Source organism: Christiangramia crocea (assembly GCF_022410465.1).
Lineage (GTDB): Bacteria > Bacteroidota > Bacteroidia > Flavobacteriales > Flavobacteriaceae > Christiangramia > Christiangramia crocea.
On sequence record NZ_JAJSON010000025.1, the window covers coordinates 230,687 to 346,029 of the forward strand.

The 115,343-nt window shown below is 37.6% G+C and carries 86 protein-coding genes, 1 tRNA gene and 2 pseudogenes (2 of these 89 running past the window's edge); 41 read left to right on the top strand and 48 right to left on the bottom strand.

Translation table 11 applies throughout. From position 1 onward, the window contains the following. Positions 1-1,276, top strand: the 3' portion of a protein-coding gene (locus LU635_RS12670) for a carboxypeptidase-like regulatory domain-containing protein (RefSeq protein WP_240099803.1). 5 nt of this gene lie to the left of the window's left edge; only the last 1,276 of its 1,281 coding nucleotides appear in the window; its start codon lies off the left edge, out of view; the stop codon is at positions 1,274-1,276. 57 nt (positions 1,277-1,333) lie between these two features. On the opposite strand, the gene LU635_RS12675 is transcribed toward LU635_RS12670, so the two are convergent. Further along, positions 1,334-1,918, bottom strand: coding sequence for a T9SS type A sorting domain-containing protein (locus LU635_RS12675; protein ID WP_240099805.1), 585 nt, complete (start codon positions 1,916-1,918; stop codon positions 1,334-1,336). Between the two features lie 219 nt (positions 1,919-2,137). Here LU635_RS12675 and LU635_RS12680 point away from each other — a divergent pair, with 219 nt between their 5' ends. Then, entirely contained in the window at positions 2,138-3,016 is an 879-nt protein-coding gene (locus LU635_RS12680; RefSeq protein ID WP_240099807.1) for an AraC family transcriptional regulator, read from the top strand. Between the two features lie 49 nt (positions 3,017-3,065). Here LU635_RS12680 and LU635_RS12685 read toward each other — a convergent pair whose 3' ends face one another. After that, positions 3,066-3,416 (bottom strand): 4Fe-4S dicluster domain-containing protein, encoded by a 351-nt coding sequence (locus LU635_RS12685; protein ID WP_240099809.1) that lies wholly within the window; start codon positions 3,414-3,416, stop codon positions 3,066-3,068. Positions 3,417-3,558: 142 nt separating this feature from the next. Here LU635_RS12685 and LU635_RS12690 point away from each other — a divergent pair, with 142 nt between their 5' ends. The 8 genes from LU635_RS12690 to LU635_RS12725 all read left to right on the top strand — a co-directional run bounded on the left by LU635_RS12690 (position 3,559) and on the right by LU635_RS12725 (position 10,861). After that, on the top strand, positions 3,559-4,617 hold the full coding sequence (locus tag LU635_RS12690; protein WP_240099811.1) for an acyl-CoA reductase: 1,059 nt from the start codon (positions 3,559-3,561) through the stop codon (positions 4,615-4,617). A 77-nt stretch (positions 4,618-4,694) separates the two neighbouring features. After that, the gene (gene serC / locus LU635_RS12695; protein ID WP_240099813.1) at positions 4,695-5,759 is read left to right on the top strand and encodes a 3-phosphoserine/phosphohydroxythreonine transaminase; all 1,065 of its coding nucleotides are present in this window, start codon (positions 4,695-4,697) and stop codon (positions 5,757-5,759) included. Positions 5,760-5,777: 18 nt separating this feature from the next. Then, a complete protein-coding gene (locus tag LU635_RS12700) occupies positions 5,778-6,740 on the top strand; it encodes a D-2-hydroxyacid dehydrogenase (RefSeq protein ID WP_240099815.1) in 963 nt (320 codons plus the stop codon). A 119-nt stretch (positions 6,741-6,859) separates the two neighbouring features. After that, positions 6,860-7,429: a hypothetical protein gene (locus LU635_RS12705; RefSeq protein ID WP_240099817.1), complete on the top strand. Its 570-nt coding sequence runs from the start codon at positions 6,860-6,862 to the stop codon at positions 7,427-7,429. Positions 7,430-7,474: 45 nt separating this feature from the next. Then, positions 7,475-7,903: a DUF6146 family protein gene (locus LU635_RS12710; RefSeq protein ID WP_240099819.1), complete on the top strand. Its 429-nt coding sequence runs from the start codon at positions 7,475-7,477 to the stop codon at positions 7,901-7,903. A gap of 29 nt (positions 7,904-7,932) precedes the next feature. Continuing rightward, positions 7,933-8,238, top strand: coding sequence for a DUF6787 family protein (locus tag LU635_RS12715; RefSeq protein ID WP_240099821.1), 306 nt, complete (start codon positions 7,933-7,935; stop codon positions 8,236-8,238). Between the two features lie 2 nt (positions 8,239-8,240). After that, a complete protein-coding gene (locus tag LU635_RS12720) occupies positions 8,241-8,558 on the top strand; it encodes a hypothetical protein (protein ID WP_240099823.1) in 318 nt (105 codons plus the stop codon). A gap of 44 nt (positions 8,559-8,602) precedes the next feature. After that, positions 8,603-10,861 (top strand): TonB-dependent receptor, encoded by a 2,259-nt coding sequence (locus tag LU635_RS12725; protein WP_240099825.1) that lies wholly within the window; start codon positions 8,603-8,605, stop codon positions 10,859-10,861. Positions 10,862-10,916: 55 nt separating this feature from the next. On the opposite strand, the gene LU635_RS12730 is transcribed toward LU635_RS12725, so the two are convergent. From LU635_RS12730 to msrA, 3 genes are read right to left on the bottom strand one after another with little or no spacing between them, the layout of a single operon-like run. Continuing rightward, the gene (locus LU635_RS12730; protein ID WP_240099826.1) at positions 10,917-11,219 is read right to left on the bottom strand and encodes a hypothetical protein; all 303 of its coding nucleotides are present in this window, start codon (positions 11,217-11,219) and stop codon (positions 10,917-10,919) included. Between the two features lie 44 nt (positions 11,220-11,263). Then, the gene (gene folE / locus LU635_RS12735) at positions 11,264-11,860 is read right to left on the bottom strand and encodes a GTP cyclohydrolase I FolE (RefSeq protein ID WP_240099828.1); all 597 of its coding nucleotides are present in this window, start codon (positions 11,858-11,860) and stop codon (positions 11,264-11,266) included. After that, the gene (gene msrA / locus LU635_RS12740) at positions 11,850-12,413 is read right to left on the bottom strand and encodes a peptide-methionine (S)-S-oxide reductase MsrA (RefSeq protein ID WP_240099830.1); all 564 of its coding nucleotides are present in this window, start codon (positions 12,411-12,413) and stop codon (positions 11,850-11,852) included. Before msrA ends, folE begins: the two co-directional genes overlap by 11 nt. A gap of 146 nt (positions 12,414-12,559) precedes the next feature. Here msrA and LU635_RS12745 point away from each other — a divergent pair, with 146 nt between their 5' ends. Both LU635_RS12745 and LU635_RS12750 read left to right on the top strand, forming a co-directional pair. Further along, entirely contained in the window at positions 12,560-14,995 is a 2,436-nt protein-coding gene (locus LU635_RS12745) for a DUF5916 domain-containing protein (protein ID WP_240099832.1), read from the top strand. 53 nt (positions 14,996-15,048) lie between these two features. After that, positions 15,049-15,714: an ABC transporter ATP-binding protein gene (locus tag LU635_RS12750; RefSeq protein WP_240099834.1), complete on the top strand. Its 666-nt coding sequence runs from the start codon at positions 15,049-15,051 to the stop codon at positions 15,712-15,714. 20 nt (positions 15,715-15,734) lie between these two features. Here LU635_RS12750 and LU635_RS12755 read toward each other — a convergent pair whose 3' ends face one another. Further along, entirely contained in the window at positions 15,735-18,107 is a 2,373-nt protein-coding gene (locus LU635_RS12755; RefSeq protein ID WP_240099836.1) for a spermidine synthase family protein, read from the bottom strand. After that, positions 18,107-18,802: a protein-L-isoaspartate(D-aspartate) O-methyltransferase gene (locus LU635_RS12760; RefSeq protein WP_240099838.1), complete on the bottom strand. Its 696-nt coding sequence runs from the start codon at positions 18,800-18,802 to the stop codon at positions 18,107-18,109. The genes LU635_RS12755 and LU635_RS12760 overlap by 1 nt, the downstream gene beginning before the upstream one ends. A 162-nt stretch (positions 18,803-18,964) precedes the next feature. Here LU635_RS12760 and LU635_RS12765 point away from each other — a divergent pair, with 162 nt between their 5' ends. The 7 genes from LU635_RS12765 (at position 18,965) to LU635_RS12795 (ending at position 26,486) form a co-directional block, all read left to right on the top strand. Next, positions 18,965-19,735, top strand: coding sequence for a TIGR02757 family protein (locus tag LU635_RS12765; protein ID WP_240100246.1), 771 nt, complete (start codon positions 18,965-18,967; stop codon positions 19,733-19,735). Positions 19,736-19,783: 48 nt separating this feature from the next. After that, positions 19,784-21,016 (top strand): sensor histidine kinase, encoded by a 1,233-nt coding sequence (locus LU635_RS12770; protein WP_240099840.1) that lies wholly within the window; start codon positions 19,784-19,786, stop codon positions 21,014-21,016. Between the two features lie 63 nt (positions 21,017-21,079). After that, positions 21,080-22,282 (top strand): sensor histidine kinase, encoded by a 1,203-nt coding sequence (locus LU635_RS12775; RefSeq protein WP_240099842.1) that lies wholly within the window; start codon positions 21,080-21,082, stop codon positions 22,280-22,282. 49 nt (positions 22,283-22,331) lie between these two features. Further along, positions 22,332-24,248, top strand: a complete 1,917-nt coding sequence (locus LU635_RS12780) for a vWA domain-containing protein (RefSeq protein ID WP_240099844.1) — start codon at positions 22,332-22,334, stop codon at positions 24,246-24,248. Then, complete coding sequence (locus LU635_RS12785) at positions 24,245-25,495, top strand: dihydroorotase (RefSeq protein ID WP_240099846.1); 1,251 nt, start codon at positions 24,245-24,247, stop codon at positions 25,493-25,495. Before LU635_RS12780 ends, LU635_RS12785 begins: the two co-directional genes overlap by 4 nt. 11 nt (positions 25,496-25,506) lie before the next feature. Continuing rightward, positions 25,507-25,830 (top strand): magnetosome magnetite crystal formation protein family, encoded by a 324-nt coding sequence (locus LU635_RS12790; RefSeq protein ID WP_240099848.1) that lies wholly within the window; start codon positions 25,507-25,509, stop codon positions 25,828-25,830. After that, positions 25,830-26,486, top strand: a complete 657-nt coding sequence (locus tag LU635_RS12795; protein WP_240099850.1) for an alpha/beta hydrolase — start codon at positions 25,830-25,832, stop codon at positions 26,484-26,486. Before LU635_RS12790 ends, LU635_RS12795 begins: the two co-directional genes overlap by 1 nt. Here the strand turns inward: LU635_RS12795 and LU635_RS12800 are convergent. Further along, a complete protein-coding gene (locus LU635_RS12800; protein WP_240099852.1) occupies positions 26,483-26,980 on the bottom strand; it encodes a hypothetical protein in 498 nt (165 codons plus the stop codon). The genes LU635_RS12795 and LU635_RS12800 overlap by 4 nt on opposite strands. Before the next feature lies 1 nt (position 26,981). After that, a complete protein-coding gene (locus LU635_RS12805) occupies positions 26,982-27,743 on the bottom strand; it encodes an MBL fold metallo-hydrolase (protein ID WP_240099854.1) in 762 nt (253 codons plus the stop codon). Between the two features lie 104 nt (positions 27,744-27,847). On the opposite strand from LU635_RS12805, the gene LU635_RS12810 reads away from it, so the two are divergent. Continuing rightward, positions 27,848-29,308: a TonB-dependent receptor gene (locus tag LU635_RS12810; RefSeq protein ID WP_240099856.1), complete on the top strand. Its 1,461-nt coding sequence runs from the start codon at positions 27,848-27,850 to the stop codon at positions 29,306-29,308. Between the two features lie 74 nt (positions 29,309-29,382). Here the strand turns inward: LU635_RS12810 and murA are convergent, their stop codons facing one another. The 3 genes from murA to LU635_RS12825 all read right to left on the bottom strand — a co-directional run bounded on the left by murA (position 29,383) and on the right by LU635_RS12825 (position 31,746). Further along, positions 29,383-30,699 carry a UDP-N-acetylglucosamine 1-carboxyvinyltransferase gene (gene murA, locus LU635_RS12815; protein WP_240099858.1) on the bottom strand — a complete coding sequence of 439 codons (1,317 nt, stop codon included), beginning with the start codon at positions 30,697-30,699 and terminating at the stop codon, positions 29,383-29,385. Between the two features lie 14 nt (positions 30,700-30,713). Next, a complete protein-coding gene (locus LU635_RS12820; protein WP_240099860.1) occupies positions 30,714-31,352 on the bottom strand; it encodes a DUF4290 domain-containing protein in 639 nt (212 codons plus the stop codon). A gap of 100 nt (positions 31,353-31,452) precedes the next feature. Further along, on the bottom strand, positions 31,453-31,746 hold the full coding sequence (locus LU635_RS12825) for a DUF493 family protein (RefSeq protein WP_240099862.1): 294 nt from the start codon (positions 31,744-31,746) through the stop codon (positions 31,453-31,455). Between the two features lie 84 nt (positions 31,747-31,830). Here LU635_RS12825 and LU635_RS12830 point away from each other — a divergent pair, with 84 nt between their 5' ends. The 5 genes from LU635_RS12830 (at position 31,831) to LU635_RS12850 (ending at position 36,355) form a co-directional block, all read left to right on the top strand. Continuing rightward, complete coding sequence (locus LU635_RS12830) at positions 31,831-32,364, top strand: AAA family ATPase (RefSeq protein ID WP_240099864.1); 534 nt, start codon at positions 31,831-31,833, stop codon at positions 32,362-32,364. A gap of 6 nt (positions 32,365-32,370) precedes the next feature. Continuing rightward, positions 32,371-34,269: a RecQ family ATP-dependent DNA helicase gene (locus LU635_RS12835; protein ID WP_240099866.1), complete on the top strand. Its 1,899-nt coding sequence runs from the start codon at positions 32,371-32,373 to the stop codon at positions 34,267-34,269. Further along, entirely contained in the window at positions 34,266-35,216 is a 951-nt protein-coding gene (gene fmt, locus LU635_RS12840; protein WP_240099869.1) for a methionyl-tRNA formyltransferase, read from the top strand. The genes LU635_RS12835 and fmt overlap by 4 nt, the downstream gene beginning before the upstream one ends. A 185-nt stretch (positions 35,217-35,401) precedes the next feature. Beyond that, positions 35,402-35,674, top strand: a complete 273-nt coding sequence (locus tag LU635_RS12845) for an HU family DNA-binding protein (RefSeq protein WP_006990442.1) — start codon at positions 35,402-35,404, stop codon at positions 35,672-35,674. A gap of 120 nt (positions 35,675-35,794) precedes the next feature. Next, on the top strand, positions 35,795-36,355 hold the full coding sequence (locus LU635_RS12850; protein WP_240099871.1) for a YqgE/AlgH family protein: 561 nt from the start codon (positions 35,795-35,797) through the stop codon (positions 36,353-36,355). On the opposite strand, the gene LU635_RS12855 is transcribed toward LU635_RS12850, so the two are convergent. Continuing rightward, the gene (locus LU635_RS12855) at positions 36,352-37,197 is read right to left on the bottom strand and encodes an aminotransferase class IV (RefSeq protein ID WP_240099873.1); all 846 of its coding nucleotides are present in this window, start codon (positions 37,195-37,197) and stop codon (positions 36,352-36,354) included. The genes LU635_RS12850 and LU635_RS12855 overlap by 4 nt on opposite strands. Positions 37,198-37,247: 50 nt before the next feature. Further along, positions 37,248-37,634, bottom strand: a complete 387-nt coding sequence (locus tag LU635_RS12860; protein ID WP_131395160.1) for an START-like domain-containing protein — start codon at positions 37,632-37,634, stop codon at positions 37,248-37,250. A gap of 191 nt (positions 37,635-37,825) precedes the next feature. On the opposite strand from LU635_RS12860, the gene LU635_RS12865 reads away from it, so the two are divergent. After that, positions 37,826-37,899, top strand: a tRNA-Met gene (locus LU635_RS12865). A 230-nt stretch (positions 37,900-38,129) separates the two neighbouring features. On the opposite strand, the gene LU635_RS12870 is transcribed toward LU635_RS12865, so the two are convergent. The 14 genes from LU635_RS12870 to LU635_RS12935 all read right to left on the bottom strand — a co-directional run bounded on the left by LU635_RS12870 (position 38,130) and on the right by LU635_RS12935 (position 67,026). Then, on the bottom strand, positions 38,130-39,050 hold the full coding sequence (locus LU635_RS12870; protein ID WP_240099875.1) for a hydroxypyruvate isomerase family protein: 921 nt from the start codon (positions 39,048-39,050) through the stop codon (positions 38,130-38,132). A gap of 343 nt (positions 39,051-39,393) precedes the next feature. Beyond that, entirely contained in the window at positions 39,394-39,777 is a 384-nt protein-coding gene (locus tag LU635_RS12875) for a hypothetical protein (protein WP_240099877.1), read from the bottom strand. 603 nt (positions 39,778-40,380) lie between these two features. After that, the gene (locus tag LU635_RS12880) at positions 40,381-44,385 is read right to left on the bottom strand and encodes a hybrid sensor histidine kinase/response regulator transcription factor (RefSeq protein ID WP_240099879.1); all 4,005 of its coding nucleotides are present in this window, start codon (positions 44,383-44,385) and stop codon (positions 40,381-40,383) included. Positions 44,386-44,539: 154 nt separating this feature from the next. Beyond that, on the bottom strand, positions 44,540-46,114 hold the full coding sequence (locus tag LU635_RS12885; protein ID WP_240099881.1) for a sulfatase: 1,575 nt from the start codon (positions 46,112-46,114) through the stop codon (positions 44,540-44,542). Between the two features lie 96 nt (positions 46,115-46,210). After that, positions 46,211-47,710, bottom strand: coding sequence for a sulfatase family protein (locus tag LU635_RS12890; RefSeq protein ID WP_240099883.1), 1,500 nt, complete (start codon positions 47,708-47,710; stop codon positions 46,211-46,213). Positions 47,711-47,743: 33 nt separating this feature from the next. After that, a complete protein-coding gene (locus LU635_RS12895) occupies positions 47,744-49,336 on the bottom strand; it encodes a sulfatase (protein ID WP_240099885.1) in 1,593 nt (530 codons plus the stop codon). Between the two features lie 105 nt (positions 49,337-49,441). Next, positions 49,442-51,109: a RagB/SusD family nutrient uptake outer membrane protein gene (locus tag LU635_RS12900; protein WP_240099887.1), complete on the bottom strand. Its 1,668-nt coding sequence runs from the start codon at positions 51,107-51,109 to the stop codon at positions 49,442-49,444. A 35-nt stretch (positions 51,110-51,144) separates the two neighbouring features. Further along, positions 51,145-54,294, bottom strand: a complete 3,150-nt coding sequence (locus LU635_RS12905) for a SusC/RagA family TonB-linked outer membrane protein (RefSeq protein ID WP_240099889.1) — start codon at positions 54,292-54,294, stop codon at positions 51,145-51,147. A gap of 31 nt (positions 54,295-54,325) precedes the next feature. Then, the gene (locus LU635_RS12910) at positions 54,326-55,831 is read right to left on the bottom strand and encodes a surface glycan-binding family protein (RefSeq protein WP_240099892.1); all 1,506 of its coding nucleotides are present in this window, start codon (positions 55,829-55,831) and stop codon (positions 54,326-54,328) included. A gap of 505 nt (positions 55,832-56,336) precedes the next feature. Beyond that, positions 56,337-58,808: a beta-galactosidase GalB gene (gene galB / locus LU635_RS12915; RefSeq protein ID WP_240099894.1), complete on the bottom strand. Its 2,472-nt coding sequence runs from the start codon at positions 58,806-58,808 to the stop codon at positions 56,337-56,339. Between the two features lie 6 nt (positions 58,809-58,814). Next, on the bottom strand, positions 58,815-60,407 hold the full coding sequence (locus LU635_RS12920) for a sulfatase family protein (RefSeq protein ID WP_240099896.1): 1,593 nt from the start codon (positions 60,405-60,407) through the stop codon (positions 58,815-58,817). Between the two features lie 209 nt (positions 60,408-60,616). Continuing rightward, positions 60,617-62,119 carry a right-handed parallel beta-helix repeat-containing protein gene (locus LU635_RS12925; RefSeq protein ID WP_240099898.1) on the bottom strand — a complete coding sequence of 501 codons (1,503 nt, stop codon included), beginning with the start codon at positions 62,117-62,119 and terminating at the stop codon, positions 60,617-60,619. Between the two features lie 14 nt (positions 62,120-62,133). Further along, positions 62,134-65,322: a glycoside hydrolase family 2 TIM barrel-domain containing protein gene (locus LU635_RS12930; protein WP_240099900.1), complete on the bottom strand. Its 3,189-nt coding sequence runs from the start codon at positions 65,320-65,322 to the stop codon at positions 62,134-62,136. Between the two features lie 66 nt (positions 65,323-65,388). Then, positions 65,389-67,026, bottom strand: a complete 1,638-nt coding sequence (locus tag LU635_RS12935) for a right-handed parallel beta-helix repeat-containing protein (protein WP_240099902.1) — start codon at positions 67,024-67,026, stop codon at positions 65,389-65,391. 261 nt (positions 67,027-67,287) lie between these two features. On the opposite strand from LU635_RS12935, the gene LU635_RS12940 reads away from it, so the two are divergent. From LU635_RS12940 to LU635_RS12970, 7 genes are all read left to right on the top strand, one after another. Further along, positions 67,288-68,400: a formylglycine-generating enzyme family protein gene (locus tag LU635_RS12940; protein ID WP_240099904.1), complete on the top strand. Its 1,113-nt coding sequence runs from the start codon at positions 67,288-67,290 to the stop codon at positions 68,398-68,400. Positions 68,401-68,739: 339 nt separating this feature from the next. Beyond that, positions 68,740-70,197, top strand: coding sequence for a sulfatase-like hydrolase/transferase (locus LU635_RS12945; RefSeq protein WP_240099906.1), 1,458 nt, complete (start codon positions 68,740-68,742; stop codon positions 70,195-70,197). Between the two features lie 32 nt (positions 70,198-70,229). After that, positions 70,230-71,654 carry a sulfatase-like hydrolase/transferase gene (locus tag LU635_RS12950; RefSeq protein ID WP_240099908.1) on the top strand — a complete coding sequence of 475 codons (1,425 nt, stop codon included), beginning with the start codon at positions 70,230-70,232 and terminating at the stop codon, positions 71,652-71,654. Between the two features lie 120 nt (positions 71,655-71,774). After that, positions 71,775-73,184, top strand: a complete 1,410-nt coding sequence (locus LU635_RS12955) for a sulfatase family protein (RefSeq protein ID WP_240099910.1) — start codon at positions 71,775-71,777, stop codon at positions 73,182-73,184. Positions 73,185-73,247: 63 nt separating this feature from the next. Beyond that, on the top strand, positions 73,248-76,430 hold the full coding sequence (lacZ, locus tag LU635_RS12960; RefSeq protein WP_240099912.1) for a beta-galactosidase, LacZ type: 3,183 nt from the start codon (positions 73,248-73,250) through the stop codon (positions 76,428-76,430). 78 nt (positions 76,431-76,508) lie between these two features. Then, a complete protein-coding gene (locus tag LU635_RS12965) occupies positions 76,509-77,906 on the top strand; it encodes a sulfatase-like hydrolase/transferase (RefSeq protein ID WP_240099914.1) in 1,398 nt (465 codons plus the stop codon). 52 nt (positions 77,907-77,958) lie between these two features. Beyond that, a complete protein-coding gene (locus LU635_RS12970) occupies positions 77,959-79,389 on the top strand; it encodes a sulfatase (protein WP_240099916.1) in 1,431 nt (476 codons plus the stop codon). Positions 79,390-79,569: 180 nt separating this feature from the next. On the opposite strand, the gene LU635_RS12975 is transcribed toward LU635_RS12970, so the two are convergent. From LU635_RS12975 to LU635_RS13025, 11 genes are all read right to left on the bottom strand, one after another. Further along, positions 79,570-79,737: a hypothetical protein gene (locus LU635_RS12975; RefSeq protein WP_240099918.1), complete on the bottom strand. Its 168-nt coding sequence runs from the start codon at positions 79,735-79,737 to the stop codon at positions 79,570-79,572. Positions 79,738-79,987: 250 nt separating this feature from the next. Beyond that, positions 79,988-80,686: an NUDIX hydrolase gene (locus tag LU635_RS12980; RefSeq protein WP_240099920.1), complete on the bottom strand. Its 699-nt coding sequence runs from the start codon at positions 80,684-80,686 to the stop codon at positions 79,988-79,990. Positions 80,687-80,771: 85 nt separating this feature from the next. Further along, a complete protein-coding gene (locus tag LU635_RS12985; protein ID WP_240099923.1) occupies positions 80,772-82,229 on the bottom strand; it encodes a sulfatase-like hydrolase/transferase in 1,458 nt (485 codons plus the stop codon). A 103-nt stretch (positions 82,230-82,332) separates the two neighbouring features. Continuing rightward, positions 82,333-83,868: a sulfatase gene (locus LU635_RS12990; protein ID WP_240099925.1), complete on the bottom strand. Its 1,536-nt coding sequence runs from the start codon at positions 83,866-83,868 to the stop codon at positions 82,333-82,335. Beyond that, positions 83,855-85,324 (bottom strand): sulfatase family protein, encoded by a 1,470-nt coding sequence (locus LU635_RS12995; RefSeq protein ID WP_240099927.1) that lies wholly within the window; start codon positions 85,322-85,324, stop codon positions 83,855-83,857. The genes LU635_RS12990 and LU635_RS12995 overlap by 14 nt, the downstream gene beginning before the upstream one ends. Before the next feature lie 2 nt (positions 85,325-85,326). After that, complete coding sequence (locus LU635_RS13000) at positions 85,327-86,772, bottom strand: arylsulfatase (protein WP_240099928.1); 1,446 nt, start codon at positions 86,770-86,772, stop codon at positions 85,327-85,329. 19 nt (positions 86,773-86,791) lie between these two features. After that, positions 86,792-87,958: a glycoside hydrolase family 43 protein gene (locus tag LU635_RS13005; RefSeq protein ID WP_240099929.1), complete on the bottom strand. Its 1,167-nt coding sequence runs from the start codon at positions 87,956-87,958 to the stop codon at positions 86,792-86,794. Between the two features lie 24 nt (positions 87,959-87,982). After that, positions 87,983-91,174, bottom strand: a complete 3,192-nt coding sequence (lacZ, locus tag LU635_RS13010) for a beta-galactosidase, LacZ type (RefSeq protein ID WP_240099930.1) — start codon at positions 91,172-91,174, stop codon at positions 87,983-87,985. Positions 91,175-91,441: 267 nt separating this feature from the next. Beyond that, complete coding sequence (locus LU635_RS13015) at positions 91,442-91,765, bottom strand: RagB/SusD family nutrient uptake outer membrane protein (protein ID WP_341482140.1); 324 nt, start codon at positions 91,763-91,765, stop codon at positions 91,442-91,444. A 27-nt stretch (positions 91,766-91,792) separates the two neighbouring features. After that, positions 91,793-93,358, bottom strand: a complete 1,566-nt coding sequence (locus LU635_RS13020; protein ID WP_423738494.1) for a sulfatase family protein — start codon at positions 93,356-93,358, stop codon at positions 91,793-91,795. A gap of 6 nt (positions 93,359-93,364) precedes the next feature. After that, entirely contained in the window at positions 93,365-94,774 is a 1,410-nt protein-coding gene (locus LU635_RS13025) for a sulfatase-like hydrolase/transferase (RefSeq protein ID WP_255749834.1), read from the bottom strand. A gap of 163 nt (positions 94,775-94,937) precedes the next feature. Here LU635_RS13025 and LU635_RS13030 point away from each other — a divergent pair, with 163 nt between their 5' ends. The 6 genes from LU635_RS13030 (at position 94,938) to LU635_RS17300 (ending at position 106,225) form a co-directional block, all read left to right on the top strand. Next, the gene (locus LU635_RS13030; protein WP_240099933.1) at positions 94,938-98,954 is read left to right on the top strand and encodes a hybrid sensor histidine kinase/response regulator transcription factor; all 4,017 of its coding nucleotides are present in this window, start codon (positions 94,938-94,940) and stop codon (positions 98,952-98,954) included. A gap of 139 nt (positions 98,955-99,093) precedes the next feature. Next, a complete protein-coding gene (locus LU635_RS13035) occupies positions 99,094-102,228 on the top strand; it encodes a SusC/RagA family TonB-linked outer membrane protein (protein ID WP_240099934.1) in 3,135 nt (1,044 codons plus the stop codon). Between the two features lie 5 nt (positions 102,229-102,233). Next, positions 102,234-103,775, top strand: coding sequence for a RagB/SusD family nutrient uptake outer membrane protein (locus LU635_RS13040; protein ID WP_240099935.1), 1,542 nt, complete (start codon positions 102,234-102,236; stop codon positions 103,773-103,775). A 73-nt stretch (positions 103,776-103,848) separates the two neighbouring features. After that, positions 103,849-105,474: a right-handed parallel beta-helix repeat-containing protein gene (locus tag LU635_RS13045; protein WP_240099936.1), complete on the top strand. Its 1,626-nt coding sequence runs from the start codon at positions 103,849-103,851 to the stop codon at positions 105,472-105,474. Positions 105,475-105,560: 86 nt separating this feature from the next. Next, positions 105,561-106,013 (top strand): transposase, encoded by a 453-nt coding sequence (locus LU635_RS13050; RefSeq protein ID WP_255749835.1) that lies wholly within the window; start codon positions 105,561-105,563, stop codon positions 106,011-106,013. Positions 106,014-106,123: 110 nt separating this feature from the next. After that, positions 106,124-106,225: a hypothetical protein gene (locus LU635_RS17300; protein WP_423738499.1), complete on the top strand. Its 102-nt coding sequence runs from the start codon at positions 106,124-106,126 to the stop codon at positions 106,223-106,225. Here the strand turns inward: LU635_RS17300 and LU635_RS13055 are convergent. The 3 genes and pseudogenes from LU635_RS13055 to LU635_RS13065 all read right to left on the bottom strand — a co-directional run. Beyond that, positions 106,221-106,343 (bottom strand): annotated as a pseudogene (locus tag LU635_RS13055) (class II fructose-bisphosphate aldolase); the annotation flags it as partial. The gene LU635_RS17300 and the pseudogene LU635_RS13055 sit on opposite strands and share 5 nt — an antisense overlap. A 180-nt stretch (positions 106,344-106,523) precedes the next feature. Further along, a pseudogene (locus tag LU635_RS13060) lies at positions 106,524-106,874 on the bottom strand (DUF488 domain-containing protein). 60 nt (positions 106,875-106,934) lie between these two features. Next, positions 106,935-108,266 (bottom strand): site-specific integrase, encoded by a 1,332-nt coding sequence (locus tag LU635_RS13065; RefSeq protein ID WP_240099937.1) that lies wholly within the window; start codon positions 108,264-108,266, stop codon positions 106,935-106,937. A gap of 377 nt (positions 108,267-108,643) precedes the next feature. Here LU635_RS13065 and LU635_RS13070 point away from each other — a divergent pair, with 377 nt between their 5' ends. Next, a complete protein-coding gene (locus LU635_RS13070) occupies positions 108,644-109,117 on the top strand; it encodes a hemerythrin domain-containing protein (RefSeq protein ID WP_240099938.1) in 474 nt (157 codons plus the stop codon). A 7-nt stretch (positions 109,118-109,124) separates the two neighbouring features. Here LU635_RS13070 and LU635_RS13075 read toward each other — a convergent pair whose 3' ends face one another. Further along, positions 109,125-109,604 (bottom strand): hypothetical protein, encoded by a 480-nt coding sequence (locus LU635_RS13075; RefSeq protein WP_240099939.1) that lies wholly within the window; start codon positions 109,602-109,604, stop codon positions 109,125-109,127. Positions 109,605-109,777: 173 nt separating this feature from the next. On the opposite strand from LU635_RS13075, the gene LU635_RS13080 reads away from it, so the two are divergent. Then, positions 109,778-110,134 (top strand): cupin domain-containing protein, encoded by a 357-nt coding sequence (locus tag LU635_RS13080; RefSeq protein WP_240099940.1) that lies wholly within the window; start codon positions 109,778-109,780, stop codon positions 110,132-110,134. A gap of 90 nt (positions 110,135-110,224) precedes the next feature. Here the strand turns inward: LU635_RS13080 and LU635_RS13085 are convergent, their stop codons facing one another. The 5 genes from LU635_RS13085 to LU635_RS13105 all read right to left on the bottom strand — a co-directional run. Continuing rightward, on the bottom strand, positions 110,225-111,049 hold the full coding sequence (locus tag LU635_RS13085; protein ID WP_240099941.1) for an N-acetylmuramidase domain-containing protein: 825 nt from the start codon (positions 111,047-111,049) through the stop codon (positions 110,225-110,227). A 212-nt stretch (positions 111,050-111,261) separates the two neighbouring features. Further along, entirely contained in the window at positions 111,262-112,818 is a 1,557-nt protein-coding gene (locus tag LU635_RS13090; RefSeq protein ID WP_240099942.1) for an FAD-binding protein, read from the bottom strand. 9 nt (positions 112,819-112,827) lie between these two features. Next, on the bottom strand, positions 112,828-113,187 hold the full coding sequence (locus tag LU635_RS13095; RefSeq protein WP_240099943.1) for a hypothetical protein: 360 nt from the start codon (positions 113,185-113,187) through the stop codon (positions 112,828-112,830). A 107-nt stretch (positions 113,188-113,294) separates the two neighbouring features. After that, complete coding sequence (locus LU635_RS13100; RefSeq protein ID WP_240099944.1) at positions 113,295-114,569, bottom strand: ATP-binding protein; 1,275 nt, start codon at positions 114,567-114,569, stop codon at positions 113,295-113,297. Beyond that, a protein-coding gene (locus LU635_RS13105; RefSeq protein ID WP_240099945.1) for an eCIS core domain-containing protein crosses the window boundary here: on the bottom strand, positions 114,551-115,343 show its 3' portion. It continues 3,152 nt past the right edge of the window; 793 of the gene's 3,945 nt are visible here — the last part of the coding sequence; its start codon lies off the right edge, out of view; it ends in the stop codon at positions 114,551-114,553. Before LU635_RS13105 ends, LU635_RS13100 begins: the two co-directional genes overlap by 19 nt.

Below are 115,343 nucleotides of genomic sequence, written 5' to 3' on the forward strand. Positions count from 1 at the left end.
AAATCCTAAAACATTTTTGAATGGCTATACTAGAACCCTTCTTCTGATATTCAGCATGCTTTTTATTGCTGCAGAGAGCTTTGCTTTTCAGCCTGCCGATATCAAATATGTAGAATATAAAGGAGAAGTAGTAAATGCCAGAAACGGAAGGCCAATTTCTTCCGCTTATTTAGCTTTGAACAATAGCAATATTTCCACAATTACTAATTCAGACGGTGAATTCTCCTTAAAAGTTCCGGAAGATCTTATAGAGGCGACCGTAACTATTTCTGTACTTGGTTTTCAAAGCAAGACATTGCCCCTTACCTATTTCAAGGGACAGGGAACCAGAATTGAACTGGAGGAAACCGTGGAAGAACTTACCGAGGTAAACCTTTATAAAGCTACAAATCCTAGGCTACTGGTAGAAGAAATGCTGGCAAAAAAAGACGAGAACTATCTTTCAGACCAAAGCCTTATGACCTCGTTCTACAGAGAAACCATCAAAAAAGGATGGAGCAATGTGAGCCTGTCTGAAGCTGTCGTAAAGATTTTCAAAAGCCCATATAATTCACCAAGAAAGGACCTTGTCTCCATATACAAGGCAAGGAAAAGTACAGATTATGATAAACTGGATACCGTAGCCGTTAAGCTTAAAGGAGGCCCTTTCAATACATTATATCTCGATATGATGAAATACACTGAATATGTGCTTAGACCGGAAATGGTGGATAGTTATGAATTCACCTTTGACGATCCTACCAAGATAAACGATCGTTTTACATATGTGGTGGATTTTAAAGAACTGGATGAATCAGATCCTTGGTATTACGGTAAGCTGTTTATCGATGCAGAGACTTCAACCCTGGTAAAAGCTGATTACAGTCTGAATGTTGACGACAGGAATGCTGCTGCCAAGATGTTTGTTAAGAAGAAACCGGGAGGCGCAAAGGTATATCCCGTAGAGCTCAATTATCAGGTAGATTATGCACAGGATGATGGAAAATGGCACTATGCCTATGGTAAAGCTCAGATGGATTATGTAGTGAACTGGAAAAGGAAGATCTTCAACTCCAGATATAAGATAAACAGCGAAATGGTAGTAACTGACTGGCAGGAGTATGTCAGCGAAGACTGGAAGAAATCGGTAGACCTTATAAATCCTAACATTGTGATGGTAGATGATGTATCAGGTTTTTATGATGCCGAGTTCTGGGGAAGTAATAATATAATTGAGCCAGAAAAATCAATTCAGAACGCTATAGATAAGATAAAACGGAAAATGAAAGACGAATAAAGGATAAAGTCCCGCTGATGAAGCGGGACTTTTGGTTTGAATTAGTCTGGATTCAGGTTACCCAACAGTAAAAGTCTTCGTGAAACTGTTCCTTTTAGTTTTAATAGTCACTTTATAGGTGCCAGCCGGCACGTTTGAGAAGTCCAGCGAACGTTTCAAAATAAGATCATTGCACTTAAAGAATCCTACCGGTTCCCCATATTTATCAAATATTTCTACCTGCATAGTAGTCTCCTCAGGATTTACCAGGTGAAGAGCTACTCTACTCCCAGATACCTTTATTATTGGTTTATACACAAAGGAATATCCTTTCTTAACGATACTTATATCTTTACCTTTCTTTTTAATTACTGAGGTTGAAATACTATATTCCTTATCCAGTTTAAGGGAATAGGTCCCGTCAGGCAAATTTTCAAAGTCAAGGATCTTTGAGTAAGGACTCTCGTTAAAGAACCGGTCTTTGAATAAGACTTCTCCGGTTTCATCCAGAAGGCTTAATACAGCTCCTTTTTCGATACTCTGCAGTTCAATAATCAGGTTTTGCTGATCATTGATTCTGATATCAAGCTCGTCGGCTGCTTTTACGTTAATAGACACCAGTAATAATAGTGCCATTCCAAGGGTTGTGATTGCTGTTTTCATAATCTTAAGTTTTAAAAGGTTAGAACTGCGATTAAAGATTAAACCAAACTTAGGCTATAAAAAGCTTTCAGAATAGAAGCCAATAAACCAATATATGTGATAAATTAACACCAAAATTGACTATGAAAACGTTTTCGCATAATTTTGAACATATTATTGGTAATTTAGTATAGTTTCGTAAAATTTGAGTAGGTTAACTTTAGGGGAAATATGACAAATATGGGAACCGGCCACAAACCTACTTTGGAAAAGATCGAACCAGGATTTGGAAGCTCTTTCTCCTACAGAACCTATTACCGAAACCTTAGAGATAAAAATCCCACCTTCTGGCATTATCATCCTGAGATAGAACTTGTATATGTAAATGGCGGTTGCGGAAAGCGGCAAATCGGCAGTCACATCTCCTACTATAGAAATGGTGATCTGATTTTAATAGGCTCACACCTTCCACATTGCTCTTTCACTGACAGCCTAACCGAACATGAATGCGAATCTGTTATTCAGTTCAAACCCGATTTTATTGGAACTGGATTCTTTGAGATTGTTGAAATGAAGGGTATAAAGAATCTACTGGAACGTGCCAAGAAAGGTATAGTATTTCACGGGGACACAAAACGACGGATTGGTGCTGAAGTTGAAAAGTTAAGGGATCTTGAACCTTTTGCCCGCTTGCTGGGATTAATGGAAGTTCTCAAACAACTTGAAAAAGCAAACAATTATACCCTACTAAATGCACACGGGTTTATTCTGGAGACGGCCATACAGGATAACGACAGGATTAATGTAATATTCAATTTTGTAAAGGAAGAATTTACCAGACCTATCAGCCTGGACGAAATAAGTGAAAAGGTAAGTATGACCAATCCTGCTTTTTGCAGATATTTTAAAAAGATTACCGGAAAGACATTCACGAGATTCGTGAATGAATACAGGCTGGCCCATGCAGCTAAACTACTGCACGAAAAGCAAATAAGCATTACTGAAGTTTGTTATGAAAGTGGTTTTAACAACTTCAGTCACTTCAATAAACTCTTTAAATCGTTCACAGGTAAATCGCCGTCTACATACAGGAACGAATTAAAGTTCAGTGTTTCATAAAAAAATCCCGTTCTCCAGAACGGGATTTATATCTGGGATCATATCCTTTTTATTCATGGTGCATGAAGCGCTGTTTTGCCAACAATTCTTCTTCGCTTTCAACATGATCTTCGTCTGGCACACAACAGTCAACAGGACATACTGCAGCACACTGAGGCTCTTCATGGAAGCCTTTGCATTCGGTACATTTATCCGGAACTATATAATAGATTTCGTCACTTATAGGTTCCTGGGCCTCACCGGCATCCGCTTCTTTCCCATTGGGGAGTACAACTTCTCCCTCAAGATCGGTACCATCTGAGTATCTCCAGTCATCCGCACCTTCATAAATTGCGGTATTCGGGCATTCCGGCTCACAGGCCCCGCAGTTTATGCATTCATCGGTTATTACAATTGCCATAGCTCTTCTTTTATTTGTAAATTTAAAAAACTGAACGAAAAAAGACCGGTAGCTTTTCATAAAATTTATGGTTTTAAGCTACGGAAACTTTAATTTCGCTGCACAAATTTAACATGCACACCACTCATAACCAAATAAGACAATGACAATCGACGACCATAAATCGCATCTGGTAAGCCTGGGGAAATTTCTGAATCAGTTTCAGGTTGTGGAATCTATTAAAGATGAATCTCTGCCTTCAAATGATTCATTCTTTAACCAGATGGAAGAGAAAATAGATAATGCGGTGCATTATAATGGCTGGTTTAACCGGGAAAATGTGATCTTCTCCCTACAGCAGTGGAGTAAGGCCCTCACAGAACAAAACCTGAAATTATGGCTGGCAGATTACGATCTGTCCAGAAGTGGTGGTAAAACTGTGGGGATCGTTATGGCAGGGAATATCCCTATGGTAGGTTTCCACGATTTTATTTCGGTTTTGGTTTCCGGACATAAAGTACTGGTTAAGCAATCCTCCAATGATCAGCAGTTATTACCTGTAATAGCCAGTTACCTTATGCAGCTTGACAGTCGTTATGAAGAACGGATAAAATTCACCAAAGAGAAACTTGAAGATTTTGATGCCATTATCGCCACAGGCAGTAATAACACTGCCCGGTATTTTGAATATTATTTCAAGGACAAGCCCAGTATTATAAGAAAGAACCGGAACTCGGTTGCCGTGCTAACCGGTAATGAAACTAAAGAAGAACTTTCAAAACTGGGAGAAGATATTTTTAGATACTACGGCCTCGGTTGCAGAAATGTTTCCAAGCTGTATGTTCCTGAAAATTATGATTTTGATATGTTTTTCAAGGCTATCTACGATTGGAATCCGATAATCCACAGAGACAAGTATGCCAATAATTATGATTATAACAAGGCGGTTTATCTAATGAGTGAATTCAAATTACTTGAAAATGGCTTTCTGATCTTAAAAGAAGATAAAAGTTTTGGCTCTCCCATTGCTACTTTATTTTATGAGACCTACAAGAATGAAGATCAGTTAAACAGGGCCCTTCAAAAGAATAAAGACAGGATACAGTGCATAGTAAAAAATGAGCCGGAAAATTCTGAAGTAAGATTCGGCCATACCCAAAAACCACAGTTATGGGATTACGCTGACAATATTGATACTATTGAGTTCCTTTTAAATTTATAGACCTACTATTATAATTTTAATAACAGCATTTACTCTCAATTTTAGCATCTTTGTTAACCATAAACAACTAAAATTTTATGAAAAAACATAATTTCAGTGCAGGCCCCTGTATTTTACCTCAAGAGGTATTTCAGGAAGCCTCTCAGGCTATATTAGATTTTAATGACTCAGGTTTATCAATCCTGGAAATATCACATCGTAGTCCGGCTTTTGTTTCAGTAATGGAAGAGGCCAGGTCTCTGGCACTGGAACTTCTTGGATTAAAAAATAAGGATTATAAGGCCTTATTCCTTCAGGGTGGTGCGAGCACACAGTTTTTAATGGCTGCATACAATCTACTGGAGAAAAAAGCAGCGTATCTAAACACCGGTACCTGGTCTACAAAAGCAATCAAGGAAGCGAAATTATTTGGTGAAGTTGTAGAAGTTGCTTCTTCAAAAGATAAAAATTTCAATTATATCCCAAAATTCTTCAGCGTTCCAGATGATGCTGATTACTTCCACTGCACCAGTAATAATACCATTTTTGGTACACAGATAAAGGAATTCCCTTCTACTTCCAAACCATTGGTTTGTGACATGAGCAGCGATATTTTCTCCAGAGAGCTGGACTTTTCTAAATTTGATCTTATCTATGCGGGTGCTCAAAAGAATATGGGCCCGGCAGGAACTACACTTGTTGTGGTAAAGGAAGATATCCTCGGAAAGGTTTCGAGAGAGATCCCATCTATGATGAACTATTCAACACATATTGGTAAAGACAGTATGTTCAATACACCGGCGGTTTATGCTGTGTATGTATCCATGCTAACTCTTCGCTGGATCAAGGCCAAAGGTGGGATAAAAGCCATGGAAGATCTTAATAATAAAAAAGCTGAACTGATATATGCCGAAATTGACAGGAATCCACTGTTCAGGGGATTTGCCGCTAAAGAAGACCGGTCTCCGATGAATGCGACTTTTAATCTTACAGACGAATCCCATAAAGAGACTTTCGATAAACTTTGGAAAGATGCCGGAGTTAATGGTCTTAATGGTCACCGTAGTGTTGGTGGATACAGGGCATCCATGTATAATGCGCTTTCTCTTGAAAGTGTACAGGTGGTGGTAGACTGCATGCAGGAACTGGAAAGAAAAATTTAAACCTAGATCATTTCAAGAATGAAAGTATTAGCAAATGATGGCATCTCAAATAGCGGAGTGAAAGCTCTGGAAAATGCTGGATTTGAGGTCATCATCAAAAAAGTTTCTCAGGAACAGCTTAAAGACTATATAAACGATAAAGGTATAAACGTACTTCTGGTTAGAAGTGCTACCAAGGTAAGAAAGGATATCATTGACAATTGTCCTGGACTCAAACTGATAGGACGTGGTGGGGTTGGTATGGATAATATCGATGTGGAATATGCCAGGCAAAAAGGAATCCATGTGATCAACACCCCTGCTGCATCGTCAAGTTCTGTAGCCGAGCTGGTTTTTGCACATCTTTTTGGCGGTGTACGCCAGCTATATCATTCCAACAGGAATATGCCTCTGGAAGGAGAGACAAAATTCAAAGATCTAAAGAAATTATATGCCGGTGGGGTTGAATTAAGAGGAAAAACCCTTGGAATTATTGGGTTCGGAAAGATTGGGCGCGAAGTGGCAAAGATCGCTCTGGGTGTTGGCATGAAGGTCATCGCCAGTGATCATGAAGTTGGTGAAGCTGAAATAGAACTCGAATTTTATAATCACCAGAGCATCAGGATTCCCATTAAGACGGAACCTGTAGACATGCTTATAAAGCATGCCGATTTTATCACAATCCATGTGCCCGCACAGAAAAAGCCCGTGATAGGAAGCAAAGAGATTAAGAAAATGAAAGATGGTGTGGGTATCATCAATGCCGCCCGTGGCGGTGTACTGGACGAAGAGGCCGTACTGGAAGCCATAGATACCGGAAAAGTATCATTTGCAGCCTTCGATACTTATGAGAATGAACCGAACCCCGCAATAAAACTTCTTATGAACGAAAGTGTTTCCTTAAGTCCTCATATTGGCGGTTCCACCCATGAGGCCCAGGAAAGGATTGGAGCTGAACTGGCCGAACAGGTAATTTCCCTTCTTAAAACCGAAAAAATATAAACAAAGATGTTTTGTGAAGAGGCTGTCTAAAAATAACAGACAGTCTCTTTTTTATTATTTCATTAGGAAACTTCCATGATAAACTTGCTAACTTGAACTTAGATTAATTCAAGGATAAAATGGCCAATCTATTAGATATTTTCAGGACACATAGCGGCGAAAGACTCATGGAGAAAACAGAGGAACTCACGTCACAGGACAGATCTAAAATCCAGAGAACCTTTACTTTCACACTTCCCGCATTACTTTCTGTTTTTCAAAAAAACGAGGCCCTTCTATTGAAAGACTTTCAAGATCTTATTTCTTTTATTGAGCAAGCCGACCTTATTTCAGAAGGAAATAATATTATAGTCCACCAGTTAGATCCGGATCAGATTGAGTTACTGGAAAATTGTAGTGACTTGCAGAAAATGGATAAAGAAAGCTTTCAGAAAATCTTAAAGATAAGTGCTGGTTTTATAGCTGCTATTATTACACAGATGAAGAAAAAGGAAGAAAATGCTCAAATTTCTGATCTCATTCAAAGCCTTAACGGACAAGGTGTGGAATACGATAAAGTTTTCATAAGGACACTGGTCAAAAATGAAGACAGCCCGGATCTTATAGACAGTAGTGAAGAAATCGCACTGGGTAAAAAAAATAATAATGATGACCAAAGTATTCTTGGTGGCTACTCAGGAGGGCGCTAATAGAGGAACAATATTTGTGAATTCTTATATTATAATTCCAATAAAATGAAAAACATATTATACATATTTCTACTAGCATTATTTGTTTATAGTTGTGGTTCCACAGGAGGAAAAAGATTCCCTTCAGACAGGATTGCGAATGCTGAAAATGATACGGTTCGTATCGCCAATGATAGTCTGGAGTATGAAATTATCATTATTGAACCGGGTTTTGACTTATTCATTAATACCTATGCCAAACCCAGGGGTTATTATTCCCAGAACTATTTAGAGAACAAGAACCAATTCCTGGTGACGGAATATAACCAGAGGGTTAGACAACCTATGGTTTATAACCCTAACCTGTACCTTAATGAGATAAATTATGATCCCAATATTGATTATGGATACGAGGTGAATTATCTCCTTTATAATTATTTTGTCTACTTCAGTCATCAGTACAATCAGCGATTTAGTGTTCCTACAAGGATTTGATTCTTTAATCAAATCCCTATATTTGCAACATGAAAAAGTTGAAAAATCGCTGGGGAATAGAGTCTAACTGGCAGCTATTTGTCATATTTCTGGTTTTTGCTATCACTGGTTCTTCCGCTGCGAAACTTGCCAGCCCTGTTTGCGAGGTTTTAGGCATTACCCAGGAAACAACCCACTGGAGCCTGTACTGGCTTGCAAGGATTTTTTTGATCTTCCCTATTTACCAGGTCCTGCTGGTCACTTTCGGCTGGGTATTCGGGCAATTCCAGTTTTTTTGGTCTTTTGAAAAACGAATGTTAACCAGAATTGGACTGGCTAAATTTTTCAGAACCTAAAATTGAAGGAATTAAAGGACATATTCTTCGTCTTTACGGCGATATTAATCCTACTGCCATCTGCGGTAAGTTTCTCCCATATTTTTCTCGACCATAGCCATAAGCTTTGTGAGAATTATTCTGAATACCATTATCACAAGAAATCTATAGATTGTGAGCTCCATACATTTCATAAGAATCCTGCTCTCCAAATAACTTTCCCTGAATATAACATTGTTTCGGAAGTTACTAAGGAAAGGGGTATTTTTGAATATTACCAGTTTTTGAATGATTTCGAACCTCTTGCCTTTGACCTAAGAGGACCACCCTCAATTGCCTGACATTCAATTTTATCAAGCGATTATAAATCATTTAAAGTACTTTAATGCGAAACATATTTTTAATTACACTGCTATTTGCGGTGAATACGGCTTTATTTAGCCAGAATAATATTTCCGGGATAATTAGGAACGCTGAAACCAGTGAACCAGTTTTCAGCGCCAATATCTACTTCCCTCAATTAGAAAAGGGAACGATGACCAATACCGAAGGAGAATTCAGTATTTCCAACCTGCCACAGGGAAATTATAAAATGGTGGTATCATCTATAGGTTTTGCCAGTTTTACACAAGAAATAAGCATTCCTTCCGGAGAGATCGAAATCAGTCTGAAACCATCGGCCATTGAAATGGAGGAAGTAATAGTTTCTACTCCTTTCCATCAGCTACAAAGCGAAAATGTAATGAAGGTTGAACGTGAAAGCGTTTCAGAACTTAACCGGAAAGGAGCAGTGACACTATCTGATGGGATCTCGCAAATCGCGGGAGTTGACAACCTTAGCACGGGTGCCGGCATCGGAAAACCTGTGATTAGAGGCTTAAGTTCAAACCGGGTACTTGTATATACGCAAGGTGTAAGACTTGAAAACCAGCAATATGGGGACGAACACGGCTTAGGTGTAAATTCAAAAGGAATTGGAAGTGTGGAGGTGATAAAAGGTCCGGCATCATTGCTTTATGGTAGCGATGCCATTGGGGGCGTTCTATATTTGAATCCCGAAAAATATGCCCCGGCAAATTCAACAGGTGCAGCAGTTGAATCAGATTATTTCAGTAACAGCCTTGGCTATCAGGCCAGTTTAATGGCAAAGACCTCAACTGAAAAATTAAAATTCCTGGTAAGGGGAAGCCAGGCATATCATAGCGACTATAAAAGTGGAGATGATGTCCGGATTACGAACACCCGGTTTAATGAAAGAGACCTGAAAGCCGGGATAGGATTCCAGCACAATAAATACAAGGGGGATCTTAGATACAACTTCAACCGAAGTGAAATTGGGATCCCTGAAGAGATCGGTATCCAGTCTACTGAAAAAGAACCACTTCTTCCCTATCAAAACATAGATAATCATGTTCTGAGCCTGGACAATAAACTCTATTTCGCTAAATCCAGTCTGGACCTGAAGGTCGGTTATCAATTCAATAACCGGAAAGAATTTGAGGAACATAATGAAGAAGGTCATGATGAAGGTCACGAAGAAGGTGAAGAAGTTTCAGGAGAAGAGCCTGAACCCGCTCTGGAGATGCATCTTGAAACCCTGAATTATAATTTCAAATATAATCTACCCAAAATAGGCAATTTCGAGACTATCGCGGGAGTACAGGGAATGTACCAGACCAATAAGAATTTTGGAGAAGAACTGCTTATCCCCGATGCCGAAACCGTCGATTTTGGTGTATTTGCCACTACCCATTACCATCTTGAAAACTGGGATTTCCAGGGAGGTTTAAGGTTCGATAATCGCTCTCTGAATTCTAATTCCTATCTAACCGAAGAGGGGTCTACCGTTGAGAGTATAGATCGCAATTTTAATAGTTTCAACGGAGCAATTGGTGCCAAATACCAGTATGATCAGAAGTTCATTGCAAGACTCAATCTTGCCAGTGGTTTCCGTGCTCCAAACCTTTCAGAGCTTACTTCAGACGGAGAACACCATGGAGCCAACAGATATGAAAAGGGCAATTCACAACTTAAGAATGAACAAAATTTTCAGGTTGATCTGGCTTTGGAATTGAGGACCCCCCATTTTGAAACATTTATAAATGCATTTAATAATTCCGTAAACGATTATATTTTTATCAGTCCTACGGGAGAAACTATAGATTCCAGCCCCGTTTTCCAGTATGTCCAGGAGAATGCTAATCTCTATGGGGGCGAAATTGGTATTCATATTCATCCCCATCCTCTTGACTGGTTACATCTGGAAAGTAGTTTTGAGACCGTTACGGGTAAGTTGACCAGTGGATCTTATCTTCCTCTAATCCCGGCAAATTCTCTCACCAACACATTCAGAGTAGAACTTGAAGAAGGAAAGACCTTTAGCGGGAAGTATGCTTTTATCAGGCTTAAGAATGTTTTTGACCAGAATAATCCCGGAATGTTTGAGACAAGAACTGGAGGTTATGGTTTACTGGGAGCCGGTTTTGGTACCAGTATCAATTTTGGAGACTCGGTACTAGAGTTGGGAATAAACGGAAATAACCTGCTTGATAAAGCATATATTTCTCATCTTTCCCGGCTAAAACCCGATAACATACATAATATTGGTAGAAATTTCATGATCTCAGCCTCATGGAAGATATAAATAATAAAGGCTGCCAGAATACCGGCAGCCTTTCCTTTAACTAATTAAGAAAACATCAATAACTCTTAACTTCAATAACCTGAGGCCTTAAAGGTTCTTTCTTCCAAACATATGTATACAGATACATTAATGTAAAGGTTGGTATGAAATCGGTTCCTGGAAGTATCTCTTCGATAAATACCAGCACCGAAGCCAGTTTTCCTTTTCTCCCCGGATACATTTCACTCATTTTCTTTGCAGCATAAGGTGCCCAGACAAGGTCCAGAAAAGGACCAATGACCGGAATCGCCATGGTGGCCATACCCGCAAGGTCAAAAGCCAGGCCTTTTATAAAAGTTTTATTTCTGAATAATTCCATCTTTTGATTTTTAGCTTTTTAAAATCAAATAAGATGCCAGAATTCTATCTCAGGTCTGAGCTTATAAGTTTCAGGAATTCTTCACGAGTCTCAATCTTCTTAAACTGACCTCTGAAACCTGAGGTAGTGGTTGCACTGTTCTGTTTCTGAACCCCTCGCATCATCATGCACATATGCACCGCTTCAATAACCACAGCTACTCCCTGTGGTTTAAGGGTTTTATTCAAACACTCAAGAATATCATGGGTGAGTCTCTCCTGGACCTGAAGTCGCCTTGCAAAAATATCCACCACCCGCGGCAGCTTGCTTAGGCCAATTATCTTACCATTTGGAATATACGCAATATGAGCTTTTCCGAAGAATGGCAACATATGATGTTCGCAAAGCGAATAAAGTTCAATATCCTTAACCACGACCATTTCATCATAGCTCTCTTCGAAAATTGCCTTTTTCAGGATCTTTTCGGCATCCATCGCATAACCCTGGGTTAGGAACTGCATCGCCTTGGCCGCCCTTTCAGGGGTCTTTACGACACCTTCCCGCTCCGGGTCCTCTCCCACTCCCTGAATAATCTCACGAAAATTATCCTTTAGCTTTTCTGTGGTTTTATGATTGTATTCTTCGAAATATTTATATGCCATTCTTGCCGGTTTGTTTTAATTTATCTGAAAATAATTTTTTCAACTTAGTGATCTTAGGATCTATGATATATTGACAATAGGGTTGCTCCCGGTGACGATTATAGAAATCCTGGTGCTCCTTTTCGGCCTCGTAGAAGCCAGAGGCTTCCGTCACTTCGGTCACAATTGGATCCTTAAATGCCTTCTGCTGCTCTAGTAACTTTATTACCTCTTCGGCTGTTTCCTTTTGCTGTTCATCATGGTAAAAGATCGCGCTTCGGTATTGGGTTCCAACATCGTTTTGCTGCCTGTTAAGCGTTGTAGGGTCATGAGTTGCAAAGAATACCAGCAGGATATCCTTAAAATTGATCCTTTCCGGATCAAAAAGTATTTCTATAGCTTCTGCATGCCCGGTTCTGCCACTAATAACCTCCCGGTATGGCGGATTTTTGATAACGCCACCGGTAAAACCGGACCTGACTTTTTCAACTCCTTCCAGTTTCTGAAAAACCGCTTCAGTACACCAAAAACATCCTCCAGCTAAAGTGGCTTTTTTCAAATTTTTATTTTCCATAGACTTCTTACAAACTTTTGTTTATCTAATTTAGGTTTTAAATAAACAAAATAAAGTCGGTTTAACGTGATTTTATAGAATTCTTTTGTCCATATTAATGAACAATAATACATTTGTGTGGTTTGCTAAGAGCAATTCATCAATCCATGCCTAAAAAATACTACCTTTTTTATATATTTTTTATTTTTAGCCTCTTTTCATTCTCTCAAAATCAACAAAAAAGAAAGGTTTATACTACTCAAAAAATTGAAAATCCACCAGAAATTGACGGAAATCTGAATGAGCCCATCTGGGGTAAAGCAAATATTGCTTCAGATTTTGTAATGGTGGAACCGGGCGACGGGGATCCCATCCCCGGCTCTCATGAGACCAGCGTAAAGCTAGTCTATGACAATGAAGCAATCTACATAGCTGCATACCTCATGGAGGATAATCCTGAGCAAATCATTAAGCAATTCACTCAGAGAGATAATTTGCAACAAACAGAATTCTTCCTTATAGATATCAACACCTATGATGACGGGGAGAACCAAACCCGATTTATAGTAACCGCAGCTGGCACTCAGGCTGACGCCAGGATGACAGGCGATAATGAGGACTACAGTTATAACGTGGTATGGGAATCGGCCGTATCTCAGGACGAAGAGGGCTGGTATGTAGAAATGAAAATCCCCTACTCTGCACTTAGGTTTCCGGATAAACCGGTCCAGCAATGGGGAATACAATTCTATCGTGAAATAAGCCATCTCAATGAAGGCTATGTATGGAATTACGTTGATAAGTCTCTTGGCCAGTTAAGTCAGTATACCGGCCTTTTAGAAGGAATCTCAAATATTGACCCACCTGGAAGACTTAGCCTGTATCCATATATCTCAACGGCAGCCGACCAGTATGACGGGAACGATGATTTTAATTTTAATGCGGGGATGGACCTGAAATATGGGATTAATGATTCATTTACCCTTGATATGACCCTGGTTCCCGATTTCGGGCAGACCGCTTATGATGAAGTGGAACTGAACCTCGGACCTTTTGAACAGGTTTTTGGAGAGAACCGTGCTTTCTTTACCGAAGGAACCGAACTCTTCAACAAGGGAGAGCTCTTCTATTCAAGACGTGTAGGGAGTACTCCTATTGGTTATAATGATGCACAAAAGGATTTACTGGAGAACGAGGAGATCATCGACAATCCCGAAAAAACAGATCTTATCAATGCCCTGAAGGTTTCTGGAAGAACAGATCGAGGCCTTGGGGTTGGGTTTTTTAACGCTATCACAAATAAGGAAGAAGCCGTATTCCGGGATACCATCACTGGCAACAGGCGCCGCTGGATTACGGAGCCAGTAGCGAATTATAATATTCTTGTGCTGGATCAGCGTTTTAATAAAAATTCTTCGATAACCCTCGTAAATACGAATGTTACAAGAAATGGTAATTTCAGGGATGGAAATGTTACCGCCTTCCTTTTTGATATCTTCAATAAAGAGAATTCATTCAATTTTGAAGGCCAGGCGAAAATGAGCAATGTGAATCTTCCCGGCCAGAATAAAACTGGTTTCGCCTCTCAGTTTTCAGTAGAAAGAACTAAAGGGAATTTTAGATATGAAATGGGGCATGAATTTGCCAATGAGACCTACGATATAAACGATCTGGGGATAAGTTTTATCAATAATTACAATAATTTTTCCTGGGGAGGTTCATACCAGATCTTTGAACCAAAAGGCATTTATAATAATTACCAGATCAAGATATATGGTCAGCATCTCAGGAGATACCGGCCAGACATTTCTGTGAACACGGGTATGGGAGGAAGTTTCTTCGCCATGACCCGAAAGAGATTTGCCTTCGGTGGTGCTCTGGAGATAAATTCAGAATTCAGAGATTTTTTCGAACCAAGGGCTGAAAACGCCTATGTGCTATATAAACCCTTCGGTGGAAGCAGGTTCTTTGTTTCTTCAGATTACCGGAAGAGATTCGCTTATGATGTAAGGATATATTATGAGGAGTATTATAAATCGACCCAAAACAGCTTTAGTCTGAATATCGAGCCGCGTTTCAGGTTTAATGACAAATTCAATATGATTTATGAATTTGAATATAAATATGAGAATGACCGGCCAAGTTATGTTGATCAAACTCAGGAGATGATCATTTTCGGGAACAGAGATCAAAAAAGCCTTGAGAATTCTATAAGCGCAAGTTATAATTTTAACACCAAACAGGGACTTAATTTGAGTTTCAGGCATTTCTGGTCTACAGCTAACTTTACTGAAGACCAATTCTCCCGGCTCATTGAAGATGGTGCATTGGAACCAATTATTTATAGGAAAGATCAGGACGGAAATCCCGATGCCAACTTTAATATCTGGAATCTGGATTTAAGCTACAGGTGGCAGTTCGCACCGGGAAGTGAGGCCGTATTACTCTATAGAAATGCTATTTTTAATCAGGATAAACTAAGCCACCTTGGATTTGACGAAAGTCTTGACAATTTATTCGCGCAGCCATCCAGACACAATTTAAGCCTCAGAGTGGTTTATTTTATAGATTACAACAGGGTTAAGAACTTATTCCGAAGTTAAGCTTGGGGAATCACCCTAATTTGGCTATTTTCGGAGCTCTTATTTTGCGATAAATGATCATTGCCCAGAATATTCATAAATACTACGGAGACCTACATGTTCTAAAGGCTGTGGATCTTCATATAAAAAAGAGTGAAATAGTTTCCATTGTTGGAGCTTCAGGTGCAGGAAAGACCACCTTGCTGCAAATCCTGGGAACTCTGGACCGCCCGTCAAAAGGAGAAGATTCAAAACTTGAAATAAACGGCACCGATATATATGGGCTTTCATCCCGTGAACTCTCACGTTTCAGGAATAAGCATATAGGTTTTATTTTTCAATTTCACCAGTTACTACCAGAGTTTACAGCCTTAGAGAACATTTGTATCCCGGCTTTTATTCAGAATATACCTAGGAAGGATGCTGAAAAGAGAGCTATGGAACTTCTAAGCTTTTTAGGACTTACAAACAGGGCGTCTCACAAGCCCGGGGAATTAAGTGGTGGTGAGCAGCAAAGGATCGCGGTTGCCAGAAGCCTTATTAATAATCCTGCCGTAGTATTTGCCGATGAACCTTCCGGAAATCTTGACAGCGAATCGGCTGAAAACTTACACCAATTGTTCTTCAGGCTGCGTGATGAATTTCAGCAGACTTTCGTTATAGTGACTCATAATGAAGAGCTGGCAGATATGGCCGACCGGAAACTTACAATGGTGGATGGTGAAATCATTCACGATTAAATGAACCTGTTTCAGGATTTTTAAACCCTTCTTTTTATAAAACAACTGGACATTGTAATCAAATAAGCTACTGCCCCCAGAAAGATCAATACTGAAAATCCAGCCTCAATAGCTAAAATAGTGGCCAGAGAAGTACTCAATACCGAAAAACAACCATTTATCCCCCATGCCCATGGCACTTCCTGTTCATTTTTTTCAGAAAGATAACGCAGTCCCAGTGGAAAAGGCATTCCCATAAAAAAAGCGGGCAGGCCGATGAACACCAGAGATAGAAATACTTTTACTCCGAATCCCTGCGCCATTCCCCTTTCCAGGACCCATGGAAGTCCAAAGGTGTAGAGCACTAAAATTCCCACAATAATCAGAAGTATCTTTTGTATTCCGCCAAGACCCATTTGTAAATTTGAAGACAGCCAACTCCCGAGTCCTGACAGTAATAGCATTGCACTGATCACGGCAGCTACCGAATAGACCGGATGTCCAAGAAAGAGAATAAACCTTTGTATGAGTACAATCTCCACGAACATGAATCCTATGCCGATTCCAGCAAAGTAAAGCAGGGTCCAGCTTTTATTTTTCATCCTCCTTTTTAGCAGGAATAAAGGCAGAATGATAAGGATTATAGCCAGCAAAAATGACTGAACAAAGGTCACCCCTACTATTAGGTATCCCAGTTCAAAAAAGGAAGCCGACTGATCTCCAAAAAGCTCCTGCAAACGCGAAAAATTCTTCCATTTCAGAAATTGTGAAAAATATGGCCGGTCATCGGTTGCCGGTCTCAGGTTGAAATCATAGGTTCTGTATAAGCTTTTCCTATCTCCTGACAATAGCTGATCTGTAAGTCTAAAAAGGCTTTCATCCTCCAGGCTGTTATATTTACTTCTTTCTGCTGAAGAAATTCCAGGAAGAATTAAAGGATCAAAGGAAAGTCGGTCACAAAAATCCCTCACAGCCTGAATCTCGGAATCTGAAAATGGATTTTTTTTCAATAAATAAGTTATAGTATTCCAGCTTCGCACCGCGACCAGATGTTCAGCCGGATCGTTAATTCCTTTTTTATCCAGAGTTTCTGCAAAGCTCGCAGTAATCTTCAGAGGATTTCTGTAAGGATAATCCATCCATACTTTGAGGATAAGCATTCCATCTTTTTCGAGCCGATCAAAGATCATTGAGAAGCTATCGGTTGTAAAGAGATATTCCTCCTGAATGGCCTGTAAACCTGCAGTACCGCCAAAGGTTCCTATATCGGGGAGACTTATAAGTTGATATTGCTGCCGGGATTCAGCAAGAAAGGAACGGGCGTCCTGCTGATATAGCTGAACGTTCTCTCCAAACCGGACTGTTTCCGTGGAAAAGTCTGAAATTAATGGATGAGGCTCCACGTTATCAATTTGTGAAACTCCATGCCGACTGTAATATTGAGTTCTTATTCCCGTCCCGGCATTCAGCACCAGGATATTCTGAGGTTGAAAAATTTCCAGGGCCAGTGCCGAAGTAGTATGGTCCAGGATCTCACTGTCTTCGGTTGAATTAAGAACTGCACCGGCCCATTCTCCGTTATTGAAAATGGCATCGGTCACAGGTATATCACCGGTATATGACAAACTAAGACCGGGAGCATAGCGAAGTACTGGTGAAGAAACATACTGTAACCATCCATAGGGACTATTTTCAGAGGTCTCTATTTTTGTATCAGGCAGATCCAGGGTCCGGCTAAGGCTTTTATATTGGGAGACCTCAAGCCTTAAAGGAGAATGCAGGACAAGAAACAACATGGTAATGACAGAAAGAGAAGTTGCTCCTATCCACCAATGTCTTTTTTTTGATGGAAGTATAAAACCCGAAGACAAGATTGCCAATACACCAGTAATAAAAGGTATCTGACCAGGCGAAGCCGTCCAGAAAAGAAATATTGCCACCAGACCTCCCAATCCTGATCCTGCCAGGTTACTAAAATATAATTGCCCTATCCTGCCAGTATATTTAATAAATATCATTCCTATGGCGAGGGCACAAAAAAAGAAAGGAACAAAAAAAAGCAATTCAAACAGCAATAATCGCCAAACCTCCTTTTGCTCAACGAACAGTAAATAGGTATCAAAACTTGCAAAAGGTTGTCCTGACATCCATATGCTTAAAGGCATAAAAATACCTGAAAGAGCCATAAATAAGGGAAGGAGAGTTTCTATTTTCCTGATAAGGGTTTTCCGGAATACCGCCAGAAAAGTGCCGGCTCCTCCAAATCCGAGTAAAGCGATAGCAATCACCATATAGGCAAAATGATACCATTGTACGATAGAAAGATATTGCATCAGGCTTAACTGATATGCAATCATGGAAACCGAAAGAAGCCCAATTGAAAAAAGCAGCCGGATAAAAAACGAAGATCCCATCAGTTACGTGTAAAGGGAACAAAACGCACTGGAAGGAGGTTTTTGGTCTTCCATTTCCCGTCCTTCTTTTTCTCCACAAGCATAAGATGCTGAGTAGTGAAAGGAGCACCTACGGGAATTACCATTTTACCGCCTTCTTTCAACTGTTCTATGAGAGGAGGCGGAATGAATTCGGAAGCTGCAGTAACTACAATGGCATCAAAGGGAGCATGCTCTTCCCAGCCATAAAAGCCATCGGCCACTTTTGTATATATGTTGTCATAACCAAGTTTATTAAGCTTCTCTTCAGCACTCTTACCCAAAGACTCAATGATTTCTATAGTATAGACCTCATCTACTGCCTCTGCAAGCACCGCAGCCTGGTATCCCGAACCGGTACCAATTTCCAGAACTTTCATCCCGGGACCCGGCCGGATAATTTCAGTCATATAAGCTACCATATATGGCTGGGAAATGGTTTGGCCGTGGCCAATGGGAAGTGGGCGGTCCTGATAAGCATTCTTCACCTGTTCTTTTGGAACCAGCCTGTGTCGTTCTACCTTTCGCATGGCACTGAGTGTTGCCTTATTGGTTATACCGCGAGCTTCGATCTGTCGATCTACCATTTGCTGGCGATCACGCTCATATTTATCCTGACCAGAAGCGAAAAAAAAGAAATACAGAAAAAACCAAAGTATGTAGAAACTGATTTTCATTTCACCTCACTTAACTCATTATCAATTAAATATACATAAAATGAGCATGATAAACAGGTTTCATACACTTCGAATTTCATTAGAGAAAGACCGGAAGTTAAAAAGCATCCTGTTTTGGAAATCATATATTTACAATCTCAAAAATTTAAGATATATATGACAATCTCGCAGGCAGAGCTAAAGGAATTCTTAGATGAGAAAGTTGCAGAATATAATACCCCACACTTCATCGAATCTGACCCTGTTCAGATCCCTCATTTATTTCAGAAAAAAGAAGATATAGAGATCTCCGGGTTTCTTACAGCCACCATCGCCTGGGGAAACAGGAAAAGTATCCTTAAAAATGCTGAAAAACTGGTGAAGATGATGGATATGAGTCCATATGATTTCGTTCTTCATCATGAACAGAGCGACCTTGAGGCCCTGAACGGATTTGTTCACAGGACCTTTAACTCGACAGACCTAAGGTTTTTTATCAAATCTTTGAGGAATATTTATACACAACATGCAGGCCTGGAGAGGATATTCGAAAAACACTCCGCACATGACACCTTACAGCCAGCCATTCATGAATTTAAATCTGTTTTCTTTGAACTCCCGCATGAGAAAAGAACTGAAAAGCATGTGAGCGATCCTTTAAAAAACTCGGCTGCCAAACGCATAAATATGTTCCTTAGATGGATGGTAAGAAGGGATCAAGCCGGAGTTGATTTTGGAATATGGGAAAGTCTTTCTCCTGCCCTTCTCTCCTGCCCCCTCGATGTACATTCAGGAAATGTGGCAAGAAAATTAGGATTACTAAAGCGTAAACAAAATGATGCCAAAGCCCTGGCTGAACTGGATGACAATCTTAGAGCTATGGACAGTGAAGACCCGGTGAAATATGACTATGCTCTTTTTGGACTTGGGGTCTTTGAAAAAGGCCTGTTCTAGTTTTGTTATTCTAGTTTATTTTAGTTTTCTTTAACAATTAATAAAATCATGTCTTTATCAATGATAAGTCCCACAATACCTGCTAACGAGGAAAAGAGACTCGAATCTATACGAAAACTTGATATCATTGATACTTTTGCAGAAGAATCTTATGACAGTATCACTAAACTTGCCAGTGAGATCTGCCAGACACCTATTGCGCTTATTACAATTCTAGGTTCAGAAAAGAACTGGTTCAAATCCAAACTTGGAACCAGCATCCCGGAATTAGAAAGAGAATTTTCTTTTTGCGGTCATGCCATCCTCAACCCAAACGAATTATTTGAAGTACCCAATACCCTGGAAGATGTGCGTTTTAAAGATAACCCCCTGGTATTGCCCCTGGAAAGCGGAGTTAGGTTTTATGCCGGAGTGCCGATTTTAGATGAAGAAGGCCTACCCCTGGGAACACTTTGTGTACTGGATTCTAAAGAACATCATTTAACGGAAAATCAGAAATCTTCGCTTAAAAGTCTGGCCAAGCAGGTTGAGCTTCTTTTTGAATACAGAAGAAAGAACCAGGCGCTGGAAAAAATGAAGAATGACCTGGATGAAAACAACCGTATCTTGCGGGAGTTTGCCAGTACGGTATCTCATGATCTCAAAATGCCACTCGCAAATATGATCATCACCGCTGATATTCTGAAGGCTAAATATTCTGATAAATTGGATGATGATGGGGTGAATTACCTGAATTATCTGAAACATTCCGGACTAACTTTAAGCGAATATATAAACGGGCTTTTAGACTATTATTCAAGCAGTAGCCTTCATGAAGACACTCACCAGGAATTCTTTCTGAATGACCTGCTGGAAGACATTATAGATTTACTTCAGATAGATCAGAACTGTGAGATCAACCTTCCGGACAATAACCTTAAAATATTTGGAAACAGTGCAGCATTAGGCCAGATTTTCATGAACCTAATCAGCAATAGTATCAAATATAACAATAGCGAAAAGATCATAATTGAATTGGACTGCACCGAAAACCGGGAATTTTACAATTTCAGTATTCGCGATAACGGAATAGGCATTCCTAAAGAAAAGCAAAACAATATATTTGAGCTTTTTACAACTGCAGCCGATAGAGACAGGCATGGTAAAAAAGGTCATGGGATAGGCCTTTCCACGGTAAAAAAGCTTATTGGAAGTCTTGGAGGAAATATTACCATAACCTCCGAAGAAGATAAAGGAACTCATTTTGAGTTCAATATAAAACGCTCGCGCAAGGTAGATTAGGATTTTTTTATTAGTTTTTTGTTGAATTTTAAATAACTTGTACTCAACATTCTATTTGGGGAGATGCCACATAAATTAGTTCCATTCAATGAAAAGCTAAGATTAGCTGCCTTGAAGGAGTATAATATCTTGAATTCCGGGCCGGATGAAGATTATGACAATCTCACATTCCTGGCAGCGGCCGTATGCGAAGTTCCTGTCGCACAGATAAGTATTATTGATAAAAATCGCATCTGGACCAAATCTATTTACGGGGCGAATGTTTCAGAGCTTGAACGGGTCAACTCCATTTGTGACCAGGTGATACATCAGGAAGAACCTTTCATTAGCCTCAATAAATCTGACAATCCAGAAATATTCTTAAAAACCAAGGAGAGCTACGGCCTCAACTTTGAATTCTATGCCGGGATACCACTGCACAATCCGCAGGGGCATGCGATCGCCACATTCTGCGTATTCGATACCAAGGAAAGACATCTTAATCCACAACAAATTAAGGCATTAAAAGCGCTCGCCAGGCAGACGATGAATCTGTTCGAGTTCAGGAAACAAAAGAATAAGCTTTACGAGGTTCAGAAACAGTTGAAACAAAAATATAAAGAACTGGAGCGCTTCGCAAGTCTGGTATCTCATGACCTAAAGTCCCCTCTCGCCAATATCATTTCATTAAGCGAGCTTTTAAAAGATGAAAATAAAGGAAAGTTTGACGAAGAAACAGAGCAATACCTTGAGTTCCTTGTAGAATCATCTTATTCTCTCAGGAATTATATTGATGGAATTCTAAGCTTCTATCGTAGCGATCATGTGCTGCAAAAAGATTATGTGAATGTAGACCTGCATAAGCTTTTAAAAGGAATTGTAGACCTTTATCAGGTTTCTGATGATGTCCAGGTGACCTACCCTGATGATGTGATGCTTCACAACGTAAATAAAGCGGCTCTCACACAAGTCTTTCTGAACCTGATAAGCAATGCCCTTAAATACAACAATAAAGAAGTAAGGAAGGTAGACATTAGATTTTCAAAGGATCAAGAGTACTATTTTTTTGAAGTAAAGGACAACGGTCGGGGAATCCCCAGGGAAAAATTCAGAGAGATCTTTGATCTTTTCACTACTCTCGATACTGCCGACAGAGAAGGAAACACAGGAAGCGGAATTGGTCTGGCAACCGTAAAAAAGTTAATTGAATCTATGGGGGGATCTATCTCCCTGGAATCAGAACCCGGCGAAGGCAGCAACTTTAAGTTCCGAATAAAAAGGATATAGCCGTCAATCGCATTTCATTTTCTATATTTGAGAAACCTTTTTCCCGAATATGCATTTTCAACATCCGGAATTACTCTATGCCCTGTTTCTGCTTATAATTCCGCTGATTGTTCATTTATTCAGGCTTAGAAGATTTCAGAAGGAGGATTTTACCAATGTAAAATTCCTGAAAAAGGTGATCCAGGAAACACGAAAAAGTTCGAGGTTAAAGAAATTCCTGATCCTTATTACAAGACTGCTACTGCTTGCCTGCCTCATCCTTGCTTTTGCCCAGCCATTCCTCCCTGCCAGTGATAAAGCTTTGAGCGATACCAAAACACTCATTTACCTGGACAATTCGTTCAGTATGCAGGCAAGCGACGGACAATCTACTATATTTCAGCGGGTAGTGAACCAACTTCTGGAAAATCTGGATGATGAGAATGATTATGCACTTCTTACCAATAACGGGGAATTTTACAAACGGTCTACACCTGAGTTAAAAGATGAATTACAGAATATTGAATTTACCGATGATAAGACAGATTTCAGGGAGATAAAATTAAAAGCGGAAAATTATTTTAAAGACCATCCTTTCGCAGAAAAGGAATTCATCCTGATCTCCGATTTTCCTCAAACACTGGATTTTCCGGTTGATCTGGAAGGTAAAAAGATCAATTATCACTTTGTGCAGAAAACTCCCGAAGATATTACCAATATCAGTCTGGATTCGGCATATGTAAGTGATACAAACCCGGAAAACCTGTCTTTAAACATCAGGTTAAGCACAAATAATCCTGAAGGCCAGCCAGTAGTTGTTTCAGTACTGGATGGTGAAAAACTCCTTGGCAGAAATAGCGTTCAGTTTGAAGAGGATAATAAGGCAGAAATAAGTTTCAGACTACAGAACCGGTCTATTCCGAATGGGAGAATAGAGATCGATGATTCCGGTCTCAGGTATGATAATAAGATCTTTTTCAACATCCCGGACAGACGGGCAGCGAAGGTGGTTATTATTTCAAATGGGGAAGATGAATTCCTTCAAAGGATCTATACAGAACCTGAATTTGAGATCTTCCTTTTTGGACCATCACAGATAGATTTTAACCAGCTTAATTCTGCAAATCTCATCGTGTTGAATGAAATTGACCAGTTGCCATCTTCACTGATCAATAATCTCGCAAATGCTCAATCCAACGGAGCATCACTTTTAATCATTCCTTCTGAACAGACTAGCTATGAGCAGCTACTTAACAGACTGGGATTTCCTGCGTTTTCTCAAAAGGTAGCTTCTGAACGCTTAATCACAAGTATAGAATATGACCATCCTCTCTTAGAAGGTGTATTTGAAGATCGTACGGAAAACTTTGAATATCCCAAGGTTCTCAATTCCTATAACCTGGCCGTTCCAGATGCAATTTTGAGATATGAAGATAATCAGCCCTTCCTTACCGAATCCAATTCTGCCTATCTCTTTACGGCCCCACTGAACATTGATAACTCCAATTTCAAGAATTCGCCGCTTATAGTGCCTGTTTTTTATCAGATAGGACTGCAAGCCTTAAAAAAGAATCAGCTCTATTATCAAACCGACAGGGAAAACAAAATAGATATTGCCGCAGAACTAGGAAAGGATCAGGTACTTCACTTAAAAAAGCCGGATACAGACCTGATCCCACAACAACAGAATTATAGTACCCGGGTAGAAATAAATACCGGAAATCTACCCCTGGAAGCCGGTAATTATGAGGTGTCTAATGGCAATTCAGGCCTTGGGAACCTAAGTTTCAATTATGATCGCAAAGAAAGCAATCTTAATTACCTGGATATTTCAGATAATAGGGATCTCCATACCTATAATTCGGTAGAAGAATATTTTTCTGAAGCAAATGCAGCATCACAAATCAATGCACTTTGGAAATGGTTTGTTATTTTTGCTTTGTTCTTTTTAGCTATAGAAATGCTACTCATAAAATTCCTCAAATGAAGCTACTTTTAAAATCAGTTACTATTCTGGATGAACAATCTGCTCATCATAATAAAAAACTAGATATTTTCATCGAGCAAGGCCTAATAAAGAAGATCGGGAAAAGTCTCAAGGAAAAGGCAAACAAGGAAATAAAAGTTAAAAACCTTCATGTATCCAGGGGATGGTTTGACAGTAGCGTAAGTTTTGGAGAACCGGGATATGAAGACCGGGAAACTATAGCTAATGGTCTGGATACCGCCGGGAAATCTGGTTTCTCATCAGTGGCTCTTAATCCGTATACCAATCCGGTCCTTGATCATAGTGCAAGTATAGCATCGGTAAAGGCAAAGGCGGCTACACATCCGGTAAGCATTTTTCCGATTGGTGCTCTCACTATAAAAAGTGAAGGTGTTGATCTGGCGGAATTACTCGATATGAAAATGGCAGGAGCAGTTAGTTTTGGTGATTACAAACTACCACAGCGCAATCCTAACCTTTTAAAGATCGCGCTGCAATATGCCCAGAATTTTGATGCTCTCATTCAAAGTTTTCCGCAGGAAAACAGGATATCCACTAACGGAATGGTGAATGAACATGTGAACAGTACCTATCTTGGACTGAAAGGAATCCCAAACCTGGCAGAAGAACTACAGGTAACCAGAGACCTTTACCTGCTGGAATATACCGGAGGGAAGCTTCATATCCCCACGATTTCCACAAAAAAATCTGTACAGCTTATAAAAGAGGCTAAGAAAAAAGGGCTGGATGTAAGCTGTAGTGTTGCTGTACACAACCTGTTGCTGAATGATGAAGAATTAAAGGAATTCGACACCAATTCGAAAGTCTTACCACCCCTGCGGACCAGCGAAGATTCCCGGACCCTTATCAAAGGACTGAAAGACGGAACCATAGATATGGTTACCAGTGATCATAATCCGATTGATGTGGAACACAAAAAAGTAGAGTTTGATAATGCCCTTTATGGAAGTATAGGATTAGAATCAGCTTTTGGAGCACTGTGTAGGATTTTTGAGACCAACGAAGCCGTTAAGTATCTCACTAAAGGAAAAGAACGTTTTGGAATAGACAGGTATGCTATAAGGGAAGGTGAGCCCACAGACCTGAGCTTATTCATTCCTGGCGATAATTTCACCTTTTCTGCCGAGGATATATTTTCCACTTCAAAGAACAGTATCTTTCTGAATAAGGAATTAAAAGGAAAAGCCTTCGGGGTGATCACCCAAAAAGGTTTTATTAGTAAATAATATATAAAATCATGAATCCTTCAGGTCAGGCAAAAACAACCGCAATAGTCTCCTATATTACGATTATAGGAACTATCATAGCTTATTTTATGAATCTGGATCCCAAAGATCCTTTTGCCAGCTTTCACATACGGCAGGCATTTGGAATTCATATTACTTTTTATTTGATTGGTGCATTAATGGGGCTTTTTGATGAAGGCTTTATCGTAGGTGCTTTCTATGTTTTTTTCATAGTTTTATGGGGCTACGGGCTGGTAATGGCAATCAAAGGAGAAATGAGAGAGGTTCCTATCATTGGGCCCCTTTTTCAAAAATGGTTTAGTACAATTTCATAATGAACAACAATTTTTCGCTTCAGCATTTAATAAGAAAACCAAAAAAAGAATCTGACAAAGCCCCGGTGTTAATTATGCTACACGGTTATGGAAGCGATGAGAACGATTTGTTCTCATTTGCTGAAGAACTTCCGGAGGAACTATTCATCATTTCGGCGAAAGCTCCTTATTCCATGCCACCTTACGGAAATGCATGGTATGCTATTCACTGGGATAACAATGACGGAAAGTTTAGTGATGATGCCCAGGCTATAACATCACGAGATACTATCAGGGATTTTATAGATGAGATCATTGAGAACTACCCGGTAGACGCAGATAATATTAACCTGCTTGGTTTTAGCCAGGGTAGCATATTGAGTTATGCAGTGGCACTCTCCTATCCTGAAAAAGTAAGAAATGTAGTCGCTTTAAGCGGTTATGTAAATGAGGGGATTCTTAAGAATGGATATGAATCTAATGATTTTTCCCAGCTTAAATTCTATTGTTCCCACGGTTCAGCAGATCAGGTGATCCCGGTAGAATGGGCCAGGAAAACCAAACCATTTTTGGATAATTTAGGAATCGAGAATTCATATTCTGAATTTCCGGTAGGTCACGGAGTTGCTCCCCAGAACTTTTTTGAATTCAAGGAGTGGTTACAGAAACGTATCTAGTATCTTGGATAAAGAAATGATTTTTCCGGAAAGAATTTTAACTCTCCATTTTCCCCGACCTCGTAGGTAAGAAAAACTTCTCCCCAATAGGTCCCATCGGTAAAATCGGCTATGATCCACTTGTGATTAAGAACTTTAATCCTATTGATGTTCATGTTTCCTTCCATCCCCGCATGTGGCACCAGCGGATTATCCTTTCCGGCCTGATTCTTACTAATAATGGCATCCTCTATTTTTAGAATAAGGTCTTTGGAATCAATTCCTTTGTTCTCGAAATAGGTAATAGCATCTTCATTATTCTCAAAACCGAAATAATCTTCATTTTCTGAAGTTTCTGAAAAATTTTCCAGCTCATTCCGGGTTTCGCTGAGCTCCTTTTGAAGCCGGTCTATATCTGCCTGTTTAGAATCTAGAATTCTCTTATCGTTAACATATATAAAAATTGTGAACAAAGCAGAGAATATAAACAGGTACATCAGGATCTTATTACGCATTCTAAACAGTAATTTTTAAATTATCGTAAGCAAGGTGGACATTTGGAGGTAGCTCCTTCTCCACTTCATTATGAAAACCCAGCATATGGCTAATATGAGTAAGGTAGGCTCTTTCCGGTTTTACCCTCTCAATGAATTCCAGGGCCTCTTCAAGATTGAAATGAGAATGATGAGGCTTTACGCGAAGGGCGCTCACAACAAGTACTTTAAGGTCGCTCAGCTTCTCCACCTCTTCATTTTCTATAGTTTTGAGATCGGTGAGATAGGCAAAATCTTCCACCTTGAAGCCAAAGACCTGCAGGCGGTTATGCATGAATTCAACCGGTGTCACGGTTAGGCCGTGAAAATTGAAAGGCTTATTCTCAATAATATTTTCCTTTACTCCTGGAGCGCCGGGATATTTATTCTCTGTAGTAAAAATATAATCGAATCTTTTTCGAAGAGCTTTTAAGACACGTTCATGTGCAAAGACGGGTATATCGCCCTGCCTGAAAAAGAAAGGCCTTATATCATCCAGTCCGGCGGTATGATCGTTATGCTCATGCGTATAAAAAATAGCGTCAAGGCGTTTCACATCATTAGCCAGCATTTGCTGCCTGAAATCGGGCCCGCAATCAATAAGTATATTATAATCGTTCCAGGTGATTAGCACAGAAACTCGGAGGCGTTTATCTTTTGGATTATCACTTAGACATACCGGATGGTCACTTCCGATAATCGGGATTCCCTGTGATGTTCCTGTTCCTAGAAATGTTACTTGCAAACGGTGTTATTTTTAACACAAAAGTAAATATATTTTTTTGTATGGCTAGTGCTTTTAGTACTTTTGAAGTACACAAAGAACATTGTTTATTTAAAAGAAAAAATATGCCAATTACTATAATGGGCGACAAGGAATTTGAAAATGTTCCTTCTATTAATAGCAAAGCCCTTCGCATCAATTTAAATGAAAATATCTACGGGACGTTTTCAGAAATTGGTGCAGGTCAGGAAACAGTAAGAAACTTTTTCCGGGCCGGCGGTGCTTCCGGAACTATTGCGAAAGCAATGAGCGCCTATGACAAGGATTTTAGTGATGCCATCTATGGAGTAGAAAACGATCGGCGCTATGTTACGGAAGCAAGATTGAAAAAGATGCTTGCTCACGAAACTAACCTTATTGAACAACGTATATCCAGGGAAAAACATCCAAATAAATTATTTTTCACCTATGCCAACACTGTGGCAACTATAGATTTCGCCAAGAAATACAAAGGTCATGGATGGGTAGGAATAAGATATCAGGTAGAACCGGGAGAAGATTATAATGAGATCTTACTTCACGTTCGTTTTCATGAGAATGATGCAAGACACCAGCAGAACACGCTGGGTATCCTTGGAGTTAACCTTATTTACGGTGCTTATTACAAGTATGATAATCCTAAGAAATTACTAAGATATCTTTACGATCATATCGATAAAGACCAGATAGAGATCGACACTATCAATTTTTCAGGACCAAGGTTTGAAAAAGTTGATAACCGATTAATGAGTCTGCAGCTTGTTAAAAATGGAATGACCGAGGCAGTGATGTTCGGCCCGGATGGCAATAATGTCCTGCCGGCAAAGATCCTTTATAAAAAGAATATTCTGGCCCTTCGTGGAAGCTTTAGACCGGTTACCAAGGTGAATATGGATATGTATGAGCGTTCTAAAGAGCTTTTCTTTAAAGAGAGTAAGGTTTCCAGGGAAAATACAGAGATCATATTTGAGATCACGCTGTCTAACCTAAGAGCTGAAGGTGAAATTGATGAAAGAGATTTTATGGACCGGGCAGAACTGCTTTGTTCCTTAGGCCAGACTGTAATGATCTCCAATTTCCAGGAGTATTACAGGGTGGTGGAATACTTCTCACGTTACTCAAAACAAAGAATGGGTCTTACCATGGGAGTTCAGAACCTGGTGGACGTATTTGATGAAAAATATTATCGCCATTTAAGTGGTGGAATTCTGGAGGCATTTGGTAAACTCTTCTTCAAAGACCTTAAAGTATATCTTTATCCGCTGAAAGATCCGGAGACCGGAGAGATCACTACCAGTGAAAACCTTAAGGTTCATCCACGAATGAAGGAATTGTATAAATTCTTTAAATACAATGGCCGTGTTGAAGATATCACCAATTACAATCCTGATATCATGGATATTTATTCACGAGAAGTCCTTACTATGATAAGTGAAGGTAAGGAAGGATGGGAAGAAATGCTTCCTGAAAAAACAACAAAAATGATCAAGGAACAAAACCTTTTCCATTATAAGGAGAATAAAAAAAAGGCAGAGACTGAAGTCTAGAAATTAGAAATAGAAGAATAAAAAAAGCTGTTCAAAATGAACAGCTTTTTTTATCCAATTATTTGTATGAAATATTACGAATCTAATCTCTCAATCTTTGCTCCGATAGATTTCAGTCTTTCTTCTATATTCTCATAACCCCTATCTATCTGTTCAATATTATGAATAGTGGATGTCCCCTTTGCAGAAAGTGCAGCAATAAGTAATGAAATTCCTGCCCTGATATCGGGAGAAGTCATGGTAGTGGCCTTTAGCTGAGATTTGAAATCATGACCGATAACCGTTGCACGATGCGGATCACAAAGAATGATCTTTGCTCCCATGTCGATAAGTTTATCTACGAAGAACAATCGGCTCTCGAACATCTTTTGGTGAATCAATACACTTCCTCTGGCCTGTGTGGCAATTACCAGGATAATACTCAAAAGATCGGGAGTAAACCCAGGCCATGGCGCATCACTAATATTCATAATAGAACCATCGATAAAACTCTGCACCTCATAACCTTGAGTATGTGCAGGAATATGAATATCATCACCCTTTTTTTCTACTGTGATACCCAGTTTTCTAAAAACTGTAGGTATTATTCCAAGCATATCCCAGTTTACGTCCTTGATGGTGATCTCACTCCGAGTCATCGCAGCAAGTCCTATCCAGGAACCTATTTCGACCATATCGGGAAGGATACGGTGTTCACATCCACCCAGCCTTTCCACGCCTTCTATGGTAAGAAGATTGGAGCCAACTCCGCTTATCTTAGCTCCCATAGAATTCAGCATCTTACATAATTGCTGAAGATAGGGCTCACAGGCAGCGTTGTAAATGGTTGTTGTACCTTTCGCCAGTACCGCTGCCATTACAATATTAGCGGTTCCCGTAACTGAAGCTTCTTCCAAAAGCATAAAACCACCGGAAAGTCCGTCAGGCGCTTCCACTCCGTAAAATCGGTCTTCTTTATTGTACCTGAACTGGGCCCCAAGTTTCATAAAACCTTCAAAATGGGTATCCAGTCTTCTCCTTCCTATCTTATCTCCTCCAGGCTTAGGAATAAATCCTTTACCAAAGCGACCAAGTAACGGCCCAACGATCATAATAGATCCTCGCAGACCTCCTCCATCAATTTTGAACTGCTCACTGCTCAGGTAATCCATATCAAGCTCATCGCTCTGGAAAGTATAAGTACCCTTACCTATCTTTTCGACCTTCACTCCAAGGTTTCGCAGTAAATTGATAAGCTTGTTTACGTCAAGAATATCAGGAATGTTATGTATGGTCACCTTTTCATCGGTTAACAATACGGCACATAATATCTGCAGTGCTTCGTTTTTTGCTCCCTGAGGATAGATCTCCCCGCTCAAACGATGCCCGCCTTCAATTCGAAATGTTCCCATTAAAAATGTTGAGTTTAGTGGCGTTTCCGGCCTCCTTTTCGGCCAGTTTTTTTTATGTTCTTGGAGTATTTCTTCTTACCTCCACCTCTTATTAACTCTGAAGCCTGACTAAGGTCTTCGTTAGTGTTTTTCAGGTTTATTTTACCCCCGCTCAATTCTCTAAGATGTTCGAAGATAACCTCGTCGTCCACCGAATCCCTGTTCCAGTTTAGATAAGACTTCTTCATATGATTAGCTATTGTAAGAACCAGAGCTTCTTTAAACTCTCCCTCTTCATAATCTTTGGCCTCATCTATCATCCTCTTGATATTGTTTCCATAGAAACGATATTTAGGATTGTTCTCAGGATATTTGAGCATATCCGGTCTTTCGGCCAGCATTTCCGGCGTAGGCTTAGGAAATGGCGATTCAACATCCAGTTTAAAATCACTGATGATGAATAGCTGATCCCAAAGTTTATGCTGAAAATCCGGAACATCCCTAAGGTGCGGATTCATATTCCCCATTACTGAAATAATGGATTTCGCGACCTTGTTTCTTTCCTTATCATCCTCTATACTTACGGCATGCTCTACCATTTTCTGAAGATGTCTTCCGTATTCGGGAATTATAAGTTTACTCCTTTCAGAGTTATATTCTAATGCGTTTGTCAAAATTGAAGTTTAATTAGGTAATTAATCTGAAGTTTACTCCTGCCTGCAAAATAATAAATATTCCGAAGCAAGCACAATAAAATCTTCCCTTATTCCAATCCTAAAGGGATATTACACCCTCCACGTTGGCAGCAACCTCCCTGTACTTTTCTATAACAGCATCGGGATTCTTCATCCTTACGTTTATGGACACACTGGTATAAGTGCCTTTTTTAGACTGCCTGGTTTCGATAACCGCACCCATATTATCAAATATATCTTCCACCTCTTCTACCTGGCTTCCCTTTGTAGGCACGATGAATTTATAAAGATATTCTGACGGCCACATGGCTGTGTCCTGTAATTGCTTCTTAAGTTTCGCGTAAAATTCTTCCGGGTTCTTCGATTCGCTCATAAAATTTCTCCTTCTATTAAAACTGCAAAGATACAAGGAATGATAGCATTTTTATAATCAATTTCAAATGTCGAAATTTGCCACGTGAAAACCAGGAGAATTGTTATAACCGGGGGGCCCGGTACGGGAAAATCCTCTATCATCCATAAACTGGAAGAAAAAGGAGAACTTTGCTTTCATGAAGTTTCCAGGGAAGTTATACTTGAAGCAAAAAAAGAGGGAATAGATCAATTATTTTTAGAGAAGCCCTTATTATTTAGTCAGAAATTACTGGAAGGCAGACTGGACCAGTTTCTGGAGGCCAAAAATATGAACTCTGCGCATGTTTTCCTGGACCGGGGACTGCCAGATGTACTGGCTTACATGGATTATTTCAATACAGATTATCCAGACTTATTCCACACTACATGCAAGAACTACCAATATGACAAGATCTTTATCCTCCCTCCCTGGCAGGAAATTTACACGAGTGATAATGAACGATATGAGAGTTTTGAAGAAGCCTTAAAAATTTCGTCTTATCTTTATTCAACCTATGAGAAGTATGGCTATGAGCCGATTGAAGTTCCAAAACTGGCCATTAATGAACGTACTGAATTCATTTTGAATAAGATCTAGACGTATTTGCAGAAAGCTTTAGAAATATTAGAAAAATACTGGGGATTCCTTGAGTTCAGGTCACAGCAGCTGGAAGTCATCGAATCAATCCTTGAAGAGAGGGACACGCTAACCCTTTTTCCAACAGGGGGCGGGAAATCTATTTGTTTCCAGGTTCCTGCTATGATGAGGGAAGGAATATGCATTGTGGTCTCTCCATTAATTTCTTTAATGGAAGACCAGGTGAACTCCCTTCAGCAAAAGAACATAAAGGCAATTGCTCTTACCGGGGGGATTTCTTATGAAGACCTGGACCGCAAGCTTGACAATTGTATTTTTGGAAATTATAAATTTCTGTACCTGTCCCCGGAAAGACTTCAGCAGGAGTTAGTTAGAGAGCGATTCAAGCAGATGAATATCAACCTTATTGCCATAGATGAGGCTCACTGTATCTCTCAATGGGGTCATGACTTCAGGCCGGCTTACCGGAATATTTCAGAATTAAGGGATTTATTACCTGATGTGAAAATGGCGGCTTTCACAGCCACCGCAACGAAAGAGGTGGTAAAGGATATTTGCGAACAGCTCAATCTTAAAGATCCCGTTATTCATAAGAAATCCTTTGAACGATCCAATCTTCAGTATGATGTGATCAAAACCGAGGATAAGTATTTCCGCCTTACTCAGATACTTAAAGGAGAATCGGCAATCATTTATGTGAGAAGCCGAAACGCAACCCAGGAAATAAGTGCATTCCTTAATAAGAATGGTATTACGGCCGCGGCCTATCATGGCGGACTGAAAAAAGAAGAAAAAACTGAGAAATTTCAGAATTGGCTTTCTAATAAAGTAAGCGTAATGGTTGCCACAACCGCCTTTGGAATGGGCATAGACAAACCCGATGTGAGAACGGTAATACATATTGACCTGCCGGAAAGTATGGAAAGCTATTTTCAGGAAGCTGGCCGGGCAGGCAGGGATGGCAAACCTGCGAAAGCTATTATTCTTACCAATGCCGGTGATGTTCCAGTACTAAAAAACCAGTTCCTTCACAACCTCGCTACTTTTGAAGACGTTAAGCTGGTTTATCAGAAACTGAATGCCTATTTCAGTATAGCTTATGGAGAGGGAGAGAATACACAGCATGATTTCAACTTTTCAGGCTTCTGCCATCATTATCATTTCAATTCAAATAAGGCCTATAATGCCCTCCAGCTACTGGATAGATGCAGTGTGCTTAGATTATCCCAGAATTATAAGAAGAAAACCGAGATTATGATCCTTCTGTCCGGGAATCACCTGGATAATTACTTGGATGAAAATCCAAGATATTCTAATATATTAAGGACCATACTGAGGAATTACGGTGGTGTCTTTGAAAACCTGATCCCTTTTAATGTTGCTTCGGTTTGTGAAAAATCGGGAGTTTCGGAAGAAGCGGCCATAAAGATCTTCGAAGAACTTGCAGAAAAGGAGATCATTGAGTTCAACATTTCCAGGCATGATGCCAGTATTACTTTTTTAGTACCCAGGGAGGACGAGTCTACATTGAATCCCCTGGCTGGTTTTATTAAGGAGTATAATAAGACCAAAAAAGAAAAAATTGAAGCCGTTCTCGAATTTGTTGAAAATGACAGAGTATGCAAACAGATTCAATTACTGGAATATTTTGGTGAACAGAATCCAGAGCCCTGCGGAAAATGTTCGGTGTGTTCACAGGATAATAAGGAATTATCCAGAGACGATATGAATGAGATCTACCTTGGGATACTGAAAATAGTAAAAAATGATCCTAAAAGCTCCAGAGAGATCACTTCCTCACTCCAGTATAAAGAGGATTCTGTCTTGAAAGTATTAGGTTTGCTGTGCGAAAAGGGAGTTCTGGGACGCACTCCAAACAACAAATATAAAATCATCAAAAAATGAAAGATTTAAGGATAGTATTCATGGGAACACCAGACTTTGCAGTAAAGAGTTTAGAAGCCATAATAGAAGCCGGATTCAATGTAGTTGGAGTGATCACTGCACCAGACAGACCTGCTGGAAGAGGAAGGAAATTGAAGGAAAGCGCCGTAAAAAGCTATGCTGTCTCCCATAATTTGAAGGTTTTACAGCCAACCAACCTCAAATCTGAAGCGTTTCAGAAGGAACTGAAGGAGCTGAACCCCAATGTACAGGTAGTGGTAGCTTTCAGGATGTTACCAGAATCGGTTTGGGCCTATCCTGAATATGGCACTTTTAATCTGCATGCATCCCTCCTGCCTCAATACCGGGGAGCAGCACCTATAAACTGGGCAATAATCAACGGAGAAGAAAAAACAGGTGTTTCCACTTTTTTTCTTGATGAAAAAATAGATACCGGAGCAATGATCTTCCAGGAAGAAGTTAAGATCAGTGAGACAGAAAATGTAGGTTCACTACACGACAGGTTAATGGAGACAGGCGCCAGGCTTGTAGTAAAAACCCTGAATGCAATTGCAAGTAATGAGAAAGTTAAAACTGAGCCCCAGCCAGAAATTAAGGGGTTAAAAGATGCGCCAAAATTGTCAAAAGAGAATACCAAAATAGACTGGAATGCACCGGTAGATGAAATATACAACCTTATAAGAGGTTTAAATCCCTATCCTGCTGCCTGGTGTTATCTTGAAGACTCTTCAGAAGAGATTCAGGTTAAGATATATGATATAGAGAAAATAAAACAGGAACACCACCTACCTAACGGTACTGTTACAGTAAATGACAGAACGATTAAAATAGCCGCCATAGACGGTTATATTATAATTAAGGAAATAAAGCTTCCGGGAAAAAGAAAAATGACCTCAAAAGAACTTCTCAATGGTTTTGATTTCGCCCCGGACGCAAAAATGCGCTAAAGCCTTATTAACACTGAATTTGTTGCATATTAGTAAAAAACAATTATCTTTATTAACAAAACAACCAAGTTATTAACAAATACGGGCTTTTCCCTTGTCATTACTTGCGTGGACAAGAAATCCGTATAAATTTGTATACCAGTTTAACAGAATGTTTAACCAACAATTAATTTAAAATTCAAATTATGAACAAAACAGATTTAATTGATGCAATGGCTGAAAACGCTGGAATTTCAAAAGCAGCAGCAAAAAAAGCATTAGAGTCTTTCCTTGAAAACGTAGAGAAATCTCTTAAAAAAGGAGACAGAGTATCACTAGTTGGATTTGGATCATGGTCTGTATCTAAAAGAGCGGCTCGTGAAGGAAGAAACCCACAAACCGGAAAAACCATCAAAATTGCTGCTAAAAATGTAGTGAAATTTAAAGCCGGAGCAGACTTACAAAAAGCTGTGAACTAATAATTTGCATTAGTAAATTCTTAAAGCCTTCTAAATAGAAGGCTTTTTTTATTTAAAAATTTGGGAATAGTATTGCTTTATATCTAATAAATAATTAGTTTAGATTAAAAGACTGCTATAATGATCTCGCTAAAACCAACCAAGGGTCATCTTCTTGTCGCGGAACCATCTATCATTGGAGATGTCTCTTTCAATCGTTCTGTGGTTCTTCTTGCTGACCATTCAGATAATGGATCGGTTGGATTTATCCTGAATAAAATCCTGGATTTTACACTAAAAGACCTTATTCCAGAAATAAAAGGAAATTTCAAGATCTATAATGGAGGGCCTGTAGAACAGGATAACCTTTATTTTATCCATAAGATCCCGGACCTTATCCCAGACAGTATAGAGATCGCTCATGGCATCTACTGGGGTGGAAATTTCGAGGTAGTGATGGAGCTTATTTCAAAAGATCTTATTAATGAAAAGCAGATCAAATTCTTCCTTGGTTATTCCGGTTGGGATGCCAATCAGTTAGATGAAGAACTGAACTCCCACTCCTGGGTGATTACTGTGAATGATGATGACACAGATTTACTGGAAAAACCATATAACTCTTTCTGGAAAGATAAAATGCTGGAGTTGGGTGGTGAGTATATGCTCTGGTCTAATTCTCCGGAAAACCCAACCTATAACTAGCCAAGCCTGGCCTTTACATTCAATTTGCCTAAAAGTTCTTTTGCGGTGGTATTTCCGTATTCCTTTTTACGGTACCTGCTTACGGGCTGGATTCCCAAGGCCACATTCGTGATAAAAAGTTCATCAGCCTTCTGAAGTTCAAAAGGGGATATTGAAGTCTCTTCCAGCTGATAATCCTCAGTTTTTTTCAGAATATTGATCAACTGCTTTCTGATTATTCCATTAAGGACGCCATCGCTCAAAGGCGGGGTTTTCACAGTATTGCCTTTCACCAGGAATAAATTACCATTCAGGGCCTCTACCACACTTTTCTTTTCATTCAGTAACAGGCAGTTATCATAAGAGTTCTCCCTGGCAAAAATACTTCCCAGTACATTCACAGCCCTGTTATTGGATTTTATGGTAGATAGCAAGCCGCTGGTCACAAAGTGATCTTTAAAAAGCTCGATCTCATATGGCTTCTCGTTCAGCAGATAAAAAGCATTCTCCATGGCCTCAGTGCTTATCACATACCCAATATCGCGGGTAGCCGGGGTATAATACCCACCTTGCAATCTATAGACAGCAAACCTTATACGGGCTGGAGAATTGGTTAGTTCATTCGCCTCAATGATATCGCTTATCTCCTTTTCCAGGAATTCAGGAGAAAAACTGGAAGGGATTTCCATTCTCATAATTCTCATCGAGGCCATAAGTCTGAAATAATGATCTTCCCAGAACATTATTTTACCGTTCACTACCCTTATGGTTTCGAAAACCGAATCCCCATAAGCAAAACCACGGTTAAGTACTGGAATGTTGGCCTCTTCCTCCTCTAGTATTTTTCCGTTATGATTGATCATAAAAAACCCCGTTTAAAAACGGGGCAAAGGTAATATTTATAATAAGATTTTTAAGCCGATCCGAGGATCTGTTTAAGATCACCAACCATATTTTCCCAAAGCATCTTTCCTTCATCGATCTCATCCTCCTCGGCAAAATCGGTAATCATAAGGGATACATCTTTGGTAATATCGTCTACCTGAATACGCAATTCAAAGAAATATGGAGTATCCTCATCATCTACCCATTTAAATTTTATACGCTCATCACTTTTTTTACTGACAAGCTTTGCCTTTTCTTCACTACCTTCCCATATAAAAGTAAAAAATTCCCCCCGGGAATTCACATTATCGGCATACCATTCACTTAAACCTGAGGGAGTTGATATATATTGGAACAATAATGAAGGAGAAGCTTGAATAGGAAACTCCATTTCGTATTTTATCTTTTCTTCCATTTTTGATTAATTAGTTTCGGGCAATATAGATATTAATTGGAAAGATAAAAAGAAATCAAAATAAATATTTTAGAAAATAAAGTTTGCGCCAAATTAAATTGTTTTTATATTTGCACCCGCATTAGCAAAATCCTGAAAAGCCTTTCATGATAAGGCCTCGAGCGAATTTCAAGTTGCGAAAATTATTATACGGCGAGGTAGCTCAGTTGGTTAGAGCGTCGGATTCATAACCCGGAGGTCCCGAGTTCAAATCTCGGTCTCGCTACAAGTAAAATCAAGGCTTTCGAGAAATCGAGAGCCTTTGTTTTTTTCACTTAGTACAGAATAAGTACAGAATGGTCATATTTTTTTGCATTAATTTAGTCTGACACCGTTTAATTTTATTTAAACGCAAATTTAATTCCAGCTAAAAATATTATGCTCATGTAGACTTTTTGTTGGTTGCAATTGAAAAACCGATTCCTCAACGATCTTTATTACTCGCCCTTCAGAATTTTAAAAATTATCGGCATCCTTGTAAGCATTAATAACTGCAAAGGCACCTTCTTCACCAATTATAGAGTTTCCATGTTCCATCCCGACAAGCCCATTGAAACCCTTACTGTAAATATGCTTGAAAATATTTCTATAGTTAATTTCTCCGGTTCCAGGTTCGTTCCTACCGGGATTGTCCCCTACCTGAAAATAAGCAATTTCATCCCAGCATTTATCAATATTCGGAATAAGGTTACCTTCCTGGATTTGTTGATGGTAAATATCAAATAATATTTTACAGGAGGGACTGTCGACTGCTTTGCAAATCTGGTATGCTTGCGGACTTTCATTTAAAAACATGCCTGGATGATCCCTGAAATTTAATGGCTCAAGTACCATAATCAGGTTATGCGGCTCTATAATTTCCGAAGCAGCTTTCAAAGATTCTACAACATTTGCCGTTTGGTATTCAAATGCTAGCTTAGGATCTATAGCGCCGGGAACGACTGTCATCCATTTGGCTCCAAGTCTTTTCGCTACTTGAATTGAAGATTTAATTTCATCCAGAAATTCTTCACGTTTTTCTTTATTACCACTAGCCAAGTTGGGCTCTTTCCAGCCAATAGTATGGGCCACAAAAACACCCATGATCATGTTATTTGTTTTTAGGGTTTCTGCTATTTCATTCTGAAGGTCGACATCACGATCTTTCATATTGTTATCCTCAAAAGCTGTAAATCCCTGAGACGCCATAAACTGAAGCTGGTCAATGGGATTATCACCGACAACACTTTTAAACATTTCCAAATGTGGAGCATAGTGAAGATTAAAAATCTGTTCTTTAATGTTTATTATCTCTTTAGCTTCACTATAAAAACCGCCTCCCAGTATGAGGCCGGAGCCGGCAGCGATAGTTTTTTTAAAAAAAGATCTTCTTTGCATAAGAAAAAATTAAGATTATAAGTGACTATTTGCTCAGGCTCAACCTCATTAAATTTTAATAAAAGAAGTTGAAGAGGTGAGAAAATATTAATTGAGACCATTCATTTACCAAGTTAAACTTTATCTATCCATACTTATTATAGAAAAGAATATAATGAATTACTGACTAAATCGTTAACCAAAAAGTCAAAACCGAACTACTAGCAATTCTTGGTTCTTTTATAAAGCATTAGATACATACCTTCGAAATTTCATCTTATTATAACTGTAAAAATTTGAATGATTAATTTCTAATTTAAAATTAGTTGGATCATTTAGTTCATGAGGGGATATATAATTCAATTTAAATGGCAGGTCCTGCAAAATCAAAACTGCCATCTTCAAAATTATCAACTCCATACTGAATAAAAGAACCAAGATATTGATCCCCGGCAATATGGAAGGCCATTGCTTTGCGTATTATTTCTACAGCCTTGTCCCTTTTTAGTTTTGGCCAACCATTAGAATCCATATCTACTGTTGGTCTGTCCCCCTTAATATATTCTCCCCTTGCAGGAATTTTTAGCCCAGGAATGACACTACCATCTTTAGATCCTTTAGGTAATGTCGCTACGGTAGCGAAATTGGTCTGTGATAATACAGCTTTCATTAGAGTTTCCTCCTCCCAGTCTTCAACCCAGTGTTCTAGAAACTCCTCCTGTCTTACACCCAGAAGATCAGCTTTCACGTGTTAATATTTCTTTATATCGAAATCTTCGTTATTGATCCATCCATTATGGACTTCAGCTTCTGCCGGCCGGACATGTTTAGGAGCGGATTTGAATTTTCGATTTTCTAGTATAGCAAAACTTATTACAGCATAATTCCATTTCGTATAATAAACGCCAATATTGTTTTTTCAGGCGTTGGATCATATGGATTTGGAAAATGGCTTGTCTGGGTAAATTGAACCATGTTCACCCATTCTGGATTCATTTTATACCCACCGCTATCCTGAGCGTAGGCTCCAAAACCTTTGGAAACATCTGCTTTTTTGCCCTTTTCTCCCCACGAATTTCCGTAATATACATCGTGATCATCGGGAATTATCGCACAGGGAATCTATCTCATAATCAGTGGTTCCTCCACCAGGAAGGTTTCATGCACTTTACGAATTTTGAACTCACTATTTACTTCTAAAATAAATGGAACGGTGCCCCCAGAAAACTGTAAAATTTATTGAAAAATATACTGGCAATGGAAAAGAAATTGTCATCGAAGGTAAACTTGTTTACTTTAAATATTTTAGAATTTTCACATAGAATTGAGTTATTAACGACTAATAAAATACTTATTTTTTTTGAATGGTTTTTTTATATTTCGAGGGTAGGCATCCGAATTGTTTTTTAAAAGATTCACGAAAATATTTATAATCATTAAAACCAACCTCTAAAGCAACTTGTGATAATTTAAGATTTTTACTTAATATTATTTCTGCTGCATTTTTCAAGCGAATAGATCGAATGAATCCAGTTAATGATAAACCTGTTAAGGATTTAATTTTTCGGTAAAGAGTAGATTGGCTCATACAAAGTTCATCCATAAGGGTTTCTATTAAATTATCATCTAAAAGATTTTCTTCTATAAGCTTTACCGCCTTAGCTATAAATATACTTTCTGCATCCTCGGAGTTAATTTCATTTTTTGATGGCTCAAAACGAACTTTATTCAAAAAATATTTTCGTAATTTTTGTCTATTGTGCAATACAGTTGCTATGCGAGCTTTGATAATCTTAGGTGCGAAAGGTTTAGTTATAAAGTCATCTGCCCCCGTATTAAGACCTTTGATCTCATAAATATTTGAACTTCGTGCAGTTAATAGTATTACTGGGATATGCGAAGTCCCGATCTGTTTTTTTAATTCCTTACATACAGTTAAACCATCTTTACCAGGCATCATGATATCACAGAGTATAAGATCTGGTACATGTTCGGAAGCTAATTCTATTCCCTTATCGCCATTTTCTGCTTCAATTAACTCATAATGGTTACCAAGCAAAGACCTTAAATATTTTCTGATATCGGCATTATCATCAATTATTAAAATAGTATTCTCATGAACCTTCTTGTCGGGATCTAATGAAATACTTCCTTTGGATAATTCTTTATAAGTATCAACACTTTTTGCATTTCCCGCTCGGTTGTTTTTTAAATAATTTTTAATTTCTTCTGCATAAGGAAGTTTGATATTAAAGTGAGAACCTTTATTAATTTTACTTTCAACTGTGATATGCCCCTTATGTAATTCAATAATTTTTTTAGAAAAGGTCAGCCCAATTCCACTTCCTATAACATGAGCAGTATTGGTATTTTTTATTTGGTAGAATCTATCAAAAATTTTTTGCTGATCTTCTGGTGCTATGCCAATTCCATTATCTTCAATGGACAATAAGCAATAATCTTTCTTCTCTATAATTTTAAAAATAATACGTCCACCAGGTTTAGTATATTTTAGGGCATTAGAAATCAAATTACAAATTACAATTTCCATTTTACTATGATCAAAAGATAAATTAATTAGGTCCCTATCACTTTCAAATCGATAATCTATATTCTTATTAAAAGCCTGCTCCTTGAAATACATAAAAACTTCCAATGAAAATTTGACAATATTTCCCTTTGAAGCATTCAATTTTAATATCCCATGCTGAGCTTTTCTAAAATCAATCAATTCATTTGTCAATTTCAGCATGCGATTAGCATTTTTTTCTACAGTTATTAATTTTTCTCTAATTTCTCCATTCAATTTTTCTGAACCTAAAATCTCTTTTAAAGGTCCTAAAACTAGTGTTAAAGGTGTTCGGAATTCATGAGAAATATTTGTAAAAAAAGTTAGTTTCGCTTCATTAAGATCATTTTCCTTTTCCTGAGTTATTTCTGATAATTCTAATTTATGGCGGAAATGTCTTTGTCTTAGATAAACCAAAATGAAACTAAGGAATATTAATATAAAAAGAATCACATATATTAGGTATGCCAAGGGGCTCAACCATGGTGCATGGAGTACGTTAATCTCAAGTGATTTTGGGTCTGACCACTGTTTATAATCCTTGGACGAACTTACCTGAAATTCATAATTTCCAGGAGCCAGCCCCACGAAGTTGACATTCTTCTGATTTTTAATATAATTCCAATCCTTTTGATATCCCAATAATCTGTACCGGTAACTTATAGTTTCCTGATCTGAAAAATTATTATTTATAAACCCAATACTGAAGGATTTCTCCCTGTGTGTTAACTCAATCTTATCTGCATAACCAATATTTTTATTCAGCAACACCCGTCCATTAATAGAATCATACGCATTTATCCTCCTATTATTCACCTTCAAAGCAGTAAAAATAAGTTCATGAGGATTTTGTTTATCCTCTATATCATCAGGATTAAAGTAAGTAAGATTATCAATCCCCCCAACATAAATCATGGATTTATTCTTTCCCTCATAGATACTTCTCAAATTAAATATAGAAGTCGCTATTCCATCTTCTTCTCCATAATTAATAAGGGATTCCTTTGTTGGATTTAAATTTACCAGATTCGTTGAAGTGCTTATCCATAAATTATTATTTCTATCTGAAGAGATTCCACAAATGAAATCGTTGATAAGCCCATTAACGACAGTATAGGTTTTTTCAACCTCCAGAATCTCGTTCTTGAATTTTAATTTATATAGACCATTAGGTGTTCCTAACCATATAAACCCTGAATTGGCATATATACAGTTTATGATTTGGGGAATTCTTGTATCCATAAATTTTGTATGATGAACAAAGTTTTTAGTATTCCTATCATACAAATGCAAGCCATTATAAGTCCCAACCCACAAATTGCCAACCGCATCATATGCCATAGAGGTTATACGATTGCTTTCAAGCTTTTGTTCTTCGCCACGAAGCCTATAGTGTTTAACGATCTTGGGAGCCTTAAAATTCGAAACATTAATTAAATACAGCCCATTATGCTGGGTCCCTATCCATAAGTATTCATCATTTTCCGAAAGAAAAAAAGTTGGTTTAGATATATCCAGCTTACTTATCTCATTCTGATTTTTATCCATAAATACAGTAGAAGCTGAAGTCCCGAATACTATTACGTCATTATGCTCATATATCCTAAAAACTTTTTGATCATTTTCAATATTTACTTGTTGCAGGGAGTTTAACTTCGCACCAAAAAATAAACCGCTTCTTAAAGTCCCGAGATAAATTCCATTCTCATTTTTATAAACGGAATTTACATTTAGCTCTTTAGTCAACACTGGATTATCAAGAGTACTTGTTATATTTTTAAAGCCCTGGTTTTGCATAAGTTTGACACCTCCATTACTGGAAGAAATCCAGAGTACATTATTTTTATCACTATGAATATCGAGGATAATATCATATTTGTACCCCTCTTTCTCTCTTTGGGGAAGAACCAGATCTTGTTTATAAAACTTTTTTAAATTCTTACTGCTGTAATAAAGGCCAGAACCCCATGTTCCTACCCAAAGCCTATCATCTTGGTCTAAATAAAGTGAAGTTGCATAATTTGACGAAATATTCGTGGTAACAGTGCTTAACTTTTCATTTTCTAAATCAAAACGACTTAAATTTAAGTTACCATTCTTTTCCTGATCAATAGTACTTATCCACAAGCAGTTACGGGAAATATCCTTTATTAATGTAGTAATATAATTATCTAAAGTATAGGTGAAAATTGAGTCTGAGGAGGTGTCAATTTTAATTAACTTATTTTGCGAACCAATCCATACTATATCTTTTTCATCTGCTATAATACTTTTCGCTCTGAGCGATTTAAACCGATTTACAACTTTTTTTTGAGAATCATTTAAAACGAAAACCCCATTGTCCTGACTTCCTATCCAAATATTTCCTTTCTTATCTTCAGTTATAACTCGAATTCTTAAGGCGCCCTGTATATCCTCATCAAGTATATAGTTATAATTAGTTAGTTTATTAGTTTCTATTTCAAGTTTGGAAAGTCCGCCACTTTTTGTCCCAATCCATAAATTATTTTTACTGTCAATATATAATGTTTCAATATTTTCGTTCCGTAGACCAGGATACTCTTCTCCCGGTTTTATTGCGGTGTAATTCAGGCCATCATACTTCGTGATACCATTTTCAGTAGCAATCCACTTAACATTTAACGAATCACTAACTATTTTAGTTACGTAGTTATGGGAAAGGCCTTCTTTTTGAGAAATATAATCGTATACAAATCCACCATTGGATTTTTGTGCGCTAACAGTTGAAAATATTATCAAAAGAATATTAAATAAATACTTTCTCATCCCCGAAATTTAATAAGAATATGTACCGTTTCCAGAAAAAATAGAACTTTAATGGATTAGTAGCTATACCAAATTACACTTATCACTCAAAGTAACTAGGTCTATTTCTGTAAACTACTTAACCAATTACTGTTTTTTATGAATAGATAAAATTTTATTCTAGTCTTATTCTTTGAATTTGCATTTTTAGTGCTTTTTTATGAGCCACTATTTTATCTTTATATTTAGGATTTTTTATCTGGTTATCCCATTCATAAGGATCATTCCTATGGTCATAGAATTCCTCCGATCCGTTGGAGTATCTTACATACCTATAATTTTTCGATCTAACAGAATAGTTTTGATCCTCACTATCTGAAGACTCGTTATTCTTTATAACCGTTAAGGCTATATCTGGGCCTTCCCAAATTGTATTATCAGGATCCTCTAAAAAAGTTTTCAAACTATAACCATCTATCTCTACTCCTTTGTCATTTTTCAAGGTACTACCCTTCATTTCACAAAGGTCTGCGATAGTGGGATAAAGATCTATCAAACTTACAGGATGATTAACCTTTTTTCCCGCATTGGCTTTATACTTTGGATGCTTTATAATGAAAGGTATCCTGGTACTTTCCTCCCAAGGAGAGTTCTTGAATAAATATTCTTTCTCTCCCATATTATAACCATGATCACTTACTAGAATTATGATAGTATTTTCACTGAACTTACTTTCTTCTATACTATTCAAAACTTCCCCAACAATATCATCTGTAAAAGTTACTTCAGCCAGATAGGCTTGTAAATAGGCTTTTAAACCATCCTCTATTTGAGGATACGAATCTTTCAAGGCTTCAAAATGAGATCTCCCTTTTCCAGAAAGAACCTCATCATAGCTACAATCTTCATTATCATTATCCTTAATAATTGGGATTTCAAGAGACTCCATTGGATACATATCGAAATATTTCTGAGGTGCAACATGAGGAGTATGAGGATTCATAATTCCAAAAGCTATAAAAAAAGGCTCCTTCGTTTTTGATTCTTCTAATTCCTCAAGTTTATTCTTTAACCAACGAACACTTTTTTCATCGGTCATTAGATCCCGATCTTGGTCGGTATTGTAATAAAAGGGGGTTTCTTTTTTATGGTTCCACCACCCGGTGTAACCGGGTGTTTCTCTACTTTCCGGCACTGAGGGAATATCTGCTAATGAGGCAAACGTTCCATCCAGCAGACCAATTGCTGCGAAGGCCTCTGGTACTGAAGGATGAATAACGGGTTTTATACCATTATATGCAACGGGGCCCTGATATTTGGGCACTCCCATTTCGGTCCAATCTGCTGCTCGACTGTGATGCTGAATTTTCCCTGTTTGAAAGGCTTTGTAACCATTTTCTATTGCGTATTCCGAAATGGTTTTGGAATTGGATAATATTGAATTTTTTTTTCGATTTTCAAAACCATAATTCCCTGAACTAGAAGGCAGTATCCCAGACATAAAACTGGATCGCGAAGGTGCACAAACAGGAGCATTGCTATGAGCATTGGTAAAAAGCACTCCTTCCTTTGCCATTTTATCTATATTCGGAGTTTTAGCCTGAGGGTGTCCACCCAGAACTCCTACATAATCGTTCAGATCATCTAATACTATAAGTACTACGTTAGGTTTTTCCTGTGTGAATGCATTTAAGCCAACCAACAGGATAAATAAATTGAAAATAATTTGTAATGTAACTCTAGATCTCAAAATGAATGTTGTTATATAGGGGCTAGAAGTCCCTTTGGGGGATGCCTCCTGTTTTTCTGTTATTTAATAGTATCTTCTTTTTGCAAGCCTATTTTATTAATAGATCAATTTTTCATCTATTAAAATAGGATCATTGAATTTTGTGACCATTTCTAATAATTCTTCCCTGTATTCTTCTGCAATATCCTGGTAGTCATTATGATTATAGTAGTTTATCTCTTCGTTAGGATCTTTTCTGAGGTCGAATAACCAGGGTTCATCATTTGGTGAAAGCACTAACTTATAGCGATCGCTTACTGCCGCCACCCATCTCGCTCCAGCATTGGTAATATAGGTGATCCTATCTTCATTAATCTCTTTTTCATCATTCAAAAATAATTCTGAAGCATCTATCCCGTGATATTCTGGTTGTTCTCCTTCCACTTCCATAATATTTAAAATTGTGGGAGCAAAATCAACATTAGTTAATGCTTTATGGATTTTTTTCCCGGCAAGGATTTTTTCGGGGTATTTAATTACGAAAGGAATACCAGCCGATGTTTCGTAAGGCAGTCCTTTGTTATGTTTTTTATGCTCTCCCATTAGATCACCATGATCGGACGTGAAGACCACAATAGTATTTTCTTCAAGTCCACTTTCTTCTAAATAATTTAAAATCTTTCCAATATTATCATCAATCAATTTTACCATTCCAAAATATTGAGCCATAGCATGCTGATTTAATTTTCTACCGGCCACGTTCTTCCTTCCATTAATATTATTCCACTTTGGGTTAGTCTCTGGATCCACATCCATACTAGCAGGATTTTCAAAATACATATCTTCATACATAGTGTCATAAGGAGGTCTTACTTTATTGCCCCCATGAGGATCGGGGATAGAAAGCATTAAACAGAAAGGCCCATTTTTATCTCTCTCTATAATCTCCAAAGCTTTCTCAAATAAGAAATCTGTAGCATAAGTTTCTTCAGTAGCATTTTTAGTATCATAGCTATAACTGTTTTTTTCAGGTTTGAACTCACCAAGAAACTTCATTCCTTTTGGGGTTTCCCGGAAAGCTTTCCAATGTCCCCGGTTAAACATATACCGGTTATCTTCGAATCCAAATTTTCTTTCAGGAGCAAAACCCGGTTTAGCATTCCCATCCAGGTGCCATTTTCCAACATAGGAAGTAGAATATCCGTTTCTTTGTAGAGTTTCTGCAAATGTCACTATTTCATCATTCATAGGTTTGTTATTTGACGGTGATCCGGTTGCTACTGGATAAAGACCGGAAACAAATGATGCCCGGGACGGTGTACACACTGGAGAAGATGCATAGAAACTGGTACACAAAGCTCCTTCATCAGCCATTTTATCGATATTAGGAGTGGTAACGTAAGATTCTTCCCCCCATATATAAGCCATCTCTTTAGACATGGTCTCCCTATAACATCCTAATGTTCTATAGTTATGTTCATCTGTTTGAATAATCAATAAATTAGGTTTAGTTTCCTGAGCCTGTAGAATGGTAGTCTTGAAAATAATCAAGAATATACCAAGAAAACTTATAAAAAATCCTTTTATAATATCTCTTTTGTTCACCATTAATTTCATTTCAATATTATTTTAAATGTGCTAAAAAATGATCTAATTATTTTCTTTATCTAATTTCTTTAGTTGCTCAACTTTTTTGCGAAGTCTTTGCTTTCTTAACTTTTTTTCTTCTATATTCTTTCTAATCATCTCTTCCTTTTCCTTTTGTGTCAATTTTTTTTCCATTAACTCTTTATCTGCACCATATACACTCCATAAGGCAACATGTTCTTTTACCATAGGAGCTTCTGATTTTGGAAGGTTTTTTTTCAATTCAGCTATTTTAGATTGAAACTTTGAAATCTCAGCAAGATTATTCCATTCATTAGCATCTGTCTTATGATTGTAGAGTTCCTCAGTACCATCAAAATATTTAATATATCTCCAATCTTTAGTTCTCACCGCATAGTTCCCACGTCCCCAGGATATAATTGCAGGATTTTTAATCTCTGCTTCAGCATCTTCCAATTGCGGAAGAAGGCTGATCCCATCAACATATTCAGGAGTTTCCAGGCCACTCATTTCTGCAAGCGTTTTGTATATATTAATCAAGGATACAGGCTGATCTATAGTAAGACCCTGCTGATCTCTTCCTTTCCTTAAGTCTTTAATAATAAATGGTACACGGGTAGCTTCCTCCCATAGAGTGAATTTTTTAAACGTCTTTTTCTCTCCTAAATGAAAGCCGTGATCGGACCACAAAACTACTACTGTGTTATCGGCGTACGGACTTGCCTCTAGGGCATCAATCACCCTTCCGACATTATAATCTGCCCAGGAGATACATGCTAAGTAGGCACGTCTTACCTCCTCCCATGCATCTGCTTTCGTTAACGTCTTATAATTACCCACCCTTCTAAAGTGGTTTCCTTCCTTAGGAATATCTTTTATATCACTATCCAGTATTTCAGGAGCTAGTATCTCTTTAGGTAGTGCATCAAAAAATTCTTTTGGACTATCAAAAGGCAAATGAGGTTTCACTATACCCACTGCTAAAAAGAAAGGTTTATTATGCTCATTTTTAATCACATCGAGTCCGTAAGATGCAACCTTATAATCTGTATGATCTTCATAAGCATTGATTGTAGGTCTAAAAGACATTTTATTATCATTACCTACTATGTAACCTTCATTTGGAGCAAATTCCTTATTTCCCTTTGTAGGCAATAAATAATCTGTCCATTCCTCCGGATCTGCTTTGGAACCATGGTGAATTTTACCTGCTCCATAGGTTTCATATCCATTCTCTTTTAGGAACCTTGGCAGGCTAACATATTTTTTGTTTAGATCTTCATGAATTTCAGTACTATAAAATGGATACAGACCCGAATTAAATGGTTCTACTCCAAACAAGATGGCGTTCCTACTTGGTGAGCATCCCGGAGCGGGACAATGAGCATTTGTAAAATTCACTCCCTCTTGGGCAAGCTTATCCATATTTGGGGTGATCGTCTGGGGGTGTCCCCCCAAAAAGCCAGTCCAGTCATTCATATCATCAATCGCGATAAAAACTATATTTGGCTGCTTTTTATCTATCTGAGCATGAAAGGTTTTTGGATATAAAAACAGTATTAAAATTAAACCTATCAGCAATCCTTTCCTATTTTGTCCAATTTTGAATTTTGATCCCTTCTTAAGATTATTCATTCTTTATAATTTATTTTTTTGCTAACAGCAGATAGAGCAAAAATTGGTCTCAGAATAATTTAAAAAAACCCCACGTTCACTTAGATAATGAACGAGAAGATAGTCTTACCACCCTGGTTTTTGATCTAACTTATTATTGATCTGGACTTCCTGCGCTGGATAGGGCAGTGATAAATGCTTCTCCGGAACAAAATTATCTACACATCTTAAGTAACCAATTATAGCATTTCGAGATGGATCATAATTAGGATGACCTTTAATCACCTCCTCCAAATACTCGAGACGATCACCTAGTAAACCCCACCTAATTAAATCTTGTTTTCTTAGCCCTTCAAAGCAAAGTTCCCGCATACGCTCATCCACCAGCTCATCAAAAAAGCTTTCTTTACTCGCGATTGCTTCAGGGTTTCCTTCTTCAGCATCTTCAATATTTGCAACGCCCGCTCTGTTTCTCACTTGGTTAAGTGCATCTATAGCTTCAGGGGTGGGACCTTCATTTACCTCATTAGAAGCCTCAGCATACATTAAAAGTACATCCGAATATCTTAGCACAGGAAAATTAATTCCTGTTGTACCTTTATTTGGAGAACTGGTATTTTCCAATAATACGAAGGAAGGAGAAACTGCATTACTGGCTTCCAGATCATCTCTGAATACCGGTTCCCACCTTCTAAATTTCCCTAAAGAATACGCAAAATCAAGAGGTCCTTGTTCTCTTATAGTTCCATTATTATGAAAAATCCCTGGTAGATTCCAGTCCAGTCTTTGATCCTCTTCCTCATACAACGATTCTACAACCGGAGAAGGTACAACTTTCACTTTGGCCACGGGATATCCCACATCCGGATTATTCTTAAAGTTCAAACCATTACTAGTGCCTATCTTGCCATGAATTCCGACGCCCAAATCAGAACCATCAGCAAAGGCAATTTCGAAAAGTGATTCCCTCGTATCATATTTATTCTCGATGTAATTAAGAAAAACCTCTCTATAGCCATTTTCTCCCATAACCAGGGTATGATAAGGATCATCTATTACTTTCTTTGCACTTTCCATTGCTTGTTGGTACTTGGAAGTATCCTGCAATGGATATCCCGCCATCTTTAAATAGGTCCTAGCCAACAATCCATGGGCTGCCATACTATTGGCATGACCCGGGATATAATCACTATCACTGGCATGGGGCAAATTTTCAGCTGCAAATTCAAGATCTGCAATAATCTGATTATATATTTCTTCTAAAGATGCAGGTGGTATATGGTTAGATTCTGGTCCCACTGTTGGTTCCAATCTTAAAGGCACTTCATTAAACCATGATACCAGTTGCAAATAGGCAAATCCTCTTAAGAATCTTGCTTCTGCAATGAATATATTGGCTTCATCTCCGTCAAATTTTGAGGGGTCCAAATTGGCAATCAAAGAATTAGAAAGATTGATTGCACTATAAAAATTTTCCCATACATCCTGAATCACATATGTACTTGGTGAATGATTATAGATATTAACCTGTGGTTCTGAGGCAAAGGCTCGACCATTATAACCTTCATCGGTTCCGTAATCCATCATCATGAATTCTTCTCCATATACTCTATTAGAGGAGAATTGAGAATAAATTCCGGCAAGTGCAATATTAACCTCTGATTCATTGGAATAAAAGTTCTTAACATCCCAGTCAGTTTCCGGCTCCAAATCCAGATATTCTGTACAGGAGCTGGTTAACCCGGCAATAAGAAGTAACCCGAATGCGAGACGTTTTATTAATAAAATTTTCATGTCTTATATATTTTATAATTTTTTATTTGAGTATTTTAGAATTTAGCTGATACTCCCAGAGTTATAGTGGTACTTTGGGGGTAAGCAGAGAAGTCTAAATTTTGGATTAATGGGTTTCCACTAATTGAAACATCTGGGTCAAAACCCGAGTATTCTGTCCACGTATAAAGGTTCTGTCCAGATAAAGAAAATCTCAGATCCTTTAATTCCATTCTTTTAAGAAAATCCTTAGGCAACGAATATCCGATTGAAACAGTCTTTAACTTTAAATAACTCCCATCTTCAATAAATCTATCATCTAATTTATTGCCACTTGGTGCTAATGCTGAATGCCCGTTGGAGTAGGTTGTGGCCACATTGGTATCTGTATTTGTTGGGGACCAAGCATCTGCAATATCCGCTAGTCCACTATAGCCCTTATCTACCCGCGGCATACCAAATGCAACTCGATTGGCATTAAAGACATCAAAATCGTATGACCATTGGAATAAAAACCTTACATCAAAGTTTTTTAACTTAAAATGATTTTCGAAACCTCCATAGTGTTTAGGGTGAGGATTACCAATAATTACCCTATCCTTTGCATCGATAGTTCCATCTCCATTTTGGTCTATGTATTTTGGATGTCCAGGGCCCACGCCAATTCTACCATTGTTTGGAATTCCCTCCTTAAGTTCATATTGAGACCCCTGAGGCTTTTCAGGATGGTAAATAAAGTCTTCCGCCTGATATAGTCTATCGAATTGCAGCCCGTACATCATACCAACCGGTTTACCTATTTTCGAGATATAATGATACTCGTCATTATAATCATAATTGGCATCTGTTTTAATATCTATTTGACCGTCATTCAACTTTAAAATTTTATTCTTATTAGTTGAAATATTAAAACTAGTATTCCAATCAAACTCATCTTTAGAAATAATAGTAGAATTCAACGTTAATTCAAAACCTTCATTCGAAACAGTCCCTACATTTTGACTAACTCTATTAAAACCAGTACTAAGAGCCATATCTGCATTTAAAAGAAGATCTGTCGTTTTTTTATTATAGTAATCCAATGTACCAGTGAATCTCCATTTAAAAAGTGAAAAATCTAGGCCAAAATTACTTTGTTTAGTAGTTTCCCATTTTAAGTTTGGCACGGCCAAATTATTTTGGGTGGCACCCGGCTGATACTCTTCATTATTGCCGAAGACATAATTGTTGAAAGGTGAAACCCCAAAGGTATTATAGGCTGCAAAATCATTAATCCTATTATTTCCTGTAACCCCATATCCGCCTCGAATTTTAAGATTAGATATCCATTTAATCTTTTTAAGAAACTTCTCATTGCTCATTCTCCATGCCGCAGAAAACGATGGGAAATAACCCCAGCGATTTTGTTTGGGAAATTTTGAAGACCCATCTGAACGAAAACTTGCTGTTAGTATATATCGTTTATCGAACGAATAGTTCACCCTACTAAAAAACGAAAGTAACCTATTGGTGGAAGAGTTTGATAATGCTATAGTAGGAGTTGTTGCGATCCCAATATTGGAAATACCAAACTCATCAGTGGGTATATTATTATTTTCCAGGCTATTTGCAGAAATACTATTTTCTGAGGCCTCTGTACCTATGAGGGCAGTAAAACTATTGTTGTTGGTTTTCTTTGTATAGGTTAAGGTATTAGAGGCAGATAAAACAACATCTTCAAAATTTTCTATGATAGCCGTTATACCAGTGTCAGATCTTTCTGCTCTTCCTGTATTAGAACCGAAAAAAGTATTTTCTTCTGACTTTTTTATTCTGTAATTAGCAGAACTATTTAATTCAAAATTTTTGTTGAATTTATGGATTAGTGTAAAATTAGCTCCAAATAGATGTTGCGTATTATTCCTATCAGTATTCGTTAAATTATCTACGGGATTATAAGTGTCATTAAAATCATTACTCAAAGGATCATACCCCCCTACTTCAAGTCCATCATCCACAATGGGTTCAACGGGTCTAAATCTTAGAACATTTTTAAAAGTTTGAAATTGTTTGGAAGCTCTTAGCCTGGGCCCTATTCTTTTTGCATTGGAATAAAATAAATTTGTAGCAATTGAGGTTTTCTTATTAAAATTATGGTTCAGCTTTAAACGATTGTTTATTTTTTCAAACCCCGTATTGATCAAGGTCCCTTCTTGATCCACATATTCACCAGATAAATAAAAATTAGTTTTAGAATTACCTCCGCTCACGGAGACATTACTTTGAGTAATAAGGGCCTCCTGAAACACCTCTTCCTGCCAGTCCGTACCATTGACAGTTCGGTAAAGTTCTGGATCTCCCCACCTATTCAAAAATTGCTGTGTTGAAGATCCTGAAGCCCAGTTATCTAAAGCAAAAGCTTGTAATTGCTGATACTTAACATATTCATACGGACTTAATACGTCTAATTTATTGGGGATAAATTGCATCCCATTATCTAGAGATACAGAAATGTCTGTCGTTCCGTCGGAATTTCCATTTTTCGTAGTGATCAATACAACACCATTTGCCCCACGAGATCCATAAATAGCAGTTGCCGAAGCGTCCTTCAGTATATCGATGGTTTTTATATCATTTGTGTTCATAGTTGCAGGATCAAAATTTTCCAATGGAATTCCATCTACAACATATAGTGGCGAATTATCTCCAGTTATAGAGTTTCCTCCTCTAATAACGATATTCAGAGGTCCACCAGGAGTACCTTCAGAGGAGGTAATATTCACACCTGCAATTCGACCAACTAAAGCCTGGTCGAAATTGGCTGTAGGTGCTACATTTAATTCTTCAGATCCAACAGAAGAAATAGCTCCTGTTAAATCCCTTTTTTGAGAGGCCCCATATCCTATCAAAACAATTTCATCAAGTCCTGCAACGTCATAATTGAGAGTTACATTTATAGTTTTCTGGCCAAGAACTTCTACCTCCTTAGTTTCCATTCCAACCATAGAAAAGATTAAAATATCCTCTTCAGAAGGTACCTCAATAGAGAAACTACCATCAAAATCTGTAATTGAACCTATATTAGTACCTTCAACTATAACATTCACTCCCATTAAGGGTATGTTATTCTCATCTACTACTTTTCCTATTATTATCTCCTGAGCAAAAACTGTTAGGTTGAAGCCAAACAGTAATAAAAGGCTTAATATATTCTTATTAAAAATCATTTAGTATTATTTGAGTTATGGTTAGTTGATTTTATAATTCATTAGCCTTATAGTGCACATCAGAAATTTGATGTCCTCCAGCAAATCCGTCTTCTCCGGCTATAATTTTACCCTGGAAGTAGCTCGCATATTTAAAGGCCAGAACAAAGTTCTCCTGACCTAAATAAGGCGTAAGGTCCAAGGTGCATTTCACCCATTCTCCATCGGCATTTCTAGTTGGATCTTTTAATCCATCAGGATCCGGACCTTCCTGATTGCCAGGATATGGCGTACCTAAAAATACTTCTCCCTCATTATTGATCTGGCAGCTTAATATGTCGTTAATTTGGGTGAAATTGGTTGTTTCAATTTCTCCGGTAAAGTTGTCGGTTACAAAAATTTCAAGACCGGAAGGTGTTCTTCCATCATTAAGATATTCTATTCCGTAATTTCTAATCCAGAAGGTAGCTTCAGCTCTATAGCATCCGGCATATGTCGTAAGATTCTGAGGATTCATAATCACCCAAGAAACATGTCTCTTACTTCCTTTTGGACCCCAATCAACATTAAAAGTAGATAAGGCTTTAGTGCCATTAACCCCTGCATCACTTCGAATTGAATCCGCCAGACTTGTAGGCTTTATTCGTTTCCATACCTTGTTTTTCTTATTTGTAGTCACTTTTAAACCACCACGTTCCTCTACAATCCTGGTATATCCAAATCTGGTGCTAGTCTCCTCTAGGGTTGGATAGAAAAAATAATTGGTGGGAGTTTTTACATTCTCAGCCTCTTTTGAGGCAAAAATTCTAATTATGCCACTTTCCATGGTTACAACCTCCTCACTAATATTACTGATCACATTTATGGAAGGTTCAATTTTTTCGGTTTCTGAAACTTGATAAGATGGTTTTAATGATATAACCCCTGTAGTCGGGTCTATTGTAAGTTTATCTGTATCGCTGGCTAATTCATATCGGACATCCGGGTTACCTGAAGCAACTGTAGCCTCACTCGTAGCTAATCCTTCACCTTCAACGAGGTTATAGGTTACAGGACAATAGTTTATTGCACTAACCAATTGGGGGCCAATATTAAGATGTAATACATCTTCAAAGACATTGGAGTATTCTTTACCATCTCTTTTTATTGTAGCCTTCACGGTAAAATAATAATCACCATAACCAAAATTATTTCCTTCCTCTATGATTATGGTACCTGCACCTCCAGGATCAACAAAATTAATATCTCCGTAATCCTCAGAAACTATTGTATCCTCAACTGGATTCATAATAGTAACGTGTTCCAAATAAGTTTCGTCAAGAATTCCTTCCTCATTTCTTACACTTACCACCTCAAAGTATACAGTTTCATTATTGGCAGAAACAAAAGGAATCCCGGAGGTAATCCTACTATATTCACGAACATTTGTAAGGTCGACATAAGACATGGAAATAGGAGCAATAGAATCTTTGGATGTACTTCCCTTTATAGGTTCTTTTTCACAATTGAAAAAAAGTAGGGCAGTTACAAAAAAGATGACTAGACGTAAAGTTTTCATAATTTATCTCATTTACATTTTAATTCAAAAATTCAGCCTATTTAACGGAACTAATTTATATATATGTTAAAAAAATTAGCATTACAGATAATTCAGAATAAAGGGGTATATGGTCAAAAACTCCCATTTTAATGGGTTTTGTAGACTTATTGAGAATAACTTAAACAAATTATAAGAAAATGACCTTTAATAAGAGATCATTAAATTTTTTCATTTTATTTCGCAATAATTAAATAAAAGCTTACTATTTGTTAGAATATGTAATTTCAAATACTCAAAACAGATTCTAATTATAAGACATAATATTACAGTGGAACAAGTGTAAATTTTTAAAGAAATTGCTATTAGAATATAGAGGTATCTTCTGGGAAAATTTTCTGAAAACCAAATGAAAAGAAATTCCTGAAACTTTAAATTCCGAATTTGTTTTAACTTATTAAAAATGGAAATAAGAATTAACCCTAGCAAAACATATTATAGCAGATCAGGAAAAAGTAAAAATTGATTATTCAGAAATGATCTCCACAGAGGCCAGATTTAAACCATTAGATTTTGCAGTTACTTTAATTTCTCCAGCCATATCTTTCTTGGATCGGATTACTAAAAGACACAGGCCATTAAAGGCTCTCCGATTATCTGCCTGAAAGGAAGTTATGGAAGTAGGATCTCCATTTCCAACGGCCTCTATAATGGCAGGTCCGGATACTTCAAATTCCACAAGATTGTCTGCAGTAGGACAAAAATTTCCATTTTTATCCTCTATTTGAACTTTTATGAATGACAGATCTTCCCCATCCGCATCAATGAAACTTCTATCTGGACTTAATTTTATCTGTGCAGGTTTTCCAGCTGTAATAATTGATTTGGTTGCCTTAACCTTCCCATTTGAATAGGCAACCACTTTGAGCTTACCGGGCTGATATGGAACTTCCCAGTTTAAACGATATGGTGAGTCCCATGTCTTTTCAGGTTGCTTCCACCACTTAAAGTCAGCAGGAATTGTAGTTTTATCCACTCCCATTTTCTTTTTACCCAATGATTCACCATTAAGAAATAGCTCTGCTTCTTCACAATTTGTATAGCAATATACAGGGATTGTAGTATTCTTCTCAACATCCCAGTTCCAGTGAGGCAGTATATGCACCATTGGTTCATCAGTCCAAATGCTTTGATAAAAATAAAATCTATCCTTTTTAAACCCTGCAAGATCCAGCATTCCAAAATAAGAACTTCTCGACGGCCAATCGCCACCCCACTTTCCGTGAGTTTCGTTATCCCGTCCATTAAAAGGTGTTGGCTCTCCAAGATAATCAAAACCAGTCCAAACGAATTGACCTAATGACCGGGGATTCATTTCCTGAGCATAAACTTCAAAATCAGGTGGGTAAGCCCAAGGTGGACTTATGATATCATAACTTGATATTTGTAAGGAAGGATGTTTTTCATAATTTTCTACCGGTAAATGATAAATTCCACGGGAACTCACACAGGATGACGTTTCAGAACCGTAAATGATCCAGTCTGGATGTTCCTCTAATATCTCATCATACTGCGTAGGCTTGTAATTAAAGCCTTGAATATCCAGTGGATCTGCGAGTCCATTCTTTATGGCTTGTAAATGTTTGCTTAGCCCTGCAGTTACAGGTCGAGTTGGATCCATTTCATGACAAATCCCAGTTAAGATTTTAGCGAGTTCACCACCCTTTGGAGAAGTTTGCTCTTTTACCTCATTGCCGATGCTCCACATCACAACAGACGGATGGTTACGATCTCTTTTAATCATATCTCGCAGATCGGTTTGAAACCATTTGTCCCAATGCTTAGAATAATCATTTTTGGTTTTTGGTGCTGCCCAACCATCGAAAGCTTCTACCTGAACCAAAATTCCCATTCTATCGCACAAATCTAGCTGCTCTGGCGAAGGCGGGTTATGGGCGGTTCTTATGGCATTTACTCCCATAGATTTTAATAATTCTAATTGTCTCTGGGTGGCCCTGTAATTTACGGCAGCTCCAAGGGGACCTAGATCGTGATGCATACAAACACCTTTAAATTTTAGCTGCTTTCCATTTAAGAGAAAACCTTCCGTATTGCTATATTCAATACTTCTAACCCCAAAATCTGTAGAATAAGTATCTATAACTTTACCATTTTTCTTTAAAAATGAGATGGCGGTATACAAATATGGATTATCCAGATCCCATTTAATTGGATTATCCATTACCATATCCTGGGCAACTTCAACACTTGTATTAGCAGATAATTCTATTTTGGAGAAATTACTCACAACTTCAGCCCCATGAGTATTAATTATACTGGTCTTAAGCTCAAATTCACCCGGGCTATTTGTGGTATTGTTTAAAATGGTTTGAATATTTATCTCAGCCTTATTCTCCGTAATTTTGGGGGTTGTAATGTAAGTTCCCCTATGAGCAACATGCACGGGGTTTTTAATTTTTAACCATACATTTCGGTAGATACCTGCTCCTGGATACCATCTGGCGGCAAGATCCTCGGGGTTAACTTTAACCGCAATAATGTTTTCTTCACCAAACTTGATGTGGGAGGTGAGATCTACTTCAAATCCTATATAGCCATAAGGTCTGCCTCCAACTTTATGCCCATTTATCCAAACAGTAGAATTATTCATAACTCCGTCGAATTCAACGATAACCTTTCTTCCCTTATGTTTGGCATCAATGACAAAATGTTTGCGATACCATGCTGTTCCTGAAATGGGGAGTCCGCCGGTACGGGTGTCATGAATGGAGTCAAAGGGACCCTCAATTGCCCAGTCATGAGGCAAATTAAGTTGCCTCCAGTTCTTATCAGGAAAGTCCTCACTTTGGGCCCTACCCTGTACAGCCTTTTGGAATAACCAGCCGTCGTTGAATTTATGGGTATTTTTATCTATAGACTGAGCTTCCCCATAGTAGAAGGCAAGTAAAAAAACCGGAAGCAATAATCTTATTTTCATTCTATACTAGTTAGTTGTTAATTCTTTTTCAGAAGTTGAACGATGGTCTTTGGATCTGATTTCGTCTAATTTCTCCTGAAGTGCGTTAACCATATTTGGGTTAGCTGCAGCGATATTTCTTTTCTCACCAGGATCTTTAGCCAGGTCATATAACTGAGGATCATGACTGGTTCCACCTTCAATTTTCTTTTTGGCCATTATGAATTTGGGTTCCTTTTGCCCCTTGGAAAGCGGCTCAATATATTTGAACTTACCTTTTCTTATAGCTAGAACCGAAGCTTCTTCAATTAAATATTCTGTACCTTTTTCCTGTGCAGATAGTAGTGCTTTGGAAATGTCCTGGCTGTCTATAGCTTCATCTTTCGATAGGTCTGAACCTATGATTGAAGCTATACTAGCATATAAATCTACCTGACTCCATAATGCTTCACTAACACCGGGTTGAATTTTTCCTTCCCAGTAAACAATCGTGGGAACGCGTGTACCTGCTTCAAAAATACTGTATTTCCCACCTCTAAAACCACCGGCAGGATCATGGTCTCCAAGCTTTTCAACTGCACTATCTTCATATCCATCATTAAGTACAGGACCGTTATCGCTGGTAAAGATCACAAGGGTATTTTCTAATAAATCCCTTTCTTTAAGAGCCTCCATAACTTTACCAGTCATCCAGTCCATCTGTACTATAGCGTCTCCCCGAACCCCCATATTGGTCTTTCCTTTGAACATCTCATGAGGTAACCGAGGTACATGAATATCGTGAAATGAAAAGAATAAAAAGAAAGGATTTTTTTTGGCTGAATCCATAAATTCTACCGCTTTATTTGTCATTACAAATGGAAAATTCTCATCCTTCCATAAAGCGCTTTCACCTCCGTCCATATAACCTATTCTACTTACACCATTTACAATTGTCATATTATGTTGTGAGTCTGCAGAATACCTAAGCAATTCAGGATTTTCGTAGCCGGTGGGCATATCGCCTATCTTCTTGTTTTTATAACTAACTACAATAGGATCGTCATGTTCTTTCAGGTTAATAACTCTATGGTTTTCAACATAAACTGCAGGCACCCTGTCTCCAGTCGCAGGAATAAGAAATGAATAGTCAAATCCAACTTCTAGTGGTCCAGGTTTTATATCTTGATTCCAATTAACATTACCGTTTCCAAGACCCAGATGCCATTTTCCAACCACGCCGGTTTTATATCCACATTCACTAAGCATACTGGCTATGGTAGGCGTTTTTTCGTCAATGAGTAAAGGTGCATCTCCTGGGAGAACACTCGCATTCTTTCTAAAGGCATGTTGACCCGTTAATAAGCTATATCTAGAAGGTGTACAAGTAGACGCTGTACTATGTGCATCTGTGAACCTGATTCCGTTCGCCGCTAATCCATCTACATTTGGGGTATTTACACTTTCCGAACCATAAGAACTTAAATCTCCGTATCCAAGATCATCAACATAGAAAATTATGATATTTGGTTTTGCTGGTTTTTCCGGATCTACAGGTTTGAATGACATTAATGAAAAACAGATCGTAAATACCATCCCAAAAGTAAGGGACATGTTTTTTATATTAAGATTATTACTCATGGCTTAATACTTTTTATATTATTGCAGATATTTATATCAATTTATTTTCCCCGAGATTACAAAGTAACCAACTACTACTTTAGTTTATGGGGTCATATATTGCAATGAACAGGACAAGCCCACCTATATAAGCACTTTTCGGTAATTATTTGGAGATTAATATTGATATGACTAGAGTATTTCAGTAGACATTCTCATAAAAGAACAGATTACATTCCTTCCAAAATTTCTTCTGAAACTCCTATGTTTCTATCTCGTAATGGCGATGATTTTTTCAGTAAAAAGTTTTTCAAAATCTCAAATCCATCTCCTCTAGAATGTGCATTTAAAATTTCGGGTTTTTTGAAAACAGCTTTAGGATCCTTTGGCAAACCCTCAATCTTCCCATAATAGACATTATTTTCAAATCGGGTTTTTTTATCCTTTCCAAATTTGAATTCAAAAGCCTCATTACCTACATAGAAAATATTATTCTTGACCAGGGTATTTTTCGGCCAAGGACCTCCCCAATTATCCATTTTCACTATAGTACGACCCAAATTACCAAATCGTTTTTGGGGAACAATTATGATATTATTATATATCTTGGTATTCTTCACAGGACCGGTAATATGAAATATCGGTGAAAAAACACCCCTCCTTTCTGTAGGGTACGGCCGGATGCCATCATTAACACTAATATTGTGCCTCACTACAGTTCCCGCATTCCCAATATTTTTTGAGGTTCCATAACTATCACCATTGTTGCAAATAAGTAAAAAACCGCCGTAATTATCATGACTATAATTGTATTGAATAATTGTTCCAAGACAATTCCAGTCCGAGTCGTAAGCCTGTCCATCCCATTTAGCTTTATGACCGCTAACCTCATTAAATTGAATTAGGGTATTATCTGAACTCCATGGCCAAATTCCCGCTGCAGCTTCACTATGTGGGAGCACATCTAGGAAATCCCGCAATATATTGCCTTCAATTAAGGCTCCCTCACATCCAACGGGAACGATCCCATCCCCAGGCACTCTTTCAATCAAGTTATCTCTAATTATTACACCAATACTCGGATGCCAATTCTCCCTATCTGTATACCCCCTGGAATTGATAGCATTTCTCGCGCTATCATGTATATATGAATTTTGTATGATCAGGTTCACAAATCGGGTTTTAACCCTATCTCCCGAATTCTTCCAAATTATGGCACTACCTCCGCCCTGCTTTTTATTCAAACTTCCATTAACCCGATGTATCTCCAAATTGTCCAGCACAATATGGTGGCAATCTCCAAAATTCTCTGCTTCGATGGTCACGCCTCGTCTACCAGCTTTGCTCTCTTTACCCTCATTGGTGATTTCTAAATTTCTTATTTCCCAATATTCCACATTATAGAGGAATAGAGTGTAATCTTTTTTACCTTCTCCATGTATGGCCGGCTTATCGCCCTCCCCATAGCTATCTATGATTATAGGATTATTTTCACTTCCGCTGCCCTTAACCCGGAGCTGTCCAAAATAGCTGGTTCCTGCTTTAAAAAGTATTTTATCACCAGGTTTAAAACTTATTTTGTTCAAATTCTCGAGTGAACTCCAGGCATTTCCAGGTGAATTACCCGAATTGGAGTCTTTTCCCGTTTCGCTATCTACATAATAAATTTTTGCAAAAATTGATGTCGAAAAGAAAAAATAGAGTATTAGTATTGCTGAAATTGTATTTTTCATTCTAATATTTCTTGTTAATCCATTACCGGACTTAAGTTTAGGTCAAACCTTATCACAGTAGGCACAAAAAGATACTGGTCCATAGGCATGGGTCCGCAACTGTTACCTCCTAACCCATGCTGCTGTACATCCACATACCAGAATACCTCATCTTTTTTTTCTAATTCGTAAGGGTGTGTGGCCTTAGTAAGATTATTAAGATTATAATGTCTTGCACTGGTTTCAAAAGGGGTACCGGAGCTGATATTTAAACCTAAACCATCATCATTCTGAATTTTGGCCCAACGCACCCCTGTTTTATTTCCATTTTCCTGGGGAACCGGATAATTCACAAATTGCTCATCCACTGTTTTCTTATAAATGCCCAGCTTTGCACTTGCATTTCTATCTATATAGTTTTCATGAGGACCTCTCCCGTACCAGCTCATCTGATCAAATCCTTTTTTCAGAATAATCTCATAGCCCAATCTTGGCAGATCTGGCAGATCGCTTTGTTCAGGACTAAATACCGTATTTAATCGAATACCTCCTTCACCATCAACTCCATATTCCTGGATAATCTTAGCTATAATAGCATCCCCGGAACTTATCAAATATCCGGTTACCTTAAAGATCAAATTATTTTCTGAAGCCTTTTCTAAATGGGTTTCTGAAATCTTAAATTTTGCTCCTTCATATCCGGCTTTTATCCATTCCTTCGAAACCTTTTTAGCTGCATTTCTCCACATATTCTTATAACCACCATCATTATCTGTTGGAGCTCTCCAAATATTCAGTCTTGGCCCAGCTTCCAGAATTTCTTCTCCATCTACCTGATAAGAATTTAAAACACCAGTTTTTTTATCAAACTGGATCTTTACAGAATTAGCCATGATATCTAAAAGTGAATCAGATTCCTGATAATGAAGCCTGGTCCTTTCTGGATTTTTAAATGTCGGACTATTCCAGGACGTCAGATGGAGTTGTTTCTCAGCGATCACAAATCCTGTTTGCGCCCAATTAATGGCTTTTTTAATTCTTACGGAAATATTTAAAACATATTCCTCTTGTTCCCCTTTCATCAATTTGAAAACCTCGTGAGGGGTATCAATGCTCTTAACTGATAATGCATTTACCGAAAACTCTTCTAACTTGCCATCTCCAATTGGCTGTCCATTTTTCAAGAGCCTCCAGTAGAAATCATATTCTTTTAAGTCCGTAAATAAAAACCTGTTGTTTATACGTATTTTTTCAAATTCATCAGATTCTCCTGCCCAGCTGAAATCAACATTCTGATAAACACCTTTGACCTCTTTAGCCTTTGGAGATAAACTTAAGTCTGAAAACAAAATTCCATTCATACAAAAGTTTAAATCATTAGGTATATCTCCAAAATCACCGCCATAAGCATAATAAGGCACTCCCTCTTCCGTCTCTGTTAAAATACCCTGGTCTACCCAGTCCCAGATAATTCCCCCTGAAATTCCATCATATTGATAGTAAACATCAACATATTCTTTAAGATTACCCATGGCGTTCCCCATTGCATGTGCCACTTCATTAACTATAAAGGGTCGATCCAAATTTAATTTATGAATTTCAATAAGATCTTCTACAGATTGGTATCGACCATGGCTATTAACTTTCCCATTTTTGAAAACACCTCCGCCCCAGACTTCACCTACATAAGGTTCAGTAGAAAAATGATAATGTGTAGGTCTCGTTGGATCCAACCTTTTCGATACTTTTTCCATAGCAAGCATATTTACTCCATTGCCGGCTTCATTTCCCAGAGACCACATTATTATTGACGGATGATTCTTATTTTGTGCAACCATTGCTTCCATACGTTCCACATGGGCTTTTTTCCATGTTGTATCTTTTGCCAGAGACTCTTTACCATACCGCATTCCATGAGATTCTACATTAGCTTCATCAATCACAAGGACCCCAAGCTTATCACAAACCTCATAGAAATATGGACTTGCTGGATAATGCGAATTGCGTACCGTATTTATATTAAGCTTTTTAAGCAACTTAACTTCTTTAAGCATTTGCTCTTTAGTAATATAATGACCGGTTACAGGATTGTGTTCATGTCTGTTCACTCCTTTTATTATCAAAGGTTTATTGTTTAGAAGAATCGTTCGACCATCTATGTCTATCTGACGAAATCCTATCTTGGATGATATAATATCTAGGATCTCATTGTCCCGGGTCTTAACAGATAAAAGCATTGTATAAAGGTTTGGATCTTCGTTAGACCATTTCTGTGGAGAATTAAATCCTAAAGATATTTCCTTATGAACAGGTTTGTTATCATCCCTCTTTCTAATATTAGGCAATACAAAATTCTCATCTTTAACTAATTTTCCATTCGGATTATAGACCTTAACATTAAGGCTTCCTTCCTTAAAATCCTTTGATCCCGTATTGCGTAGAACTGTTTTTATTTTTAGTTCTGCATCATCAAAATTTTCGTCAAATTCAGTTATAGTTTGATAATCTTCTACTGCAATATTTGGCCTTGCTACGAGGTATACATTTCTAAAAATTCCACTTAACCTCCAGAAATCCTGATCTTCCAAGTAACTTCCATCACTCCATCTAAAAACCTGTACAGCAACCTTATTGCGTCCTTTCTTTAAATAATTACTAATATCAAAAGAAGAAATTGTACGGCTATCCTGGGCATATCCCACTTCTTTTCCATTTACCCAGAGATAGAAGGCCGACTCCACCCCGTCAAACCTTAGATAAATATCATGATCTTGCCAGCTTGTGTCTACCTCAAACTCTCTTACGTAACTTCCTACGCCATTACCATTGGGACCAGCTATAAATGGTGGATTTTTCTCAAAAGGATAGTTAATGTTGGTGTAAATAGGTTTTCCATACCCTAACATCTGCCAGTTGGATGGCACTTTTATTTCCTCCCAGTTCGTTAGGTTCGCATCTAATTTATAAAAATCCTTATCGGTTTCATCGGGATTTTTATCCCATCTAAATTTCCAGGTTCCGTTCAAAGACCTGTAAAGGGCCGACTCTTCTATAATGCCATTTTTGGCCACAATTTCAGATAGATAAGATATAGGATGAACCGATGGTGTCTCGGTATTTACTCTGGTCACATGTTGGTTTTCCCAGTCATTCTGTTGTGAAAAAGCTCCGGCTTTCCAAAACATGCATGCACCAATTATTAATATTTTGAAAGCTTTATTCATATAATTTATTTTAATGATATACTAATCCCTATTCTACTTCAGATTCATTTATTTAGGCTCTCTGTGCTAATTATTAATTTCAATGGCACCTAAATCTGGTTGGCTTTTGATTTCATTACCAAGAATATCCACTTTCACCTTCATGCCGTACTTTAAACCGTCTGGATCATTTAGAAGCTTAGGAATAGAGATTCCTTTGTTCCTTATTAAGGCAGTATTAGTAGGCACAAAATCTTCAATATTTTCACCATTTTTATTTTTAAAGGCTGGGGTTCCATATATTGGTTGGGTATCTCGAATCTGAATTTCAGAGGGCCAATTCTCAGGTTTCAGAAACAAATTCCTCTTAAATATTATATCTCCAGTAAACTTCCCTCCAGTTTTTTCTGGGCGATATTGATCACCCTTAACAAGGGATGAAGGCCCTTCTATATAAAAGATGTTATTTGCTATCAATATTCCATTGGAAGCTTTGTCTATTGCTATTTTAGCTTCGATCCCTTTTTTTAAATAGATCGTGTTATTATAGAAATAGGTATTAAAGGGCCCTTTTCTTTTTCTATCCTTTCCATTAAATCCACTCAACCAAAATGTTTTACCCTCCTGGAATGCTCCATTTTTACCTTTTATTCTATAACCATCATTTATACTTACATTATATCTATAGGAACAGTTATAATTATTACCCAATATTTCACAGAAACCTCCTGCATTGTTACGGCTTAGGTTGTATTGCACGACTACATCTCTACAATTAAAATCTATATGTATGCCAGCAGAATCTCCCGGACCCCTTGCATTTAAAAATTGATTCTTTTCTATCAAAATTCCTGTACAGCCCCATGTCCAAAGTCCACTGCCTCTCCCCCACTTCCTGGGATCGTTCCCAGAACCTGACCTGTCAATTTTATTTTTATAAACATGGCCATTATTAGCTGAACCTATCTGAATTCCTGGCCCTCCTGTATTAAAAACTATATTATTAAAAACTTTAAAATCCCGAATCCCCCCGTTTCTCCTAGAGGTAAACTTCAAACCGGTGTGCCCTACATTACTAATACTGGAATTCAAAACTTTAACATCTCTTATCAATGCTTTTTCTGAGGTATTAATAAATCTTATCCCGTAACCGTATCCCTGAGTACCATTAGCAGAGTATACTTCAGATTCAGGTCTTTTATAACCGAGGTTTTCGTAAAATATGTCTGAAATATCCACATCGGAAATTTCTATATTTTCAGAAATTATATCTCCGCTGGTTCTCACCAGGATACCGCATCTCATTCCTTTACCTGTATTTTGAATAGATTTCCTTCCTCCATTAGCTCTTATTTCCAGATTTGAAATGCGAATATGGCTGGAGTTTTCAATCAGGATGCCATTATTAAAATCTGCCGCGTTAATTATGGCTTTTTTACTTTTCGCCCTCCCATCTTTATATGATCTTATCACAATTGGCTTCTCTGAATCTCCATATATATTTTTTAAAATCAATGAGCCTTTGATCTCAATTCCCGCAGCGAGGTTAATAGTATCACCTGGTTCTAATTTGATTCTACTAAAATTGGAAAAAGATTTCCATGCTTCAGTTTTATGAAGTCCGGAATTTGTATCAGATCCCTTTTCCGCATTAACGTAAAATGTTTTGGAATAGGAAAAGTTGCAAAAAAAAATAAAAATGAAAGAGAGAATTTTTAACTCCATAATAATGCCATTAATTTTTACTCAATATTAAAAATCATATAAGCCACTGCAGGGGTAATATCAATTAATTAATGGTATTATTAGGTCAAAATCCACTATTATTAAGCAAAATGAAAAGTTTTCAGAGAGTTTTTACAGGTTTTGAGTGATTTCCCACATTAATTGACCTTTTACCCCTAACGATTAAAGTGTTGATTAAATTCCAGCCGATTTAAATACTATATCTTTGAGATATAATCATTTTAAAAGTTAAAAATCACCGTGAACCATAGAATAAATATTATCGCCCTGCTTATCCTTGGCATTATTTCCTGTAAAGAAAATAAGTCGAGACAAGTTCAGGTATTAAATTCTTCAGAAGAATCTACGGCCCAGATGGGCCTTATTGTTCAAGCTCCCGAAGATATTCAAACACCTAAAGGAATGGTTTGGATCCCGGGAGGTAAATTTACTCAAGGTGCAATTGAAGGAGACCAGATGGCGATGGAACATGAAAAGCCAGCTCACCCAGTTGCAGTAGATGGATTCTTTATGGATATTACAGAAGTGACTAACGCCAATTTCAAAAAATTCGTAGATGAAACAGGATATATCACACTAGCTGAACGGGATATTATTTGGGAGGAGATCAAAAAACAATTGCCTCCCAATACTTCGAAACCTCATGATTCTATCTTGCAGCCCGGTTCACTTACATTTAAAAAAACACAGAAGTCTGTCCCTAATTTGTATGACTATTCTCAATGGTGGAACTGGAAGGTTGGCGCAAATTGGAAGCATCCAAAAGGGCCCGGAAGTTCTATCGAAGGCAAAGAGGATCACCCTGTAGTCCATATTGCTTTGGAAGATGCTAAAGCCTATTGTAAATGGGCCGGTAGACGTTTACCCACCGAAGCAGAATGGGAGTATGCTGCTCGTGGCGGACAAGAAGATGCTTTATTCAGCTGGGGAATGGATCATGGCAAATTATCAAAACAAGCGAACACCTGGGAAGGAGAATTTCCAACACAAAATACGGAACGGGATAATTTTGAATCCCGCGCACCGGTGCGATCTTATCCTCCAAATCCATATGGGTTGCACGATATGGCCGGAAATGTATGGGAATTCACTCAGGACTGGTACAATGTAAATTATTATAAGAAACTGGATCGTCAAGGCTTGGTAAAAAATCCTAAAGGTGCAGAACAAGCATTTAATCCCAATAATTCCTCCACACCGGAAGTAGTTATCAAAGGGGGGTCCTTTTTATGCAATGCGTCTTATTGCGCCAGTTATAGAATTTCAGCCCGAATGGGAAATTCTCTCGATTCTTCTCAGGAGCATCTGGGATTCCGCACTATAGCAACACCAGAAATGTTGAGATCAGAATAATCTTAGAGTTATCACTCTCTCACCAATTCTATCGAATCAAAATTCTGAACCTTTAGCAGGTGACTAAAAATTTACTATTTGAGACAGTTACCAAAATAATCCTTATACTCTTAGTATTACTTTTCTTTTTCAACTCAGATTTCAATTCTGAAATTCCGGGAAGATCGCCTTACGCTTTTTTGAATTTTTAAGTCAAAATAGAAATCGATGTTCATCGAAAAATGCCTCTTCCCATTTAGTCTTAAACCTCAAAGCCTAATAATTAGCAATTATGAACTAATAACCCCTTATTCTAACTGATTACACCTTCGATAATAAACATACTATTAATAAAATTGAATGGACAATACGCATCTCAATTCAATGACACTCATACCAATGTTCAAAAGCAGTATCTTATTAATAATATTCTTATTATTTACCAGCACTCATACAGCTCAACCTAACGAAAAGCCAAATGTGGTATTTATCCTTACCGATGATCTGGGATATAAAGATGTTGGATTTAACGGCTGTGAAGATATCGCTACTCCTAATATTGATAGAATCGCTAGTAATGGAGTAAAATTCACCAATGGCTATGTGAGCTATCCTGTTTGCGGACCTAGTAGAGCGGGATTAATAACAGGCCGATACCAGGACAGATTCGGATTTTCTAAAAATCCGCTTTTTGCCCCTAAAGATCCAAATATGGGTCTTCCCCTTTCTGAACAAACCATTCCGGAGTACTTAGATAAATCGGGCTACCACAGTCTTGCTGTAGGGAAATGGCATTTTGGGGCTCATCCGGTGTTTCATCCACTTAACAGAGGTTTTGACGAATTCTTTGGATTTTTAGGAGGCGGTCATAGATATTTTCCAGAAGAATGGACTGTGAAAAATATAGAGGAGGCGAAAAAGGAGACTAGTGAATACCGAACGAGATTGCTGCATAATCACACAAGAGTTGATGAAACCGAATATCTTACAGACGCTTTAAGCAGGGAAACCGTATCATTTATAGACAGAAATGCAGATAGGCCATTTTTTATCTATCTTGCCTATAATGCTCCTCATTTACCACTTCAGGCAACCGAAAAGTATTTAAAAAGATATGCACATATTAAAAATAGAAAAAGAAGGATCTATGCGGCCATGATAAGTGCTGTAGATGATGGTATAGGTCTGGTTTTAAATAAGTTGGAGGAAAAAGGAATTTCAGAAAATACTATCGTGATCTTTATGTCAGATAATGGTGGTCCGGAACATAAAAATGCTTCAGAGAATGATCCCTTAAAGGGAGGAAAAGGAAGTCTCAACGAGGGGGGTGTGAGAGTACCTTTTGCTATGCAATGGCCCGCTAAAATTAAAAAAGGAATGGTCTACACTAAACCTATTATATCCCTTGATATTTTTGGAAGCATAGTCGGAAATATTTCACCTGAGATCTCTACCCAAAATCCAATAGACGGTGTAGATCTCATTCCATTCCTGACAGGAAAAAAAGCCGGCAAACCTCATGCAAAGTTATACTGGAGAAAATATATTCAGGAAGGTAAAGGAATGCGTAGTGACAACCACAAACTGGTAATTAAAGGTTCACAGAATGCCCTTTACGACCTTGAAAATGATATCAATGAAACCCATAATATAAAAAACAAGAATCCGGAAAAATATAATGAAATGCTGACTGAATGGAGTAAATGGCAATCTCAGTTAAAAGAACCAGCATTCCTGGGTCTTATGGAAAAAGAGAGATACAACAAAAAGCATCCAGACAGATTTGAATCTGATGAATCTGAAAATAAAAAAGAATAACCATGCCAGTATTAAATAAAATTAAGGTAAACATGAAGCTCAAATTTTTCAATATATTTTTAATATGCCTAATCATTATTGGCTGCAAATCCAATAAGGATAAGAATGATGAGAACCTAGAAACACGCCAACCGAACATTATTGTGATTCTTTTAGATGATGCCGGATATGTGGATTTTGGATTTATGGGAAGTAAAGACCTAGAAACACCTCATATTGATGAATTAGCCAAAAAAGGGGTAGTGTTTACGGATGCACATGTAAGCGCAAGTGTCTGTGCACCTTCCAGAGCAGGTCTATTATCGGGAACCTACCAGCAACGATTTGGGTTTGAAGCCAATCATACAGGTGATGCAAAATCCGGGGATCTTGGCCTAGGAGACGATGTAATCACTCTGGCTTCAACTCTACAAAAAAATAAATATAAAACCATTGCTCTTGGAAAATGGCATCTAGGGGCCAGTCAGGATGATCAGCCCAACAACAGAGGATTTGATGAATTTTACGGATTCCTGGATGGTGCACGTTCTTATTTTCCTTTGAAGGATCCTAATGAAAAAAGAATGTTGCAACAAAATGGGAAACGTATCAAATTTGAAGGATATCTTACCGATGTCCTTACCGACAGTGCTATAGCCTTTTCCGAAGAAAACAAGGATGCGCCCTACTTTATGTATTTAGCATATAATGCTGTGCATACACCTATGGAAGCGAAAAAAGAACATTTAGAAAAATACAAGGACCACCCACGCCAAAAACTTGCAGCTATGACCTGGTCTCTGGACGAGAATATTGGAAAATTAATGGCTGCTCTTAAAGCACAAGGAATCTATGAAAACACACTAATCTATTTTTTGAGTGATAATGGTGGTTCCTACGCGAATCAATCGAGCAACGGATATTTGAAAGGCTCAAAAGGAACAAAATTTGAAGGAGGACATAGAGTCCCATTCATTGTACAATGGCCCGGCAAAATCACAGCAGGGCAAGAGTTTGATGGCTTAACTTCCTCCTTAGACATCTACCCTACATCTCTTGCTGCTGCGGATATTAAAAAAGATGAAACTCTAAATTTGGATGGAGTGAACCTCCTGCCTTATTTGAAAAATGAAAAGCAAGGAGATCCTCATAAGGAATTATATTGGAGAAAGCTTAATAAGTCTGCCGCCAGGGTGGGAGATTTCAAATTAATTAGACTTGAAGGCTATGGCAGTAATCTTTACAATCTTAATGAAGATCTAGCTGAACAGCATGATTTGTCTCAATCTGATAGTCTAACCCTAAATGAGCTTAGCTCAAAATTAGAAACCTGGGAATCTGGATTAATCCCCCCTCTCTGGAAAGAATCTGAGGAATGGATGGCTGTCATAGATCATGTTCATAAATCTCTAATGCAGAACGAGCCGATCAAATACAGGAACCCAAGGCAGATGCGACAATTCAATAGAAATAATTAAAAATAAATATTGATTATAATGACTTATAAGAACATATATCTAATTACATTTCTGGTTACTATAATATTTATATCCAGCTGTAATTCACAAGAAAAGAGAACTCAAAAGCCTAACATCCTATTGATCTTAGCAGAGGATATAAGTACAGACCTGGAAACTTATGGGATGCCAGCGGTTAAGACCCCGGTTCTTAATGAACTAGCCAGCAGCGGAGTTCAGTTTATGAATGCTTATGGGAACAATTCAATTTGCTCTCCAAGCAGATCCAATATGATGACCGGTGTTCATCAAAATATAATCAATGCCCAGCATCACCGCTCGAATCGGGAAATCCCTCTCGAGAAACCTTACCAACCTATTACTACTTATCTACGCGATGCTGGCTATACTTGTATCATTGGAAACAGAATTGCTAAAGGAATGGGTAAGAAGATTGATGTCAATTTTAAACATAGTACTCTTGGCGAATGGAACGGAGAGACCGAATTCGGACTCTTTGATAAAACTAATGGCTTTAATGTTGAAGACCAGCCATTCTTTAATCAAGTCACACTAAAAGTCACCCACCGAGGTGATTGGTGGGATGAAGTAAGAGCTAATTCCAAGCATAAAGTTGATCCGGATAATGTGGTTTTACCTCCGTATTATGCTGACACACCAGAAGTAAGACTTGACTGGGCCAAATATCTGGACCAGATAGAATACATGGATCATGAGGTAGGGCTATTGTTAGATGATCTGGAAAAGAAAGGAATGCGTGATAATACTATTGTTATTTTTATAGGAGATAATGGCAGGTGTAATATTAGAGGAAAAGGTTATCTATATGAACCAGGCTTACACCTACCCTTAATAGTTAACTGGCCTGCTGGCCTAACGGGAGGGAAAAAAGATGATCGCCTTGTAGCCTCCGTGGATGTTGCTGCCACGATCCTTGAAGCTGCCGGTGTAGAATTACCTTCATATATGACGGCAAGATCTGTAATAGAAGAAGATGAGAATCCACGTGAATATATTTATTCAGCGAGGGATCTTTGGGATGAAATCCTGGAGGAGTCAAGAGCAATTACTACTCATAATTTCAGATATATCAAGAATAATGTTACAGATAGGTCTTATGATGCTCACCAGGCTTATCTTGAATTCTACAGACCAGCTGTACATGTGATGAGAGAACTCGATAAAAAAGGAGAGTTAACTAAGTTGCAGGGTAAATTCTTTGAAGATTCCAAGGAACCGGAGGAACTCTACGACATCGTTAATGATCCCTACGAACAGAATAACCTCATCAATGATCCTGCATATAAACAAGTAGTCGAAAAAATGAGAGCCTATTATAAAGATTGGAATGCTAAGTATCATGACCATGGTTTCGACCCCATTGACTGGAAAAATTGTCAGTCACCGAGAGCGGTGGAGGTGATAGAATGGGTCAAAGAAGAAAGACCCGAGATCTTGGAGCAAATGAAGAAAGGTATTGAACCAGGCTTCGGAAAACTTCTTAAAGAATACAAGCAACAGTCTGAATAACCAAAATAGATTAAGCCCCATATGTTAAGAATAAACAATTGATCATTGCAAGTACAAATTAGTATGAAGAATACTTATCAAATACAATTATTAGTACTACTAAGCATATTTTTTATTACCAATATGCATACGCAAACCCTGCACCGAACTTTAGAGAATCCAAAAATCGTTGGTAAAAACAAAAGATCTGCACACGCATCTTTTTTTGCCTTCGAATCTGCCGAACTGGCCAGGGAAAGGGATTTGAAAAAATCAAACAATTACAAATCCCTTAATGGTTTATGGAAATTCAACTGGTCTCGTTCCCCAAAAGAGAGACCAGTTGATTTTTTCCAGACCGGATTCAACACCGGTAACTGGGACGAGATCCCTGTTCCTGCAAATTGGGAAATAGAAGGGTATGGCATTCCTATTTATACCAATATCTCCTACCCTTTTAGTTTTGAAGCCACGCCTACCCCACCTGAAATACCTGATAACTATAATCCAGTAGGCTCCTACAAAAAGTCTTTTAGTATCCCCGAGTCATGGAACGATAAACAGGTATTTATTCATCTGGGTGCTGTGAAATCAGCATTCTATATCTGGATTAATGGTAAAGATGTTGGTTATAGTCAGGGGTCTAAGCTTCCAGCGGAATTTGATATTACTGAATATTTACAAGCAGGAGAAAACACAGTATCTCTTGAAGTTTACAGATGGTCTGATGGAAGTTACTTGGAAGATCAGGATTTCTGGAGGCTATCTGGGATTGAAAGAGATGTTTATTTATATGCCACTCCTAAACTCCATATCAGAGATTTTGTGGTGGTCTCAGAACTCGACGAAAGTTTTAAGCATGGTAAGTTTTCAGTTACAGTGGAAACCGAAAATTTCAGCAAAAAAGAGCAGTCAGGAAAGATCCGCGTAAAGCTTCAGAAAGATGATAATACGCTTTATGAAGCCACCAAAGCTTTTAAAACCGGAAAGAACCAAAATTCAAGTATATTCTTTCATGAGCAAATTCAGAATATTTTAAGCTGGTCAGCAGAAACCCCCACTCTATATGACCTCAGTATAGAACTTTTAGATGAAAACCAAGAAGTCTTGGAAGTGATCACCGAGAAAACTGGTTTCAGAAATATCGCAATTAGAGATGGGCAGCTACTGGTTAATGGCCAGCCTATATTGATCAAAGGTGTAAACAGGCACGAACATGACGCCAAAAGCGGTCATGTGATTAGCCGAGAAAGTATGCTGGAGGACATCAAAATCTTCAAGAAATTCAATATAAATGCGGTTAGAACCGCCCATTACCCCAATGATCCATATTGGTATGAACTCTGTGACAAATATGGAATCTACGTATACAACGAAGCGAATATAGAGTCTCATGGAATGGGATATAAATTAACCGAAACCTTGGGGAACGATCCCGATTGGTTAGAGGCCCATATGCAAAGAACCGAACGCATGATTCTTAGAGACAGAAATCATCCTTCGATTATAGCTTGGTCGTTGGGAAATGAGGCCGGGAACGGATACAATTTCTACCAGACCTATAACCGGGCCAAAGAATTGGATTCTACAAGAGTGGTTGTATATGAACGCGCAAACAGCGAATGGAATACAGACATTATCGGGAAAATGTATGCTAATTATAATATACTCGAGAAATATGCGCTGAATGAGGAAGAGAAACGCCCATTCATTGTGTGCGAATATGCTCATGCCATGGGTAATAGTCTTGGAGGTCTTAAAGAATATTGGGAGCTTTTTGAAAAACATAAAAAATTACAGGGAGGTTTCATCTGGGATTTTCAGGACCAAGGCCTGGAAACATATAAGGATGGAAAAAAATATTACGCCTATGGTGGTGATTTTGGACCTGAAGGAACTCCAAGCGATCACAATTTTCTGAATAATGGTCTTCTTAAAGCTAATAAAACGCCGAATCCGCATATTTATGAAGCGAAAAAGATACTACAGAACATCAAATTCTATAAAACAGAGACACCCCGAGAAATCAAAATTAAAAACTGGTATTTTTTCAGGGACCTGTCTAATTACCTATTGGAATGGAATCTATTAGAAAATGGTGCACCCGTTGAAAATGGAAGTATCCATACGCTTGATATTCAGCCTCAGGAGAGCAAGATCATAGAGATCCCCTATAAAACCAAAACAAATAATTCAAAAGAGTATTTCCTGAATCTTTCGATCAAACTTAAAGAAGATGGGAATCTTCTGGATGCCGGTTATGAGATCGCATCAGCACAATTTCCTATCAATTCTGGAAAGATAAATCTTCCCGGATTAAAGCTCGGAAATGGAGCAGTATTAATAAAGGAAGAATCTGATCTTATATCAGCTTATAATGATAACTTCAGGATAGAATTCGACCCTAATAAAGCTACAATCAAAAACTATAGTTTCAAAGGGGAGCAAATATTAAAAAAAGGAGGGCAGGCAAATTTCTGGAGAGCACCAACAGATAATGATTATGGAGCCATGACACCTAAGCTTTACCGGGAATGGTTAACAGCCGCTAAAAAGAATAATACCGTATCCTATGAAATTATCCAACAAGAAAATGGATCTATAAAGATCACTTTTCAACAGGACCTGCTTAAAGGTGATGCTCATTTAACCCAAACTTATCATATATCCGGAGATGGGATAATACATATAAACAACGATTTTAAAGCCTTAAAAGGAATGGATCCAAAAAATATAGATCTGAACGGCAAAAAAGAAAAACTTAAGAAAGGAACGCATTCCAATATTTATAAATTCGGAAATGAATTCGTACTGCCAAAAGAATTTGAGTCATCTATCTGGTATGGTAACGGTCCGTTTGAATCTTATGTAGATCGTAAAAATGCGGCAAAGATTGGAATTTACAAAAGCAGTATCGAGAAACTTTTTACCAACTACGCCAGACCTCAGGAAAATGGGAACAGAACCGATGTAAGATGGGTTAGTTTTGAAAAGGAGAACGGTACGATGGTTAAATTTTATAGTGAGAATCCTTTTCACTTTTCGGCGTCCCATTTTAAGATCGAAGACCTGGACTCGGGAATTGATAAAACGAAGAGCCAGGCACATGGCAACTTGTTAATACCAAGGGAAGAGGTTTATCTGAATATTGATGGATTTACCTCGGGAGTGGGTAGTGTGAACAGTTGGGGGGCTCTACCGAGAATAGAATATTTACTTCCCTACCAATCCTATCAATACTCATATTGGATTGTTCCGGAAAAGTAATTGATAATCGAAGTCATTCTTGTAAAATAGCCTGTTTTCCGGTGTTTCATGAGCTAACTAAATTAACATCATTGTATTATGCGATTAAAAAGTATTTTCTGTCTTCCATTATTCATTTTCGTTCTGAATGTATTTTCTCAGGAAGTAAGCAAGGGAGATTTCAAAAAACCCAATATCCTGTTTTTACTCGCAGACGATCTTGGCTACGCCGAGCTTGGTAGTTATGGCCAGCAAATGATCCAGACACCAGTATTGGATGATCTTGCCGCTAATGGCATGCGTTTTACCAATTTTTATGCCGGGAGCGCTGTTTGTGCTCCATCCCGCGCTGTACTTTTAACCGGTAAAAGTATTTCTTATAGCACTGTTAGAGGAAATAAGGGTATTTATGCGCAGAACCAGTGGAAACGAGTTCCTTTAAATAAAGATGAACTCAGCCTTGGAGAATTGTTACAGAAAGCATGTTATCAAACCGGTTTTATTGGTAAATGGCATCTGGGTGTTCCAGAAGATGTAAACACCTGGGCCTATAATCGAGGTTTTGCTTTTGCTATTCAGGAACAATGGGGCACAGGAAAATACGGAAGAACCTTTACCAAGAATATGGAGTATATAAATGGCATAAAGGACAGCATCTATTATAAAATTGATAACTATAACTCTAAGGATGAATTTAGAACAGATCTCGCTTTGGAATATCTGGAAAGGATAGATACGAACAAACCATTTTTCCTGTTCATGTCTTTTAGGGCGCCTCATGCCCATGAATATCAGATAGGCAATAAAGAGCTGTATTCTAATAAAGACTGGCCAGAGGAGGAAAGAAAACATGCAGCTAAGATCACCTTATTAGACAAACAAATAGGAAGATTACTTGAAAAGCTCGATGATCTTGGCAAGCTGGATAATACCCTTATTATTTTCACCAGTGACAATGGACCTCATAATGTAAAACATAACTATGAGTTTTTTGATAGCAATGGAAATTTGAAAGGCTTTAAACGTGATCTTTATGAAGGGGGGATTAGGGTTCCTTTTATTGCCTATTGGAAAGGAAAAATAAAAGCCGGTGCTGTTAGTGATCATGTAGGTAGCTTTCAGGATATTATGCCCACACTAGCTCAAGTTGCCAGAATTGAAATTCCAGAGCAAACCAATGGCATCTCAATTCTACCCGAACTTATTGGAAAAAGTCAGCCAGAACATGACTATTTAAATTTTGAAATTCAGTTGATAAAGAATAAAAATAGATCTAAATCTGATATTTTCCGACAATCAGTCAGAATAGGAGACCTAAAAGCAGTGAGATATGGTATACATTCTGAAATCGAAATTTTTGATCTTAAAAAGGATATTTCCGAAACCTATGACATTGCATCCGAACATCCTAAAATAGTTGAAAAAGCGGAAAAAATCTTTAGAGAAGATCGTTCGGAAAATAAATATTTCCCTTATGGTGGATTAGAAAAAGAATAATTTAAACCCATTCAGTATAGGACCCAAATAAAACAGAAATAAAACTACCTAAATGAAAACTCTCTTTTCCTTTCTATTGATATTTACACTATATTTTTCTGCAGGAGCTCAGGAACAAAATTTCGTATTCATTCTGGTAGATGATCTAGGCTGGAAAGATCTGGGATATATGGGAAGTGAGTTTTATGAAACCCCTAATATAGATTCCTTAAGCAGAGAAAGCATACAATTTGATAATGCCTACTCTTCTGGCTCTGTATGTTCTCCTTCAAGGGCTGCTATACTTACTGGTAAACATCCTGCCAGATTAAAAATAACCGACTGGATCCCGGGTGCACGCTTCCCAAATAAGAAATTAAAGGAGCCTCCCATTTTAAATGAGCTCCCTCTTGAAGAGATAACAATCGCAGAAAAACTCAAAGAAAATAATTATTCTACATTTTATGTCGGTAAATGGCATCTTGGAAAAAAGGCATACTCTCCGGAGCATCAGGGTTTCGATAAAAATATAGGTGGATTTCATAAGGGAAGTCCTGCCGGTGGATATTATTCACCTTATAATAATCCAGCCTTAACCGACGGTCCAAAAGGGGAATATTTGACCGACAGGCTCACGAATGAATCCATCAATTTTCTGGATAGCATTGGTAAAAAACCATTCTTTTTGTATTTATCATTTTATTCAGTTCATACACCAATTCAGTCAAATGAAAAATATATTAGCAAATTCAAAAAAAAATTAGCCAGCCTAAATAATCCAAAGTCCAATACAAGAAAGGAAAGAAAGGGCATTACCACACTAGAACAATACAACCCCAATTATGCCTCTATGGTGTATGCGATGGATAAAAATATTGGTCGTCTTATTCAGAAATTAAAGGAAGAGGGATTATATGAGAATACCACCCTTATTTTCACCTCAGATAATGGCGGACTTACAACCATAAAAAATACAAAAAAGCGTATAGCACCTACCGCCGTAATTCCGTTAAGAGCAGGGAAAGGCTGGTTATATGAAGGTGGGATCCGTGTACCGCTTTTAATAAAACCCGCAGGTTACAATGAGGGTATAAAAATTATAAGTGAACCTGTCATTGGACACGATTTCTTCCCTACAATTTTGTCAATGGCGGAGATAGCCTATGAAAGTAATAATTTGGATGGTAATGATATTTCTCCTTTAATAACCGGAAAGGGAAATTTTGAGAACCGAGATCTATTTTGGTATTATCCACATTATCATGGAAGTGCCTGGTCGCCCGGCGCAGCCATTAGACATCAGAACTGGAAACTTATCCAATTTTACGAAACCGGAAAAAAAGAATTGTATAATCTCAAATATGATATTTCAGAGATCAATGACCTATCCTCAAAATATTCCGATAAAGTAAAACAATTAGAAAATCGATTACAAAAACTTCAAAAAAAAACCAGTGCAAAGAAGATTCTGCTAAGAAGTAGCGTAGAAAGTCAAATTAGATAATAATATAACTTTGAGAATTATCAACCATTACCGCCATTATCGGAGGTCAATATGATTAAGTATACTTTTCAAGGCCAAAATCTTTCAAATATTTCAGTATCCATCTCAGGTTTGTATCAACGGTCTCTACCATCTCCCCATAAACAGAATTGTTCAGATATTCATTCCTATCTTTTCCTTTTAATAAGTATCGAAACCGGTAAATTTCCCTCCTTTATACACTGACTGTTCGCCACCAAGATGGGGCTCTTGTAGGTTCATCAAACTTTCATTTAGATGATCCTCAAAGGCATCGTCCATCGCAAACAATTCTATATTTTTATCAGCCTGCAAAGTCTGGTTAGCCACTCCTCTTTGTCAATCACATCCCAAAGAGTCTTATTTGAAATTACTTCGTGCTGAAGGCCATGAGTTACCTGACTCTAAGTATTTATTGCGACCACGCCTATTAATAGAAAGCTAATTACCATTTTCTTCTTTTCACTTCATAAGTAAAAAACAATAGCATTACTATAATACTTTTAGATTTCATTTTGATTTCCTCCAATCTTCTCTGTACTTTATAGTATTTATAATACCTTCTAACTAAGCTATTAGCTTAAAAAATATGCCCCAATTTTAATGATTTTTCATACCTGCCCATGTTGAACTTATAAAGAAAAGCTCCTTTTCTACTGGTAGATTTATCTTTTTCGTTCAGCTTCTTTAGCATTTTTAAGGAACCCACCTTTTTGCGGAAGTTCCTTTCATCAAATTCAGTTCTGAAGATAGCTTCATACAACTTTTGCAACTGAGTAAATGTAAATTTCTCCGGAAGAAGTTTTAACCCTATGGGTTTATGTCTGGCATCTTGTTTTAATTGTAAAAATGCATCTTTTACCATTTCGTCATGGTCCAGGATAAGATTTGGAACTTCATCTATTTCAAACCAACGAGCATCATACTCCTTAGTTTCATCCATAACATGATCTGGAATATTAATTAGTGCATAATACGCTATAGAAATAAAACGACAACCAGGCTCTCTATTCTTTTTCCCATAAGTTTTTAATTGCTGCATGAACACTTTATCTAATCCTGTACTTTCTTTCAAAATTCTTTGTGCGGCTGCATCAATATCCTCATTAAGTCTTATCGAACTTCCTATGAGAGACCATTCTCCCTTCATAGGTTCTATCTTTCTTTTAAAAAGAAGCAATTTCAGTTTTTGTTCTTCAAACCCAAGAATTATACAATCGGTAGCAATATGTAATTTCTCGTTATTGTCATAGCGACCATTCTCGTCTATTTTCTTCATATGCATTCAGTTTTAGAATCCTGCATGGATGGTTAACATTACTTCATCATAATTTCTTTGTACTAAAAGGGTTCATGCTATTATTTTACTGATATTTCTCTGAATTTATTCTGCGCATCGTATAAGGATCGGCATATTCAACAGGTTTATTCTGCATAAGTTGCCTATGTATATAATAAGTAACTTCCATCCAGTCACTCTCTTCGGCCCACAAAGGCTTTCTGATTTGAGATTCCCAGGATTCAAGTTCTTTCATCAGATTCTGATGAATTGCAGGTTCCCGGGTAGAAAGATCCTGGGTTTCACCCCGATCATTTTCCAGGTCGTACAACACAGAACCATAATTTTTAAGTCTAACAACCTTATTATCGCCTATCCTTACGGCTGCCTCCTCTAATTTGCGCCAAAACAATTTCTCATGCGGATCTCCCTGCTTCTCCCCTTTTAGAAAAGGAATCAGGTTAACCCCGTCAAGCTTCAGAGAATCTGTTTTTATTCCTGCCGCAGCAAGGGATGTAGGGAAAATATCAAGAGACGAAGTAAGCCCTTCAAAAGTCTCCCTTCCCTCTATATTCCCAGGCCAGCTTAAAATAAAGGGTACGCGATGGCCCCCTTCAAATTCATTGCCTTTCCAGCCTTTTAAATCTCCATTCTCTGATTGATTATTATGAGCTCCTCCATTATCGCTCAGGAAATAGATTAATGTGTTCTCAAGCAGTCCAAGTTCCTTTAATTTTTTTCTAAGTTTTCCCACATTTTCGTCTAGTGACCACGTCATAGCGGCCAGCTCCTTACGGGGATGATTTTTATATTTTTCAAGGTCATCTTTCTTGGCCTCCATAGGAGTATGCACAGCATTATAAGCCAAATACATAAAGAATGGCTGGTCTCTGTTTTCCTCCACATATTGTACAGCCCTGTCTCCTAAGATGTCGGTTAGGTAACCTTTAAACCCTACGCGTTTTCCATTATGCTGGAGCATTTTATTTTCGGAAGGATCTTTTAACGGAAAATAAGAACGGCTTCCGGCTAAAAAGCCATAAAATTCATCAAAGCCTCTATTGTTGGGATGATCGGAGGCTTCGCTTCCTAAATGCCATTTTCCCAAGGCTATGGTCTTATAACTGTTTTGTTTAAAAATTCCGGCCATTGTTATAGCATCGGGAGACAGGCCAATATCTCCTGAACTGCCATCTCCTGTTCCGTTTGCTTCAAACCCCATTCTTTGCTGATATCTTCCCGTTATTAAACCCGCCCTGGAAGGTGCACAAACCGTTGCAGTCACATGAGCATCGGTAAATATTACCCCATCAGCGGCCAAAGCATCAATCTCGGGAGTATCAAGATCATCACTGCCCATAAATCCAAAATCTATATAACCAGCATCATCGGCCACAATAACAATAATGTTTGGACGCACAACCTCCTCCTCTGCGTCAAAAACAGCGAGGGAATTATCATGTGTCTTTCCTTTACACGAGAATAATATTATCCATACATGTAATAAGACAGCAACCCTTATAGTAATATTCTTATTGATCATATCTCATTCTTTATTTCAATTTTAAATACCTGTAATGTTCAGGATTTCATTCTGTAGGGGTTGGAGTCGAGTTCTCTATGATCCATACCGAAAAAATTCATCTTTAATTGGTGGTTTCTAATGTTTTATCAATTTCTGTCCACTCAGGATTTGGCTTGAGTTCCCTGTCATAATTTTTATCGAGCCAGTTAGATAGCATTAACTTCATCATTTCCGCTTTTTCGGGTAACTCTTCAATAAGGTTATTTTTTTCACTTATATCATTCTCCAGATCATATAGCTCATATGCATCCAGTTCAAGATCATGGATAAGTTTTAGATCACCATATCTAACCGCACTTGCCGGATTTCCTCCCTGATTTCCGTAATGTGGATAATGAAAGAAAAGCGGTCTTGGATCTTCTGGATTTTGTCCGTTAAGGATTAAAGACAGGTCCATTCCATCGATATCGGAATAGGTATTTTTTACACCCGCATACTGTAGTAAAGTGGGAAAAATATCGGCACCGGTTATTGGCACATGGCTTACAATACCTCTTGTTTGGTCGGGTTGTTTAATAAAAAACGGAACTCTTATGCCCCCTTCATAGGTCCACCCTTTTCCTTTTGAAAGAGGCAAATTGGAAGTAGGCGATCCTTCCTTGGTAGAAAGTCCCCCGTTATCTGATATAAATACGATTAAAGTATGATTATACTCCCCATTTTCCTTCAGGTATGAAATAATTCTTCCCACGTTTTCATCTAAAGACCTCACCATGGCTGCATAGGTTGGATTAGCTTGTTTTATCCGTTCCTTATATTCTTTCGGATTTCCGCTTGCGGCCTTCATCCACTCCTGATCTTTCAGGAACTCTTCATCCTGGGTGATTCCCATAATTTCCCGTTTATCCCGGTAATCATCTATATCTTTTTCTTTTGCCATCAACGGTCCATGAACCGAATAATAGGAGAGACAAACAAAAAAAGGTTTGCTATTATCTCTGTTCTGAAGTATGGAAATAGTTTCTGAAGTCAACCTGTCTGGCAGGTGTTCACCCACCGGTCCGTCTTTTAGTCGGGGATTTCCGTAGGGCGAGAAATATCCATTAGCATCTCCGCTTTTATTAGGACTGCCTTTAGACCAACCCGCTATGTTGATATTATAACCCTGAAATTCGGGCCAGAATTCTTCGGTTTCACCCAGATGCCATTTCCCAATAAATGCAGTGGAATAGCCATTAGGTTTCAAGGCCTCGGCTATGGTAGTCTCTTCAAGTTTGAGTTCATAATCGGTATCGGGAACTATCCAACGATCATTAGGAGTGGTCCCCTTGTAAGCTTTTCTGCCCTTAATCCAGTCTGTGACACCCGTTTTTACAGGATATTTACCCGTTTGTATACTGGCCCTTGAGGGCGAACAAACCGGACAATTGGCATAACCATCTGTAAAGATAACGCCATCTCTTGCCAGACGATCGAGATTGGGAGTCTCATAAAATGAACTTCCGTAAACTCCAAGATCTGTATATCCAAGATCATCGGCTATAATTAGTAAGATGTTGGGTTTTTCCTGGACCGGTGCCTGCGCATGGGTAATCCCGGTGCATAAAATCATTGCCACCAGAATCAGCATATAACCAAAGTTTTTATTCCGTATCATTCTTTATGTTTAATTCTTTCATCCAGTAATTTACCATTTGCTCATCTGTATAATCTTCTGGCAGGCCTCTTTCTTTCAGCATATTAGATCTTCTCGACATCGCATTTTCTTCTGCCGCTTTAATTTCATCGCGATCCTCAGGGTAGGTGCCCAGATCATATTTCGCCACCCAATCGTTTAGAATATCCCTGTATTTTTTAAGCTCATCCCGATAAGTTTCAGACTCGGCAAGATTATTCACCTCATAAGGGTCTTTGCTCAGGTCATAAAATTCCTCTTCAGGGCGCTCGTCACTTATAAATCTTTTCTGATCCGCGTTAAGTTTTCCCTGCTTATCCAAAAACCTTAGTAGAGGCAAAGCCGGATAACGCATTTCCTTATACACATTAGCCTGAGTATAAGGTTTGTCTGGAAAATAATTATGTATGTATTTGAATTTATCGCTTCGCACCGCCCTTATACGGTCTTCTGTCTCATCCCTTCTATCACGCATGGTAAACACATAATCTCTTTCTACATCTTCGAATAGAAAATCCTGCCCCTGCATATGGGACGGCGGTTCTATACCCGCCAGTTTCAATGTAGAAAAGGGAATATCTATATTGCTTACAAGTTCTTCTGAAACGCTTCCAGCTCCTTTTCCGTCAGGCCATCTTACCATGAAAGGAGTATTGGTCCCGGGATCATATAAAAATTGTTTTGCTCTGGCATGCGGTCTTCCCTGATCACCAAAAAAGAATATTATGGTTTTATCTAGCAAGCCATCCTCTTCCAGTTGGTCCAGGATTTCTCCAACCTGACGATCGGCAAGCTGAACGGTTTCCAGGTACATTGCCCAATCCTTTCTGATTAAGGGATGGTCCGGATAATATGGTGGTATTTTCACCTTATCCGGGTTAACCGGATGAAGACTATCGTGATGGAAAGGACGGTGTGGCAAAAAGATCTGCACCTGAGAAAAGAACTTACTACTGTCTGGTCTTTGTCTCCAGTGACCGCCATCATACATCTCACTGGCTTTGTATTTAAAATTATAATCGGTCTTGCCTCCTTTGGCCTTTGGATTTCCATTTCCATTGCTCACAAAATAACCAGCTTCTTTAAAATATTCGGTAATTGGTTGAATACTGTCCGGTAGTTCCTTTTTATAACTTGTACGGTGTTGGTGAGCATCAATACTCACCGGGTACATCCCGGTAATTATACCTGAGCGGCTGGCCGAGCATACAGCAGTGGTAGTAAACATTTTCTTGTACACTACCGATTCTGAAGCCAGACGGTCCAGATTGGGAGTGTAAACATCAGTTCCAAAGGCTCCGATATCCGTTCCCAGATCATCGGCTATTATCCAGAGAATATTGTAATCGGTTTCGGCAACTTCAATTGTGTCGGAGGTTTCCTTTCCTTTACAACCGGCTATTAGAAGAATTGTTAAATAAAAAACTAAATTTTTCATGACTATTTTTTTAATCGAGGGTGAAATTTAAGTACAAAGTTAGGGTCATCGGTACGTGCTTCATTGAAAAGAGCTTCCATTTCAGCTACAATTTCGGGATGTTCGGCAGCAAGATCATGCTCTTCTCTTTTATCGGTTTCCAGGTCATAGAGTTCCACCGGTTTATTCAGGATCCTTATCGCTTTCCATTTCCCCTTTCGAATAGCCTGAATAGGTCCTTCCCATTCATTGAATTCCCAGTATAAATACTCATGTTTTTTCTGACCAGGTTCTCCTAAAAGAGTTGGTAAATAGGAGATCCCGTCAAGATCCTTTTCGGTAGGATCTATTCCGGCAATATCGCAGGCCGTTGGAAGAAAATCCCAGAAAGCCGAAATATGATCGGTCTCTGAACCGGGGGTGATCTGTCTTGGCCATCTGGCGATAAAAGGAATTCTTATCCCTCCTTCGTAAAGGTCTCTTTTATGACCTTTAAATACTCCATTACTATTAAAGAAGCCTCTGTCATATTCATGGCCATTATCACTGGTGAAAATCACTAGGGTATTTTCATCAATGTTGAGTGATTTCAGTAAAGCAAAAAGGCGTCCCATATCGCGATCCATCCTGGAAACCATTCCTGCGTAAGTTGCATTTCCATCCTCATCATGTTGATAGCCTCCTTTTCTGGATTTTAAGGTCCTTTCTTCCCAATTCTTCCTTTTGTAGGGCTCCTTGGATTCTTCAGGAACCGTTAATTCATAATGAGGAAGGGTAAAGGCCAGATAAAGGAAAAATGGCACATCCTTTTTCTCCTTAACGTACTGCAAAGCTTTATTCACAAAAAGATCGTGAGAATAAACACCTATCTTCTCGTGGGTCATATTACCTGTATAAAAGGGTTTATTATTCTCATAAAGAGTATCTGGATAGTAATGGTGTGCGGTTTTATGCTTTCTATAACCAAAGAAATAATCGAAGCCCTGATTTAGCGGCATACTTTTCGTGTCGGCTTCCGCAAGTCCCCATTTACCTATGATGGCTGTATTATATCCTGCACGTTTCAGCTCCTCGGCTACAGTTACATCTCCGGGGCGAATGTCTATGGGTTTACCGCTAGCCGTCCATCTGGGATTTCCTCTCACAGTACTATGTCCCATATGGAAACCGGTCATAAGAGAGGCGCGGGAAGGCATGCATACCGTAGAGCCCGCATAATGCCGGTTAAATTTTATGCCTTCTAAAGCCATTTGATCTATATTAGGGGTCTTAATCTTTTCCTGGCCATAGACTCCAAGATCTCCATAGCCAAGGTCATCTGCCATTACATAAATAATATTTGGTTTTTTTTTTGCCAGCTTTTTATTGGTATCAGACTGGGCTCTACAGGCAACTGAAAGAAATAACAGCGCAAGTAAGCAAAGACGGTTAGTGAAAGTCTTCAAGAAATTAAATCTCTCTATAAACATATACTTATTAGTTTTTTATTTATTCATTTTCTTTTTGATCAAAAAAATCCAGATCCCATTCATCATACCATTTAAGTACTGGCTTGCCCTCCTCGAAATGAACAGGAAGCCATATATACCTGCCGTCTATAGGATCTTCAGGTCGCCAGCGGTCTGCCATAAAAATAAAAGCACCATTTTTTCCCTGAACGGGTAGTATAAAAGTACTCTGTGATGAAAATGTTCTTTTCTTATCCTCTTCTGTTCCTCTAACCGGATTCCCCAGAGGTTTCCAAGGTCCAAGAACAGAATCGGCCTTAAAGGACCGAGCCGCGTTAGGCCTCCATCCGGTTAGGTCCGAAGTGATCATATAATAAGTATCCTGATATTTAAATATGGCCGGAGCCTCATTCTGACCATCAGGCTGCACCCTAACATACTTTCCGGTAAAATCAAGATAATCGTCTGTTAATTCTGAAATGTGTAGGGTTTGATTTTCTTCAGAAGAATGGATATGGTAAGCAGTTCCGTCATCATCTACAAAAACTGTCATATCTCTTGCCATCTGGCCCTTTTCGAAATCTCTTCTAACAAAATATCCCTTTTTTAAGGCCTCATGCCAGGGATCTGAATGCCATCTTAAAGAATCCAGCCCAGGCTTTGGTTGTCTCCAGTCCTCCTTAAAGTTTTCCGGCCAGAGACCTGCATTCGGCCTAAAGGATTTTAGGTATTGATAAGGACCGGTTACATGTTCGCTTACGGCAACTCCTGTTCTGGCTGCTTCGTATCCCTGCCCCTTCAATTCTAAATGAAACCACATTACATATTTCCCAGTTTTCTCATTAAAAACCACCTTGGGTCTTTCCATAACACTACCTGCTGTAATCTCAGAATCAGGATCTTTGGAAACCGAAAGAGCCACTCCTTCATCTTTCCAGTTGTAAAGGTCTTTTGAACTGTAAACTTTAACTCCAACCTGAGCATTATTCGTGGATCCTTTATGTTCTCCAAACCAGAAATATGTATCGTTCTTAAATAATATTCCACCGCCATGAGCGTTGATGTGAGTTCCTTTGTTATCTTTCCATAACTCACCAGGAACAAAGGAATTATAGGCGAAATTCTGCCCAAACATAATGCATCCCTGCAATAGAAATGTCATCACTAAAATGACGGAATTAATCCTTATTTTTTTTAATAGTCCCATTTAACAATAATCTTTATTGTCTTATCATTTTACCGGTTTTATGAAATAAGCATAAGACATATTTTCCGGTTCTATCTGGTATTTATCATGTGGCTGTGCACCCCAGCTGGTATCTCCACCAACACCCATTTGCTTATCATCCAGATTCACGCTTACGAAGTCACGTTGAGGAACATCAGTGGTATGACGCTGAGCTTTAGTTTCTCCCGCATCAAAATCGGATTGATACTGATGATGAGCACTAAAACCAATCGGCTCTTCACCGATAATCTCAATGCCATTTCCTTCAGCATTTGTGAAAGTAACCCAACGCGCTCCTGTTCTGTAACCATTTTCCTGAGGTCTGGCATATGGAAAATATAATTCTTCCACACTGGCTTCATAAACCCCAAGAAGAGCAGCGGTATTCCTGTCTATATAATTTTCATGGGGTCCCTTACCGTACCAGTTAACCTTATTATACTCGGCTTTAAGAATTATATTACTACCAAAGCGAGGAAGTTTTGACACCTCCTTTTTTACCTTTTTCAGCTCATGGGAAACCTTCACGGTACCATCTGAATCAATTTCATAACTCATTACGGTACTACCAAGATCACCGGCCAGTTTATATTTAGCTAAAATTTCCACTTTCACACCACTGATCTTTTCCGTGATTTCAGTAACATCCATTGATCTTCCATCAACTAGAATGCTCAATTCTGAAAGTTGCTGATCATGAGTAGCTTTTTTCCATTCAGCCATTTTCCTTGGCATCTTAAATCCAAAATCATTATCGGTAGGAGCTCTCCAATAATTTGGCTTGAGTCCTTCAAGAATTAGATTCCCATTTCCGTAATTAAGACCTATCAGTTTCCCTGAGGCCTTATCAAAACTTACCTTGATAGCCTCTGCACCTATAGATAATAGAGAATCTGAAACCGCAATTTCCAATGATCCATTAGAAGAATTTTTAAGTTCAGGTATATATTTCCCCGTTACGAATTGCTCGTAGGCCAACACGTGATTTTTGTGAAGCAAAGGAAGTTCTTTATTGGTTTTGGCGTAAACATTCAAAGCATATTCATTATTCCCAGAATTGATTTCAGGAAGGTCAAGTTTTATAGTTTTTGATTCCTGAGGTGCCAGTGAAATTTGTCCAATTTCGCCACTGGCAAGAGATTGACCGTTCTCGAACAGTTCCCATGAGAAATCAAAATCACTTAAATCCTTGAAGAAATAGCCATTCTCAACTTCTACGGTACCGTTTAAAATATTGCCGTTATTGAATTTTATATGTTGATATACTTTTTTAAGTTCGGCAAGTCCCGGATGAGGTGTCCTGTCCGGATTTACAATTCCGTTAAGGCAGAAATTCTTATCGTTCTGGATCTCAGAAGCGCCAAAATCCCCTCCATAGCCCCAGTACTCTTCTCCGTTCTCTGTTTTTGCAAGCAGTCCCTGGTCTACCCAGTCCCAAATAAATCCTCCCTGCATTACCTCGTATTTTTCGATCACATCCCAGTAATCCTGGAAGTTACCAAGACTATTCCCCATTGCGTGTGAATATTCACATAAGATCAAAGGTCTTTTCGGATTGTTCTCAGCATATTTGATCATTCCCGGAATACGCATGTACATTGGCGCTTGGATATCGGTATTCTCATAACCGGTAGCTCCTTCATATTGAGTTGGCCTAGTGGAATCATGTTCTTTTAACCAGGCGTAGGTAGCAAAGAAGTTATCGCCATTTCCAGCCTCATTTCCTAAAGACCATGTTACTATAGAAGGATAATTCTTATCGCGCTCGAACATACGTATAGTCCGGTCCAGATGCATTTCTTTCCATTCAGGAAGGTAAGCGGGATGCACAGACTTTGCTTTTTCATTATTATCAAGTCCCTGGTTGGTAGTTCCCATACCATGAGTTTCGATATTTGCCTCATCAATCACATAGAATCCATATTGATCGCAAAGACTATAGAAAAATGGGTTTTTTGGATAATGACTACAACGGATTGCATTCACATTGTTTTCCTTCATCAACCTAAGATCCTTTATAGTAAGCTCTTTGCTTATAACATGGCCAGTCTCTTCATCATGATCATGAAGATTCACTCCCTTTAGTAAGACGGGCTGACCGTTCACCAGGAACTGACTATTCTTAATCTCTATATTTCTAAAACCTGCATTCAGCGCAGTAACTTCATTAGTTCCCTGATCATCGGCCAAACTGATAACCAGTTTATAAAGATTTGGAGTTTCTGCGGTCCAGGCTTTTACATTTTTTATGGTTTCCTGCAGACTGAGCATAGTATTTCCCGGTTCAGCAATTACATCTTTTGATAAGGTCGCAATCTCTTCTTTTCCATTAAGAAGTTTAACTTCTATATTTTTCTTAACAGGATCTCCAGTTTTATTCACTATCTCCAAATCAAGACTAAAATTTCCATCTTTATAATTATTCACCAGGTCCTGACCTACTCTAAAATCATGTAAATAGACCTTATTGGTAGCCATCAGGTAAACATCCCTTTCTATCCCGCTAAGTCTCCAGAAATCCTGGTCTTCCATATAACTGCCATCTGACCAGCGTAAGACCTGTACAGAAAGGTCATTTTCACCTTCCTTTACATATTCAGTAATATCGAACTGGGCCGGTGTCTTACTTCCTTCGTTGTACCCAACCTGTTTTCCATTTACATAGACATACATAGCACCGCTTACGCCTGCAAAATGAAGATGAATATCTTTTGACCTCAATTCTTCAGGTATTGTAAAGGTGCGTTTGTAAGTTCCAACATTATTGAGGTCATGTTGGATGTAGGGCGGATTATTAGGAAAGACATATTTTACATTCGTGTAGATTGGGATTCCAAATCCCTGCATTTCCCAGTTGGAAGGAACACTTATTGTATCCCAACCCTGAGTACTAAAATCAGTTTTATAAAATTCGGCTGGTCTTGCCTGAACGCTATCTGCATAATAGAAGTCCCAGGTACCATTCAAGGATTTATAAAAAGAAGAATTCTCCCAGCCATCATCGGAAAGCGCCTCATTTTCATCGGGATACCTATAAAATGTAGCCGTAGGTTCTTCCCGGTTTATCTGAAAGATCTCCGGATTTTCCCATTCGGGATTCTCCCATTTTTTAGCTATATATACAGGCTTTTCAGGCGATTTTTCCTGACAGGAAATCGTAATAATTATAATAAGTAGAAGATAGATTTTTTTCATTTTTCAATTTTGGGAACACAGGTTTTATAGGTAAACCTGTTATTTTATTTAATCAAACAACCAAACCATTTTATAAGGCTATAGATCATTCTATTTTAACTTCTGAAAAGAGAATTGAACTCCGGAATTCTTAATTTGTACTGACTAATCCAAATACTCAAAATGAATGTCAGATCTTCCAACTAATTGACTATTCCTAACTATTTCAAGATTGAAATTCCGGAGAATTCTCTTTGATAAAAATTAAACAAACACATATATCATTTTTTACCTGTAACCATTATTGGATGGATCAGATTCCAGTAAATTAGGATTTAATAATATCTGATCCTCAGGTATTGGCAATAACACATATTTTGGCTGAATATTTACGCCAGGATTATGAAAAGGTCTGTACTCTGTATTTTTCACAGTCTCGACTAGAATTCCCCACCTAATCAAATCCATTCTACGTTGTCCTTCCCCGGCTAATTCAAATTTACGCTCGTCATACAAAGCCTGTCTGAATTCCTCCTGACTTTTCCATTTTCTACATGTCTTGAATAGAATCTTTAATGATCTTAGTAGTCGACGATACAGAAGTAGCTGTATATGTCAGAAAATTCTTCATCACGCCTGCTACTTCAATTCTAAAGGTTCAGCTTCAGAATTAATCTCCCCTCTTATTTCCTTAAATTGAGCAATCATTTCCTCTAGTTTCTCAGGTTGGCTCTCCACCAAATTTTCAGACTGACCAGGGTCTGATTTTATATTGTACAGCTGGTAATCCATACTATTACCCAATTCAATATTTACGTGTTGGGAAACGGCAGCACCTTTATAAGGCGGTATAAGAATATAATCCCCAGATCTCAGGGCGGTTCTGCCCGTGGCTTCCAAAATAACCGATTCTCTCCCTTGTGAACTTTCCCCAAGTAAAACATTCTTTAGATTCTGACTATCTTCTGATTGCAAATTTATTCCTACCAAATGCGAAATTGAAGACAGCAAATCAACTTGCGATACTATAGCATTATTCGTAGTGGGCTCAATACGTCCCTTCCAATATGTGGCAAAAGGAACTCTAGTACCTGCTTCGTAAAGGCTGTACTTTCCGCCTCTAAGCCCTCCGGCAGGATCATGATCACCGAGTTTCTCTACTGCGTCATCATAATAGCCATCGTTGAGTACAGGACCATTATCACTTGTAAAGACGATCAAGGTATTCTCCAATAATTCTTGTTCTTTTAGAGTTTTCAATAATTCACCTACACACCAGTCGGCTTCAAGAATTACATCTCCTCGTGGTCCCATTCCAGATTTACCAACAAACTCCGGAGCGGGGGTTCTTGGAACATGTGGTTGCTGCATGGCGTAATAAAGAAAGAAAGGTTTTTCCTTATTTCTTCCAATAAAGCTTTTTACCTCCTCAAGAAAAGTATAGGCCATATCTTTATCGTCCCATTTAGCTTTTTCACCACCCTTCATATAACCTATTCGCGGGATTCCATTAACTATACTATTATTGTGTCCGTGATGCCACTTCATTTCTACAAGTTCCGGATTATCCAATCCGGTTGGTTCTCCCTCAAAATTCTCATCGTAATTAACCATTATAGGATCATCTTGTTCTAAATTTTCGACAGTTCCATTTTTAATATATACCGTAGGTACCCGATCCTGTGTTGCGGCCATTATATAACTATAATCAAATCCTACTTCGTTTGGGCCAGGGCTAATTTGCTGGTTCCAATCAATATTACCATCTGCAAGCCCTAAATGCCATTTGCCGATGATACCTGTGTAATAGCCTGCTTTTTTAAGCACTTTAGGAAGGGTGATTTGATTAGTATCTATAAGCATCGGGGCAGTTCCCGGCAGGATTTTAGCATTCTCGTTACGCCAAGGATACCGACCTGTTAACAAAGCATATCTACTTGGACTACATGTAGCAGATGTTGCATATCCATTAGTAAATTTTACACCCCCGTTTACGATCTTATCGAAGTTTGGCGTTTGAATGGTATTTGCGCCATACGAACTTAAATCACCATACCCCAGATCATCCATATAAACAATGATCACATTAGGTTTCGCGTTCATTTCATCGAATTCAGACTCCTGGGACAATTTAGCTTGATTTTGACAGCCCAAAATGACCAAAACAGCTAAGGAACAGAACAGTTTTAAATGCAATTTTTTCATAAATTATTAATCTGGTTTAGTAAATCTGTCAGGATGTTTCCGGTTATAAAGATCATTTTGAAGTAATCCCAAAAAAACAGGATCTCTTAAATTGTTCTCCCATAATTGATATTGATCCAAAAGGTTATGCATCAAATCCTCATCCTTCATTTCATTTGTTTCGCTGATATCTTTTTTTAAATTAAACAGCAATGTGTCTTTGGGGTTTTTTAATAATTTTTCACCATCTGATTTTCTCACTGAAGACCATTTTTGATCGTACTTTCTCCAGAATAGAAAAGAATGGGGCATGCCATTATTTGTTCCCTGTAAAAATGGAAGTAAATCCACTCCGTCCAGAGGATTTTTTAAAGTTATTTCATTCTTTACAGGATTTATTGCGGTTGCAAAAATATCCAAGGCTGAAACCGGACTATCATAAACCATTGGATCAATTTTATCCGGCCAGCGCAGCGCAAAAGGCACATGCACACCTCCTTCAAACAAATCTCCCTTCCCTCCTCTTAGCAGACCATTGTCTGAAGCATTCACTCTTTCTGGACCCCCGTTATCACTTAAAAAAAACACCATCGTATTTTCGGAAATCTTTAATTCCTCCAATTTATTGAGTACACGCCCTACTCCATCATCCATTGCGCTTACCATGGCTCCGTAAATTTTTCTTTTTTCATTCTTTATATTTTCAAAACGTTCCAGATACTTCTCCGTAGCCTGTAAAGGAGTATGTGGCGCATTGTAAGCCAAATACATAAAAAATGGCTGATCTTTGTATTTTTCGATATAATTAACTGCCTCTCTAGAAAGTGCGTCAGTGAGATATTCTTTTTCTTCTACTCTTTCATAGTTTCTCAATAATTTTGTTTTGTAGCCATCATATTGTTTTTTTGCATCATATACACCATTAAGCGTATAGAGCTCTGGGAAATAATCATGTCCCCCACTGAGAAAACCATAAAAATCGTCGAATCCTCTTTTCAAAGGATGTAAATCAGGATGGGCACCTAAATGCCATTTACCTAAAGCTATTGACTTGTAACCAGCAGGGCTCAAAGCATCCGCCAATGTTAGTTCGGATAAGGGTAATCCCATTTTTACATCATTGGGAGCAAAAAGCGGATTTCTTGAAAAACCAAACCTGTCCTGGTATCGGCCTGTTATGAGACCAGCCCTGCTAGGACCACATACAGCATAACTAACATACGCATTCCTGAATTTTACACCTTCATTAGCAATTCTATCTATATTTGGAGTAGGAATATCAATACTCCCATTAAAACCTACATCCTTATAACCGAGGTCGTCTGCCAATATGATAATTATATTCGGGATTTCATTTTGGTTGATATCTTTCTGAGCTATTAACGCGACACAGAAAAAAAACAAAAAACATACATTAGATAAAATATGTTTGATCATACTGTTTATTTAGAACTGTAAAATTAATACTCTGTATATCTAAAGGGGTGACAAATTAATCAATTAGAGGTATTATTTGGTCAAATCACCAAATACAAGGTTTACATTCAAATTTTAGAGAGAAATTTTACTAAATTATGACCTAAAATTTAAATAAACACGTTTGAAAAGATCGATAGCCTTTTTACTATTAGTTTGCTGTCACACTCTATTTTCCCAAAATAATAATGATTACACTTTCGAATATTTCAGCACGGAAGATGGTTTGTCACACAATTTTGTTACCTCAATAATAAGTGACGACTTAAATAATAAATGGATAGGCACTGAAAATGGAATAACCAAAACGAATGGAGATAATTTAGAATACATAAAACCATTTTTAGGATATAAAGAATTAGGGAACGAAAATATTGAAACACTTTTTAGAGATTCTAAAAATAGAATTTGGATAGGAACTAAAAGTGGAGGCATATCTTATATTAATCCCAAATATGGCAATATGAAAAGTCTCAATCATCTCATTGATATAAATAATGAAGGTGATGTAAGAGTAACGGCAATTTCAGAAGACAGTAATGGTTATATATGGATTGGGACCTGGGGTCATGGTTTATTTGTAATTGATGTACAAAAAGAAAAACTCGTCTTTATACAAAAATCATATTCTACTATATGGGCAATACAGAAGGCTAATAAAAGTGAAATGTGGGTTTCGCACCTAAGACAAATAGATAGTTACAATTATGATCTTGAGGTTGTAAAAACCTTTCGCTTTGCAAACCATATCTTTGATTTTTCATATGACAACTACCGCAATCGCTTATGGTTTACAAGCTCTTCTGCAAATCCGAACCTCTACTTTTTTGACTATAATACTACTAACTTAGACAGCATCAACACCGGAATCGCCGGGGACGGTTACCGGAATACTTTAACCAAGGATAATAAAAATAGAATTTGGATAGGAACCTGGGGAAATGGAATGTACCGGAGCAATACAACAATAGAGGGTTTTAAAAAAATAAAAATTTCACCTCCTAAAAGCCATGAGATTGAAACCAACTATAATAATGTGTTGTCTATACACTGTGATCCAAGTGGTCAAATTTGGATAGGTACAGCTAATGCCGGCGTAGTAAAGTTAATTCCAGGCAAAGGATTTAATAATTTAACAAGAACCACAGATTTTAATCCCTCTGTTTTTAAAGGAGGTCTCAATATCACCAGTATATACAAAGATGAAAATCAAATATTCCTGGGCACACTAAAAAGTGGTGCTTTTTTGGGAGAAAAATTTTCATCCCTCCAGCCTCTGGAAGGCATCCCACCAACTAAAATATTCTCATTTTACAGATATGAAAATAATATTTTCATAGGCACGGAAGACGGTTTCTATATCTATAATCTAAATGATAAAAAAATAATATTCGAAAACCATCAATTTAAAAAGGTTACCTGTTTTTATATTAATCAAAAAGAACAGCTGTTTATTGGTACCCAACAACTGGGAATGGTTATTGTACCCCTCCAGCAGTTAAATTCTAATATGGCCTATCAAAATTATAGAGATGAGGCTGGAAAAGAAAATTCTTTAAAAAGTAATCGAATTACAGCAATTGTAGGTGATAATAATGGAAGAATATGGATAAGTACATATAATGGACTTCATTCGTACAACCAAAATACTGGAAGAATTCAGCATCAAAGCCAATTATTGGAGGATAGTATTCCGAGCGTTATCATAAATACTTTACACTTAAAGGAAGAGATGATTTGGATGGGTACACCCAGTGGTCTTTATGGGTTAAGATATAATGTTGAAAATAATGCATTGAGCATTGAAAAAAAATTAACCTTGGATGATGGACTTAGAAATGACTTTATTTCTTCCTTAACCTCTGATAGTGAGAATAACATTTGGTTTAGTTCTGTTTCAAATATCGTAAAGTATATACCAGATAAAAATAGCTTCATAAATTATGGTAAAATTTCAGGAATTCTGACTTCCTCTTTTAATAATCGAAGTGTCTATAACCACTCCAATAAAATGATTTATTTCGGAGGGATGGATAACGTGACTTTCTTTGATCCTAAAAAGATTAACAGCTTTGAAAAACTTCCAGATGTAATTTTTTCTACTCTTCGAATTAATAACGACTTAATTCAGTTTCATGAAGAAGAGGGTTCGTTTGAAAAGAATTTCAGCTATAGCAATCAACTAGTTTTAAAACCCGAAGAAGATTTCTTTTCCATAGGATTCTCGGTAAATGATTTTTTAGACCCTAAAAGTGTAAACTATCGTTATCGGTTGAAAGGTTATCAGGAAGACTGGATCAATCTTCAGCAAAAAAACCAGATTAATTTTGCCGGTCTTCCTCCAGGCACTTACCAACTAGAAGTTTCGGCAACAAGAAATAACCAGGATTGGAGTGCCCCAAAGGTTCTGGATATTATAGTTCATCGACCTGTTTGGTTAACCTGGTGGGCGTTTTTAAGTTATACTATTCTTCTTTCTATCCCAATTTATTTTTTCGTCAAATTTAAACGTAACCAATTAAAACTAAAGACAGATCTTGAAATCACTAAAATTGAAAAAGAAAAAGATTTTGCTTTGCACGAATCAAAAATTAACTTTTTCACGAATATATCACATGAGTTTAGAACTCCATTAACATTAATTGTAGGGCCTGTTAAAGAGCTAATTAATTCATCAAAATTATCTACTCATCATCGAAAGAAACTTAATCTTGTAGAAAAAAACGCAGATAAATTACTAAATCTTGTAAACCAGTTATTAGATTTTAGAAAAGCTGAAAATGGTTTATTAAAATTGAATGCATCTGAAGGGAATTTTGTTCGATTTTCTAAAGAAGTTTATTTGTATTTCAAAGAATTGGCTCATGAAAAACAAATTCAATATTCATTTGAAGCAAAACAAGAAGAAATAAGGTTTCCCTTTGACAGAAATAAACTTGAAATAGTGTTATGCAACCTTATATCTAATGCCATAAAATATTCATCCGCCGGGGATCGGATAGAAATAAAAATAAGCGAAAAAGATGAAAAATGTCTAATTTCCATTAAAGACACAGGTATCGGCATGAACGAGGAGGACCTGGAAAAAATCTTTGATCGCTTTTTTCAAATTAAGACATCGAATACTTCGAAAATGGTTGGAAGTGGTATTGGTCTAACTTTTTCTAAAAAACTTATTGAGTTACATAATGGGAAAATAAATGTTGAAAGTCAACCGGGTAAAGGCACAAAATTTACCGTGGAATTGGGAATGGATCCCGCCCTTTATAAAGGAATAATGAATGATACCTTTTTACATACGGACAATATGTGTGCTTATGATGACATTAGGCAAATACAAAATGACAGCAAATGCCCAAATAAACAAAAGGATATTGTGTTGGTTATTGACGACAATCCAGATATTCTTACCTATCTGTTTGACATCTTACAGGAGGATTATGATGTAAGGTTAGCTGATAGTGGGAAAAAAGGGAAAGAATTAGCGTTAAAAGATATTCCAGATTTAATAATTTGTGATATAATGATGCCTGGTAAAGACGGTATAACTTTATGCAAAGAATTAAAATCTCAAATAAGTACTTCCCACATTCCAATAATATTATTAACGGCAAGAACATCTACAGTTTTTGAAATAGAAGGTTTAAATACAGGAGCCAGTGACTATATAAATAAACCCTTCAACCCTGCAATTGTAAAAGCCAGAATTGCTTCTATCCTTGAAAATCAAATTAGAATGAAGGAGTTCATGGCTAACAAAATTCAATTTGAGCCTTCTGAAAAAATAAACAAAGATTCTAATGATGATTTAGAAAATGATTTTATTAGGGAAGCCATAGGTTTTGTAGAATCAAATCTCCAGAATACCGATTTTGGCATTGAAAATATGACGTACAAATTTAACATGAGTCAGTCCACTCTATATAGAAAGATAAAATCATTGACAGGATTATCCCTTACTGCATTCATTCGATCTATAAGATTAAAACATGCGGCTAACCTAATTCTAACCACAGATAGAAATATGAATGAAATAGCATACGATGTTGGTTTTAATGATTACAAATATTTTAAGGTGAATTTTAAAAAACAGTTTAATTGTCTCCCTACGAAATACAGAGAAAAGGTATTAAAATCCTAAATGTTAAAAAAATTAGAAATTTGGGTTATATGAACCCTTTTTTGCATTATTTATCCCTCCTGTTTGTAAAAGCATAGATTAGTTTTGAGGCATAGAGGTTACTATATCTCTCGGTAATTAACTAATTAAAAACTGATTTATGATCAAAACTTACATCAAAAGGAAAGGAACTTTCTGCTTTCCCAGACTTTCCTTTTTAGGGTTTATCCTATTTTCACTTTTTACAGGAAAACTTATAGCTCAAGAAACACAAGTAACCGGTACTGTTACCGCTGTAGACAGTGGTATCCCGTTGGCCGGAGTTACAGTGATGGAAGTTAACAACCCTGGGAACGGTGTGGCTACAGATTTTGATGGAAACTATCAGATTAATGTTTCCGGGCCTAATGCTCAGCTTAGTTTTACTTATATAGGATTTGAAAGCCAAACGGTACTTGTAAATGGACGCGCTGTAATTGATATTGTTATGCAGGAGGATCTTTCTCAACTTGAGGAAGTAGTAGTGGTTGGTTATGGTGAACAAAAGAAAATTAATCTTACCGGTTCTGTACAGACCACGAATTTCGAGGGGCCAGTAAACACTCCAGTCACCAATTCAGGACAACTTTTGTATGGTGAATTCTCAGGAATACAAATCACTCAGGGAAATGGGTTGCCCGGCAATGATGCTTCGGATATTGTGATAAGAGGTGTTGGAACATTTGGCTCCACCAATCCTTTGATCGTTATTGATGGTATCCAATATGAAGGACTTGCTCAATTTAATAATTTAGCGCCATCTGATATTCAAAGTATTTCAGTCTTAAAGGATGCCTCAGCCAGTGCCATTTATGGTGCAAGAGGTGCCAACGGTGTAATTGTGGTTACGACCAAGAAAGGAAAATCTGGTAAAATGCAGTTAACCGTAAACTCCTACACTGGCTTTCAGGAAGCAACGGTTGTGCCCGAATATTTAAACGCTGTAGATTATGCTAGACTTAGAAATGAAAGGGATATTAATTTAAATGGGGAGGATGCTCCGTTGAGATATACAGAACAAGATATCCAACAAATTATTGATGGTTCTAATCCAGATCAATTTGCAAACACCAAATGGTCTGATGTTTTGTTACAACGAGCCCCTATTCAAAATCACTATATAGGATTTTCTGGGGGAAGTGAAAAGACTACCTACAAAGCCTCTTTGAACTATTTGAATCAGGAAGCTATCGTTAAGGGTAAATTTGAAAATGAGCGATTCACTCTTGGCTTAAATTTGAATTCTGACATAAAGGACTGGTTAACATTAAGTAATGTTCTTACCTCCTATTGGGAAATTTTTAAGGGACCTCAAGGCGGTGCAGGAGCCATTACTGGAGCAGGAGGAATTATTAATCAGTTCCAAAGATCTTCACCAACGGTCCCCGTTTACTATTCAAACGGAGAATATGGAATTGTGGATGGAGCCTGGCAAAGAACCAATTTCTCCTATCCTATTGATAATGGATTACTCAGGGGACAGTTAGGTGATTACAGTGCTGACAGGATCAATATTAGTGACAGATTGGGTTTACAATTCAATATTACTGAAGGTCTAAGTTTCGAAACGAGTGGAAGTTTAGTTTTATTTTTCGCAAATATTTCCAATTACAGTCCCCGGTTTACCGAAAGAGATTACGACGGTGAATTAGTCGGGGAAAATCTTACAAATTCATTATTCAATAGTACCAATTTCAACTATAGGTTGTTGAATGAAAACATTCTTAGGTATACGAAAACATTGAATGAATTACATAATTTTGATTTTCTGGTAGGTCATTCAGTAATTTATGACAGAAATGATGGCTTTAACGGCTCGCTTGAAGGCTTTCCTTCCGATGAAATTCAGGAATTTAATGGTGGTGGTGTTTTAAACCCAACCGTAAGCGGGGGGGCTAATGAAGAAACCCTTCAATCTTTTTTTGGAAGAATTAATTATAATTATGATAGTAAGTACCTGTTAGAGTTCAACGTAAGACGTGATGGTTCCTCTAAATTTGGACCTAATAACAGGTATGGAACCTTCCCATCGGCCTCTGCGGGATGGGTGCTAAGCCGTGAAGCTTTTTTAGATAATGTGGACTGGCTATCTCTATTTAAGTTAAGAGGGAGTTGGGGTCAAAGTGGGAACGATAGAATAGGGAATTATATTTATGAGCAAACATACAATTCAGGATTAGATTATGTATTAGGAAATGACCAAACTGTAGGAGCAGTAGCATTGACTAGTCTTGCTAATAGAAGTATTACTTGGGAAACGATAGAACAGTATGATATAGGTGTGGATCTGGCTTTTTTCAAAAATAAATTATCACTAACAGGGGATTATTATAAAAGAATGAGTACGGATATTTTGTATGGTAATTTCCCCATTCCTAGCACCATAGGTGTCACAAATCTTGCAGCCCAGAATGCAGCTAGCATGAAAAATAGTGGTTTGGAGTTCAGTGCTAACTATCGTAATAAGATAGGGAAATTGAATTTTAATGTAGGAGGGAATGTTTCTAAATTCTTAAATAATGAAGTAACCGGCCTAGGTGAGAATGGTGCAGAAACAATAGGTGGTATTAATATAATTAGAATTGGAGAGCCGTTTCGTTCTTATTTTGGTTATAAAACAGTTGGAATTTTTCAAACTCAGGAAGAAGTTGAAGATGCACCGGTACAGTTTGGTAATCAAAACACAGCACCAGGAGATTTAAGGTATGAAGATATATCAGGTCCCGATGGAACTCCTGATGGGGTTATAGATGCAAATGACCGCCAAATAATTGGAAATCCATATCCGGAATGGGTTTATAATTTAAATGCCCGGATGAATTTTGCAGGTGTAGATTTAAGCGTCTTGTTTCAAGGTGTTTCTAATATAGATCGTTATCTTAATTCAAACGGACAATTGCCAATGGAGGATAATCGAAATAATACCTTATCCTATTGGATTAATAGATGGACTCCTGAAAACCCATCTATGGTACTACCAAGATTAGGAGGTCAGAATAATACAGTAACATCAGATTTTTATATCCAGGATGCTTCCTATCTTAGATTAAAAAATCTGGAACTAGGCTATACTGTACCTCAGGTTACAACAGGAAAATTCGGTATTGATAGATTGCGAGCTTACGTCGCAGGGCAAAATCTTGTTACCTGGACTGATTTACAAAATTTCGATCCAGAGAGAGCAAGAGGAGGTAATACCGAGAGGTTTACACCACTTTATAAAATATATAGTTTAGGTATTAACTTACAATTTTAATCATTATGAAAAAGTTTATCGTAATAATATTAGCTCTAATCACTTTTGGATGCGCGGAGGACTATCTGGATAGAAGCTCACTAACAGCCCTATCTGAGAATTCTTTTTGGCAGAACGAATCAGATGCCTTATTAGGCATCAATGGAATTTATGATGCACTGCAGAGTCGAGTACTATACAGTGGAAATTTGAGTGGGCAAATAGGACTACCTCATCATGACAGTTTTGGCGATAATAGTTTTAACAGATGGAAATGGGAAGGGGGCGGAAGATATGTTGAAGCAAATATTGATCCTTCTCATTCTTTATTTCGAAATTTCTGGAATTCTCTATATAGTGGAATTGGCAGAGCGAATGCTGCGATTGAAAGAATCGCTGAAATTCCAGAAGAAAATATTACTGAAGAAAAAAGATCACAGCTGCTTGGTCAAGCCAAGTTTTTAAGAGCATTATTCTATTACCATATCGCAGTATATTTCGAGCAGGCTCCATTAATATTAGAGGTTCAAACACTCGAGGAAGCCTATGTTGAAAAAAATTCATATGAAGAAATTTCTAACCAAATCGTACAAGATTTGGAGGAAGCTATTTCTGTGTTACCCCCAGCATATCCAGATAACCAATATGGTTACGCAACGCAAGGCGCAGCAAAAGGGATTTTGGCTAGGTTCCATATATATAATGGAAATTACCAGGAGGTTGTTAATCTAACCGGGGACCTCATGGGAGCAGGGTATTCCCTGGAAAGTGATTATGCAACCCTATTTACTCAGGCTGGTGAGTTTTCAGATGAAATACTATTTTCCGTTCGGTTTTTTCAGGATCCAGCAACCGGAAATGGAGAAACATTTTCAGCTACATATCAAGGAATTCCGAAGGTTGACCACCAACCTATGCCCAATGCTGTTAATAGTTATTATGCTAAAGATGGTTTACCAATAGAGGAATCACCGCTTTTCGATCCCGAAAATGAAGGAGAGAACAGAGATCCCCGAGCAAAAATATCAGTTTTCTTTGAAGGCGATATATTTAATTTAGATTTAAATCGTTCATTTACCGGTAATACTAATACTGGCTATGGATATCGGAAATATACCAGAATGCAAGCCTCGGCAGATGGAACTGTTAACGTATTCGGTCCTGGAAGTCAAGATTTCATTGTTCTCAGATATGCAGACGTATTGCTAATGAGAGCTGAAGCACTTACCGAGTTGGGACAACTGGAAGAAGTTCCAGAGTTATTAAATATGGTTCGTGAACGTGTTGGTATGCCTACTGTAGAAGAAGTGGAAGGCACTGGTCTTAGTCAAAGTGAACTTAGAGAAATTGTTAGACATGAGAGACGGGTAGAGCTTATGTTTGAAGGTCTTCGCTTTTTTGACCTGAAACGTTGGGATAAAATGGAAGAGGCATATATGAGAATTTCAGAGGACAATGTGCCTGCTTATAATCCTAATTATAGAGGTATACGATCTACTAGTTTTCCTATTCCATTGAGCGAATTAGATGCAAATCCTAATTTAACCCAAAATCCAGGCTGGGATTGATTTAAAAATTAATTACCAATTATTAAAAGGCTATTAATCTCTTGATTTTGATAGCCTTTTTTAAATAAATAATATGAATAATTCAAACATTTTATTAATTCTATTTTTACTTTTTTCCTTACCACTTCTCGCGAATGATTATTACGTTCATGCTGCAATTGGTTCGGATAAAAATAATGGCCTTTCTCCTCGTTACCCTTTTAAAACCTTAGCGGCCTTAAAAAATATTAGCTTTAAAGCTGGAGACACAATTTTCCTATCATCTAATACAATACATCAAGGAAATATTGAAATCAAAAACTTTTCAGGTACCAGTAAAGAGCCCCTCGTCATCACTTCATACTCCTGGTTAGGTAATGAAGGTTTACCTGCTAATGCTATAATTGACTTTAAAGGTTTGGCTAATGGGATCTTAATTGAAAATTCAAGTAATGTTAAAGTACATAATATCACTGTTACCGGTGATGGACACGAAGGAGCCTCTAACAGAAATGAAATGACATGTGGAGTTTTGGTACTGTCTAGCCAGTCACAAAATATGCAGGATATTCTTCTTAGTGAGTTAAAAATTCAGAATGTCTTTAATAAGAATATAAATTTCAAGAGAGGGAAAGAGGAAGTAAGAACAGCAAATGGCACACAGGCTTATGGTTGGGGAATAAGAGTTATAAACGGTGAGAACTCAGCTATAAAAAATATAAGAATTGAAAATAACCTGATAGAGAACGTAAGCCATACTGGAATAAAACTTAGTGGCAATAATAAAACATTAACCCAGGTAGAAATTCTAAATAATGAAGTTAGGTATACTGGCGGTCCGGGTATACAAATGTCAAGAGTAGATCAGGTTGAAGTACGCGGGAATACTGTCCAGCATTCAGGCAGTAACAATGATAGCAGGAAATGGGGCCGCGGAAGTGGATTATGGACCTGGGGATCTTCGAATGTTTTAATAGAGAAAAATAAATTCCTTTTTGCCAATGGGCCGGCCGATTCTGCAGGCGCTCATATCGATTTTAATTGTGAAAACGTTATTATTCAGTACAATTTAAGTGCCTATAATGCAGGAGGATTTTGTGAAATACTGGGTAACAACTATAACTGTATTTACAGATATAATTTGAGCATTAACGATGGGCAAAGGATTAAAGGTCAAGAAGGCGCATTCCAGGAAGGAAAGATCTTTTGGCTAAGTGGATATCAGGGGAAAGATCAGAAAAGAAAAGGCCCGGTTAATACGTATTTCTATAATAACACTATTTATACAGATGGGAGTTACACCCCGAAAATTGCAATTGAACAATCCAGTAAAGGGATTTTAATTGCCAATAATATATTTGCATTGAAAGGTAATACTAAATTAGTTATGGGAGATCAATATAATCCTGAAAAGAAAAGCGATGAAATAGCAAAAAATATAATATTTACAAATAATCTTTATTTAAATGACGAGAGTTGGCCCAATAACATCTATCCAAAAGACCAAAATCCAATTTTCGAAAATCCTGAATTCAAAAACGAAGGGAGCTTAATGATAGAAGGATATATTCCTCAAAATAAGTATCATATAAAAAAGGGGATAGAAATTTATCCGCTGCCGGGGGACAATTTTAGAACTTTGCAGGAATTGAATTTACCAAAAGACCTGCTTGATAAAAAAATACAGGAAAGTAAATTTATTGGTGCAATAAATCCATAAAAAAAGAGACTCCAATAAGTCTCTTGATGGTGTAAAATAAACTCTGTCTGAAGAGAATTTTAAATTAATTTAATTCAGACAGACCTATGACAACAGAAGAACAACAAAATTTAGAGAAGAAAGTCCTGGAACAGTTTATGTCGGGCAAGAGTCTTTTTGGGAAAGATGGTGCCTTTACACTTATGTTTAAGAGTTTTATTGAAAAAGCTCTTGAAGCAGAAATGGATTCTCATCTTAATGAACAAGAGCGTTCTAGTGGCAATAAGCGCAATGGCAAAGGAAAGAGGAGGATAAAAATTGGTTTAGGAACCTTTGAGATTTATACCCCACAGGATCGTCAAAGGAGTTTTGAACCAGACTTGGGAAAGAACGCCAGACTATTAGCGGATAATCTCTCTGAGAAGATTATAAGTCTCTACGGCCTTGGAATGAGCTACTGCGACATCTCTACCCACATTAAAGAGATGTACGACACAGTTATCTCCCATACAGTTTTAAGCCAGATCATCGACAGGATCATTCCCAATGTAAAAACATGACAGAGCCGTCCCCTGGATTTCCTTTATTGCATTGTATGGCTCGATGCCATGCATTACAAAGTGAAGGTAGATAGAAAGATAGAGCTAAGGCCCTCTACAACATTCTAGGCATCAATAAAGAGGGATATAAAGAAGTGCTAGGGATGTATATTTCTAAAAGCGAAGGTGCCAACTTTTGGCTCTGCTGCAGTTTCTATTACGGCATTAATTAATGCTACTCGAACCAATTACGTTCACTGCCGGAAGGGCTAATCCCTTCTTTTTCGCATAATTGAATATTTCCTGTACTTCTTTTCCTGTGGCTACGCCTGCTTTGATATTATGACTCATAGTTTTGTTGATTAAGCACAGAAAATTAATAAAATTAAATCCTATTCCAGCTACTAAATTCTGATCTTTAGGGGTGAAAACACTCAAAAATAGTTACTTAACCGTTTTCGTTACTTATGAGTTTTTGGACATTCCCTTTTTTTATGGATTAATTGCAAAAAATTGATTATTATCCTGCCATCAATTTGCTTCGAGAAGATTCTTTAATACAACAGCCTGATTATTTTTTTCATCTTTTGCCGCGTATACAAGTCTTATTCGATTTTCTTTGGCCACCTTTCGAACATTTTCAAGTAATTCCTTTTTATCCTTTAATTCTTCCTTATACTTCTTTGAAAATTCTTCAAATTTCTCTAGATTATAACCAAACCACTTTCTCAATTCATAACTGGGAGCAATTTCATTTTTCCACTCATCCAGTCGGGCGGCCTATTTTGACACTCCTCGTGGCCAAATTCTATCCACTAAAATCCTATAGCCATCCTTATCATAAGGTTTTTCATAGATACGTTTAGTTCTAATAGTTTTCATTTTTCGAAATTTACTCAGGATCTGCTCTTACACGGTAAATAAATATAGAATTTGCAACAATCAAAAATTAATAACGCTATCCAATGCCTCATCAGCTTCCCGATGAATAAAATTCGCCTGGTAATTCAGTGTTGTTTTTAAATCACTATGCCTATATAATTTCTGTAGCATTAAAGGGTGAATTCTATCACCTGCAATATTTCCGAAACTATGGCGGGCTATATGATTCGATAATGTTTTATCAATACCACAGAGTTTAGCTATCTTTTTTAAATATGTATTGAGAAGTTTAGTAGTGCTTTTTGTCCGGGTATAAATTTGTTCAGCTTGGGTTTTATCTACTTCCCGTAAGAAAGGAAATAAATATCCATTATTGATTTTCTTATCAGGCCTATAATATTCAATAATAGCCTTAGCCTTATCCGGTATTTTTAAACTTAATGGTTTTCCATTTTTTTCCATGACATAATATAACCGGTCGTCCCTGAAATCAGACCATTTTAATTTAATGACATCTGAAATTCGCATCCCAGCAAAATAGAATGAAAACAACCATATGTTATGAGTATGCCATATAGTTGAATATTTCTCTAGATCGAGTGATTCAATTTTCTCAATTTCTTCTACATTCAATCCTATTTTATTACCTGAGGATATTCTAATTTTTTCCTTTTCACCAGCAAAAGGATAATACTTCTGAGCAATTACTCCTTCTTTAATGGCAATATTATAGAGTGTTCTTATGAAAATAAGCTGGTTGGTTATGGTTCTTGGTTTTTGATTCAGATAAGAAGTACAGAATGTTTTATATTTTCTTATAAATGACTCATCTATATCCCGGAATTTCAGGTTCTCATTTTTTTTAAAATAGGAGACTCCATCCATCCAATGATATTTAGATTTTCTTGCATCGCTAATTCGCATTAAACGCCGTTGTTTAATCTCTCGAATGGCTTTTGATTTGTTTCTGGAACTCTTTAGATTTATAAATTCTTCGATATTATAAAGTATGGATAATTGTGCTTTTGCAACTGAAAACACCCCTGTATCATATTTACTCTGTATATGTTCAGTAGCAATAGCAAAGAATGATTTTAAACCGTCTGGACCTTTCAATTTTTGCTTTATTTGATTCGGAGTAATTTTAGTTTCTGAATTGAAATAAATATCATCGACTTCAATCATTTTTTTCATCAAAAAATTATTTAACTTTTTAAAGTTTGGATGAGTCTTTCTTACCTTACCAGCAGTGTCATCCCAATCCTTTTCAAAAACAGAATGTCCCAGCCAGACATAATTCGTTTTATAATTTTCGCTAATTCTCAAGGCTAGAGGTATTCTTCCATCCTTCTTTTTCATGTTTTTTCTCAAAACAATCTTCAAATTTGCCATACATTTAAAATTTAAAACCTTGTAATATACCAAATAACCTCCAAAAAACTAGTACAGAATAAGTACAGAATCCGTTGATTTTAAGCCATATTATATGATATCAAAATTTATTAAAAATTCATAATCAATTGATTTTCAGTACTTTTAACAAGTGTTGATCTCTACCAGATTATTTTCATAACCCGGAGGTCCCGAGTTCAAATCTCGGTCTCGCTACTAAATAAATCCCTTCAGTTTTGAGGGGATTTTTTATTCCAGAACTAACATCCATAATTTACTTCATGTCTATTGTTGATTTTATGGATTAGTCTTAATATGATTTCCCTCATATAGTACCTGAACCATTTTACTCATTTTTGTCCCTATAAAAAACTGGAATGAGGAAACCTATTAAACGCCACAAAGCTCTTCAGCCTTTAAGCCGGGAACATCATTACGGATTACTTCTTTGCTGGAAGATACGGCAGGGATTTAAACTGAATATAGAGCCAGAACGAATTAAAAGTTATATTGATTGGTTCCAGTTAAATTATCTCAAACCCCATTTTGAAGCTGAAGAGAAATTGATATTTCCAATACTGGGAAATGATTATGACCTGGTAAAGCGAGCCTTGACAGAGCACCGACGTTTAGAAAAACTATTTAACCAGGAATCGGAACTTGAAAAAACACTAAAACAAATAGAAAAAGAATTGGATCTGCACATCAAGTTTGAAGAAAGGGTCCTTTTCAATAAAATTCAAAAAGAAGCTACTTCAGATCAATTGGAGGTAATTAAAGAACATCACCAGGACGGAAATTTTTCAGATGACGATTGGGAGGATCACTTCTGGATTTCGGAAAAGAAATAGAACTCTTCTAAAAGAAATACCAGCCGTGACTTCCGGCAACGGCTCCCAGGATAGTTAACAGACTTAAAATTAACAGCACCCAGTGTGACCGCTGAATAAAATTAAATGTCTTTTCGGGATTAATAATTGCGTACTTCTTAAACAGCCCATGCAGTATAAAAGGTTCAAGAAAGAATAAGACTACCGTAAAGAGCAACCAGATAAGGACCATGGCGTGAAGCCACCAGAACTGGGGATAAAGGAATCGCTCCCAGGCATCCATGGCATACAGCATAAAAAACCCACTTAAAGCCGTAAGGAACGTGGTTATTTTTGCCTGCAAAGAAAACCTGCCTTCAATCTTTTCAAAGGCTTCCATCCTTTCCCTGGGTGAGTTCATATTCTTTACTGCCGGAATAATTACGGTAGTCACCATTGCCATACCTCCTATCCATAAAACAACAGCAAGCACATGAATAACTCTTGCCAGGGTTAAATATTCCATCATTGAGACCTAAAACAAATATGCTGGATAATATTACAAAAGCTTTTAATATTAGATTCCTTTCAAATCTGAAGTTTTATACAAAACTGATTCTTATCATAGAATTGCTGAAAGCAGCCCGTTAGTTTTACCATAATTAAGAATGATTCTAAATATAAATTTAAACTGATTTAATTATGAAATATGCTTCATTAACAAAGGAACTGGAATATAATGACAAGAAACCGGCAGTAAAGGTTTTAATGGATACCGATAGCAGCCAGGAAATTAGAATTGCGATGAAAGAGGGGCAGCAAATGAAAGAACATTCCACTCCCTACCCCATTGTCGTGGAAATTTTTGAGGGCCATATTACTTTTGGTGCAAAGGGAGAAGTCCATGAACTCAGAAAAGGAGATGTTGTTTATCTTGAAGGTGCCATTCCACACGACCTACAGGCCGAAACAGACAGTATAATTAGGCTAAGCCTGTCAAAATCTGATAGTGCAGAGAGGGTTAAAGGTGTAGCAGAAAGTTCGTCCGAACAAAATTAAGTGCCTAAATTATGACATCCTCTCATATCTTAGAGGAAGCCCCAATTTAAATACCAATATCACCGCAACCTCTTTAAAATTAAAGGTTTTTTATTTATATTTTTCATAAGCCGTTTCCAGTTTTCTGGAATACACATCTACATTTCCGGAACCATTATAGCCGCGGGCAAACTTTCGCCAGTCTTTAGATTTCAAGTGAGTTACTAGATTATTTTTTTGAATGAATCTTGAAAAGGCATGTAAATGTTCTCTTTCATGTTGATTCATGTGAGACACGAAATGTTCCACACTAGAATATCCTAATGGAATAGCGTGAAATCCCATAATTTGGTAAGAACCCCAACTACAGGCTTCGTGCGCGGCATCACTTACCTCTTTATCCATACTTAAGGCGGCCGCTTTTTGAAGTCGGTAATGCTCTTTCATCCCGCCCTGGTAATAACGACCATCCCTGTACCAGTCTTTATGTAAAATTTCCTCTACTCCTTCTTTTAAAAAATCTTCTGGATTATAGCCTTTGGAATGTAACTGCCTCCAGAAAATATGTCCCTCAAAAAGAATTTTACACCATCCATTCAGCAAAAATCCAGCACCGGAACTTTCCACTTCGTTCACTGCTTTAATTGCCGGTAATTCAACCCCGAGTTCCTGGGCAACGTCAATAAGGTCTTTTTCTGAAAGAAGCTTATCTATATTTCTACTTAATTCAGGGCCTTTAGAAAGTAAAACTGCCCAAGTTTTGGAACCTACGATACCATCAACCACTAAATCATTCTTTTTTTGAAAATTCTTTACAGCTTCATCTGTGTCTTTATCAAAATAATTGGATACCTGTAAATTATATCCCTGATCGATCAGAATTTCTTTTAACTGATAAACAGCATTATTGTTAGATCGGTAACGAAGTGTTTGCATAATAAATAGTTTTAGAAAAAGTGAATTATTAATAATAACCTGATTTTCAATTCCTAAATTTTAAGTTTTTAGTTAAGAAATTGAAATCTGAAGCCAGGGGTCTTTTCCCCTATTTCTTAATTCTTGTTTGAAAATTAAGCTTAAATGTTCTTAAAGTAATCACTAAGGTTTTATAGAATGAGTATGACAATAAAGAATCTGTCAGGCATATATCAATCCAGACCACATTGTTTCATAAACTCATTTTCGAAAATAGCCTTTGTACTTCCCGGCAATAATTCTTCACGTACTTTTTTCCATAATCCAAAAGCTTCTTCACCATACATCCATTTTAACCTTTCTTCATTCAAATTAAAGTTGATCTTACCCCAATGAAGGGTATATTTAATCTGCTCCTTTTCTAAATGGTCCCACACAGCAGCATAAAATCTTCTTGCACCTAAAGACTCAATTCCATCCATCTCCAGAACACAGGTTTGTTTAAATCTAGTAAACCCCAGGACCGCAGATGTTCCCTTCACATAACGAAAAGCTAAGCCCCCAGGAAAGCTGTGCTTTTTGTTTATCTCAATGATCGCATCTACTACCCTGGGCGAATTTTCAGCTGTAATGCCTATAGCACAACTCGCTATTTTGCCCCTAAATTTAGTATAGTTGAAGATCTCTCCAAGAGTTCCTGTTTGAGGTGGGGTGGGCTTAAAAGCCAGGGAGAACATTTGATTCACTAATGTGGGAATCAGTTTTTCAGAACTGGGACCGAGAGCATCAAGAACGGTGGAAATAATACCGGCCAAATCTTCCCCATAGGTGAAAAGCTCACTGTGTTTTACCGGAATGTAATCTGTTGTATATGGTTTTTTATAAATATATTTCAGAAAGGCGTCCCTATTGGAAGGATTATCTACCTTTTCATGAATATTAAAAAGTACTTCAAAATGGTATAAAGATTTATCCTCCTCTTCAGGTTCTATATTTAGAGAGGAAAAATCTAATGTTCTCATTGCTTTTTTCAGAGCATCGTTATAAGGAAGATTACCTAGTCTATGTTCCTCCAAAAGAAAAATTGGAGAAGTTTCTATCATTAGGCCATGGATAAACCCGAAACTTCCGAAACCCACTACCACTGAATTAAAGACATCGTCATCCCGGATTACGTCTGCATCCAGCCATTTAAGAAAGTTTTTAGAAGCAACAGGATAAGACTCCCGCTCTATCCAAACATGCTTATCAGAACCGTTAACCAAATGGATTCCCACAATAGCATCGTGGACCGCGCCAAATTTAAAGGCCGCACCATGGGTACCTGTGGCAGTGGCACCCGCCAGGGTTTGTCCGTTACTGGCTCCTGAAGCTTTTATAGACCTCGCATCATTCCTTGAGGCCAGCCTTCGATTGAGCTCATAAATAAGTGTTCCACATTGTACGAAGTAAAGATCGGCAGGGGTATTCTTATATTTCTGACTGGTGTATTTTGCTGTTATAGGAAAAGAAAAGTTGAGCGGCGAAGTATTAACGATACCATCGGGACTTAAACCTACCTTTGTAAAAGACCATCCACTTCCCATAGCCCGGAGTTTTATTTCATGCTTTTTAGCATAATTGATCAACCATTGGAAATTCCTGGTTGTGGCAAGATATCTTTCTCTCCTGGTTGTTCCCGGTGGATTGTAAAGGCTAAAAGAACTACCCATTTTTAATTTATGGGTAAAATTTTCGTGCTTATTGGTCCACTTCGAAATTGGTAATTTTTCTACTCCTGTTGGTATCATATCTAAATATCAATTATCCAGTCCTCCATCTCCTCCGGTAGGCCGGGAACATCCATAACTTACACTTCTATGATTCACTGTTCCAAGGGTGATAAGAGTAAGCAAAAAGTCTGTAGTTGATGTTTTAACTTCTACCCAGGTCATTGCCTCTTCACGGCAAGGACATAGAACCCCTTCAGTTGCAGGATTAACATCAACTTTTTTTACCACCAGACCCCACAGGTAACTCCAGTTTGATCTGGTTTGGCATTCTACATTTTCCATCGTATCCTGATAAGGACTTGCCTCCACCCTGGTGCTAACGCAACTTATTTGCATGAGACCAAAACATATCGAAATTATTCTTATATAATATTTATATTTTTTCATAATTATAGAATTAAACTGAAATGTATAGTGCCTTTGAAAATTATCTACTATAAAATCCGCTCATTTAAATTTCTTTTTTAATATCAATACTTTACTTTTTAAGAGATTTATCCTACAGATTTATTATGAAACATCTTTCCCTCTTTTTCAATTTCTCTGCGTATACCTTTTAAGACCATATCCTGTAAAACAACGTCATCACCTCCTTCGATGGCTTGCAAACATGAAAACTGCACTACATTCATGATATTTCCACCGCTTAACTCATAGCCGCTAATTATTTCCGGTATATCCAGGTTTTCCTCAAACTTAACCTCTACGGGAAATCCTTTCTGTGCTATAGACTTCCTTTCTTCCCTGGTAGGAAAGGGAAATTTAATAATGGAATTAAAGCGCCTTAAAAATGCATCATCGATATTTGATTTAAAGTTGGAAGACAATATCACCAACCCATCAAAATCTTCAACTCTCTGGAGAAGATAACTGACTTCCTGATTTGCAAAACGATCATGCGCATCTTTTACCCCCGTTCTTTTACCAAAAATTGCATCTGCCTCATCAAAAAACAGGATCCAATCACGATTTCTTGCCTTTGTAAAAAGCCGCTCCAGGTTCTTTTCGGTCTCGCCTATATATTTAGAAACTACCGTAGACAGGTCTACTCGAAATACAGGTTTTCCTGTATGTTTTCCCAGCAAAGTAGCTGTAAGGGTCTTTCCAGTACCTGAGGGACCATGAAATAAGGTTCTGTATCCAGGTTTCAACTTTCTGGCTAATCCCCAATCATTAAAAAGTTTAGTATGGTGATTTAACCAGATCTGTAATTCCTGGATTTGCTCCAAAACATCCTTAGAAAGCACAAGGTCTTCCCAGTCCATTTCTGTAAAAATTTCTCTTGCTGGAAAATTGGAGCTGAATTTTGGTTTACTCCTTTTACCGGTAAGATAAAAATCGACATAGTCCTGAGCCATAACAAGTTTTCCACTCATCATAGGTTCACCTTCCGGGACAGTTTCCAGATATAATATTCCTTCCTTTACCAGATATGCTTCGTCCTGAAGCATATTTGCTACCTTCAACCTCAGGTTGTAATCTATGCCCCCAAGAATATATTGTGCAGTTTCACCGGTGGGCAGAATTCCGCGGTGATTTTTTCCTTTTACACCTCCAAATTCAACAAAATCGCCACCCTGAGGCATATATTTCTGAATGATCCTCGTAAAATAATCTGGTTTTAAATGAGGCATCAAAGCAATAGTTAGCAATAGATCTTCCAGTTCCTTATCAAAATATTCTGTGAAGCCTTCTGCCTTCAAACGACTTTCTAAAATGTTTGTAAGCCGTTGGATACTTTCTGCTATATTTAGTCTTTTTTTATCCATTCTTTCAATTTTTGATCTTCCGAAAGTTCTCCTATTCCCTGGCCGTTCATTTCATAAACAGTTTTTGTAGCGTACATGGGATCAAGTTCTTTGGAGAGTTTATTCATTACTTTAGCCACCTCCTTTTCACTAAATTTATTCTCTTCATTCCCATGTAACTTTTCCTTTTCTATGGCATCTTCAATACTCTTATCGCTGAAAACCTCCATGTTAGCAGAAACTTTTAGATTGAATGGCGTTTTTGCAGTCTCAGAGTCAAATATTTCCTTTTCCTTATCAGCCATATCCTCCAGATTATAATTGGAGGATGCGGGAATTAAATTTCCTGAGCCTGCGTACCCTGAACCTCTAAACCAGTCAGCGATCAAATGAGCTGAATGAACTGATTTTCCGGCGACCAATTTCTTAAAACTATCGCCTAGAATTTTTCCTGAAGAATCGGTCGCTCCTCTTGTACCAGCCTTTTTAATCGAAATGTTCTGCCCCGATGAAGTGATTTTCTTACTTCTGGCTTCTGCCTCCGCACCAAAATCGATCATTGTGGTGAACTTCTCATCTTTCTGCTCCCCATCCTCATAAGTATAGTTGATCTTTATTCCGCCTTCCTGTATATTCCAGTCGGTTATAACCGGTTTATATTCGGTATGATCTGAAGCACCAGATTTGGTTCCATCTCTTAAATATCCCTCCTCGTCAATATGCACTGCTGGCAGGTCCTGGGCACTCTGCCTTCTAATGTGATATTTACCTTCAGCCTTTACGAACCTATATCCA

What these genes read in the sequence shown, in the direction of transcription:
- LU635_RS12800 (WP_240099852.1), bottom strand. Translation starts at nt 26,980, where the DNA reads ATGCGTAATAAGATCCTGATGTACCTGTTTATATTCTCTGCTTTGTTC.
- LU635_RS12970 (WP_240099916.1), top strand. Translation starts at nt 77,959, where the DNA reads ATGAAAACTCTCTTTTCCTTTCTATTGATATTTACACTATATTTTTCT.
- LU635_RS12675 (WP_240099805.1), bottom strand. Translation starts at nt 1,918, where the DNA reads ATGAAAACAGCAATCACAACCCTTGGAATGGCACTATTATTACTGGTG.
- LU635_RS12795 (WP_240099850.1), top strand. Translation starts at nt 25,830, where the DNA reads ATGAACAACAATTTTTCGCTTCAGCATTTAATAAGAAAACCAAAAAAA.
- LU635_RS13000 (WP_240099928.1), bottom strand. Translation starts at nt 86,772, where the DNA reads ATGTTTATAGAGAGATTTAATTTCTTGAAGACTTTCACTAACCGTCTT.
- LU635_RS12685 (WP_240099809.1), bottom strand. Translation starts at nt 3,416, where the DNA reads ATGGCAATTGTAATAACCGATGAATGCATAAACTGCGGGGCCTGTGAG.
- LU635_RS13050 (WP_255749835.1), top strand. Translation starts at nt 105,561, where the DNA reads ATGACAACAGAAGAACAACAAAATTTAGAGAAGAAAGTCCTGGAACAG.
- LU635_RS12855 (WP_240099873.1), bottom strand. Translation starts at nt 37,197, where the DNA reads ATGATCAATCATAACGGAAAAATACTAGAGGAGGAAGAGGCCAACATT.
- LU635_RS12895 (WP_240099885.1), bottom strand. Translation starts at nt 49,336, where the DNA reads ATGAATAATCTTAAGAAGGGATCAAAATTCAAAATTGGACAAAATAGG.
- LU635_RS12745 (WP_240099832.1), top strand. Translation starts at nt 12,560, where the DNA reads ATGCCTAAAAAATACTACCTTTTTTATATATTTTTTATTTTTAGCCTC.
- LU635_RS13020 (WP_423738494.1), bottom strand. Translation starts at nt 93,358, where the DNA reads ATGAAAAAATTGCATTTAAAACTGTTCTGTTCCTTAGCTGTTTTGGTC.
- LU635_RS12825 (WP_240099862.1), bottom strand. Translation starts at nt 31,746, where the DNA reads ATGAGCGAATCGAAGAACCCGGAAGAATTTTACGCGAAACTTAAGAAG.
- LU635_RS12775 (WP_240099842.1), top strand. Translation starts at nt 21,080, where the DNA reads ATGCCACATAAATTAGTTCCATTCAATGAAAAGCTAAGATTAGCTGCC.
- LU635_RS13025 (WP_255749834.1), bottom strand. Translation starts at nt 94,774, where the DNA reads ATGATCAAACATATTTTATCTAATGTATGTTTTTTGTTTTTTTTCTGT.
- LU635_RS12850 (WP_240099871.1), top strand. Translation starts at nt 35,795, where the DNA reads ATGATCTCGCTAAAACCAACCAAGGGTCATCTTCTTGTCGCGGAACCA.
- LU635_RS13045 (WP_240099936.1), top strand. Translation starts at nt 103,849, where the DNA reads ATGAATAATTCAAACATTTTATTAATTCTATTTTTACTTTTTTCCTTA.
- LU635_RS12710 (WP_240099819.1), top strand. Translation starts at nt 7,475, where the DNA reads ATGAAAAACATATTATACATATTTCTACTAGCATTATTTGTTTATAGT.
- LU635_RS13080 (WP_240099940.1), top strand. Translation starts at nt 109,778, where the DNA reads ATGAAATATGCTTCATTAACAAAGGAACTGGAATATAATGACAAGAAA.
- LU635_RS12680 (WP_240099807.1), top strand. Translation starts at nt 2,138, where the DNA reads ATGGGAACCGGCCACAAACCTACTTTGGAAAAGATCGAACCAGGATTT.
- LU635_RS13085 (WP_240099941.1), bottom strand. Translation starts at nt 111,049, where the DNA reads ATGCAAACACTTCGTTACCGATCTAACAATAATGCTGTTTATCAGTTA.
- LU635_RS12890 (WP_240099883.1), bottom strand. Translation starts at nt 47,710, where the DNA reads ATGAAATTAATGGTGAACAAAAGAGATATTATAAAAGGATTTTTTATA.
- LU635_RS13035 (WP_240099934.1), top strand. Translation starts at nt 99,094, where the DNA reads ATGATCAAAACTTACATCAAAAGGAAAGGAACTTTCTGCTTTCCCAGA.
- LU635_RS12995 (WP_240099927.1), bottom strand. Translation starts at nt 85,324, where the DNA reads ATGAAAAATTTAGTTTTTTATTTAACAATTCTTCTAATAGCCGGTTGT.
- LU635_RS12870 (WP_240099875.1), bottom strand. Translation starts at nt 39,050, where the DNA reads ATGCAAAGAAGATCTTTTTTTAAAAAAACTATCGCTGCCGGCTCCGGC.
- fmt (WP_240099869.1), top strand. Translation starts at nt 34,266, where the DNA reads ATGAAAGATTTAAGGATAGTATTCATGGGAACACCAGACTTTGCAGTA.
- LU635_RS12785 (WP_240099846.1), top strand. Translation starts at nt 24,245, where the DNA reads ATGAAGCTACTTTTAAAATCAGTTACTATTCTGGATGAACAATCTGCT.
- LU635_RS12760 (WP_240099838.1), bottom strand. Translation starts at nt 18,802, where the DNA reads ATGAAAATCAGTTTCTACATACTTTGGTTTTTTCTGTATTTCTTTTTT.
- LU635_RS13090 (WP_240099942.1), bottom strand. Translation starts at nt 112,818, where the DNA reads ATGATACCAACAGGAGTAGAAAAATTACCAATTTCGAAGTGGACCAAT.
- LU635_RS12925 (WP_240099898.1), bottom strand. Translation starts at nt 62,119, where the DNA reads ATGAAAAATACAATTTCAGCAATACTAATACTCTATTTTTTCTTTTCG.
- LU635_RS12900 (WP_240099887.1), bottom strand. Translation starts at nt 51,109, where the DNA reads ATGAAAATTTTATTAATAAAACGTCTCGCATTCGGGTTACTTCTTATT.
- LU635_RS12880 (WP_240099879.1), bottom strand. Translation starts at nt 44,385, where the DNA reads ATGAGAAAGTATTTATTTAATATTCTTTTGATAATATTTTCAACTGTT.
- LU635_RS13100 (WP_240099944.1), bottom strand. Translation starts at nt 114,569, where the DNA reads ATGGATAAAAAAAGACTAAATATAGCAGAAAGTATCCAACGGCTTACA.
- murA (WP_240099858.1), bottom strand. Translation starts at nt 30,699, where the DNA reads ATGGGAACATTTCGAATTGAAGGCGGGCATCGTTTGAGCGGGGAGATC.
- LU635_RS13075 (WP_240099939.1), bottom strand. Translation starts at nt 109,604, where the DNA reads ATGATGGAATATTTAACCCTGGCAAGAGTTATTCATGTGCTTGCTGTT.
- LU635_RS12845 (WP_006990442.1), top strand. Translation starts at nt 35,402, where the DNA reads ATGAACAAAACAGATTTAATTGATGCAATGGCTGAAAACGCTGGAATT.
- LU635_RS13005 (WP_240099929.1), bottom strand. Translation starts at nt 87,958, where the DNA reads ATGGGACTATTAAAAAAAATAAGGATTAATTCCGTCATTTTAGTGATG.
- LU635_RS12780 (WP_240099844.1), top strand. Translation starts at nt 22,332, where the DNA reads ATGCATTTTCAACATCCGGAATTACTCTATGCCCTGTTTCTGCTTATA.
- LU635_RS13065 (WP_240099937.1), bottom strand. Translation starts at nt 108,266, where the DNA reads ATGGCAAATTTGAAGATTGTTTTGAGAAAAAACATGAAAAAGAAGGAT.
- LU635_RS12910 (WP_240099892.1), bottom strand. Translation starts at nt 55,831, where the DNA reads ATGAAAACTTTACGTCTAGTCATCTTTTTTGTAACTGCCCTACTTTTT.
- LU635_RS12730 (WP_240099826.1), bottom strand. Translation starts at nt 11,219, where the DNA reads ATGGAATTATTCAGAAATAAAACTTTTATAAAAGGCCTGGCTTTTGAC.
- LU635_RS12980 (WP_240099920.1), bottom strand. Translation starts at nt 80,686, where the DNA reads ATGAAGAAAATAGACGAGAATGGTCGCTATGACAATAACGAGAAATTA.
- LU635_RS12905 (WP_240099889.1), bottom strand. Translation starts at nt 54,294, where the DNA reads ATGATTTTTAATAAGAATATATTAAGCCTTTTATTACTGTTTGGCTTC.
- LU635_RS13095 (WP_240099943.1), bottom strand. Translation starts at nt 113,187, where the DNA reads ATGAAAAAATATAAATATTATATAAGAATAATTTCGATATGTTTTGGT.
- LU635_RS13040 (WP_240099935.1), top strand. Translation starts at nt 102,234, where the DNA reads ATGAAAAAGTTTATCGTAATAATATTAGCTCTAATCACTTTTGGATGC.
- LU635_RS12715 (WP_240099821.1), top strand. Translation starts at nt 7,933, where the DNA reads ATGAAAAAGTTGAAAAATCGCTGGGGAATAGAGTCTAACTGGCAGCTA.
- LU635_RS12770 (WP_240099840.1), top strand. Translation starts at nt 19,784, where the DNA reads ATGTCTTTATCAATGATAAGTCCCACAATACCTGCTAACGAGGAAAAG.
- LU635_RS12930 (WP_240099900.1), bottom strand. Translation starts at nt 65,322, where the DNA reads ATGAATAAAGCTTTCAAAATATTAATAATTGGTGCATGCATGTTTTGG.
- LU635_RS12790 (WP_240099848.1), top strand. Translation starts at nt 25,507, where the DNA reads ATGAATCCTTCAGGTCAGGCAAAAACAACCGCAATAGTCTCCTATATT.
- LU635_RS13070 (WP_240099938.1), top strand. Translation starts at nt 108,644, where the DNA reads ATGAGGAAACCTATTAAACGCCACAAAGCTCTTCAGCCTTTAAGCCGG.
- LU635_RS12965 (WP_240099914.1), top strand. Translation starts at nt 76,509, where the DNA reads ATGCGATTAAAAAGTATTTTCTGTCTTCCATTATTCATTTTCGTTCTG.
- lacZ (WP_240099912.1), top strand. Translation starts at nt 73,248, where the DNA reads ATGAAGAATACTTATCAAATACAATTATTAGTACTACTAAGCATATTT.
- LU635_RS12700 (WP_240099815.1), top strand. Translation starts at nt 5,778, where the DNA reads ATGAAAGTATTAGCAAATGATGGCATCTCAAATAGCGGAGTGAAAGCT.
- galB (WP_240099894.1), bottom strand. Translation starts at nt 58,808, where the DNA reads ATGAAAATAAGATTATTGCTTCCGGTTTTTTTACTTGCCTTCTACTAT.
- LU635_RS12990 (WP_240099925.1), bottom strand. Translation starts at nt 83,868, where the DNA reads ATGATACGGAATAAAAACTTTGGTTATATGCTGATTCTGGTGGCAATG.
- LU635_RS12860 (WP_131395160.1), bottom strand. Translation starts at nt 37,634, where the DNA reads ATGGAAGAAAAGATAAAATACGAAATGGAGTTTCCTATTCAAGCTTCT.
- lacZ (WP_240099930.1), bottom strand. Translation starts at nt 91,174, where the DNA reads ATGAAAAAAATCTATCTTCTACTTATTATAATTATTACGATTTCCTGT.
- LU635_RS12920 (WP_240099896.1), bottom strand. Translation starts at nt 60,407, where the DNA reads ATGAGTAATAATCTTAATATAAAAAACATGTCCCTTACTTTTGGGATG.
- LU635_RS12750 (WP_240099834.1), top strand. Translation starts at nt 15,049, where the DNA reads ATGATCATTGCCCAGAATATTCATAAATACTACGGAGACCTACATGTT.
- LU635_RS12810 (WP_240099856.1), top strand. Translation starts at nt 27,848, where the DNA reads ATGCCAATTACTATAATGGGCGACAAGGAATTTGAAAATGTTCCTTCT.
- LU635_RS12950 (WP_240099908.1), top strand. Translation starts at nt 70,230, where the DNA reads ATGAAGCTCAAATTTTTCAATATATTTTTAATATGCCTAATCATTATT.
- LU635_RS12935 (WP_240099902.1), bottom strand. Translation starts at nt 67,026, where the DNA reads ATGGAGTTAAAAATTCTCTCTTTCATTTTTATTTTTTTTTGCAACTTT.
- msrA (WP_240099830.1), bottom strand. Translation starts at nt 12,413, where the DNA reads ATGGAAAATAAAAATTTGAAAAAAGCCACTTTAGCTGGAGGATGTTTT.
- LU635_RS12725 (WP_240099825.1), top strand. Translation starts at nt 8,603, where the DNA reads ATGCGAAACATATTTTTAATTACACTGCTATTTGCGGTGAATACGGCT.
- LU635_RS12690 (WP_240099811.1), top strand. Translation starts at nt 3,559, where the DNA reads ATGACAATCGACGACCATAAATCGCATCTGGTAAGCCTGGGGAAATTT.
- folE (WP_240099828.1), bottom strand. Translation starts at nt 11,860, where the DNA reads ATGGCATATAAATATTTCGAAGAATACAATCATAAAACCACAGAAAAG.
- LU635_RS12945 (WP_240099906.1), top strand. Translation starts at nt 68,740, where the DNA reads ATGGACAATACGCATCTCAATTCAATGACACTCATACCAATGTTCAAA.
- LU635_RS12985 (WP_240099923.1), bottom strand. Translation starts at nt 82,229, where the DNA reads ATGATCAATAAGAATATTACTATAAGGGTTGCTGTCTTATTACATGTA.
- LU635_RS12705 (WP_240099817.1), top strand. Translation starts at nt 6,860, where the DNA reads ATGGCCAATCTATTAGATATTTTCAGGACACATAGCGGCGAAAGACTC.
- LU635_RS12755 (WP_240099836.1), bottom strand. Translation starts at nt 18,107, where the DNA reads ATGGGATCTTCGTTTTTTATCCGGCTGCTTTTTTCAATTGGGCTTCTT.
- serC (WP_240099813.1), top strand. Translation starts at nt 4,695, where the DNA reads ATGAAAAAACATAATTTCAGTGCAGGCCCCTGTATTTTACCTCAAGAG.